This window comes from Vibrio neonatus (assembly GCF_024346975.1).
Classification (GTDB): domain Bacteria; phylum Pseudomonadota; class Gammaproteobacteria; order Enterobacterales; family Vibrionaceae; genus Vibrio; species Vibrio neonatus.
The window spans coordinates 1,268,774-1,384,116 of the sequence record NZ_AP024885.1 but is presented as its reverse complement, the minus strand read 5'-3'; the positions used below and the strand labels follow the sequence as shown (position 1 = coordinate 1,384,116).

At 43.1% G+C, this 115,343-nt stretch carries 102 protein-coding genes and 2 tRNA genes (1 of these 104 cut by a window edge); 59 read left to right on the top strand and 45 right to left on the bottom strand.

All coding sequences use genetic code 11. The features are described from left to right. The first annotated feature begins 48 nt into the window (after nucleotides 1-48). Entirely contained in the window at nucleotides 49-885 is an 837-nt protein-coding gene (locus OCU38_RS06415; RefSeq protein ID WP_023404689.1) for a CvfB family protein, read from the top strand. Nucleotides 886-1,058: 173 nt separating this feature from the next. Here the strand turns inward: OCU38_RS06415 and rsmF are convergent, their stop codons facing one another. The 3 genes from rsmF to OCU38_RS06400 all read right to left on the bottom strand — a co-directional run bounded on the left by rsmF (nucleotide 1,059) and on the right by OCU38_RS06400 (nucleotide 6,631). After that, nucleotides 1,059-2,489 (bottom strand): 16S rRNA (cytosine(1407)-C(5))-methyltransferase RsmF, encoded by a 1,431-nt coding sequence (gene rsmF / locus OCU38_RS06410; protein ID WP_261822420.1) that lies wholly within the window; start codon nucleotides 2,487-2,489, stop codon nucleotides 1,059-1,061. Between the two features lie 123 nt (nucleotides 2,490-2,612). Further along, nucleotides 2,613-5,258 (bottom strand): MlaD family protein, encoded by a 2,646-nt coding sequence (locus tag OCU38_RS06405; protein ID WP_261822419.1) that lies wholly within the window; start codon nucleotides 5,256-5,258, stop codon nucleotides 2,613-2,615. Next, nucleotides 5,255-6,631: a paraquat-inducible protein A gene (locus OCU38_RS06400; protein ID WP_261822418.1), complete on the bottom strand. Its 1,377-nt coding sequence runs from the start codon at nucleotides 6,629-6,631 to the stop codon at nucleotides 5,255-5,257. Before OCU38_RS06400 ends, OCU38_RS06405 begins: the two co-directional genes overlap by 4 nt. A gap of 159 nt (nucleotides 6,632-6,790) precedes the next feature. Here OCU38_RS06400 and OCU38_RS06395 point away from each other — a divergent pair, with 159 nt between their 5' ends. The 15 genes from OCU38_RS06395 (at nucleotide 6,791) to rmf (ending at nucleotide 30,364) form a co-directional block, all read left to right on the top strand. Continuing rightward, nucleotides 6,791-7,261 (top strand): GAF domain-containing protein, encoded by a 471-nt coding sequence (locus OCU38_RS06395; protein ID WP_261822417.1) that lies wholly within the window; start codon nucleotides 6,791-6,793, stop codon nucleotides 7,259-7,261. Nucleotides 7,262-7,364: 103 nt separating this feature from the next. Next, nucleotides 7,365-7,994 carry an RNA chaperone ProQ gene (proQ, locus tag OCU38_RS06390; RefSeq protein WP_152819898.1) on the top strand — a complete coding sequence of 210 codons (630 nt, stop codon included), beginning with the start codon at nucleotides 7,365-7,367 and terminating at the stop codon, nucleotides 7,992-7,994. An 18-nt stretch (nucleotides 7,995-8,012) separates the two neighbouring features. After that, the gene (gene prc / locus OCU38_RS06385) at nucleotides 8,013-10,016 is read left to right on the top strand and encodes a carboxy terminal-processing peptidase (protein WP_261822416.1); all 2,004 of its coding nucleotides are present in this window, start codon (nucleotides 8,013-8,015) and stop codon (nucleotides 10,014-10,016) included. A gap of 169 nt (nucleotides 10,017-10,185) precedes the next feature. Continuing rightward, nucleotides 10,186-10,845 carry a hypothetical protein gene (locus OCU38_RS06380; RefSeq protein WP_261822415.1) on the top strand — a complete coding sequence of 220 codons (660 nt, stop codon included), beginning with the start codon at nucleotides 10,186-10,188 and terminating at the stop codon, nucleotides 10,843-10,845. Between the two features lie 410 nt (nucleotides 10,846-11,255). Then, the gene (locus OCU38_RS06375) at nucleotides 11,256-12,047 is read left to right on the top strand and encodes a hypothetical protein (RefSeq protein ID WP_261824208.1); all 792 of its coding nucleotides are present in this window, start codon (nucleotides 11,256-11,258) and stop codon (nucleotides 12,045-12,047) included. Nucleotides 12,048-12,165: 118 nt separating this feature from the next. Continuing rightward, nucleotides 12,166-13,325 (top strand): IS3 family transposase gene (locus tag OCU38_RS06370; RefSeq protein WP_261824123.1). Its coding sequence is split into 2 segments (ribosomal slippage): nucleotides 12,166-12,424 and nucleotides 12,424-13,325, totalling 1,161 coding nucleotides; the frame shifts between segments, so codons are not numbered across the junction. Between the two features lie 249 nt (nucleotides 13,326-13,574). Then, a complete protein-coding gene (gene pepN, locus OCU38_RS06365) occupies nucleotides 13,575-16,178 on the top strand; it encodes an aminopeptidase N (RefSeq protein ID WP_261824207.1) in 2,604 nt (867 codons plus the stop codon). A gap of 342 nt (nucleotides 16,179-16,520) precedes the next feature. After that, entirely contained in the window at nucleotides 16,521-21,365 is a 4,845-nt protein-coding gene (locus OCU38_RS06360; protein ID WP_261824206.1) for an NAD-glutamate dehydrogenase, read from the top strand. Between the two features lie 45 nt (nucleotides 21,366-21,410). Next, nucleotides 21,411-22,421, top strand: coding sequence for a quinone-dependent dihydroorotate dehydrogenase (gene pyrD, locus OCU38_RS06355; RefSeq protein WP_261824205.1), 1,011 nt, complete (start codon nucleotides 21,411-21,413; stop codon nucleotides 22,419-22,421). Between the two features lie 163 nt (nucleotides 22,422-22,584). Then, on the top strand, nucleotides 22,585-23,127 hold the full coding sequence (locus OCU38_RS06350; protein ID WP_021715083.1) for a cell division protein ZapC: 543 nt from the start codon (nucleotides 22,585-22,587) through the stop codon (nucleotides 23,125-23,127). A 585-nt stretch (nucleotides 23,128-23,712) separates the two neighbouring features. After that, a complete protein-coding gene (gene rlmKL / locus OCU38_RS06345) occupies nucleotides 23,713-25,854 on the top strand; it encodes a bifunctional 23S rRNA (guanine(2069)-N(7))-methyltransferase RlmK/23S rRNA (guanine(2445)-N(2))-methyltransferase RlmL (RefSeq protein ID WP_261824204.1) in 2,142 nt (713 codons plus the stop codon). Next, nucleotides 25,851-26,090: a glutaredoxin family protein gene (locus OCU38_RS06340; protein WP_261824203.1), complete on the top strand. Its 240-nt coding sequence runs from the start codon at nucleotides 25,851-25,853 to the stop codon at nucleotides 26,088-26,090. Before rlmKL ends, OCU38_RS06340 begins: the two co-directional genes overlap by 4 nt. Continuing rightward, entirely contained in the window at nucleotides 26,068-27,993 is a 1,926-nt protein-coding gene (locus tag OCU38_RS06335; protein ID WP_021715086.1) for an ABC transporter ATP-binding protein, read from the top strand. Before OCU38_RS06340 ends, OCU38_RS06335 begins: the two co-directional genes overlap by 23 nt. Nucleotides 27,994-27,999: 6 nt before the next feature. Beyond that, a complete protein-coding gene (locus tag OCU38_RS06330; protein WP_261824202.1) occupies nucleotides 28,000-29,976 on the top strand; it encodes a DUF3466 family protein in 1,977 nt (658 codons plus the stop codon). A gap of 214 nt (nucleotides 29,977-30,190) precedes the next feature. Further along, a complete protein-coding gene (rmf, locus tag OCU38_RS06325; protein ID WP_023404671.1) occupies nucleotides 30,191-30,364 on the top strand; it encodes a ribosome modulation factor in 174 nt (57 codons plus the stop codon). Between the two features lie 182 nt (nucleotides 30,365-30,546). Here the strand turns inward: rmf and fabA are convergent, their stop codons facing one another. Both fabA and OCU38_RS06315 read right to left on the bottom strand, forming a co-directional pair. Then, entirely contained in the window at nucleotides 30,547-31,077 is a 531-nt protein-coding gene (gene fabA / locus OCU38_RS06320) for a bifunctional 3-hydroxydecanoyl-ACP dehydratase/trans-2-decenoyl-ACP isomerase (protein ID WP_021715089.1), read from the bottom strand. 67 nt (nucleotides 31,078-31,144) lie between these two features. Beyond that, nucleotides 31,145-32,797 carry a S16 family serine protease gene (locus OCU38_RS06315; RefSeq protein WP_261824201.1) on the bottom strand — a complete coding sequence of 551 codons (1,653 nt, stop codon included), beginning with the start codon at nucleotides 32,795-32,797 and terminating at the stop codon, nucleotides 31,145-31,147. A gap of 220 nt (nucleotides 32,798-33,017) precedes the next feature. Between OCU38_RS06315 and matP the strand changes: the two genes are divergently transcribed. Continuing rightward, nucleotides 33,018-33,467 carry a macrodomain Ter protein MatP gene (gene matP / locus OCU38_RS06310; RefSeq protein WP_023404668.1) on the top strand — a complete coding sequence of 150 codons (450 nt, stop codon included), beginning with the start codon at nucleotides 33,018-33,020 and terminating at the stop codon, nucleotides 33,465-33,467. A 27-nt stretch (nucleotides 33,468-33,494) separates the two neighbouring features. After that, nucleotides 33,495-33,794, top strand: a complete 300-nt coding sequence (locus OCU38_RS06305; protein WP_261824200.1) for a DUF3634 family protein — start codon at nucleotides 33,495-33,497, stop codon at nucleotides 33,792-33,794. 239 nt (nucleotides 33,795-34,033) lie between these two features. Here OCU38_RS06305 and OCU38_RS06300 read toward each other — a convergent pair whose 3' ends face one another. Further along, entirely contained in the window at nucleotides 34,034-35,386 is a 1,353-nt protein-coding gene (locus tag OCU38_RS06300) for an ISNCY family transposase (protein ID WP_261824199.1), read from the bottom strand. 870 nt (nucleotides 35,387-36,256) lie between these two features. Continuing rightward, nucleotides 36,257-37,213, bottom strand: coding sequence for a polysaccharide lyase (locus OCU38_RS06295; protein WP_261824198.1), 957 nt, complete (start codon nucleotides 37,211-37,213; stop codon nucleotides 36,257-36,259). 206 nt (nucleotides 37,214-37,419) lie between these two features. On the opposite strand from OCU38_RS06295, the gene OCU38_RS06290 reads away from it, so the two are divergent. After that, a complete protein-coding gene (locus tag OCU38_RS06290; RefSeq protein WP_261824197.1) occupies nucleotides 37,420-38,616 on the top strand; it encodes an MFS transporter in 1,197 nt (398 codons plus the stop codon). Between the two features lie 19 nt (nucleotides 38,617-38,635). Here the strand turns inward: OCU38_RS06290 and OCU38_RS06285 are convergent, their stop codons facing one another. Next, nucleotides 38,636-38,998: a hypothetical protein gene (locus OCU38_RS06285; protein ID WP_261824196.1), complete on the bottom strand. Its 363-nt coding sequence runs from the start codon at nucleotides 38,996-38,998 to the stop codon at nucleotides 38,636-38,638. A gap of 255 nt (nucleotides 38,999-39,253) precedes the next feature. On the opposite strand from OCU38_RS06285, the gene ccoN reads away from it, so the two are divergent. From ccoN to ttcA, 11 genes are all read left to right on the top strand, one after another. Continuing rightward, a complete protein-coding gene (gene ccoN / locus OCU38_RS06280) occupies nucleotides 39,254-40,684 on the top strand; it encodes a cytochrome-c oxidase, cbb3-type subunit I (protein WP_023403947.1) in 1,431 nt (476 codons plus the stop codon). Between the two features lie 11 nt (nucleotides 40,685-40,695). Continuing rightward, a complete protein-coding gene (gene ccoO / locus OCU38_RS06275) occupies nucleotides 40,696-41,316 on the top strand; it encodes a cytochrome-c oxidase, cbb3-type subunit II (RefSeq protein ID WP_023403946.1) in 621 nt (206 codons plus the stop codon). A gap of 9 nt (nucleotides 41,317-41,325) precedes the next feature. Continuing rightward, nucleotides 41,326-41,505 carry a cbb3-type cytochrome oxidase subunit 3 gene (locus OCU38_RS06270; RefSeq protein ID WP_152820936.1) on the top strand — a complete coding sequence of 60 codons (180 nt, stop codon included), beginning with the start codon at nucleotides 41,326-41,328 and terminating at the stop codon, nucleotides 41,503-41,505. Then, complete coding sequence (gene ccoP, locus OCU38_RS06265) at nucleotides 41,502-42,482, top strand: cytochrome-c oxidase, cbb3-type subunit III (protein WP_261824195.1); 981 nt, start codon at nucleotides 41,502-41,504, stop codon at nucleotides 42,480-42,482. The genes OCU38_RS06270 and ccoP overlap by 4 nt, the downstream gene beginning before the upstream one ends. Before the next feature lie 81 nt (nucleotides 42,483-42,563). Further along, nucleotides 42,564-43,043: a FixH family protein gene (locus OCU38_RS06260; RefSeq protein ID WP_261824194.1), complete on the top strand. Its 480-nt coding sequence runs from the start codon at nucleotides 42,564-42,566 to the stop codon at nucleotides 43,041-43,043. Nucleotides 43,044-43,048: 5 nt separating this feature from the next. Next, nucleotides 43,049-45,490 carry a heavy metal translocating P-type ATPase gene (locus OCU38_RS06255; RefSeq protein WP_261824193.1) on the top strand — a complete coding sequence of 814 codons (2,442 nt, stop codon included), beginning with the start codon at nucleotides 43,049-43,051 and terminating at the stop codon, nucleotides 45,488-45,490. Continuing rightward, nucleotides 45,411-45,584, top strand: coding sequence for a cbb3-type cytochrome oxidase assembly protein CcoS (gene ccoS / locus OCU38_RS06250; protein WP_152820943.1), 174 nt, complete (start codon nucleotides 45,411-45,413; stop codon nucleotides 45,582-45,584). Before OCU38_RS06255 ends, ccoS begins: the two co-directional genes overlap by 80 nt. Next, nucleotides 45,581-46,237, top strand: a complete 657-nt coding sequence (locus tag OCU38_RS06245; RefSeq protein ID WP_261824192.1) for a sulfite exporter TauE/SafE family protein — start codon at nucleotides 45,581-45,583, stop codon at nucleotides 46,235-46,237. Before ccoS ends, OCU38_RS06245 begins: the two co-directional genes overlap by 4 nt. Nucleotides 46,238-46,350: 113 nt before the next feature. Further along, nucleotides 46,351-47,103: an FNR family transcription factor gene (locus OCU38_RS06240; RefSeq protein ID WP_390625244.1), complete on the top strand. Its 753-nt coding sequence runs from the start codon at nucleotides 46,351-46,353 to the stop codon at nucleotides 47,101-47,103. A 180-nt stretch (nucleotides 47,104-47,283) separates the two neighbouring features. Continuing rightward, nucleotides 47,284-48,231 (top strand): universal stress protein UspE, encoded by a 948-nt coding sequence (gene uspE / locus OCU38_RS06235; protein WP_152820949.1) that lies wholly within the window; start codon nucleotides 47,284-47,286, stop codon nucleotides 48,229-48,231. 163 nt (nucleotides 48,232-48,394) lie between these two features. Next, complete coding sequence (ttcA, locus tag OCU38_RS06230; RefSeq protein WP_261824191.1) at nucleotides 48,395-49,321, top strand: tRNA 2-thiocytidine(32) synthetase TtcA; 927 nt, start codon at nucleotides 48,395-48,397, stop codon at nucleotides 49,319-49,321. 102 nt (nucleotides 49,322-49,423) lie between these two features. On the opposite strand, the gene OCU38_RS06225 is transcribed toward ttcA, so the two are convergent. The 3 genes from OCU38_RS06225 to cobB form a co-directional block, all read right to left on the bottom strand. Beyond that, complete coding sequence (locus tag OCU38_RS06225) at nucleotides 49,424-50,074, bottom strand: DUF2987 domain-containing protein (RefSeq protein ID WP_261824190.1); 651 nt, start codon at nucleotides 50,072-50,074, stop codon at nucleotides 49,424-49,426. A gap of 13 nt (nucleotides 50,075-50,087) precedes the next feature. Then, the gene (locus tag OCU38_RS06220; protein ID WP_152820955.1) at nucleotides 50,088-50,942 is read right to left on the bottom strand and encodes a DUF2189 domain-containing protein; all 855 of its coding nucleotides are present in this window, start codon (nucleotides 50,940-50,942) and stop codon (nucleotides 50,088-50,090) included. Between the two features lie 241 nt (nucleotides 50,943-51,183). Continuing rightward, nucleotides 51,184-51,900 carry a Sir2 family NAD+-dependent deacetylase gene (cobB, locus tag OCU38_RS06215; RefSeq protein WP_261824245.1) on the bottom strand — a complete coding sequence of 239 codons (717 nt, stop codon included), beginning with the start codon at nucleotides 51,898-51,900 and terminating at the stop codon, nucleotides 51,184-51,186. A gap of 193 nt (nucleotides 51,901-52,093) precedes the next feature. Between cobB and OCU38_RS06210 the strand changes: the two genes are divergently transcribed. Genes OCU38_RS06210 through OCU38_RS06200 form a run of 3 tightly spaced genes read left to right on the top strand, consistent with a single transcriptional unit; the run spans nucleotide 52,094 to nucleotide 55,625 of the window. Beyond that, nucleotides 52,094-54,445 carry an ATP-binding protein gene (locus OCU38_RS06210; RefSeq protein ID WP_261824189.1) on the top strand — a complete coding sequence of 784 codons (2,352 nt, stop codon included), beginning with the start codon at nucleotides 52,094-52,096 and terminating at the stop codon, nucleotides 54,443-54,445. 1 nt (nucleotide 54,446) lies between these two features. Then, nucleotides 54,447-55,331 carry a mechanosensitive ion channel family protein gene (locus OCU38_RS06205; RefSeq protein WP_261824188.1) on the top strand — a complete coding sequence of 295 codons (885 nt, stop codon included), beginning with the start codon at nucleotides 54,447-54,449 and terminating at the stop codon, nucleotides 55,329-55,331. Between the two features lie 33 nt (nucleotides 55,332-55,364). Further along, on the top strand, nucleotides 55,365-55,625 hold the full coding sequence (locus tag OCU38_RS06200) for a DUF2960 family protein (protein ID WP_021713261.1): 261 nt from the start codon (nucleotides 55,365-55,367) through the stop codon (nucleotides 55,623-55,625). Nucleotides 55,626-55,794: 169 nt separating this feature from the next. On the opposite strand, the gene OCU38_RS06195 is transcribed toward OCU38_RS06200, so the two are convergent. The 3 genes from OCU38_RS06195 to OCU38_RS06185 all read right to left on the bottom strand — a co-directional run bounded on the left by OCU38_RS06195 (nucleotide 55,795) and on the right by OCU38_RS06185 (nucleotide 58,344). Continuing rightward, a complete protein-coding gene (locus tag OCU38_RS06195; protein ID WP_152820961.1) occupies nucleotides 55,795-56,187 on the bottom strand; it encodes a MarR family transcriptional regulator in 393 nt (130 codons plus the stop codon). A gap of 363 nt (nucleotides 56,188-56,550) precedes the next feature. Continuing rightward, the gene (gene nagK, locus OCU38_RS06190; RefSeq protein WP_261824244.1) at nucleotides 56,551-57,459 is read right to left on the bottom strand and encodes an N-acetylglucosamine kinase; all 909 of its coding nucleotides are present in this window, start codon (nucleotides 57,457-57,459) and stop codon (nucleotides 56,551-56,553) included. 150 nt (nucleotides 57,460-57,609) lie between these two features. Next, nucleotides 57,610-58,344 carry a tRNA-uridine aminocarboxypropyltransferase gene (locus OCU38_RS06185; protein WP_261824187.1) on the bottom strand — a complete coding sequence of 245 codons (735 nt, stop codon included), beginning with the start codon at nucleotides 58,342-58,344 and terminating at the stop codon, nucleotides 57,610-57,612. A 77-nt stretch (nucleotides 58,345-58,421) separates the two neighbouring features. Between OCU38_RS06185 and OCU38_RS06180 the strand changes: the two genes are divergently transcribed. From OCU38_RS06180 to OCU38_RS06165, 4 genes are all read left to right on the top strand, one after another. Beyond that, entirely contained in the window at nucleotides 58,422-59,207 is a 786-nt protein-coding gene (locus tag OCU38_RS06180) for a sterol desaturase family protein (RefSeq protein WP_261824186.1), read from the top strand. Continuing rightward, nucleotides 59,207-59,716: a C40 family peptidase gene (locus OCU38_RS06175; protein ID WP_261824185.1), complete on the top strand. Its 510-nt coding sequence runs from the start codon at nucleotides 59,207-59,209 to the stop codon at nucleotides 59,714-59,716. Before OCU38_RS06180 ends, OCU38_RS06175 begins: the two co-directional genes overlap by 1 nt. 157 nt (nucleotides 59,717-59,873) lie before the next feature. After that, on the top strand, nucleotides 59,874-60,746 hold the full coding sequence (locus OCU38_RS06170; protein WP_261824184.1) for a fructosamine kinase family protein: 873 nt from the start codon (nucleotides 59,874-59,876) through the stop codon (nucleotides 60,744-60,746). A 14-nt stretch (nucleotides 60,747-60,760) separates the two neighbouring features. Next, on the top strand, nucleotides 60,761-60,964 hold the full coding sequence (locus tag OCU38_RS06165; RefSeq protein WP_261824183.1) for a CPXCG motif-containing cysteine-rich protein: 204 nt from the start codon (nucleotides 60,761-60,763) through the stop codon (nucleotides 60,962-60,964). Nucleotides 60,965-61,007: 43 nt separating this feature from the next. Here the strand turns inward: OCU38_RS06165 and OCU38_RS06160 are convergent, their stop codons facing one another. Next, complete coding sequence (locus OCU38_RS06160; protein WP_261824182.1) at nucleotides 61,008-61,616, bottom strand: riboflavin synthase subunit alpha; 609 nt, start codon at nucleotides 61,614-61,616, stop codon at nucleotides 61,008-61,010. Between the two features lie 112 nt (nucleotides 61,617-61,728). Here OCU38_RS06160 and OCU38_RS06155 point away from each other — a divergent pair, with 112 nt between their 5' ends. After that, entirely contained in the window at nucleotides 61,729-63,141 is a 1,413-nt protein-coding gene (locus OCU38_RS06155; RefSeq protein WP_261824181.1) for an MATE family efflux transporter, read from the top strand. Between the two features lie 57 nt (nucleotides 63,142-63,198). On the opposite strand, the gene OCU38_RS06150 is transcribed toward OCU38_RS06155, so the two are convergent. From OCU38_RS06150 to OCU38_RS06130, 5 genes are all read right to left on the bottom strand, one after another. Continuing rightward, nucleotides 63,199-63,606, bottom strand: coding sequence for a hypothetical protein (locus tag OCU38_RS06150; protein ID WP_261824180.1), 408 nt, complete (start codon nucleotides 63,604-63,606; stop codon nucleotides 63,199-63,201). Continuing rightward, complete coding sequence (locus OCU38_RS06145) at nucleotides 63,585-64,001, bottom strand: hypothetical protein (protein ID WP_261824179.1); 417 nt, start codon at nucleotides 63,999-64,001, stop codon at nucleotides 63,585-63,587. Before OCU38_RS06145 ends, OCU38_RS06150 begins: the two co-directional genes overlap by 22 nt. Before the next feature lie 144 nt (nucleotides 64,002-64,145). Further along, complete coding sequence (locus tag OCU38_RS06140) at nucleotides 64,146-65,015, bottom strand: DNA ligase (protein ID WP_261824178.1); 870 nt, start codon at nucleotides 65,013-65,015, stop codon at nucleotides 64,146-64,148. A 323-nt stretch (nucleotides 65,016-65,338) separates the two neighbouring features. Beyond that, nucleotides 65,339-66,328, bottom strand: a complete 990-nt coding sequence (locus OCU38_RS06135) for a 2-hydroxyacid dehydrogenase (RefSeq protein WP_261824177.1) — start codon at nucleotides 66,326-66,328, stop codon at nucleotides 65,339-65,341. Between the two features lie 96 nt (nucleotides 66,329-66,424). Continuing rightward, the gene (locus OCU38_RS06130) at nucleotides 66,425-67,372 is read right to left on the bottom strand and encodes a LysR family transcriptional regulator (protein ID WP_261824176.1); all 948 of its coding nucleotides are present in this window, start codon (nucleotides 67,370-67,372) and stop codon (nucleotides 66,425-66,427) included. Nucleotides 67,373-67,473: 101 nt separating this feature from the next. Between OCU38_RS06130 and OCU38_RS06125 the strand changes: the two genes are divergently transcribed. Continuing rightward, nucleotides 67,474-68,646, top strand: a complete 1,173-nt coding sequence (locus OCU38_RS06125; protein ID WP_261824175.1) for a multidrug effflux MFS transporter — start codon at nucleotides 67,474-67,476, stop codon at nucleotides 68,644-68,646. Nucleotides 68,647-68,680: 34 nt separating this feature from the next. Here the strand turns inward: OCU38_RS06125 and OCU38_RS06120 are convergent, their stop codons facing one another. Then, nucleotides 68,681-69,943: a carbohydrate porin gene (locus OCU38_RS06120; protein WP_261824174.1), complete on the bottom strand. Its 1,263-nt coding sequence runs from the start codon at nucleotides 69,941-69,943 to the stop codon at nucleotides 68,681-68,683. A gap of 308 nt (nucleotides 69,944-70,251) precedes the next feature. Here OCU38_RS06120 and OCU38_RS06115 point away from each other — a divergent pair. From OCU38_RS06115 to OCU38_RS06105, 3 genes are all read left to right on the top strand, one after another. Then, nucleotides 70,252-70,328, top strand: a tRNA-Val gene (locus tag OCU38_RS06115). Between the two features lie 38 nt (nucleotides 70,329-70,366). Continuing rightward, a tRNA-Val gene (locus OCU38_RS06110) sits at nucleotides 70,367-70,443 on the top strand. Nucleotides 70,444-70,724: 281 nt separating this feature from the next. After that, entirely contained in the window at nucleotides 70,725-71,312 is a 588-nt protein-coding gene (locus tag OCU38_RS06105) for a porin family protein (protein WP_261824173.1), read from the top strand. 87 nt (nucleotides 71,313-71,399) lie between these two features. Here OCU38_RS06105 and OCU38_RS06100 read toward each other — a convergent pair whose 3' ends face one another. Together OCU38_RS06100 and OCU38_RS06095 are read right to left on the bottom strand one after the other, a co-directional pair. Continuing rightward, complete coding sequence (locus OCU38_RS06100) at nucleotides 71,400-72,167, bottom strand: SH3 domain-containing protein (protein WP_261824172.1); 768 nt, start codon at nucleotides 72,165-72,167, stop codon at nucleotides 71,400-71,402. Nucleotides 72,168-72,348: 181 nt separating this feature from the next. Next, the gene (locus tag OCU38_RS06095; protein WP_261824171.1) at nucleotides 72,349-72,915 is read right to left on the bottom strand and encodes an acyl-CoA thioesterase; all 567 of its coding nucleotides are present in this window, start codon (nucleotides 72,913-72,915) and stop codon (nucleotides 72,349-72,351) included. 85 nt (nucleotides 72,916-73,000) lie between these two features. Between OCU38_RS06095 and OCU38_RS06090 the strand changes: the two genes are divergently transcribed. Next, the gene (locus OCU38_RS06090) at nucleotides 73,001-73,180 is read left to right on the top strand and encodes a hypothetical protein (protein ID WP_261824170.1); all 180 of its coding nucleotides are present in this window, start codon (nucleotides 73,001-73,003) and stop codon (nucleotides 73,178-73,180) included. Nucleotides 73,181-73,189: 9 nt separating this feature from the next. On the opposite strand, the gene OCU38_RS06085 is transcribed toward OCU38_RS06090, so the two are convergent. The 5 genes from OCU38_RS06085 to OCU38_RS06065 form a co-directional block, all read right to left on the bottom strand. Continuing rightward, nucleotides 73,190-73,978: a hypothetical protein gene (locus OCU38_RS06085; protein WP_261824169.1), complete on the bottom strand. Its 789-nt coding sequence runs from the start codon at nucleotides 73,976-73,978 to the stop codon at nucleotides 73,190-73,192. A 217-nt stretch (nucleotides 73,979-74,195) separates the two neighbouring features. Then, the gene (locus tag OCU38_RS06080; RefSeq protein ID WP_261824168.1) at nucleotides 74,196-75,083 is read right to left on the bottom strand and encodes a PA4780 family RIO1-like protein kinase; all 888 of its coding nucleotides are present in this window, start codon (nucleotides 75,081-75,083) and stop codon (nucleotides 74,196-74,198) included. A gap of 105 nt (nucleotides 75,084-75,188) precedes the next feature. Continuing rightward, nucleotides 75,189-78,929, bottom strand: a complete 3,741-nt coding sequence (locus OCU38_RS06075; RefSeq protein ID WP_261824167.1) for an AAA family ATPase — start codon at nucleotides 78,927-78,929, stop codon at nucleotides 75,189-75,191. Next, complete coding sequence (gene sbcD, locus OCU38_RS06070; RefSeq protein ID WP_261824166.1) at nucleotides 78,926-80,146, bottom strand: exonuclease subunit SbcD; 1,221 nt, start codon at nucleotides 80,144-80,146, stop codon at nucleotides 78,926-78,928. The genes OCU38_RS06075 and sbcD overlap by 4 nt, the downstream gene beginning before the upstream one ends. A gap of 280 nt (nucleotides 80,147-80,426) precedes the next feature. Further along, nucleotides 80,427-81,008 carry an outer membrane beta-barrel protein gene (locus OCU38_RS06065; RefSeq protein WP_261824165.1) on the bottom strand — a complete coding sequence of 194 codons (582 nt, stop codon included), beginning with the start codon at nucleotides 81,006-81,008 and terminating at the stop codon, nucleotides 80,427-80,429. A gap of 496 nt (nucleotides 81,009-81,504) precedes the next feature. Between OCU38_RS06065 and OCU38_RS06060 the strand changes: the two genes are divergently transcribed. The 3 genes from OCU38_RS06060 (at nucleotide 81,505) to OCU38_RS06050 (ending at nucleotide 85,118) form a co-directional block, all read left to right on the top strand. Continuing rightward, entirely contained in the window at nucleotides 81,505-82,191 is a 687-nt protein-coding gene (locus tag OCU38_RS06060) for a VV20781 family protein (RefSeq protein WP_261824164.1), read from the top strand. Nucleotides 82,192-82,306: 115 nt separating this feature from the next. After that, the gene (locus OCU38_RS06055; RefSeq protein WP_261824163.1) at nucleotides 82,307-83,950 is read left to right on the top strand and encodes an SgrR family transcriptional regulator; all 1,644 of its coding nucleotides are present in this window, start codon (nucleotides 82,307-82,309) and stop codon (nucleotides 83,948-83,950) included. A gap of 94 nt (nucleotides 83,951-84,044) precedes the next feature. Continuing rightward, nucleotides 84,045-85,118, top strand: coding sequence for a threonine aldolase family protein (locus OCU38_RS06050; protein ID WP_261824162.1), 1,074 nt, complete (start codon nucleotides 84,045-84,047; stop codon nucleotides 85,116-85,118). A 74-nt stretch (nucleotides 85,119-85,192) separates the two neighbouring features. Here the strand turns inward: OCU38_RS06050 and ssb are convergent, their stop codons facing one another. Together ssb and rmuC are read right to left on the bottom strand one after the other, a co-directional pair. Next, nucleotides 85,193-85,654 carry a single-stranded DNA-binding protein gene (gene ssb / locus OCU38_RS06045; RefSeq protein ID WP_261824161.1) on the bottom strand — a complete coding sequence of 154 codons (462 nt, stop codon included), beginning with the start codon at nucleotides 85,652-85,654 and terminating at the stop codon, nucleotides 85,193-85,195. A gap of 115 nt (nucleotides 85,655-85,769) precedes the next feature. Further along, nucleotides 85,770-87,371 carry a DNA recombination protein RmuC gene (gene rmuC / locus OCU38_RS06040; RefSeq protein WP_261824160.1) on the bottom strand — a complete coding sequence of 534 codons (1,602 nt, stop codon included), beginning with the start codon at nucleotides 87,369-87,371 and terminating at the stop codon, nucleotides 85,770-85,772. 130 nt (nucleotides 87,372-87,501) lie between these two features. Here rmuC and OCU38_RS06035 point away from each other — a divergent pair, with 130 nt between their 5' ends. After that, nucleotides 87,502-88,506, top strand: a complete 1,005-nt coding sequence (locus OCU38_RS06035) for a helix-turn-helix transcriptional regulator (RefSeq protein ID WP_261824159.1) — start codon at nucleotides 87,502-87,504, stop codon at nucleotides 88,504-88,506. A gap of 91 nt (nucleotides 88,507-88,597) precedes the next feature. Here the strand turns inward: OCU38_RS06035 and OCU38_RS06030 are convergent, their stop codons facing one another. Both OCU38_RS06030 and OCU38_RS06025 read right to left on the bottom strand, forming a co-directional pair. Further along, nucleotides 88,598-89,611, bottom strand: a complete 1,014-nt coding sequence (locus OCU38_RS06030; RefSeq protein ID WP_261824243.1) for an adenosine deaminase — start codon at nucleotides 89,609-89,611, stop codon at nucleotides 88,598-88,600. A gap of 19 nt (nucleotides 89,612-89,630) precedes the next feature. Further along, nucleotides 89,631-90,056 carry an ATP-binding protein gene (locus OCU38_RS06025; protein ID WP_261824158.1) on the bottom strand — a complete coding sequence of 142 codons (426 nt, stop codon included), beginning with the start codon at nucleotides 90,054-90,056 and terminating at the stop codon, nucleotides 89,631-89,633. A gap of 227 nt (nucleotides 90,057-90,283) precedes the next feature. On the opposite strand from OCU38_RS06025, the gene OCU38_RS06020 reads away from it, so the two are divergent. Together OCU38_RS06020 and OCU38_RS06015 are read left to right on the top strand one after the other, a co-directional pair. Continuing rightward, nucleotides 90,284-90,745, top strand: a complete 462-nt coding sequence (locus OCU38_RS06020; protein WP_261824157.1) for a dCMP deaminase family protein — start codon at nucleotides 90,284-90,286, stop codon at nucleotides 90,743-90,745. Nucleotides 90,746-91,275: 530 nt separating this feature from the next. Next, nucleotides 91,276-92,601, top strand: a complete 1,326-nt coding sequence (locus OCU38_RS06015) for an MATE family efflux transporter (protein WP_261824156.1) — start codon at nucleotides 91,276-91,278, stop codon at nucleotides 92,599-92,601. Between the two features lie 32 nt (nucleotides 92,602-92,633). Here OCU38_RS06015 and glgC read toward each other — a convergent pair whose 3' ends face one another. After that, nucleotides 92,634-93,893 (bottom strand): glucose-1-phosphate adenylyltransferase, encoded by a 1,260-nt coding sequence (gene glgC, locus OCU38_RS06010; RefSeq protein WP_261824155.1) that lies wholly within the window; start codon nucleotides 93,891-93,893, stop codon nucleotides 92,634-92,636. A gap of 515 nt (nucleotides 93,894-94,408) precedes the next feature. Here glgC and OCU38_RS06005 point away from each other — a divergent pair. Beyond that, nucleotides 94,409-95,590, top strand: coding sequence for an alpha/beta hydrolase (locus OCU38_RS06005; protein ID WP_261824154.1), 1,182 nt, complete (start codon nucleotides 94,409-94,411; stop codon nucleotides 95,588-95,590). On the opposite strand, the gene OCU38_RS06000 is transcribed toward OCU38_RS06005, so the two are convergent. After that, nucleotides 95,587-96,636 (bottom strand): succinylglutamate desuccinylase, encoded by a 1,050-nt coding sequence (locus OCU38_RS06000; protein WP_261824153.1) that lies wholly within the window; start codon nucleotides 96,634-96,636, stop codon nucleotides 95,587-95,589. The genes OCU38_RS06005 and OCU38_RS06000 overlap by 4 nt on opposite strands. 96 nt (nucleotides 96,637-96,732) lie before the next feature. Here OCU38_RS06000 and OCU38_RS05995 point away from each other — a divergent pair, with 96 nt between their 5' ends. From OCU38_RS05995 to purT, 6 genes are all read left to right on the top strand, one after another. Then, nucleotides 96,733-97,395, top strand: coding sequence for a Rossmann-fold NAD(P)-binding domain-containing protein (locus OCU38_RS05995; RefSeq protein WP_261824152.1), 663 nt, complete (start codon nucleotides 96,733-96,735; stop codon nucleotides 97,393-97,395). A gap of 140 nt (nucleotides 97,396-97,535) precedes the next feature. Further along, nucleotides 97,536-98,954 (top strand): exodeoxyribonuclease I, encoded by a 1,419-nt coding sequence (sbcB, locus tag OCU38_RS05990; RefSeq protein ID WP_261824151.1) that lies wholly within the window; start codon nucleotides 97,536-97,538, stop codon nucleotides 98,952-98,954. 3 nt (nucleotides 98,955-98,957) lie between these two features. Next, nucleotides 98,958-99,320: a CidA/LrgA family protein gene (locus tag OCU38_RS05985; RefSeq protein ID WP_261824150.1), complete on the top strand. Its 363-nt coding sequence runs from the start codon at nucleotides 98,958-98,960 to the stop codon at nucleotides 99,318-99,320. 1 nt (nucleotide 99,321) lies between these two features. Further along, on the top strand, nucleotides 99,322-99,999 hold the full coding sequence (locus OCU38_RS05980) for a CidB/LrgB family autolysis modulator (protein ID WP_261824149.1): 678 nt from the start codon (nucleotides 99,322-99,324) through the stop codon (nucleotides 99,997-99,999). 227 nt (nucleotides 100,000-100,226) lie between these two features. Further along, a complete protein-coding gene (cdd, locus tag OCU38_RS05975; RefSeq protein WP_261824148.1) occupies nucleotides 100,227-101,120 on the top strand; it encodes a cytidine deaminase in 894 nt (297 codons plus the stop codon). A 150-nt stretch (nucleotides 101,121-101,270) separates the two neighbouring features. Next, entirely contained in the window at nucleotides 101,271-102,446 is a 1,176-nt protein-coding gene (gene purT, locus OCU38_RS05970) for a formate-dependent phosphoribosylglycinamide formyltransferase (protein WP_261824147.1), read from the top strand. 105 nt (nucleotides 102,447-102,551) lie between these two features. Here the strand turns inward: purT and ihfA are convergent, their stop codons facing one another. Next, nucleotides 102,552-102,854 (bottom strand): integration host factor subunit alpha, encoded by a 303-nt coding sequence (gene ihfA / locus OCU38_RS05965; protein ID WP_021713209.1) that lies wholly within the window; start codon nucleotides 102,852-102,854, stop codon nucleotides 102,552-102,554. 415 nt (nucleotides 102,855-103,269) lie between these two features. Between ihfA and pulA the strand changes: the two genes are divergently transcribed. Continuing rightward, complete coding sequence (pulA, locus tag OCU38_RS05960) at nucleotides 103,270-106,491, top strand: pullulanase-type alpha-1,6-glucosidase (RefSeq protein ID WP_261824146.1); 3,222 nt, start codon at nucleotides 103,270-103,272, stop codon at nucleotides 106,489-106,491. A 35-nt stretch (nucleotides 106,492-106,526) separates the two neighbouring features. Here pulA and OCU38_RS05955 read toward each other — a convergent pair whose 3' ends face one another. The 7 genes from OCU38_RS05955 to OCU38_RS05925 form a co-directional block, all read right to left on the bottom strand. Next, the gene (locus tag OCU38_RS05955) at nucleotides 106,527-107,132 is read right to left on the bottom strand and encodes a glutathione S-transferase family protein (protein WP_261824145.1); all 606 of its coding nucleotides are present in this window, start codon (nucleotides 107,130-107,132) and stop codon (nucleotides 106,527-106,529) included. A 65-nt stretch (nucleotides 107,133-107,197) separates the two neighbouring features. Next, nucleotides 107,198-107,809 (bottom strand): class I SAM-dependent DNA methyltransferase, encoded by a 612-nt coding sequence (locus OCU38_RS05950; protein ID WP_261824144.1) that lies wholly within the window; start codon nucleotides 107,807-107,809, stop codon nucleotides 107,198-107,200. A 61-nt stretch (nucleotides 107,810-107,870) separates the two neighbouring features. Beyond that, a complete protein-coding gene (locus OCU38_RS05945) occupies nucleotides 107,871-108,335 on the bottom strand; it encodes an ASCH domain-containing protein (protein WP_261824143.1) in 465 nt (154 codons plus the stop codon). 97 nt (nucleotides 108,336-108,432) lie between these two features. After that, the gene (locus OCU38_RS05940; RefSeq protein WP_023404180.1) at nucleotides 108,433-108,894 is read right to left on the bottom strand and encodes an N-acetyltransferase; all 462 of its coding nucleotides are present in this window, start codon (nucleotides 108,892-108,894) and stop codon (nucleotides 108,433-108,435) included. A gap of 152 nt (nucleotides 108,895-109,046) precedes the next feature. Continuing rightward, nucleotides 109,047-109,478: a DUF2000 domain-containing protein gene (locus OCU38_RS05935; protein WP_261824142.1), complete on the bottom strand. Its 432-nt coding sequence runs from the start codon at nucleotides 109,476-109,478 to the stop codon at nucleotides 109,047-109,049. A 130-nt stretch (nucleotides 109,479-109,608) separates the two neighbouring features. Continuing rightward, nucleotides 109,609-110,259 (bottom strand): DNA-methyltransferase, encoded by a 651-nt coding sequence (locus tag OCU38_RS05930; protein WP_261824141.1) that lies wholly within the window; start codon nucleotides 110,257-110,259, stop codon nucleotides 109,609-109,611. Nucleotides 110,260-110,340: 81 nt separating this feature from the next. Next, a complete protein-coding gene (locus tag OCU38_RS05925) occupies nucleotides 110,341-111,504 on the bottom strand; it encodes an MBL fold metallo-hydrolase (RefSeq protein ID WP_261824140.1) in 1,164 nt (387 codons plus the stop codon). 116 nt (nucleotides 111,505-111,620) lie between these two features. On the opposite strand from OCU38_RS05925, the gene OCU38_RS05920 reads away from it, so the two are divergent. Next, the gene (locus OCU38_RS05920) at nucleotides 111,621-112,229 is read left to right on the top strand and encodes a TetR/AcrR family transcriptional regulator (RefSeq protein WP_261824139.1); all 609 of its coding nucleotides are present in this window, start codon (nucleotides 111,621-111,623) and stop codon (nucleotides 112,227-112,229) included. Nucleotides 112,230-112,384: 155 nt separating this feature from the next. Here OCU38_RS05920 and OCU38_RS05915 read toward each other — a convergent pair whose 3' ends face one another. Genes OCU38_RS05915 through OCU38_RS05905 form a run of 3 tightly spaced genes read right to left on the bottom strand, consistent with a single transcriptional unit; the run spans nucleotide 112,385 to nucleotide 114,910 of the window. Beyond that, nucleotides 112,385-112,852 carry a MarR family winged helix-turn-helix transcriptional regulator gene (locus OCU38_RS05915; protein ID WP_261824138.1) on the bottom strand — a complete coding sequence of 156 codons (468 nt, stop codon included), beginning with the start codon at nucleotides 112,850-112,852 and terminating at the stop codon, nucleotides 112,385-112,387. Then, complete coding sequence (locus tag OCU38_RS05910) at nucleotides 112,815-113,828, bottom strand: DUF2955 domain-containing protein (RefSeq protein WP_261824137.1); 1,014 nt, start codon at nucleotides 113,826-113,828, stop codon at nucleotides 112,815-112,817. Before OCU38_RS05910 ends, OCU38_RS05915 begins: the two co-directional genes overlap by 38 nt. Before the next feature lie 29 nt (nucleotides 113,829-113,857). Next, complete coding sequence (locus tag OCU38_RS05905) at nucleotides 113,858-114,910, bottom strand: HlyD family secretion protein (RefSeq protein ID WP_261824136.1); 1,053 nt, start codon at nucleotides 114,908-114,910, stop codon at nucleotides 113,858-113,860. A gap of 249 nt (nucleotides 114,911-115,159) precedes the next feature. On the opposite strand from OCU38_RS05905, the gene OCU38_RS05900 reads away from it, so the two are divergent. Next, a protein-coding gene (locus tag OCU38_RS05900) for a hypothetical protein (protein ID WP_261824135.1) crosses the window boundary here: on the top strand, nucleotides 115,160-115,343 show its 5' portion. The gene runs 80 nt beyond the window's last position; only the first 184 of its 264 coding nucleotides appear in the window; its start codon is at nucleotides 115,160-115,162; its stop codon lies off the right edge, out of view.

Here is a 115,343-nt window from a genome sequence, read left to right as displayed (position 1 = left end):
AACTAAGGCAATACAATCGTCGCGATATCGACTAATACGAGTAAAAAAATGATAAAAATTGGCCAACTTAACGCACTTACAATTACCCAAATCACTGATTTTGGCGTTTTTCTAGACGCATTTGATTATGGGAGTGTGCTACTTCCTAAAAAACAACTCAGTGACGAGCCTGAAGTTGGTCAATCTATTAACGTATTCCTGTACTTTGATTCAGATAACGCATTGTGCGCTACCCGCGAAAAACCAATTGCACAAGTGGGCGAGTGGGGTTTGATGGAAATCACTAGCATCAACAGCACTGGCGCATTCGTAAACTGGGGAATTGAGAAAAAAGATCTATTGATCCCTTACAGCGAACAGCGTGCCCGTTTCAATGAAGGCCAAACTATCTTAGTGTACGTTTACACGGACAATGCCAGTGGCCGTATCGTAGGTACCACTAAGTTCAACAAATGGTTAGATAAGACGCCGCAACATTATAAATCTAATCAACAAGTTGAACTGCTTATCGCCGAGCGAAGTGACTTAGGTTACAAAGCGATTATTAACGGTGAGCATTGGGGCATGATCTTTAGCTCTGATGTGATTGGTAAGCTGTTTATTGGTAAGCGCCTAAAAGGTTACATCAAACAAGTGCGTGAAGACGGTAAAATTGATTTATCACTACAAAAGATTGGCGTGGCTAAGATGGATGATCTTAGTGAGAAGATTTTAGACCTGCTGGATAAGAAAGACGGTTTCTTGCCGCTAAATGATAAGTCGACACCTGACGCTATCTTTAAAGTGTTCCGCACCAGTAAAGGCACGTTTAAGAAAACCATTGGTGGTCTGTACAAAGCAGGGCATATCACCATTGAAGCTGACGGTATTCACCGCGTTAAATAAGCGTGTTTATTAAAAGCAAAAAAATAGCCTAGGTTATCCTCACCTAGGCTTAGGGGAATGGCTCTTCTTTAGAGCCTGCGCTAATCGCGTTATTCCACTAAGTTTAGTACACCGAGCGCGTCTTGCCATAACGCAAAGCCGCACTCGGTATTAATAGATAGCATCTGTTTGAATTAGAAAAGATTATTATCTCTTACCATTTCTCGTGGTAATCCATTTTTAACTCTATTGCCAACCCATTTGCCTAAACCTATCGTGACATTGTCATAACGCACTAAGATTTCGCCTTTGCCACCGCTTTGTAATGGACGAATGTCTCGACCCATATACCATTCACGTGCTTCTTCCAACGTTAAATCGATAGCGTTTGTTTCGTTGTGCTCACTCATGGCGACTACGCCTTGATGTTGCCAGCGATAGCCTTTCTTATGTGCTTCGGCAAGTTTAATGCCAATACGTTGAAAACGCATTTGACCTAACAAGGGTTCAATTAATTTTGGAAATAGCCACACTTCGTTATCACGTTGCCAAAGTGAAAAACTGGCTGGGATAGTAATGCCTAGTGTGGTGGATAACGATTTGGTTACGGCGTCACATTCTTTTGTTGATAACAATTGGAAAGGAAACTTACCCAAGCGTTTTTTAACGGCAGGCGCAGTCACTGAAGCTGTCTTTTTAAATCGGGCGATAAAGAAGCCTTCGCAATCATAAACTTGCGGGTAAACGTGCAGATAACCCTCTTCAGTAGCAGAGCGCTCAGCTTCATCAAATAACTGTTGTAATGGCTCTACTTCAATGCAATCGGCAAAGGTGTCTAATAAATGTTGCACCACTTGTTGGTTTTCTTGCAGGTTTAAAGTACAAGTTGAATAGACCAAGGTTCCGTTAGGTTTTAGCGCGTGAAAGGCACTTTCTATCAGATCTTTTTGGGTGCTGGCAATTTCTTCAACCGAGGATATACTCCAGTTTTTCATTGCATCTGCGTCTTTTCTTAATGAGCCTTCGCCTGAGCACGGAGCATCCAGTAAAATTGCATCAAAGGTTTCTGGAAGCCAAGAGCCAAACACGCGAGCATCAAAGTTGGTCATCGCCATGTTGCCGACGCCGCAACGCATCAGGTTTCCAAATAAAATCTTTACTCGGCTAGCGGAAAACTCGTTGGCAATCACTAAGCCATCTTTGCCAATATGGCTAGCAATTTGTGTGGTTTTCGAACCAGGAGCGGCCGCCATATCTAGTACGCGAAATTCATCGTTGACGTCAAGTTGCTCAAATAAGGCGGTAACAGGCATCATTGAACTGGCTTCTTGAATGTAAAATAACCCAGCAAGATGCTGACTGGTGTTACCCAATGAGGTGCAAGACTCATCCACATCATCTAACCAAAAACCCTCAGCACACCAAGGAACCGGTGTCAGTGTCCAACCCATTTCAGTGGCTTGTTGTGTAAATTCTTCAACCGATATTTTTAAGGTATTCACTCGAATACTGCGCTTTAAAGGGCGTCTGCAAGCCTCAAGCAGTTCGTCTAACTTAAGGTGACTAGGCATTTGTTGCGCGATAAGTTCAATAAACTCATCTGGGATATATACGTTCTGATGCAAGGTGGAATTCCTGTTGAGGGGAGCGAGCAAGGGAAGTGTAGCAATGCTGACGGTGGGATGAAAGCGTTAAAGAGTGGCCTTTAACGCTTTATATTGCTTGAGTTGAGCGCAGTCAATCCAGTGCTAGTGCGGTTTAGGAATGACAGTGCGCCATTCTAACCATTCAGGCTCTGCGGTTGCGTATAGATAAAATGAGCGTTCAGGCTTGGCAATAGCCGACAAAGACGAGGCTTCGGGAGTCGAAAATGCAATGCCGCCTTTTAATAAGCTTTCTACCGTACCTGCTTTTACTTTTGCGCCGCTAAGCCCGACAGAAATATCTAAACCTGAGACATTCCAAAATAGTGAGTTTTCTCGAATCAAATACGCATAATCTTTATCAATATCTATGCTGATGATCACCCGGTCGGCCAAATCGCCAAGGCGAACATCACTGACCAATCCCACTGGAATTTCGCGATATAAAATCGGAGTGTTTGGCGCAATAGAGCCTTTGACTTTACTTTGTAGATAAAAACGAACCGTTTGTTTACCGGGTTTTTGCTGATAGAGGGTAAAGTTGTCTTGTCGCTGTTTGTTGCGGGCAGGGTTCACTTCGATACTTGGTATTAAAGCGCTGGCTAAATTCTTCACCCCAGACAAGCTCACTTCCGGGCTCACTACCCAAAAGGTAGAGCCTTTAACCGCCACTTTATCCACATATTTTGGGTAAATACGGGCCAGCACTTCCACGCCTTGTTTCTCAAAAAGAGGTGAAACCACGGTCACTTCACCCACATCGACGCCTTGATATTTGATTTTACTGCCTGTAGTGATGGATGAGTTTTCAGTGGCGTTTAGGCGAATGATTTTACCGAAGTGACGCGCTGCATCCTGATCAGGGTAGAGTTTGTAGTGATGACTGAGTTTATTTTCTACGCCCGCGATGCTATCAAAGGCGATGCCGCCTTGTATTAGTCGTGTTAATGGCGCGGCTTTTACTGAGACTCCGGTTAACCCTGCTTTTATATCAACCCCTGAATGGTTCCAAAATACGGTATCGGCTTTAATTAAATGCCGATATTGGCTATCCAGTTTAATCGATACTTCCATGCCCGAATGTCCAAGTTCATAATCGAGCACTTGCCCAACAACCAAGTTGCGATAGAACACTGGGCTTCCAACGTTAACCGAAGGCAGTTCACTTGAAATAAGGGATAGGATTTGATGACCCGATGCGCTATCAAGTGCCAACTGGGCTAACGATTCATTGTCATACAGGGCGTAGCTAGAATTAATTGATGGCTTGCCATCTTGAATAAAGCTAATACTGCCAGCTAGTAAGTGTTGGATAGGTGGAATATCCACATTTAACGCGCCTGCGTCCAAACTCGCTGAAACGCCACTTGAAAAGTAAAATCGGTTTTTAGATCGAATCAAATCTCGATATTTGGCTTCAATTAGGACATTAATTTTAACGCCTTCCTTTTGCAGTTGTGACGACGTAACGTGCCCCACTTGAATGCCTCGGTATAGCACGGCAGAGCCACTATTGAGACCGAAACTGTGTTTTGCCATTAAAGACAGCGCTACATTACTGCTGTCTTGCACGTTCAATTCATCTTGTTTAACGGCTTTAAAAGAGCGAGAGGCTTCACCTTCACCGGGTAACAGGGTGAGAAAGTTGCCGGTGACAAAGTTGCCTAGGTTGTCGATGCCGCTAAGGGAAAGGGAGGCTTCTTCTAACAAAAACTGTGAGCCGGAATTTAAAAGATCGTGATAGGCCGGCTCTATAGTGGCTTGCGCTACGATATCGGCGCGGTCTTTGCTTAATCTGATGTTAGTGATTTGACCAATTTCAATGCCGCGATAAATCAACGGCGCACCTGACGGGTTGATATTGTTGTCATCGGGTAGAGTGATTGAGATAGGAATACCTCGTCCTGCGGTGGCAAGATCTGGATAGAGTCTAAATTCAGTATCCGAATCCACTTTGTGTCCGCGAGCAGGAGAATCGACCGCTATGCCTCCGCCAATAAGGGCAGCTAAACTCTCGACGCTAACATCAACGCCATCAAAACCCACTTTGGCATTAATGCCAGAGACATTCCAAAAGCGGCTTTCGCTGGTAATTATGTGTTCATACTCTTCATCAATCAGCGCACGTAAAATGACAGACTTGCCTTCTTGATCAAGGTTAAAACTGTAGATCTCACCAATTGGGATTTTTCTAAATAAGATTTTTGAACCGACATTGACCGAGCCTAAATCTTTACTGCGTAAAGTCAGTCGCAAACCTTCTATATTGCCGCTGTGTAAATCTTGTGGCGCTTTTGGCAGAGCGTTGTAAGAGAGCGGCACTTTATTAAATCCAGTGGTGGCGCTTTGTATAGCGATATAATTGCCCGAAACTAACGCATCTAACCCGGAAACACCGGAAAGACTAGCAGTAGGTTTTACTAGCCAAAACTTGGTGTCTTCACCTAACAGTTGCTTAGCATTGGGGTAGAGCTCGGCATCAACATAAATGCCGTCCAAATTTGGCGCTAATTCCAGTTTTCTGACCATGCCCACTTCTAAGCCTTGGAAGCGCAGTGTGGTGCGTCCGGCAATTAAGCCTTGCGCGTTAGAAAAGTGAATACGGATATGTTGCCCTGATTCGCTAATGCTTTTGTACATTAGCCATCCGCCCAATAGTAAGGCAATGATGGGCAGCGCCCAAAGCGGTGAGAGTCCCGTTGAACGCTTAACTTTAGGAGACGGCAACGAAGAGTGGGTTGGCTCGGTCATGAAAAAGTATCACCAGTTGAATTAGATTGAGTTGAGTGGCTATCGCTAGTTTTTTTATCGCTAGGGCTTTTATCGCCAAGGTTTGTAACGTTATGGTTTTTCCATATCAATTTTGGATTTAATGCATCGGTTGCTAGCATGGTAAAGATGACGACAACACCAAAGGCTACTGCGCCATAACCTGGGGTAAAGTTCAATATTTGTCCGCGATCCACTAGTGTAAGCATAATAGACATCACAAAAAGGTCGACCATTGACCATTTTCCTATCCATTTAACGATGTAAAACAGCATCATACGTTGTCGATGAAAAACAGTGCGTTTGAAATGGATACATAAAAGTAAATATAAAATTCCCAATATCTTAGCCACGGGCACTACGATACTGGCGACGAAAATTATGATGGCAATCACCAGCATGTCGTTGTTAATCAGTGAAATGACGCCAGAAAAAATGGTGTCCTCGATTCTTGCGCCATTGGCAAAAAGTATCGAAATAGGCACCACGTTAGCTGGGATTAAGGCGATGGTAGCCACAATAAGAAATGCCCAAGTCGCCTGTAGCGATTGACTTTCATTAAAGGTAATGGGTTGATGACAGCGAATACAGCGTTGGCTCGTTTGTTGTGCTTGTGATGTTTGCTGTACTAGGTGACACTGCGGGCAATCTTGCAAATGGCGGTTTATCTGACCCATTTGCAGTTTTGGCAGACTAGGGCGCTCAACCGCTAAGGTCTGATCAAAGCTTTGCCAATACTTTCGTGGGCTCACCCGTATCACTATGGCAAGACACACCAGTTGTAACACACCTAAAACCGGTAGCGATAAGCCAAAGATAAGGTCGCTATAATCGGTGAGTTTAAAGCAGCAAATAGCAATACTGACGATATAAACATCAATCATCATCCAGTGTTTTAAATGATAAACCCCGAACATGCTCCAGCGCATTAACGAATAATGTTGCCATTTGAGGGCAAGATTGGCGGTGATAACGCTCACGCACAGCGTTATGGGTACTAAAAAGCTACAAAACAGCACTAATAAGCCAACAAAGGTAAACCCTTCATCTACTAGCAGTACCACACCTTGTAATAAGGTGGCGTCAATGTGCTCACCGAATAAACGTATTGATAAGAATGGGAAGAAAACCACGGGAATAAATAGCATTAAGCCGACAATGGCGAGTGCCACATCTCCCGAGCAGGTGTGACGGTGCCCACGATAAAGTTGCGTATCGCAACGTGGACAATAGGCATTTTGATTATCCGCAATCGGGGGCGCCGCTACCGTGATGCCACAACCTTGGCAAACTCTTAGCTGCGAACTTGAATAGTGTTCATCCTGGCTTAGCGGTGAATGCTTAGAAGAGCTCATTGCGATTTTAGTAACTTACTTTGAATGTTTATTGTCATAGTCAGTTTAGATTCAACGATTTATGAGTTACAGTTTGCAGTATATACGCAATATCGAACTTTGAATTCAACAGAGAAGCGTATACAAAGGTTTGGTTACAATTTCAAAATAGGTGATTAAGTGAATATTAAAGACTACCAAAGGGTTATACAACAGGTTGAAGCGTTAATTGGCGATGAAACAAATATAATTGCGAATCTTGCGAACATCAGCGCTGTACTTAATATGGAATTGTCCGATATTAATTGGGTAGGCTTTTATCTTAAAGAAAACGATCAGTTGGTTTTAGGCCCATTCCAAGGCAACCCAGCCTGCATTCGAATTAATTGGGGTAAAGGGGTATGTGGCACCGCAGCTGCAACCAATACAGTACAGCGCATTGAAGATGTACACGCATTTGAAGGTCATATTGCCTGTGATGCAGCCAGTAATTCCGAGATTGTTATTCCGTTTTCAATCAATGGTGAGGTGTATGGCGTATTAGACATCGACAGCCCTAAACACGGTCGATTTAGTGAAATTGATGAGCAAGGGCTAGTTTTATTGATGGATATGGTCGAAAAATTGCTCAATAAAGCAATTAACTCTTAGTAAAATAACACTCGGGTGTGGTTTTTACTTGGCATCTCTTTATAATAGCGCAGAATATTATTGAGAATCTCGCGCACAAAGTCGCGTTTAATCAGGAACCCGCATGGAAAACACCGAAAAATTAAAAACCAGCAAAGAAGTGATTGCGTACATTGCTGAATGCTTCCCTAAGTGCTTTACTTTAGAAGGCGAAGCTAAACCTCTGAAAATTGGTATTTTTCAAGATTTAGCAGAACGTTTAAGTGAAGATGCGAAAGTGAGCAAGACTCAACTTAGAGCAGCGCTAAGACAATACACTTCTTCTTGGCGTTACCTTCATGGCGTCAAAACTGGTGCGGTACGTGTTGACCTAGATGGCAACGACTGTGGCGTACTAGAACAAGAACATGTGGATCATGCGCAACAAGCTCTTGCTGAAAGCAAAGCTCGCGTAGCAGCTCGCAGAAAAGAGCAAGCTGATAAAGCTCGTGAAGAGCAAAAAGCAAAACGTGCTCAAGCTAAAAAAGCCGCACCAGCTCGTAAACCTAAACCACGAGTTGAGCAAGCTAAGAAAGCCCCAGTTGAAACACGTACATTGAACAGCGATGAAATCACTGTTGGTAATAATGTAAATGTGAATATGGGTAAAGGCAACATGGCTGCGACCATCGTTGAAGTCAACAAGGATGATGTGCGAGTGCAACTCAATAATGGCCTACAAATGGTCGTTAAGGCGGAGCATCTTCGCGCCTAAAAGGAGCTTATCCTGCGAATGAAAATGCGTTCAAAGATTACGCTGATTGCAGCTAGCGTTATGCTAGCTGCGTCTGCACAGGCTGTTGAAGCAAACCTATCGGTAAAAGATTTACCGGTTCTCACCCCAGAGCTTCAACACCAAACGGCTGCAAAACGAGTCACTTCTCGTTTTACTCGTTCTCACTACAAGCAATTTAAGCTTGATGACCAATTCTCAGCCGAGATATTTGATCGATATCTCAATATGCTAGATTTTAGTCGCAATCTCTTTACTCAATCAGAAGTCGACGGTTTCAAAACAGAGCGCACTCAGCTTGATGAAGCACTCGTTGCTGGTGATAACACCATTGCTTTTGAGCTTTATAACATTGCAATGCGTAAACGCTTTGAACGTTATCGCTACGCGCTTTCTTTACTCGACCACGAAATTAAGTTTGATGTGGATGAATCGATAGAGTTAGACCGCAGCAAAGAAGCTTGGCCTGTTGATGAAAAAGAAATTAACGATCTGTGGCGCAAGCGCGTTAAATACGATGCGTTAAACTTAGCTCTGACAGATAAAAAATGGCCTGAGATCAAAGAGATACTGACTAAGCGTTATAACAACGCCATGAAACGAATCTCTCAATCTCACAGTGAAGATGTTTTTCAGCTGTATATGAACGCCTTCGCTCGCCAAGTAGACCCGCATACTAGTTATCTATCTCCTCGTAATGCCGACTCATTCCAAGCGGAAATGAACCTTTCTTTAGAAGGGATTGGCGCTGTGTTGCAAATGACCGACGACTATACGGTGATTCGCTCACTTGTCGCTGGTGGACCTGCTGCAAAAAGTAAAGAGTTGAACGATGGCGATCGCATTATTGGCGTAGGTCAAGAAGGCAAAGAGATTGTTGATGTGATCGGTTGGCGTTTAGATGACGTCGTTGAGCTGATCAAAGGTCCAAAAGGCACCAAAGTCATTTTGCAGATTTTGCCTGAAGGTAAAGATGCGAAAAGCCGTGAAGTCACTATTGTTCGTGACAAAGTTCGCTTAGAAGATCGCGCAGTTAAATCTGAAGTGATTGAAAAAGACGGCAAAAAGTTTGGTGTACTTGAAGTGCCTAGCTTCTATGTTGGTTTATCTAAAGATACCGATAAGCTGATTACAGAGCTTAAAGCCAAAAACGTGGATGGCATCATTGTTGATCTGCGTAACAACGGTGGCGGTGCGTTAACCGAAGCAACCGCGCTATCTGGCCTATTTATTACTAGTGGCCCAGTGGTGCAAGTACGTGACAGTTACGGTCGCATTAATGTGAATTCTGATAACGATAATCTGATCAGTTATGACGGCCCGATGACGGTACTGATTAACCGCTACAGTGCATCTGCCTCTGAAATCTTTGCCGCTGCTATGCAAGATTACGGCCGAGCGATCATTCTTGGTGAGAATTCCTTTGGTAAAGGTACAGTGCAGCAACACCGCTCGTTAAATCATATCTACGATTTGTTCGACAATGAATTAGGGTATGTGCAATACACTATCCAGAAATTCTATCGAATTGACGGTGGCAGTACTCAAAACAAAGGTGTGATCCCAGATATTCAATATCCAACACCGATTGATCCTGCTGAAACGGGCGAGAGCGTTGAAGACAATGCGTTGCCATGGGACAGTATTGAGCCGGCTAAATACAACACAATGACTGATGACACAGCTCTTGTTAAGCAGTTGACTGCGCAACATGAACAACGTGTGCAAAAAGACATTGAGTTTGGTTTCATTAAAGAAGACATCGCTCGTTATAAAGAAGAGAAAGATTCTAATGAACTGTCTTTAAACATGAAGACACGTCAGCAAGAATCGGATAAACGAGACCAAGAGCGTTTACAGCGAATTAATACTCGCCAAAAATCGCTTGGCGAAAAAACCTTTAAGTCTTTAGACGATATTCCAAAAGACTATAAAGCGCCGGATGTGTATCTTGATGAGTCAGTCGCTATCATGGTGGACATGCTGTCGGACACTGCAAATTAAGCGCTGTTTAACGCCTGATATAACCTAAAATTAAAAAGTGGCTTTAAGCCACTTTTTTTATGTCTGTCGATTTTGTTCGTTATAAAAATAGTGTGAGTTAAGTCAAATTTTTCGCATATTTCCCTAAGTCGCTCTACGCTTAATAAGTGGACGCAATTTGGGGATAGTGATGAAAAAATTTTTGTTGGTATTACTAATGATGGCGTTGCTGCCTTTTAAAGTCAGCGCCGATAACAATCCAGAAGCCAGTTTTGATTATCCGTTTATCCTTGGCGAGTGGTACATCTCCAATAACGAACCTGATTCAAACCAAGATGATTTTTTAGCGATTCGTTTGCGTCTAGGGTCTAATTATTCCTTTTCTATTGATATTCAAAAGCGCGATTATACCGTAGAGCATTGGCAAGGCACGTATAACGCCAGTAGTGATACCATCATTTTAGGCTTAGATACGCCCACGCCACAGGTGTACGCCTATCAGACTACTCACAACCGACTTAATTTAAATGGCATTACTTTTCACAAAGCGTTATCTAGCCCATTAGCGGGTGTATGGTCGAGTCAAATGTTAGCGGGAGACGATCTGCTTGCCAGTAATGTACAAAAGCTTGATCTGATCTTACAGCCGGATTTTGTGTTTATGTCACGCTCCAGTGGTATTGGCGGTCAAGAGTCTATAAAGCGGGGCATTTATTATATTGAAGACGAGCATATTGTGTTGCTCTACGAAAACGGCGAAACCCAATCCAGTTACAATCTGCAAGATGACATCTTAACGTTGTCAGGGGCGGGTACAGATATGTATGCTGAGCTGGCAAGGGTGCGTTAATTAAAGTTGGCCTGTCGATTGTTGTTTGTTCTGAATCATCATCACTCGTTACGCTAGTGTAATAGTATTTATATTGCGCTTTGGTGGTGCTATTACTAAAGGGGCTTAGGTTTAAAGTTTGTAGTTGTTATTTCTAAACAGGGTGTGTTGGCAAACTCATTTATGCCCTTTGCGTGTTAGATCATATACTCTTCGTAAATTAAGCAAATTTATAATAACCAACATTTTCTAATAGTAGGGGCTGAATGTAGCCAGTTCCTCCGAAGAGCGGTAAGTAAGGAATCAAAGCTGTTTAATATTGCTAACACGAAAAGTTTAACATTTTGACTTTTCTATTTACGTTATAGTTTTAGTATTAAACAACATGTTATGTTACAAGTGTTTTAATCGTTCATATCAAGGAATGCATAGTGAATAAATTACTTTTTCTTACAACCTTGCCTCTAGCACTCACAGGCTGTGTAAATCAGTTTGCTTCTATGCCTAATGCTTCCGTTACTGACCCTATTGATTATGTTGAACAGTACCAAGCAGCTTCTGAAAAAGGTTTACTTAACCCATTAGCTTTCGTTGGCGGTCGAGATGACGGAAATAATTTCCGTAAATATCAAAAGTCATGGTGTGCAGTATCAGAAGCGGCCCTTTACAGCCTTAAAGATGACTTAAAGGAGCTGTGTCAAAACAAAGGTGGTGAATTACGTGGTCAATGGTGCGTAAAATCCAATTCGGACATCCCTCTCTTTAAAATGGATATAGCTCACAGTAACATGCGGTGCTCAACTGGCACTTCTTCTTATGCAGAGGTTATTGCCCCCATAAACGATACAGACACAAACGATAGTAAGTGGATTGCTCTCGCAAAAAGTAATGGCTTTGAAACTGCTGCTGAAATTGAGACAGCTGAAAAGCAACGTCAAACTGCTCTCGAAGCCCTAAAAATTGCGAAAAAGCAACAAACGTTACGTGAACAACAGCGCAAAGAAGCAGATAGAATTCAAATGCTTTCAACTCGTGGTCTAAGAATTTGCCAAAACGCGAAGTATAGTTATCAAGGAAAATATACAGGGTTTGTCGAGGGTTTCACCGATAAAAAAATCAAAGTCCATGTTGCCCACTTAGGAGGCGATGGATGGACAGCATCAGGTTTTAAGGAGAGCACTATCTGGGATTATCCTGATAATTGGTATGTCTGCGATAGATAGACCGAAAGATTTTTTAGTAGCTTCAAGCCCATACTAACCTCGGTCAATGACTGTAGTGGTTTAATGATCCCGGACACCCAATTAGGTGATAAAGTCACCACAATTAATGAGGTGTTCAATGACAAAACGACAACGACGTACATTTTCTTCTGAGTTCAAAATGGATGCAGCATGCTTGGTTCTTGATCAAGGTTACTCTGTTCCCGAAGCAGCACGCTCAATGGATGTTGGTGAAACAGTTTTACGGCGCTGGATCGAACAGCTTAAGATCGAGCGAGGTGGTATTACCCCAACGGCCAAAGCGCTTACTTCGGAGCAGATAAAAATCCAAGAATTAGAAGCCCGGATTAATCGACTTGAGAGGGAAAAGTCGATATTAAAAAAGGCCACAGCTCTCTTAATGTCGGACGAGCTCGAACGCTCTCGTTGATTGATCACTTAAGGGAGCATGAATCAGTCAAGTTGTTGTGTGAGCTTTTTGATGTAGCTACATCTTGCTATTACGAGTTTAAACAGCGTAAACCCGATGCTAATCGTGTTCGGCTTGCTAGCAGGATAAGAGAGCTTTTTAACATTAGTCGTGGCTCTGCTGGAAGTCGCACGATTGTGTCTATGCTTCGCTCAGAAGGCATCAAAATTGGCCGATTTAAAGTACGGAAGTTAATGCATGAGGCCTGTTTAGCAAGTAAACAACCCGGCTCCCATCGATATAAATCGGCTAAAACAGAACGTCCAGACATCCCGAATTTGTTGAAAAGAGAATTCTCGGTAACCATTCCAAATCAAGTTTGGTGTGGTGATATTACTTATATTTGGTCAGGCTCAAGATGGGTATATTTGGCAGTTGTTCTAGACCTTTATAGCCGTCGAGTTGTTGGCTGGGCTCTATCCAACAAACCCGATTCGGCTCTAACAACTAAAGCTTTAGATATGGCTTGGGAACAGCGAGGGCGACCAGATGGTGTTATGTTCCACTCAGATCAAGGGGTTCAATACGGGAGTCGCAAGTTCCGTCAAAGACTCTGGCGATATCGAATGGCTCAAAGCATGAGCCGACGTGGAAACTGTTGGGACAATGCGCCGATGGAAAGGTTATTTAGAAGCCTGAAAACAGAATGGATTCCGGCAACTGGTTACATGAACCAAAACCAAGCCCAAAAAGACATCAGCTATTACCTGATGAACTATTACAATCGACAGCGGCCACATCAAGCAAATGATGGGGTTTCGCCGGTTACTGCCGAAAATCGGCTTAAAATAGTGTCCGGTATTTGTTGACCACTACATAAAGCAACAGGAACGCGCAATGGCTTGCCGCCCAGTGCCTTTTTCAATGTCATTACTAACAGTATGGTTAATGGTTTTTTAACCGCAAATTAGCGCCATTTCGGCTAAAGATCGAAGATAAATACATCAAATGTAAATCTTTGTGTCAGAGATTTGTGAATACCGCATCAGAATACTTGTAATTATGCTGATAAAAATAGAATCTAAGCCATTAAGAATCCCAATTCAAAGGAAGTACGAATGCAAGATACAGCTTCTGTTCAGCCTGTAGCCAAATATCGTAAAGATTACACAGCGCCTTCTCATACTATCAGCACGCTTGACTTGCTGTTTAAATTGCACAACACCGAAACTTTGGTGACAGCAACCTCGCAAGTGACTGCCAACCAAGGTGCAACTGAACTTGCATTAGTCGGTGAGCAACTTTCATTACAAGCGGTATTAGTCGATGGCAATGCTTGGTCTGACTATGTACGTACCGATGAAGGTTTGACTATTTCAAATCTGCCACAATCCTTTGAACTGACAATTACCACACAAGTGGATCCTTCAGCGAATACTGCGTTGGAAGGTTTGTATTTGTCTGATGGAGCATTTTGTACTCAGTGTGAGGCAGAAGGCTTTAGACGCATTACTTACTTCCTAGATAGACCTGACGTTCTGGCTAAATACACCACAACGATTGAAGCTGACAAACAAGAGTTTCCTTTCTTACTAAGTAACGGTAACAAAGTGGCGCAGGGCGATCTTGAAAACGGTCGTCATTGGGTTAAATGGCAAGATCCGCATCCAAAACCAAGCTACTTGTTTGCATTGGTTGCTGGTGATTTTGATCAACTGACCGATACCTTTACGACGTGTTCTGGTCGTGAAGTCGCTCTTGAGATTTTCGTTGATAAAGGCAATGTTGAACGCGCACATCACGCGATGCTAAGCCTTAAAAACTCAATGAAATGGGACGAAGAGCGCTTTGGTCTTGAATACGATCTTGATATCTACATGATTGTAGCGGTTGATTTCTTCAACATGGGTGCAATGGAAAACAAAGGCCTAAATGTCTTTAACTCTAAATTTGTACTGGCGGATCAATCTACTGCCACTGACCGTGATTACCTTGGTATTGAAGCGGTGATTGGTCACGAATACTTCCATAACTGGACAGGTAACCGCGTAACTTGTCGCGATTGGTTCCAGTTAAGCCTAAAAGAAGGGCTTACTGTATTTAGAGATCAAGAATTCTCTAGTGATCTAGGCTCTCGCTCTGTAAACCGCATCAACCACGTTCGCATTATTCGTGGTCCGCAGTTTGCCGAAGATGCAAGCCCAATGTCTCATCCTATTCGCCCTGAAAAAGTGATTGAGATGAACAACTTCTACACGTTAACTGTGTACGAAAAAGGCAGTGAAGTGATTCGCATGATTCACACACTTCTAGGCGAGCAAGCGTTCCAAGCGGGCATTAAGTTGTACTTTGAACGTCATGACGGCACAGCAGCAACGTGTGATGACTTTGTGGCGGCAATGCAAGATGCATCCGGCGTTGACTTAAGCCAATTCAAATTGTGGTATAGCCAATCAGGTACACCAACAGTGACAGTGACTGATTCGTATGATGCGCAAGCTAAAACTTACACATTAGATATTGCTCAGCACACGGCGCCAACCGCCACTCAGCAAGAGAAGCAAGCACTGCACATTCCGTTTGATGTAGAGCTGTACCGCAATGATGGTAGCGTTATCACACCTATCATTGACGGAAAAGAACATTCAACATTGCTGCATGTGACTAAAGATTCACAACGTTTTGTGTTTGAACAAGTCGACGAAGCGCCAACACCATCATTGTTACGTGAATTTACCGCTCCTGTGAAACTTGAGTATCAATATACTGAGCAGCAATTAGTCTTGCTAATGAAGTGCGCAACTAATGAAGTGTCTCGTTGGGATGCAGGGCAAACTTTGATGTCACTGTACATTAAAGAGGCGGTGACTAACGGCACTGAAATTAAATTGTCAGCCGAAGTGCTTAACTCGTTTAAAGCACTACTAACTGATAATGGCCTTGATAGCGCATTTGTGGCTGAAGCATTAACTTTACCACCTCATAGCGAAGTTTGTGGTTGGTTTGATGTGATTGACGTTGATGCAATTTCAAAAGCATTAACTGAGTTGAAACTGGCATTGGCAACAGGCCTTGAAAGTGAACTGTTGAACACTTACCAATCCTTTAGCAGCGAAAGCTACGACATTTCACATCCAAGCATTGCTAAGCGCTCATTGCGCAATACTTGCTTGAGCTACTTGTCGTATCTACCAGCACATCAAGAGTTAGCCAAAGCACAGTTTGAAGCTAGCGATAACATGACCGACACTATGGGCGCACTGTCTGCAGCAAACCAAAGTGATCTTGCTTGTCGTGAAACGTTAATGAATGCGTACAGCGAACGTTGGGCACATGACGGTTTAGTGATGGATAAATGGTTTATGTTGCAAGGGACTAAGCCTAGTCTTGATGCGCTAGCCGGTGTTAAAGCGTCGATGAACCACAGTGCCTTCAGCATGCAAAACCCTAACCGCGTGCGTAACTTGATTGGCGCATTCTTCGCCAACCCATATGGCTTGCACGCTATTGATGGCAGTGGCTATCGTTTTGCCGGTGAGATGCTACAAAAACTCAACAGCAGTAACCCGCAAGTAGCGTCTCGCTTGATTGACCCGTTACTTAAATTTGCTCGTTACGATGACACTCGTAAAGCAATGATGCGTAAAGAGCTAGAGATTTTGCGTGACACGCCAGATCTAGCGAAAGATCTATTTGAAAAAGTAGAAGCCGCATTAAAGTAATAGGGCATAGATGCTACAAGGGTATGAGTTGAACGATACTCATCGATAAACTCTTGCGCACTATCGCACATTATTAACATCATTATGAAACCAAAGGCTTAGCATCACGCTAAGCCTTTTTTTGTTCTATATTCAAGGGAAAGATGTGTTTATTAACAGCGTCATCACACATCTGATTTTTTTAAAGATAAGCGTTTAATTTTAGTAACTAAAGTGAAATAAAAATCCTACAATGACGCCAATAAGCAGCGGTTTGTGCTTATACCTAGTGAAACAGATACCTGGTACTACCTAGATAACAAACTATATAACAATAAAAAAATATTAGATGGAGTTTGCCCTATGAACGCACGTGAACCCTTAGTCCCTATCTTGCTCGAAAAAGTCTATCAACTGATCAAAGACAAAGTTGATCCTAGCCATCAACAGGTTGTGACTAAACTGGCACAACATTTGTTTAGTCATATTTCCCATGACGATCTTGCCTCTCGAAACGAATCTGATTTATACGGCGCGGTAGTGAGTTTGTGGCAACATTTAAAAGAGAAGGGCTTGGACGAACTATCGGTAAAAGTGTTTAATCCCTCCCTCAGTCGCAATGGTTGGCAATCAACGCACACCATTGTCGAAATCATCGTTCCTGACATGGCTTTCCTTGTCGACTCACTAAAAATGACACTGTCACGTATGGGCTTATCTAGCCATATTATGTTGCATGGGCCTGCGAAGTTGCACCTGCAAGACGGCAAAGTGTTTGATATTAATAACAAAGAGTTAGAAGGCAAGCTGCAATCGGTTTTCCACATTGAGGTAGACCGCTTATCGAGTCAATCGCAAATGGATGAATTGCAGGCCGAAATTGCTAGCGTGATGAAAGATACCCATTCGGTGGTCAGTGATTGGCAACCGATGAGCGAGGTGCTTAAAAAAGTTGTCACTCAAGTGAAGGGGCTTGAAAAAATAAAAGGCCTTGATAAAAAACATGTCGCAGAGTCGTTGGAGTTTTTAAATTGGCTCGGCAATCATAACTTTACCTTAATGGGTTACAAAGAGTATCGCTTAATTGGTGATAACGATGAGCTTAGATTGCAACCCACAGAAGAACCCGGTTTAGGTTTGTTCTCTGATACCAGCCGTGTTCGAGAGACCAAACTGGCGCAGTTTTCTGAGTCGGCGCGCGAAGAAGCGACTAAGCCTTACATTCTCATACTCACCAAAGGCAACCGTCCTTCTCGAATCCATCGACCGGCTTACAATGATTACATCGGTATTAAAACCTTTGATAAGCAAGGGAATGTGATTGGCGAACATAGATTCACCGGTCTTTATACCTCGGCTGTGTATAACCAAAGTGTGGAACGTATTCCTCTTGTGCGAAATAAAGTGGCGCGCATTCTACAAGGCAGCGGCTTCTTAGCGGGGTCGTATTCGTTTAAAGCGCTGCACAATATTTTAGAAACCTATCCCCGTGATGAATTGCTGCAAGCCAGTGAAGATGAACTGCTGCACATCGGTATGGGCGTGGTGCAGATGCAAGACCGCGATATGATTCGCTTGTTTGTGCGCAAAGACCCGTTTGGGCGTTTTCTTAGTGCCATGGTGTATGTGACTAAAGAGCGTTACAACACAGAACTTCGCCGGCAAACTCAGCGCATCTTCAAACGCGCGTTTAATACCGACCAAGAAGTTGAGTTCACCACCTATTTCTCTGAAAGCCCATTAGCTCGAACCCATTATATCGTTCGAGTCGATGATCAAGATCTTGATTATGACGTGAAAAGCATCGAGCAAGATCTAATGGAAGCGTCTTCCACTTGGGGAGATCGTCTTAAACAAGCCATAGTATCAAGTCTGGGTGAAAGCCAAGGATTGCCGCTGGCAAAAGGTTATATGGATGCGTTTCCTCGTTCGTATCAAGAAGCGGTATTGCCTAATGCGGCTGTGGCAGATATTGAACGTTTACAGCAGTTAAATGAAGCGAATCCTTTGGGAATGCTGTTCTATCGTCCCCAAGAAGAGTTGATGGATTCAAAAGTCGTTCATTTAAAGCTCTACCATAAAGACTCACCGATACATCTGTCTGATGTTATGCCTATGCTAGAGAATTTTGATTTGCGCATTATTGGCGAGTCGCCGTATCAAGTGGAAACCAAAAGCGGTCAAACGTATTGGATTTTAGATTTTTCTATGTTGCATAAAGGAAACACGGTTGTCGATTTCAACAAGGTGCGCGATCGTTTCCAACAGGCCTTTGCGGGTGTGTGGCAAGGTCAGTTAGAAAACGATGGTTTCAACCGATTGATTCTCGGCGCTGGGTTAACCGGTGTCGAAACAACGATTTTACGTGCTTATGCTAAATATATGCGTCAAGTGGGCTTTCCGTTTAGCCAACAATACATTGGTGATACGTTAGCCGCGCATCCTAAACTGGCTAACTTTTTGGTGAGCTTATTTGAAAAACGTTTCTTGCCAAGTAATCAAGGTGATGAAGCTTCGCAACTGAAAGTGGTTGAGAAAATCAATGCGCAACTTGAAAAAGTCGAAAGCCTTGATGACGATAGAATTGTGCGTCGTTATGTTGAGATGATTCGCGCAACGCTACGCACCAACTACTATCAGTTATCCGAGCAAGGGGAACGTAAACCGTGTTTGGCGTTAAAGCTGAGACCGAAAAATATTCCTGAAATACCTAAGCCAGTGCCTGAGTTTGAAATGTTTGTTTATGCGCCAGATGTAGAAGGTGTACATCTTCGCGGCGGTAAAGTGGCTCGAGGCGGATTACGTTGGTCAGACAGGCAAGAGGATTTTCGCACCGAAGTGCTTGGCTTGGTTAAAGCACAACAGGTGAAAAATACTGTGATTTTGCCTGTGGGCGCAAAAGGCGGCTTTGTGTGTAAGAAGCAGCACTTGATGACAGGTCGAGATGAGATTTTTGCCGAAGGTCAGCGTTGTTATCGCAAGTTTATCAGTTCGCTATTGGATGTCGCCGATAACATTGTCGAAGGCGAGTTGGTTCCGCCACCAAATGTGGTGCGCCACGATGAAGACGATTCTTATTTGGTAGTCGCTGCTGATAAGGGCACGGCAACTTTCTCTGATATTGCAAACAGTGTTTCTCAAGAATACAACTTCTGGCTTGGTGATGCGTTCGCCTCTGGCGGATCAAATGGTTACGATCATAAAGTGATGGGCATAACTGCCAAAGGTGGTTGGGAGTCGGTAAAACGTCATTTCCGAGAGCTGGGCATTAATTGCCAAACCACCAACTTTACCGTTGTAGGTGTGGGGGACATGGCTGGAGATGTATTTGGCAATGGCATGTTGTTATCCAAGCACATCTTACTGCAAGCGGCATTTAACCACTTACACATCTTTATCGACCCAAATCCAGATGCTGCGATTTCTTACGCTGAGCGTGAACGTCTGTTTACTACGCCACGTACAGGTTGGGATGATTACGATAAGACATTGATTTCTAAAGGTGGCGGCGTATTCTCGCGCAAAGCTAAATCTGTGACCCTGTCACCTGAAATCAAAGCTATGCTAGGCATAGAGGTTGATGTGTTAGCGCCCAATGACTTGATTAAGCATCTTTTGATGATGCAAGTTGACTTGTTATGGAACGGTGGCATCGGCACTTATGTGAAATCCAGTAAAGAGAGCCACGCCGATGTTGGTGATCGCGCCAACGACATTTTGCGCATTAATGGTAATCAGTTGCGAGCGAAAGTGGTCGGCGAAGGAGGCAACTTAGGCTTAACCCAACTTGGCCGTATTGAATTTGCCTTAAATGGCGGATACGTCAATACCGACTTTATTGATAATGTGGGTGGCGTGGATAGCTCCGACAATGAAGTTAATATTAAGATTTTGCTTAATGGTTTAGTGCAAAACAGTGACCTGACGTTAAAACAGCGCAATGAAATTCTCGATTCAATGGAAGCGGACGTGTCAGAGATTGTGTTGCATCATGCCTATTGTCAGTCAGAATCAATTTCTGTCACTGAAGAGCAAGGCATTGTGGGGATGAAAGAGCAGATGCGCTTTATCCATACCATGGAAAAAGCGGGGCATCTTGACCGTCAACTTGAATACATTCCTGACGATGAACAGCTGCAAGAGCGTGAAAAGCAGGGTATCGGTCTATCAAGACCAGAGCTCTCTGTGCTGGTGGCGTATGGTAAAATGCTGTTAAAAGAACAACTTGCCACTGATGCTATTGCCCAAGATGCGTATCACGCCAAACAGTTAGTGCAATACTTTCCTGATAGGTTACGCCGTAACTATAAATCTAGCATGGACTCACATCCACTGCGCACCGAGATCATTGCCACTGCATTAGCCAATGATATTGTCAATGAAATGGGATGCAACTTTGTGACTCGTCTGCAAGAAGAGACGGGCGCCAATGTGGTGGATATCGCCAATGCATTTGTGGCTTCCAAAGAGCTATTCAAATTCTCGGAGGTGTTTAGCAATATTCGTGAGCACGACAATCGCATTGACGCTAGCTTGCAATACCAACTGATGATTGTGATTCGCCGTACATTACGTCGTCTCACTCGTTGGATGCTAAGAAATCGTTCCCACAATAGCAGTGTCAAAGAATTGGTGGATCGTTTTAGATCCGACGTAGACGTTATTGTGAGTAAGTTAGATCAATTCTTGGTGCCGGATGAAGTCTTGCAACATCAAACGGTCGCCGATGAATGGATAGCACAAGGCGTCGATAAAAAACTGGCCAATTATCTGGCTCGATTGTCTAGTCTGTACTGCTGCTATGATATTTCTCTGGCCGCTAAGGAATGCGCTACGAGCATCGAGCGCACCGCCAAAATGTACTTCTATCTAGGGGATCGCTTATCTCTGCATTGGTTCTTAGATCAAATCAATAATAAGGTGGTGGATAACAATTGGCAGGCACTTGCAAGAGCCGCCTTTAGAGAAGATCTTGACTGGCAACAGCGTCAACTGACAGTGCAAGTGCTCAACTGCGGTTGCGGTGATAATCCAGCAAACGAAGAGACCACCATTGATAATTGGATCAACAATAACCAGTTAGCATTGCAGCGCTGGGAAAACACCTTAAACGAGTTCAAAGTGGGGAATGTGCATGAATTTGCTAAATTTTCTGTCGCATTAAGAGAGTTAATGCTTTTAAACTTGAATTGTGAAGCAACAAAGTAAATAATACAGCCCCGTTTACACGGGGCTTTTTTTATCGGAGGCACAATGCTCTACCGTCTTGCCAGAACTGGCTTATTTCAATTCAACGCCGAAAAGGCGCACGATCTTGCGATCAACTATTTACCTAAATTAACAGGTACACCGTTAGATCTGTTTTATCGTCAAAAATTACCAAATCGTCCAGTCGAATGTATGGGCCTAACGTTTAAAAACCCTGTTGGCTTAGCCGCGGGACTTGATAAGAATGCGGAATGTATTGAAGCATTTGATGCAATGGGTTTTGGCTGCGTAGAAGTAGGGACGGTAACGCCACGTCCTCAACCTGGCAACGATAAACCTCGTATGTTCCGTCTACTAGAAGCTGAAGGCATTATCAACCGTATGGGTTTCAATAACCTAGGTGTAGATGCTTTAGTGGAAAATGTGAAGAAGGCAAAATTTGATTGTATTCTTGGCATTAACATCGGCAAGAACAAAGACACGCCTATCGAAGAGGGTAACAGCGATTACCTAATTTGTATGGAAAAGGTCTATCAGTACGCTGATTACATTGCGGTAAACATTTCTTCACCGAATACTCCGGATCTGCGTACGCTACAATACGGCGATGCTCTGGATTCACTGCTGGGTGATTTAAAAGCCAAGCAAAAAGAGCTGTATGAGTTACGTGGTAACTATGTACCGCTTGCGTTAAAAATTGCACCTGATCTTACTGACGATGAAATCGTACAGATTTGTGATTCTTTGCGTAAACACGCTATTGATGGTGTTATTGCAACGAACACGACGCTGGATCGTAGTATTGTTGAAGGCATGAAGCATGCAGAAGAAACCGGCGGTTTAAGCGGTCGTCCTCTGCAACTGCGCAGTACTGAAGTGGTTGCGAAGCTTTATCAGGAACTGGGTGAAGATATTCCGATCATCGGCGTTGGTGGTATCGATTCTTTTGTGTCTGCAAAAGAAAAACTGCAAGCGGGCGCAAAATTGGTTCAAGTCTACTCAGGCTTTATTTTCCATGGACCAAACTTAGTACGCGATATCGTGAAAAACCTGTAATCAAGTTGCAGTAAAACCAATTGTTTAGCGTAAAAAAAGGGGAATCATTTCCCCTTTTTTTTTCGTTTTCTGTTAGTAGAATTATCAGAAAGTAACGTGGACCTCGTAAAACAGGGATGGTGTAGCGTCTTACTTAAACTGAGTTTAAAGACAGGACAGGGTTATGCTTAAGCTAAACGATACATGGAATTGGTACTACGACGAGGAGCAATCCTCGCTAATGCTTGAGATAAGTGAAGAGATGGTATTTCGCTCTAACTTACCTCGTAAAGTGCTTATTGAATCAGCTTTTAAACCACAAAAATTTTCTGTTGAAGATGCGGATATCTACCATGTCTTCCAAGACTCCGTAAAAGGTCTTCCACTTTCTATCCCTCGCCAAGCTGAGCTGGTACTCAAAGCTGTTGCCGTTAAACGCTTCCATAAGCCTGTACAGCCTAAAAGCTGGTTTTTTGATACTCAGTCCAATGGCTATCAGCCACAGGAAGGGGAGGTTGTGGAGCTGCAGAATGAATACAACACCGGTTACTTTATGGTGGTTGAGAGTTCCGATACCGCCAGTATCGTTGTGTCCGTGAATAGCGAAGACTTCTATTTAACGGGCAGCAAACACCTTTCGTTCTGCCAGCCCATCAAAGTGATGCACGACCGCATGCGTTCAGCCAATGCGTTGTTCTTCCAAGCACAAATACAGATGGTGTCTTAATCTTTCCTCAGCCAGTTTAAAAGGGTAATGGGAAAAGCCAAATTAATGTCGAATAGGCCGTTTTAGTTCACGCTAAAACGGCCTTTTTGTTGCCTGTCATCCGTGCTTTTCACCGTCTGGACATCACTTCTTTGCGCAATATTCATACTGTTGACTATACGATTAGCTCACACATTCTTAAAGTTTGCGCCAATTAAACATCGTTAGTGTGACATTAGGTGTTGCAAGCGCACATTTTTTACATTCTTTTTTTCCTCAAACCTGTCTTAATTTCATACAAAAGTAGGGGCGTTCCCCTTTATTTTTCCTTGTTTAGCCTATTTTGTAAGTAACTTTCAGTTATTTTTGGTTGGTGGTATAGACCAAATTGCATGCGAATAAGTATTCACTATCGCCAAAATGACTATAAACAGGTTCTGCTTTGGCTAGAGATAAAAAGGCGTTAATCGGAGCTGTTGAAAGTTAACCAACAGTTGGCTTTGCTGTAGAAATGAACAAATAGAGGGTTTTGACTGAGAAATATCGGAATTTAAAACTATTACAGTTTATAATTAACGCCATTTTATTAGCAGCTTAGTGATTAACATGCATCAATACCTTGCCGTAACGGCCAATGGCTTAGAAAATCTATTGGTAGAAGAACTTAATAAATTGGGAATTGAAAACCCAAAACCCGTGCAAGCGGGCGTGCGGTTTAAGGCGAGCCTAGAACAGATCTATAGAGCGTGTTTATCTTGTCGAACCGCGTCCCGATTTGTGCGAATTCTGTCTGAGTTTAAGTGTCAAGATGACATGGATTTGTACCTCTCTTGTATGTCGATTCGTTGGCAGAACCATTTTGATGCAGGCAAATCGATTATTGTTGACTTCAACGGTACCAATGGCCAGATCCGTAATAGCCAATATGGCGCGATGAAGGTTAAGGATGCGATTGTGGATACTTTCACTAAAGCAAACCTACCAAGACCTGAGATCAGCAAAGATCGTCCAGATCTTCGCATTCATGTTCGTCTACACAGAGATGACGCCATACTGGGCATCGATATGGTCGGCCAAGGTCTTAACCAGCGTGGCTACCGTACTGAAGCCGGTCGTGCACCTTTACGCGAAACTCTGGCGGCCTCTATTGTTATGCGCAGTGGATGGGATACCCAATCGCCTCTTATCGATCCTATGTGTGGTTCGGGTACGTTACTGATTGAAGCGGTTATGCTGGCTGCAAACGTTGCGCCGGGTCATGCACGCACTAACTGGAGCCTTGAGAACCTAAAAGACTTTGACTACGCATTGTGGGCTGAAGTGAAATCTGAGGCGAAAGTGGTTGGTCGTCGCGGCATCAACAAATTTGACGTGCCGGTGATTGGTTATGATAACGATCCGCGAGTATTGGAAACGGCTAAGAAGAACGCCGTTCGCGCCGGAATTGACGGTTTAATCGACTTTAGACTGGGTGATGCAACTCGCATTACTGCGCCTAAAGACGCCGGTACAGGCTCTATTATTTGTAACCCTCCTTATGGTGAGCGACTAAGTACAGAGCCGGGTTTGATTGCTCTATATTCAGAGTTTGGCGCCCAGTTAAAAGCAGAGTTTGGCGGTTGGAATGCGTCTATTTTCTCAAGCTCTGACGAGCTATTGAGCTGTCTGCGCATGCGTGCTGATAAGCAATATAAAGTGAATAACGGCGCGCTAAACTGTCTACAAAAGAACTACGGCATTTCTGATAAGCCAAGAGCGATAACAAACGGCAATGACTCACAGCCTGTAGAAGCCGTGGTTGCTCCTGATTTTGCCAACCGTCTGAAAAAGAACATCGCTAAGATTGGCAAATGGGCGAAACGCGAGCAACTCGACTGCTACCGCATCTATGATGCGGACTTGCCTGACTACAATGTGGCTATTGATGTGTATCCAGGTCACTTAGTCATTCAAGAATACGCTGCGCCTAAAACAATTGATCCGGAGACGGCAAAGCGTCGCCTTACTGACATCATTCGTGCCAGTATTCAAGTGACGGGCGTGGAAGCGAACAATGTGGTTCTCAAAGTTCGTCAAAGACAAAAGGGCACTAATCAATACCAAAAACTGGCGCAAAAATCGCATCAGATGGAAGTGTCTGAATATGGCGTTAAGCTTAAAGTTAACTTGTTTGATTATTTAGATACGGGTCTATTTTTGGATCACAAACTGACGCGCCGTAAAATAGGTCAAATGGCGGCAGGTTGCGATTTCTTAAACCTATTTGCTTATACGGGCAGTGCCACGGTACATGCAGCGGTTGGCGGCGCTAAGTCGACCACTACCATTGATATGTCAAATACCTATCTTGATTGGGCAAAAGAAAATTTAGCTATTAACGGCATTAAGGGTAAACAACATGAGTTTATCCAAGCCGATTGCTTACAATGGCTTGAAACGGCAACCGGTCAGTATGATTTGATCTTTATTGATCCACCAACGTTTTCTAATTCAAAGCGTATGAAGCAAACTTTTGATATTCAACGCGACCATATTCAGCTTATGACGCATCTAAAACGCTTGTTACGTCCACAGGGCACTATCGTGTTCTCCAACAATAAACGTCAGTTTAAAATGGATATGGAAGGGTTAGCGGAGCTTGGGTTACGCGCTCAGAATATTTCAGATAAGACACTGCCGCTGGATTTTGCGCGTAACAAGCACATCCACAACTGCTGGTTAGTCACACTGGCGGGCGATACTGAGTGAAAGTAACTCTGTACAGTACCGAAGGGTGTCATCTTTGCGAGCAAGCGTATGCCTTGCTCAGCCAAGTTGGCATTGAACTACAGGTTATCGATATTGCTTTTGATGACGCCTTGTTTGCGCGTTACGGTGTCACGATACCTGTAGTTCAATATAATAAGCAAGAACTCAACTGGCCCTTCGATTTACAACAATTACAACAATGGTTAGACAATAATGGCATTACTTACCATTCATAATGGTCAATTGGCTTTCGGTGATATCCCACTGCTGGATAACGCTGATTTTCAGCTACAAGAAAACGAACGTGTTTGTCTCGTGGGACGCAACGGCGCAGGTAAATCCACCTTAATGAAGGTGATTGCAGGCAGCGTGCAAATGGACGATGGCAATATGCAGATAACTCAAGATGTGGTTATCTCGCGCTTAGAGCAAGATCCACCGCGTAATCAACAGGGCACTGTCTATGAATACGTCTCTGAAGGCTTAGCTGAAATCGGTAAACAGCTTAAGATCTACCAAGATCTGTTGGATCTAGTGGCAGAAGACCCAAGCGAAAAGAACATTAATCGTTTATCCAAGGTTCAAGAAACTCTTGATCATAGCGGTGCATGGCGTTTTGAAAGCCGCATTACCAATGTGTTGGAAGCATTGGCACTGGATGCGAATACTCTATTAACAGATTTATCCGGTGGCTGGCAGCGTAAAGCGGCATTAGCACGCGCTTTGGTGTGCGATCCTGATGTATTGCTACTGGATGAGCCAACCAACCACCTTGATGTGACCACCATTGAATGGCTAGAAACCTTTTTGAAGGATTTCCGCGGTTCAATCATCTTTATTTCGCACGATAGAAGCTTTATTCAATCAATGGCAACACGTATTGTCGATCTCGATAGAGGCAAGCTTTCTTCATTCCCTGGCAACTATCAGCAATATCTCATCGATAAAGAAGAAGCGATTCGCGTTGAAGAAGCGCAAAACGCCGAATTTGATAAGAAACTGGCTCAAGAAGAGACTTGGATACGTCAGGGCATCAAGGCGCGTCGTACGCGTAATGAAGGACGCGTGAGAGCGCTGAAACAATTGCGTCGTGAACGTAAAGATCGCATTGAAGTGCAGGGCAAGGCGAACATTCAGATTGATGATGGCACTCGCAGTGGCAAAATCGTCTTTGAAGCGGAAAACATTAGCTACGCTATTGATGGTAAAACCATTATTGACGACTTTAGCTTCTCAGTGATGCGTGGCGATAAGGTAGCCCTAATTGGCCCTAACGGTTGTGGTAAGAGTACCTTGCTTAAACTGATGTTAGGCGACATTAAACCCGATACCGGGCGTTTACATTGCGGTACTAAGCTCGAAATTGCTTATTTTGACCAATACCGTGAAGCGCTTGACCCAGAAAAAACCGTTATTGATAACTTAGCGGATGGTAAACAAGAGGTTACTGTGGGCGGACGTGAGCGTCACGCGCTCAGTTACTTGCAAGATTTCTTATTTTCGCCAAGACGTGCGCGTTCTCCGGTAAAAGCCTTATCTGGCGGCGAGAAAAACCGTCTATTATTAGCGCGAATTTTCCTTAAATCGAACAATTTATTGGTTTTGGATGAACCAACCAACGATTTAGATATCGAAACATTGGAACTTTTAGAAGATTTGCTTGCCAACTATCAGGGGACGTTGCTTTTAGTGAGTCACGACCGTGAGTTTGTGGACAACACGGTCATGGCGAGTTGGATTTTTGAAGGTAATGGTCGTATCGAGGAGTTCGTTGGCGGTTACCATGATGCGCAGCAGCAGCGCGCTCAAGTGAAAGCCTCTCGTCAGGAATTTGTGGCAAGCAAAAGTGACGTAGTGGTTACAGATAAAGCAACTAAAAAAGCAAGTAGCAAACCAAGTCGCAATAACAGCAAAAAGTTGTCGTATAAGTTGCTACGTGAGTTAGAATCGCTACCACAACTTCTAGAACAACTTGAAGAACACATTGAAAGTCTACAGGAACGAGTCAACGACTCCGCTTTTTTCTCTCTTCCTGTAGAGGAAACACAGCCTGTGCTTGAGGAGTTAGCTTCCAAGGAGCAGGAACTAGAAATAGCATTTGAGCGCTGGGAAGAGCTTGAAGCAATGCAGCAGGAATAACAGATTTTGAACCGTAGTCGTATCTTTAAACTTTCAGCCGTAGCCAGTTTGGTTATGGCTTCGTATGGCGCTAATGCCAACCTTTATAATGTTGTGCAGGTGACTGTTCCAGCTAACTTTGGCGTTGAATCTTATGCGAGCGCTATAGATGAAAACGGGAATGTGGCTGGCGATACCCGAGACGGTACTGACGGCATTCCATTTCGTGATGAAGCGCCTTTTGGGGTTGATAATACGTTCACCTATGTCGATTGGTACGATCTAGAAAGCTACTGTTATCAACAGCTTGGTTATAACAGTTGTGAAAACTGGGCTGAACGAGAATGGCGTGGTATCAATGACAAAGGCGGTTTAGAGCGCGAACGAGAAGCGTATTACCAAAATAACTACCAAGCCAATGCGAAAGGGTTTTCAACGCCTTTCACTGATAGTTCGACGCCTGGGGCATCCACTCAATTATTTACTACAGAGCCGTCTGCTACCTATCAACCTGGTGGTGGTACGTGGGTTGCTGGCTCCAACAATGTTGTAGTCAACAAATTCAGTGTTGATGGCGATGTTATGGGCACCACTAGCAGTGGTTATTACGACTTCGGTAATTACGGCTTAGCGTTTAGAGAACGTGGTTTTGTTGGCGATACTATATTACTTCCAGCTGAAACCAATAACGGCAAGCCTGTTAGTGACATTGTCACTAAGATGGGCCGTACTATGGCATTTGATTCATTTACTTATGATAGTAAGACCTATGTGGTCGGTAGTGCTTCCGTCACGCCGTTTGATTACGGAGACAGCGGTAAAGACTACGATGGTCGTGATGTCGGCCTATGTATGAGTGGTGGTACGGCAATTGATGATCCGGGAGCGGAGAGTTATTGTCAAAACTTTGCATTCTCGACTAAAGGCTTTGTTTGGGATGTCTCTACGCCAGACAAAGGTGTTGCGGTCAGTGGTTGGGTGAATATGACTGCCGCTGAAGAGGATTCTGGGATTCGTGATGCTAAGTCTTATATGTCTAGTGTTCGCGGCGCAGTAGTGCCAGATAACACTCTCATTCCAAACGAAGACGGCACCAATCCTGACGAAACTAAATATAACGGCAAGCCTGTTTTGGTCGGTTACAACACAGATCGTGATGATAACAACCTAATGATGCAAGCTGCAATTTTTGTTCCAGATGAAGACAGTGGTGACTTTGATATCACGCAATCTGAAGCTTGGAAAACCGTATTTATCAACGGCGCTAAAGTGAAAAGCGGCAGTGATTTCATCTATTCCAATACTAAAGCGACCGACATCAATAACAACTTATTGGTTATTGGTGAATCAAAACGCAGCGGTTATATTCCGGAAAATGGCGCAGCGGCCAACCGAATGTTTGTTGCAGATGCGAGTCTAGATACGCCTACGGCTAAATACTTAGCCGATACGGGAGAGTCTATTTTCTTTAGAGGCTCTGGCGGTGAAGCGCAAGCGGTGAATAACTACAATGAAATCGTCGGTACTATCGATGCTGAAACAGCGCGTGAATACGGCGGTAAGCAACGTAGACACCGTGGTTTTATTAACCCTTATGATTTTAACGGCACCCATGATGCTCGTCGTAAATTGTTTGAAAACCGCGCTTGGTGGCTGGATGATTTGACCAATGATGAAGTTACTGATGGTACAAACAACCATTACCGCATCATTGCAGCATCAGATATTAACGATAACGGTGAGATCTCAGCGACAGCTTTATATTGTGCCGGTGGTTACGACAATACCGGACATAACGCCTATTGTGGCGAAGGCAAAGGTGTTGAAACCATTGTTGCCGTTAAGCTGGTGCCAACCGTTGACCTTAATGACGATACCGCAACCGCAACAATTACTCCGCGTAGTGTTGCTGAAGAGCAGATCACTCGCCAAGGTGGCAGTTTAGGACCATGGATGATCGGTTTGTTAGGCTTAGTCGGCTTACGACGTCGCATTAAAAAATAAAATGTAGCGCGATTTTAAATCGAAGAATAAGGGACAATATCACAATTCGGATATTGTCCTTTTTTTAACCTTGAGAAAAGTTCATTTTTGAACGAATCTTATAAAGGGTGTTTTCCATCTTGCGACTACAGTAGAGTTTCGCAGTTCAGCAACCGTTTGTTGAAATAAAAGGTGATTTGCCCATTTGTTTATCGAAAGGTTAGAGGATTTAACTATGAAGAGACAAAAACGCGACCGTCTTGAGAGAGCACAGTCCCAAGGTTACAAAGCGGGGCTTAATGGTCGCTCAAGTGATACTTGCCCATATCAACAGACAGACGCTAAATCACAATGGTTGGGAGGTTGGCGAGACGCGAAAGGTGACCTAGAGTCCGGTCTTTATAAATAGCCTTAGGAGCAGACCCCATAAAGGGGTTTGTTTTTACCACTCTAACGCACTATAACTAAATATATTTATCCAAAAATATCATACCATTAAGCATTCGAGCCACAGTACAAATTCAATAGGGCAGAAAACAAAAAAGCCACGATAAATATCGTGGCTTTGAAAAAGATGTTCTGTGACTGAACTTAGAACTTAGAAGTGTCTTTAAATAAGCCCACTTTAAGATCTTTAGCAACGTAGATTTCTTTACCGTCAACTAGAACGCGGCCATCAGCCATGCCCATAACCAGTTTGCGGTTGACTACGCGCTTCATATGGATTTCGTAAGTCACTTTTTTCGCGGTTGGCAATACTTGGCCTGTGAATTTAACTTCACCTACACCTAGTGCGCGTCCTTTACCTTCGCCGCCAATCCAGCCAAGGAAGAAACCAACCAGTTGCCACATTGCGTCAAGTCCAAGACAACCAGGCATTACTGGGTCACCAGGGAAGTGGCAATCGAAAAACCATAGGTCTGGAGTAATATCTAATTCTGCAGTAATAAGACCTTTGCCAAACTCACCTTCGGTTTGTGACATTTTAGTCACACGGTCCATCATCAGCATGTTAGGCGCAGGTAGTTGTGGACCTTGAGGGCCAAATAGTTCACCACGGCTTGATGCTAATAGGTCATCACGATCATATGAGTTTGCGATATCGCAAGGTTTTTGTTGCATTGTATTGAGTCTCCAGATTTTTTGAACCTGCATCTTATGTGATGCAGTATGGTACTTACAACTCCGATCAGTCTCTAAACAGCCTTCTTTTTAAGCGTTCAAGCAAACTTTCGCCTAAATCATGCTGATTGAGCCTGTCGATGCGTTCTGCAATCTTATTGAGAATCGTATCTTCGCAGTCGCCGCTAAATTGTTGTCCGGTGATAATAGGCAGAGCTTGATGAACATCCTCTACGCTCCAAATGTGGAACTTGCCTTGTTTTATCGCCTCGACTACGTCTTTATGTAAAGATAAATGACGTAGATTAGATTTGGGTAAGATAACACCTTGTTCGCCCGTTAACCCTTGGTGAGCGCACACATAGAAGAAACCTTCAATTTTTTCATTAAGTCCGCCTACAGCCTGTACACGACCAAACTGATCAACCGCGCCAGTCACAGCGATATTTTGATTTATTTCATAACCTGATAATGCACTGACAAAAGCACACAGCTCTGCCAACGAAGCGCTGTCACCATCAACTTCACTGTACGATTGTTCAAATACAATTGACGCTGAATATGGCAGTGGTTCATCTAAATCCAGTGCGCTACTGAGAAATGCCTGCATAATCATCATGCCTTTAGCATGCAGATTGCCGCCCAGTTCAGCTTTGCGCTCAACATCGGAAACGTCGCCGTCACCAAAGTGAATCACACAGGAAATTCGAGCAGGCTCACCGTAAGAAACCGGGTGTCCCGGCATATCAACCACAGTCAGGCCATTGACTTGACCCACTTGTTTACCTTCGGTTTGAATCAATACCTGTCCATCAAGGATATCGTCTAGCGCTCGATTAGGAAGATACGATTCACGGTAATAACGCGCATCTAACGCAGCATCAATATGCTTAGATTCAATACATTTAGGTTCGATGCTTTCCGCTGCTGATTCAATGGATGCTTCAATCAATAAAGACTGAATCCATGAGGATGACAGTGGTACAAAGTGCTGTTCTTCACAAACTCGCGCACCCGCAGTCAGAAAATTATAGATAGCTCCGGCTGACATATCCGGCAGTCCAGCGCTGCGCGCTACACAAGCAACATAACCTAAGTAAGCGGCAACGGTTGTCGCATCAATGCGCACATCCATTTCAACTTCAGTAAACATGGTATGTGAAGATGAAAATGCAGGATCTAAATAGTCTAAGTCTGCCAGTTGGCTTCGATCGCCAACCACAATCACTCTTACTGAACTGGTAAAGCGCTGATTAGGCGCATAACCCGTTTTACCAGTGTTGATGCGAGAAACCGCTTCGCCAGCGAGCAGTGAACGAATGGCTAATAGAGTAGTGGGTTGAACCAACAAAGCATTTGCTGAAATAAGCAGATACCCATTATGCTGTTGTTCGAGCAAACCTGTGGTCGATTGCACCTCTCCAGAGTCTGTGACAATGTAACTACCGAATAATTCTTCAGCTGAAAGCGTTTCACTGTGTAGCACAGATAAATCAGTCAATGTAGACAGCACCGATGTGATTTCTTTACGCGACAAAACAGTATCTGAACTGTTGATGGCAAGTAAAGGAGCTCTTTGTCCAAGAACGACAAATCGTTTCAGCGTTGCGTCTAAGCGTGGCTGCAGTGCAATAAAAGGCGTTTCAGTGTATTGAAACAATGTACGACTTGAGTCTATATCATGTTGAGGGGTAGCGAGGCGCCAATCTATGGATTTCATAAATGCTTACTAAAATATACTATGGCGCTAGTATACCTAAGGTAATAAAAGATAACCCGAAAAATAGTGCTTTCACGCTTTATTGAAGGTCATTTTTACGACACGTTGCATCATTTTGTGCTTTATCACAAATATCAGAAGTCATCTCATTGTCAAAATCATCGTCTAGGGTTACGCTGTCACTGTATGCCTTTAAATGAATGGACTTAACTTTAAACTCATGAAATATCAACAGCTAGAAAACCTAGAATGTGGTTGGAAATGGAACTACCTGGTCAAAAAATGGAAAGAAGGAGAAACAATCACTCGCCATATTGACAGTAGCGCTGATGCTGCCGCGGTTGAACTACTGCGCGCCATTGAACACGAACCGGTTCAAGTTTTAGAGTGGATTGATAAGCACATGTCCATCGAGCTTGATAACAAGCTCAAACAAGCGATTCGAGCTAAACGAAAGCGCCATTTTAACGCCGAACAAGTTCATACACGTAAGAAATCCATTGATTTAGACTACCGCGTTTGGGAAAAACTCTCTTATCGAGCCAACGAACTTGGCTGTACCTTATCAGATGCCATTGAATACTTGCTCAGTGAAGCCCAGCGCAGTGAAAAAGCCAATGAAAAAGTGAATCTCCTTAAAGAAGATCTCAATAAACTCTTAGCCGACTAATCATTATCTATAAGTAGGAGATAAAGCATGTTGTACGTCATTTTAGTTGCGGCCGCATTAATTTTTGCGATCATCCTTTACGACAAACCTAAAATGAAACTGGTCTTTAAAGACGGTGAAGTTAGCTCACATTCAGCAGGGATTGATAAAACGTTTCTACACAGATGCAAAGACATTGCCAAGCAACATCCATTTAATGGCACAGTTAAAATCTACAAAACTAGAAAACAGTTTCGTGTGAAGTTTTCCAAAAATGTACCGAACAAAACACGCCACATTTTACGTAACGCATTACCAAACGCAAAAGCGCAAGCTAAAAAGCGTTAATCGCATTTGTGTTTGAGTGCATTGTTTAAAAGAGCATTACAATTTACCGCGTTGTATAGATAGAGGTGCAGTAAGCGTTAAGCAATAACAGTGCGTACTGCACAATATAGTTATACGCACGGCAAGAACCATGGAAGAACAAGGTAGCTAATTGATTTATAAGCACTATATTTATGTCAATCCAATTTAAAAATGTCTCTCTATTTTTCTAATTAGAAATGTCACTTTTTAAAGATTGACTATTCTTTGGTATTGGAGGATTTGAATAACTCAGGATTGGTTAGAACTGGATTAATAGCCCTGAGTTGTTCTTTTAAAGCTCGTTGTTGGGCTTTTCGTCTTGGTGATTTTTTACTTCTACTGCGTTTTTGTTGTTCATCAAAGTCATCTTGTTTTTGCTTAGCAAACTTCAGTACATTGCCTAAACGTTTGTTATCGACTATTTGAGCTTGATTTACATTTTCTAACTTATCGAAGATTTTGAAGTTAAGCTTTTTGTAGCCATAACAAATGGCAATATGTCCATCTGGATAGTCGAGTACTTTCACTGTTTCATGAACCAATCGAGCGTTTTCTTCAGTGTTTTCAATTAGGTAAACAACCTTGTCATACTGGAATGTCAGTGCATTTGAGAGCTTTCTTGTTTCTTGCCAACTAAAGATATCATCAAGTTCTTCAGAAGATTCGCGAACCTTACGGTGCATGTCTTTTGGGTAGTTTGCAGGCTTACTAAAACGGAGGTTAAAGTCGTCAATAAAGTAGGGCAACCATGTATTAGCTTCCTCAATGGTATTAATACCTTGTAGTCTCATTTCCTTAACTAAACGATCTTGAAGCGTCAAATTAGCTCGCTCAACACGGCCTTTAGCTTGAGAGCTATTAGCACATATTAACTCAATGCCAAGCTCTCTAAGAATACGGCCATATTGCGTTTCACCAACACGTTTATGTTTTTCTTGATTTACACGAAATATCGAGTGTTTATCGCTGTAGAACGCAACTGGTTTTCCGTGTTCATTCAGGTATTCACGAGTCGCAAGCATATAGTCAAATGCAGACTCAGTTTCACTGAAACGAAGGTTCATTAGGCGACCAGTGGCATCGTCAATAAACACCAGAAGACAACACTTATCACTGCGTCCTTCAAACCAGTCATGGTGAGAGCCATCAATTTGAATTAGTTCACCAAGGCAATCTCGACGATAACGTGGTTGGTAAACTCGGGGCTTACGTTGAGAATGAGGGATCCAGAGGCCATCAGCTATCATCCATTGCCGTAAAGTTTCAACAGATACTCGGAGGTTATGGATTTCAGATAATTTTTCATGAGCCAACGAAGGACCAAAATCAGGATAATACTGAGTAATAGTATCTAAAATATAACTTCGATAATCCGATGGGAGTTTATTATTGCTGGGTTTACCTCGTGACTTATGAGACAAACCGGCTGCGCCATATTGGCGTAGCCGATTCATCAGACGTTGAACTTGTCTAACACTAAGATTTAAAAGTTCAGCCGCATCAATACGGCGGAGTCGGCGTTCACATACATCTTGAATTACTTTAAGACGATCGATTTCATTATCACTCATAGCTATCAACATTCCTAAGCCTCCAAAACTAAGTCAGATATTAAAACGATAGTTCAAGACTCAGTTATAGTGACATTTTAACTTTGATAAAAAGTGACATTACAACTTTGGACTTACAATTTAAGTGCGCATTATGTATATTATGTTAAATAGGGTTTATTGAACCGGTTATCTTATATCTGCAGCTTTGCTATCTCTGTTTGTTTAGCCCCTCTTTTTCGTTTAGTGGTCACTTGAGCATTTGTACCTGCTCGTTAACTCATTCAATGCGATAACATCCGTTAAAGATGATCGCTTGCCATTTGTTTGTCGTTAATACCGCTCTCCTTATTTCCAAACAATGTCACCGAACAAAACCGTATTGCACTAAGATTGTACTAATTGGCAGTCGCTCAAATATCATTGTTAGCTTCGTTCGATTAACCTAATAACTTTAGCCATTTACTAGGCTATTTGTGACCACCTAATTACGTTCTAACCAACACTCCTTTAAAATTCAGCAAGTGCAATCTATACGGGCGTATCCATAACAGCGACTTGAATGACTAAGTTACAAAGCAAGAGATTTCTAGAGCAAAATGCAGCATTCAACACAGTTAGATTATTAACCCATTAGCCCCAATCATACCGACGATCAGCTTAGTCTATATTCCGTCTCTATAAACTTAGATTACCGAAACTCTTTTTCTCTACACAAGTAGTAAAATCACCGCTATCCTATTGAATATATTTAAGTTTAACCTCAAAAAACAATGGTTAGTATGACAAATTATACTCGATAACCACTTAGTTATAGTGCATTAGAATAAGTAAAACATCAGCGATATTTATCACTGATGCTCAATTATGCTTATGTTTAGCTAATGACACTTACTCCGTAACTGGCTTAACCTGAGTCACTTCAAAATCAGCAAAATCCACTTCGTCTTCTTCTTTATTCAGCTGATCGATGGCTTTTAATGAGCGATAGATACCCCATTTAGGTCGCACAAAGTTAGCATGGCTTGCGTCATCACCAGAGCGCCACATTTCGATATTACTTTCGTTTACTTCAATCATAGGCGTTGTTTCACCCAGTGGTGTGACGGTCATATATAAACTGCCCGACTCGGCGTAGTTTGCTTTGACGTACACTTCAAACCAGTGCCCACGAAGATCATTTTTCCAATCTACATCGTGACGAACGGAGTGATAGAGAGTTTTATTAACTGTCCCCGTTTTATTATCGTTGTAGCGAACATGTCGTACTTCTAAGCCACTTTTTCCTTGGCGTACGTTGGCGGTCAAAGTCAATATAGGTGAACTGGTGATAGCATCACTGCCTTTACCTTTTACAGCTTTAAGTTGGAAAATATGGGTAAAGTGCTTTGTTACCGCGAGATTATCACCAATTCTGAATTTCCAGCGATACTCAAAAGTAGTGCCTAAGTAACCTTTCAATGACGAATCAGAACGGCCATACACTTTGATTTCGTTACGCTGACGATCGCTTTTTGACAGTACATCACGGTCATGATCATCATCTCTATGAATAACGAATTTAAAATAGTTACCTACAGTCTCGTCAACCGCTTCCGTAATGTGCGGCGCACCTGCATGATTAGCACTGCCATACAGATCAGGGGCTTCAATAGAGCGAGGGCCAAAAGCATTGCGAATCAAGGTATAAGTATCTTCTCCACCTGGGCCATCGGCTTTTAATTTAGTTTGACTCACAATAACCTCACCGCTTTGAGTATGGAGCATGGGCTTTGGCGCAACGTCACTAGTAGAAGTACAACCGCTTAAAATAAGAAAGGCATTTAATGTGAGTAGTTTTTTAAGCATGCTATTTCCGTAAGCACTAGAAATGAATTAAGTATGAGTGTAACACTTAGAAAAAGAGCAAAGCGCGCCTAGCATCAACTCTTTTGGCAAATGTTTCAGTTTTATTTACGGTGAACGAATAGATTTAAGGATAGACCGTCGATTAAAGCTCAACAACGGCTTGGCAAAGGCTTATACTCGCTGCTCGTTCTTCGTTAGGAAACATCGTGGCTCTCTCACGCAAACATACCCTCGCCTTTATCGGAATTCTATTGCTGGCGGCAAATTTACGCGGCCCGTTTACCAGTCTTGCGCCTTTGCTCGACCAAATAATGACCCAGTTGCATCTAAGCTCAACCATTTTGGGGATGTTATCTTCACTACCGCTGCTTTCATTTGCACTTATCTCTCCGTTCGCGCTTGTCATACTCAAATATGCTGGGCTTAAGAACAGTATCTGCATTGCGTTGCTCTCCATATTCTTCGGTGTATGTTTACGCTCCTATGGTGATGTATATAGCCTCTATATAGGCACAGTATTCATCGGTGCCGGTATTGCGGTGGGCAACGTATTGCTTCCTGTGGCGGTTAAAGTCAGTTTTCCTGCGCGTATTGCGGTGGTTAGCTCTTTATATACCTTTACTATGGGAATAGGCTCAGCGCTATCGTCTACGGCGATGGTACCTTTATCGCATTGGTCTTTTTCAAGCACAGTGTTTTCGTCGATTTCTGGATGGCAGTTTGCATTGCTATTTAACTTGCTACTGGTGTTCATTGCATTGGTTTTTTGGCTATTTTCAGCCAAAGATAAAAGTCGCAATGAATCGCATAAACCCATAAATATCAAACAATTATTACGAAGCCCAATCGCTTGGCAAGTGACATTGGCATTAGGGCTAAACTCTTTTACTTTCTATTCTTTCGCCGGTTGGCTACCAAAGATTTTAATCGATCACGGTATGACAGAAACTGAAGCGGGCTACATCTATGGCTTATTACAGTTTGCCACTATGTTGCCTGGCTTAGTGTTAATTCCGTTCCTATCCATATTAAAGAGCACCAAGTGGTTGTTTGTCGGCACCGCAATGGGCGCAGTGATCGCCACCCTTGGCACCCTCTATGTTCCGCAATGGGCCATATTATGGACACTGATGTTCGGTTTCTTTAACTGTGCGACCTTTGTTATTGGTCTTTCATTTATAGGATTACGCACCCACAACGCCCCTCAAGCTGCAGCGCTCTCTGCCATGTCACAAAGTATTGGCTATGGGATTGCGACCATAGGGCCACCACTGCTTGGGTATTTTTATCAAAGCAGCGGCAGTTGGGCATTGTCTTTGTGGAGCATTGCTATTGTCGGTTGTGGATGTGCGTTTTTTGGCGCGTTAAGCGCCAGAGATGTAAAAGTCGCAGTGGATCATTAATCAATGTTAAATATCACCCTTATTTAACATTTACATTGATGCTATGTTGACCATTTTTTATAGTAAAATCGAAATTATCAAGGCTATCTACCCCAATAAACTCTGATATTTGGTAGGTAGCCCCTTTAAACTCCACAAAGCCTTTATTTTTATCACTTCTATCTGTTGTAAGCTTAAATTGACTGTTTTTTACGTCTAAATCTAACTGATATTCTTTATTATTTAACGTTATTCGACAGCTTTCTTCTATGTTGCATTCCATTTTTTTGATGACATTACTTTGATCGTGCGTAAAAGTTCGCCAACTAAAGGCGATGATAAGCACCGAAAAAGTCACAATAATTTGAATTAAACGCCCTTTGGTCAATTTTTCTGCAGCCATTAAATGCTTCCTTTGTAACAAACTTCAAACTTTTTACATTAAATCGTAAAACTCTAACCATACCCAACGTTAAACACCTGTCATTCAAATGTTAAATCCGTATAATTCTTGGTGTTAATGTCGCCTTTTAAAATGGATTTTAGGAATTAGAGTAACTTTAACTCATTTGCCTTTGATTTTGGTGATATTTGTCGTGCGTCAACTTGTTGGCGTTGTGTTGGAAAAGTGTAGTTACTAATAATTGGAAGCATGCAAATGAGCCAAGAAAAGCAGCTTGAACAAAACTACAACTACACCGTAGTTCGTCAATTTACCTTAGTCACAATTTTGTGGGGTATTGTCGGAATGGGTGTGGGTGTTTTGATTGCCGCTCAGTTGGTTTGGCCACAGCTTAACTTTGATACGCCGTGGTTAACCTACTCCCGTCTACGACCGCTTCACACAAACGCAGTTATCTTTGCGTTTGGTACAAGCGCCCTATTCGCCACATCTTATTATGTGGTTCAACGTACCTGTCAAGCACGCCTATTTGGTGGCCCGTTAGTGGCATTCACCTTCTGGGGTTGGCAGGCGATCATTTTAGCCGCTGCTATTTCACTGCCGCTTGGGTTTACCTCAGGCAAGGAATACGCAGAACTTGAATGGCCAATCGATATCGCAATCACTATCGTTTGGGTAGCTTATGCTGTGGTGTTCTTTGGAACTCTCATCAAGCGTAAAACATCGCATATTTACGTTGCTAACTGGTTCTTTGGAGCCTTCATTCTGACCGTTGCTGTCCTACATATCGTCAATAGCTTAGCGATTCCTGTTTCTGGCATGAAGTCTTACTCTATCTACTCTGGCGCAGTGGATGCCATGGTACAGTGGTGGTACGGACACAATGCAGTAGGCTTCCTATTAACGGCTGGTTTCCTTGGTATGATGTATTACTTCGTACCCAAACAAGCTGAACGTCCCGTTTATTCATACCGTCTTTCTATCGTTCACTTTTGGGCACTGGTTTCTTTGTACATTTGGGCAGGTCCACACCACCTACACTACACGGCACTTCCTGATTGGACTCAATCGTTAGGTATGGTGATGTCTTTGGTTCTGTTCGCTCCGTCTTGGGGTGGCATGATCAACGGTATTATGACCCTATCTGGCGCTTGGCATAAATTGCGTTACGACCCAATTCTACGTTTCTTAATTGTCTCGCTTTCTTTCTACGGTATGTCGACCTTTGAAGGGCCAATGATGGCAATTAAGACAGTAAACGCACTGTCACACTACACCGACTGGACCATTGGTCACGTACACTCTGGCGCATTAGGCTGGGTGGCGATGGTATCTATTGGTTCGGTGTACCACTTGGTACCGAAACTGTTTGGCCAAGAGCGCATGTACTCGGTCAGCCTTATCAATGTGCACTTCTGGTTAGCCACTGTTGGCACCGTTTTGTACATCGTTGCAATGTGGATTTCAGGTGTAATGCAAGGCTTGATGTGGCGCAGTGTTAACGCTGACGGCACCTTGACTTACAGCTTTGTCGAATCTGTGCAAGCGTCTTATCCGTACTATACGGTGCGCTTTATCGGTGGCGCCATCTTCTTGTCGGGTATGTTTTTAATGGCATACAACACCTACAAGACTATCAACGCTCCCAAGAATAGCCTGAAAGCTATTCCTCAACCTGCACAATAGGAGACGATAAGATGGCTAACAATTCAAAAAATCGCCACGAGCTCGTTGAGAAGAACGTTGGCTTAATGGCAATCTTGATTGTGTTTGCAATCAGTTTGGGGGCATTGGTCGAAATCACTCCGTTGATTTTCCAAAAGCAAACCACTGAACCGGTGAAGAACCTTAGAGTGTACTCAGCATTAGAAATGGAAGGTCGTGACATCTACATCCGTGAAGGCTGTACGGTTTGTCATAGCCAGATGATTCGCCCTTTCCGCTCTGAAACTGAACGTTACGGCCACTACTCAGTTGCCGGTGAAAGTGTCTGGGAACATCCATTCCTATGGGGCTCAAAACGTACAGGCCCTGATTTGGCTCGTGTCGGCGGCCGTTATTCTGATGAATGGCACCGCGTACACCTGATCAACCCTAGAGAGTTGGTGCCAGAGTCGAACATGCCTGGTTTCCCTTGGCTTGAAGAGAACGTATTAGATGGCAAATTGACCCAGAAGAAACTAGAGATCTTCAAAAATCAATTTGGCGTCCCGTACACCGACGAGCAAGTTCAATCCGCGCAGCAAGACGTAGCAGGTAAAACAGAGATGGATGCTCTGATCGCCTACCTGCAATCTCTTGGCCATGCGATGAAATAAGGGGGCACTATGGATATCAGCATTATTCACAGCATTTGGACCATTGTGCTATTTGTCAGCTTTGGTGGCGTGGTGTGGTGGGCTTTCGGTAAAAGCCGTAAAGCTCGCTTTGAAGAGGATGCAAATATGATCTTTGCAGACGAGCAACAGCCCCCTAAAGCGAACCCGCAAGGAGAGACTAAATCATGAGTACGTTTTGGAGTCTTTGGATAATCATCATCACCGTCGGAACGTTAGTAGGTGTTGCTATCATCCTGCGCTGGTGTGTTAAAGACAAAATGGGTGTACCCAGTGGTGAGGATATGGGGCACGAATACGATGGTATTCGCGAGCTCAATAACGACTTACCCAAATGGTGGACTTACCTATTTGTGTCAACCTTCATCTTTGCTGCTGTATACCTTGCCCTATACCCTGGTTTAGGGAATTTTAAAGGTCTACTTGGTTGGCAGAGCTCTGATCAAACCGTCACTAGCATCGAAGAATCAAACGCTTCTATTGCGCGAGCTCAAGCTAACAAGCAGTTAGACCAATACGCAAAAGAGCTTGATGACGCCGATGCCCACTTTGGTGAAGCCTTTAGAAAGCTTGCCATGACTGATGACGGGCAAAGCCTGCGCGCTATTGAAGACATCGCCAGCAACGAAGAAGCAATCAAAGTTGGACAACGTCTGTTCTTGCAAAACTGTTCACAATGTCATGGCTCTGATGCTCGCGGTCAATTGGGCTTCCCTAGCCTAACCGACAGCGCATGGCTCTATGGTGGCGAGCCTGAAGCGATTGTGACTACTGTTATGCACGGCCGCATCGGCGAGATGCCAGCATGGATTGATGTGCTGGGCGCAGAAGGTGTGGAAGAAGTTGTCACCTACACGCTTTCCCTTTCTGGTCGTAAAGTTAATGCGCGCGAAGCCGCTGCCGGTAAAACACGCTTTGTAGTGTGCGCGGCTTGTCACGGCACCGATGGCAAAGGTAACCCAGCTCTTGGCGCGCCTGATTTAACCGATAACATCTGGTTATATGGCGATTCACGCGCGGCAGTAACAGAAACCGTCGCTCATGGTCGTATTGGCGTTATGCCTGCGTGGAAAGACATTTTGGGCAAAGAAAAAGTGCAACTTGTGTCTGCTTACGTATGGAGCTTAAGCAATACAGATAAAGAGTAACAAGCTAATAGCAGCCCCTGTAAAAAGGGGCTGACATTTCCGTACAATCACCCTTTCATTTCTAATTTAGAGAACATTTTTATGGTAAAGCCTTGGTATAAGCAGTTTTGGGCTTGGTTCATTCTAATCATCATCCTAACGACTATTTTTGGCACTTTACTTAGAGTGTACATATTGTCTCAACACACCGTTTCTTTAGTCTCTGAGGATTACTATAAAAAAGGTAAAGGCATCAATGTTGACCTGTCTAAGGTTAGCGTGGCGCAAGATCTCAAGCTGTCGGCGATGATTTATTCCGATGGGCAAGACATAGTGATTGAACTGAGCAAAGGGCAATTAACTCATTTCCCTGCGCTCAATATTGAATTCTCTCATCGCACCTTAGCCGATAGAGACTTTGACTATTTAGCAACAGCCAATCCATCTGGCACCTACAAAGTGCATTTAAAGGAGCCATTACAAGGCCCTTGGTTTATCGAGTTACAACCGCACGACAAGCAATGGCTTATTCAAGGTCGCATGTCGTTCCCAAGTTCAACTCCTACTCCTTTGATGAATTAATGACTATGGATAAATCGTGTTATCACTGCGGTGAAGATGTACCAGAGAACACTGACTTTTGTGTCACTATTTTAGATGAACCGAGAAGCATGTGCTGCCCCGGATGTGAATCCGTGGCGCAGACCATAGTCGACAGCGGCTTAAGCTCTTATTACCAATATCGCACCGAAAAAGCCGAGCGCGTCGCTTTGGTGCCAGAACAACTGCAAGCCTTGATTCATTACGACAATGAACAAGTGCAAGCGGAGTTTGTGCGCAATCAAGATAACATTTCCGAGGTGACACTGTCACTAGAGGGGGTCTCTTGCGCCGCCTGTGCTTGGTTAATCGAAAGACAAATGAATGGCCACACGGGTGTGGTGCGAATTCGCGTCAATACAGCAACCCACCGCGCGCTTCTAGCATGGGATAAAACCGAAACCAAACTCAGCGAACTGCTAAACAGCATTCATAAACTGGGTTACAAAGCCGCCCCTTTTGAAGCAGATAAACAAGAAGAAAGCTACTATCGCGCCATGAAGCAATACCTTTATAAGCTAGGTATCGCCGGGCTTGCCACTATGCAGGTGATGATGCTGGCAGTCGCATTGTATCTAGAAGTGTTTGGTAATTTAGAACCTGAATTTAAACACTATTTTCGCATCGTAAGCCTTATTTTTGCCACCCCAGTGCTACTGTATTCGGCGCTACCGTTTTACATGAACGCATGGCGCAGTTTAAAAGCGCGCACCTTAGGTATGGACGTTCCCGTCTCCATTGCCCTTATTTTTGCCTATGTGGCCAGTTTAGTTGCCACCTTTACCCAAAGTGGTGAGGTGTTCTTTGAATCTATTTCCATGTTCACCTTCTTCTTGCTACTTGGCCGCTTCTTAGAAATGCGCGCACGCCGAAAAGCCGCAGCTGCCAGTGCCAATCTTTTAAAACTGGTGCCGGCAATGGCAACCTTAGAAGATGGTAGCCAAATCCCTGTCAAAACTTTAAACATTGGCGACCGCGTACGTGTACTCGCCGGTGAACATGTTCCTGCGGACGGTTATGTGGTGGATAAAGCCGTGTACGTGGACGAATCTATGCTCACGGGTGAGTCTTTACACGTTAAGAAAAATACTGGCGAAACTGTGTATGCCGGCACTATTAACGGCGAGCAGACATTTACCTTAGAGGTTGCCTGTCGCAAGCAAGAAAGCATGATCGCCAATATAGTGCGCTTGCAAGATGAAGCGCAGGCCACTAAGCCTAAAATTGCTGAAATTGCCGATATTGTCGCCCGTTACTTTGTGGCGGTTATTTTGCTTGTTTCGGCCTGTACTTATCTGTATTGGCAACACAATCAGCCTGAAGATGCATTCTGGATCATGTTGGCGGTATTAGTAGCTACCTGCCCTTGCGCCTTGTCTTTAGCTACCCCAACCGCGATTACTTGCTCTACCTCACGAATGGGTGAACTTGGTATTTTATTGCGTAAGTCCCACGCCATTGAGACCCTTTGTAAAATTAATCATGTGATTGTCGATAAAACCGGTACTCTCACCGAGGGCAAAATATCCCTGTCGCATACGCAAATCTTTGGTGATTGGACAAAACAACAAGTGCTTTGCATTGCCGCAAGCCTTGAATCGCATGCCAATCATCCAATAGCGGCCGCCTTTCGCCCATATTTTGACGAAACCAAGCAAGCGGAATCCATCGAGAACCACATAGGCTCAGGCCTGACAGGCGTAATTAATGGACAGATGTGCAAGATAGGCAGCTATGCTTTTGTCTGTCAGGAAGATATTCCAAATCAGCCGCACACCGTGTATTTATCCATTGACGATCGCGTTGTGGCGACCTTTACCTATAGCGACCCTCTACGAGAAAGTAGCCAGCATTTTATTCAATCCTTAAAACAGCTCGGCATTCAAACCACCCTGCTTACCGGTGACAATGAAATTAACGCACAGCCTGTAGCAGAACAGTTGGGCATAGATAAGTTAGTGTGTGGGGTAAATCCTGAAGGCAAATTGGCGTACTTGCACAGCTTGGATAAGTCACAGCTGACCTTGATGGTCGGTGATGGCATCAATGATGCGCCAACCTTGGCAGGTGCACACCTATCCGTGGCAATGGGTGGCGGCACTGACGTCGCGAAATCTTCCGCTGATATGGTATTGTTAGGCGATAAACTGGATAAACTGGTTGAAGCACGATCTCTTGCAATTAAGACACGCAAGATTATAAGAGAAAACCTTGCCTGGTCTTTAGGCTATAACTTATTGATCTTGCCACTGGCTGTTTGTGGTTTGGTCGCTCCTTATATTGCTGTGGTGGGCATGTCAGCAAGCTCCATCATCGTAGTCACTAACTCACTGAGATTACTAAATAAAAATGGAAAGTCTTTACATACTAATTCCCATAGCAATCATTCTAGTCGCCATCGCGGTGGCCGTGTTTCTGTGGGCAGTTAAAACCGAGCAATTTGAAGATCTTGACCGTCAAGGTCACACCATCCTTTTTGAAGAGGACGACGCTGCCAACACAAGCAAAAAAGACGACTCATGAGCAATATTGACTGGATCGGCGCATTTTTCATTGGCTTAGCGGGTGCAGGACACTGCATGGGCATGTGCGGTGGCATTGCCAGTGCTGTAGCATTAAACGGACACCATCACTCATTTACGGTTACCCTGCTGTACAATCTTGGGCGGATATCGTCTTATCTAATGGTCGGCGCACTGATTGGCGGCGCCGTTGCCAGTAGCGTCAATCTATTTGATTCTACTTATGTTTTAACCGCACTGCGCGCACTCGCGGCTATTATGATATTACTTTTGGGCTTATATCTCGCCCAATGGTGGAATGGCTTACTTAAAATTGAAAAACTGGGGCAAATGCTGTGGAAATTAATCGCACCGGTTGCCACAAAGATGCTGCCACTGCGCTCATTATGGTATGCCTATCCTGTCGGTATTGTATGGGGATGGATCCCCTGCGGAATGGTCTACTCTATGCTCAGTTGGGCGGCCGTTTCTGGCAGTGCCAGCAACGGGCTATTGATTATGGGCTGCTTTGGTTTAGGCACTTTGCCCGCTATGCTGCTGATTGGCGCAGGCTCTAGTCAGTTTTCAAAAATGTTACGATTACCGCTCACTCGCCGCATAATTGGTAGCTTAATGATTGTTTATGCTGTTTATTCTCTATACATAATCATATAAGCAGTGTTTAATTTGCGAGAGAGCACACATCACTCACAATTATACTGCTACACATTTCAGGGTTAAAGTGCTAATATATTGACGTATATCAATTTTATGTATGTCTGAAAAGTATGATTATTAATACTGAAAAACAAGTAACAAAGCGCATACAGTCCGGCGGATGTGCGATCCACTGCCAAGACTGTAGCATTTCACAACTGTGCATACCGTTTACACTTAATGATACCGAGCTAGACCAGCTTGATCAGATCATTGAGCGTAAAAAGCCGATTCAAAAAAGCCAAGAGCTATTTAAAGCCGGCGATGAATTGAAATCCCTATACGCTATTCGCTCTGGTACGATTAAGAGTTATACGATTACGGAGCAAGGTGATGAACAGATAACAGCCTTCCATTTGGCAGGTGATTTGGTGGGTTTTGATGCCATCAATACACAGTCTCACCCAAGTTTTGCTCAGGCATTAGAAACGTCTATGGTATGTGAAATCCCATACGAAATCTTAGACGACTTATCCGGAAAAATGCCTAAGCTTCGTCAACAAATCATGCGTCTAATGAGCAGCGAGATCAAAGGCGATCAAGACATGATTTTGTTACTTTCAAAGAAAAACGCAGAAGAACGCCTCGCCGCTTTTCTTTATAACTTATCTGAGCGTTTTTCAAAACGAGGCTTTAGCCCACGCGAATTCCGTCTTACTATGACTCGCGGTGATATTGGTAACTACTTAGGACTGACAGTTGAAACCATCAGTCGTTTATTAGGTCGCTTCCAAAAAGCTGATATTTTGGCCGTTAAAGGTAAATACATCACCATTAACGATCATGACGCATTAGCTAAACTTGCAGGTGCTTGCCGTAACTAGCACCCTATCCAATAAGTGACTCAAACTTGAGTCACTTCAAATTCCGCAACTATTTGTCCTAAATCACTAATAATTATCCCCTTTTTCAGCTAATCTTAGATTGCAAACTAACACGTATTTTCATCGGCGAGATATAAGATATAGTGTATTCAATCGCTAACAAAATAAAGTGGGTGGTCTATGAGTATTTACAACAACATCTTGGTTGTTGCCAATATCGACAAAGAACAACAGCCAGCCTTGGCGAGAGCCATGCAGATTGGAAAAAAAAGTAAATCGCCAAGTAAGATTACTTTTTTCCTCGTTATCTATGATTTTTCTTATGAAATGACATCTATGCTCTCCCCCGACGAGCGCAATGCAATGCGAGCGGGAGTGATTCACCAACGTGAACAATGGATGAAAGAAGTGGCAAAACCCTACCGAGATGACGAGCATATTCAGCTCGACATTAAAGTGGTTTGGCATAATAGACCTTACGAAGCCATTATCAGCGAAGTCTTTGCCAATGACTATGAACTGGTCATCAAAACTACGCGTCAACATGATCTTATTGAATCAGTTTTGTTTACTCCTACCGATTGGCATCTTCTCAGAAAATGTCCTTGCCCTGTATTATTGGTTAAAAATCAATACTGGCCAGAAAACGGACACGTGGTCGTTTCTGTTCACGTAGGTTCAGAAATTGAAGCGCACCTTGAGCTTAACCATAGAATGGTTGAACAAGGAATGGATATTGCGAATCGCTTAGGCGCGCAGCTGCATTTAGCCAACTCTTATCCAATGACGCCACCGAATATCACGGTTGAATTGCCAGAATTTGATCCGACCATTTATACCGATTCTGTTCGTGGTCACCATTTAACCAGCATGAAAGCACTGCGACAAGAATACGGCATTCCTGAAGAGCAAACCGTTGTTGAACAAGGTTTACCTCAAGATGTTATTCCTAAAGTGGTCAAAGATCTTGGCGCTGGCCTTGTGGTGGTGGGTACATCAGGAAGAACTGGCCTGTCTGCTGTTTTCCTTGGTAACACTGCAGAAAACATTATTGATCAAATCAATTGTGATGTTTTGGCGCTCAAACCTTCAGGCTATATCAGCCCATTGGATCCAAACCAAAGCTAACAGCTTAGCTACGATTGCTAAAACACGATAAACAACTAAAAAGCGGTGCAAACACCGCTTTTTCTCGTCATCTACCTATAAAGACTATCAATTTTCACTGGAATCTACTCCAGATATCCGTATCATACGTTCTCTATTTTTAAGTAAGAATTCGGATAGTCAAATGAGCGAACAAGTTCAAGAACGTACCAAAGCACAACAGTACAACTTCAACAAGTTGCAAAAACGCCTCCGTCGCGATACAGGCAATGCCATTAGAGATTTCAACATGATTGAAGAAGGCGACCGTATTATGGTTTGTCTCTCTGGCGGTAAAGACAGTTTTACTATGCTTGAAATTCTTATGAGCTTGAAAAAAAGCGCACCTATCGATTTTTCTCTCATTGCCGTCAACCTAGATCAGAAGCAACCGGGTTTCCCTGATCATATTCTGCCTGAATACCTAGAGAAGCTAGGTATTGAATATAAAATCGTAGAAGAAGACACCTACTCTATTGTTCAAGATAAAATCCCTGAAGGCAAAACCACTTGTTCTTTGTGTTCTAGACTGCGTCGCGGAATTTTATACCGCACAGCAAACGAACTGGGCGCGACAAAAATTGCATTAGGACATCATAGAGACGACATCCTAGAAACTTTGTTCTTAAACATGTTCCATGGCGGAAAAATGAAAGCCATGCCACCAAAATTAGTCTCTGACAATGGTGAGCACGTTGTGATTCGTCCGTTGGCTTACTGCCGTGAAAAAGACATCATCAAATTTGCTGACATGCGTGATTACCCTATCATTCCATGTAACTTATGTGGTTCACAGCCGAACATGCAGCGTCAAAACGTTAAGCAAATGCTTAATGCATGGGACAAACAATTCCCAGGTCGTATCGAAACTATGTTCCGCGCTGTACAAAACGTAGTGCCAAGCCACCTTGCTGATTTTAACTTGTTTGACTTTAAATCTATCGACAAAGATTCAGGCGTGATCAATGGCGGTGACATCGGTTTTGATAAAGAAGAGTTACCCGTAGTTTCTAGTGAAATTGAACCGGTTGAGTTTGATCCTAGCCTGCAATTAGATGTGACTAACGTTTAATTGCAAATGAGACAATCACATAAAAAAGGTGCGAAGCAACTAAGTTTGCTTCGCACCTTTTTTTAGATTCACATTTAATAGTAAGTAATGAAATTCATATTATTATTTTTTGATAAACGGCATAACCCTTTGAGTTTCAACAGGAATAGTAACCGTTACACCGTCACTCAAATCAGTCAATTTAAGTACCGCTTTACCCTGCTCTGATACCGGAATCACTTTACCGTTAGATAACATAATCTGATTGAGTGCATCAGGTTTAAACTCTAAAGTAACCCCTTCAATATCAGGGGCAAACCAACTAGAGAACATCCCACCCAACTCGCCAAGCACTTCTTGCATCTGCAAGGTCAAACTGTCCAATTTTGCATAATCCACTTGCCCATAGAACGGCTGTTTACTTAATACCACCAAAGAGTAATCGCATCGAGCCTCTGTTTGGGTATGGATATAAACTAATGGATTAGCACTTTTTAAATTATCATCAACAGGAACATTCACCTCACCATTTTTACTGATCACCAATTCTTCATGGTGCTGCTCTTTTTCCATCCATGCTTTCTCAATACTGCATGGCTGTTTAGTGGCAAAGTTAGTAAAAAATAGCCCCACTTTTGCTTCGCTATTTGGGTTCTTAAGGTTATGTTTTAATGGAGAATATAATTTACTGTAGGTAAACATGTACTCTTGGGCAAAAGCTGAAGAGCTTAAACCCGCCATCAATAAAGCGGCCGTTAAAAAACGAGTTTTCATTTAGTCGCAATCCCTATGCGTCAAAAGTGTTTGAACCACCAGATGTGCCAGAACTTGGCGGAGTAGTATCGTCGTCTGATGCACTATTGTCTTGTTCGTTAGTCTCTGGAGATGGATTACCACTGGCAACAACTTGCAAACGAATGCCGAACATATTGCGATAGATAATGCCTTTCGCGTGAAAGAAAAATGGCACTGCCACAACAAGGCCCAAACCGTACATCATCATACCCGCCACAAATGCCAACATAGTGACAAGATAAATCACCGCAATCGAGAAGATGCGTTTGTTCACGCCACGCAGTGAAGTCCACATGGCTTGAATTGGGCTCAAACGTTTTTCGCAAACCAGTAAAATGGCGTTACTAAACGCAAGCGAAAGATAGATAGAGATAAACGGTACTATTGCCCCGGCAACGGCTTGCAAAAGTAAATTAATCATAGTGACCAGAATCACCGGCATCATAAAGGACAAGCCTTTGGTGATGTGCCCTGTACGAGTCGCTAAACCCGCGGCATGGCTCATTGCCATCAGCGCAACACCGGCATAAATCGGCGCAGCCACCACTTCAAAGCTAAAGTTAGCTACAAAAATAGACTGAAAAATCGAAGGATCTAATGATTCAGGGCTTTGGAACATACTCAAGACAACTGACACATCTCCAAGCTGCAGCTTAAGCGCAATAATAAATACAATAGCTTGGATCGCAATCAAGAGAATTACGGCTGGAGAAAATGACAAAAAATTGCGCATGGTTAATTGCCATGCTTCCGTAATGACACTTACAGGCTTTAGCTCAAAATCTCCGGCTAATGCCTTTTCAATGCTTCCACCAAGGTTAAAGCTCTTCTCTATCGGATTGCTCATTTGCTCTTTAGGTCCTTGCCTTTAAAAGAAATTATTCTGGCGCAAGTATACCTGCAAACCGTTGTTAGAGCATAGCCCTAAGGGGATGGTCATATCACTTATCCGAGGATATTAAAAAAATAGTGAGTGAAAACTCTCCACTTTTGGTTTTCTTTCAATACTTTAAGCATTCATAACGCTACACGATAAATCACTGGGATAATTTTAGCCAAAACTCAGCCTTAGCTTATTATTTTTTACATCATTGCTGCCCGAGCAACTCACCCACTAATTTAGGTACTTCAACACTGGCCAGTCCGTAGCGCTTCTCATCAAACTCGCTTTGAACCGCGCTGGGTTCAAGATTAATCTCAATAGTATGCGCACCATGCAGTTTTGCATCATGCACAAAACCTGCCGCTGGATACACAACGCCCGATGTGCCAATAGAAATAAACAAGTCAGCTTGTTCAATCGCAGAATAAATTTTATCCATTTGCAGTGGCATTTCGCCAAACCAAACAATGTGTGGGCGCATTTGCTGTGGGATCTGACAGCAGTGACAAAGATCGCCATCATTTAAATCAGAATCCTGCTCGATCACCTGTCCAGAACCACTGCAACGGACTTTCAGTAACTCGCCGTGCATGTGAATAATGTTCTTTGATCCACCACGTTCATGCAGGTTATCGATATTTTGCGTTACTAACGTCACCGAACCTTGAATGGCGCTTTCTAGATGGCCTAAAGCTATATGAGCAGTGTTAGGTTTAATCGTGGCTGATAAGAGCTTTTGGCGGCGCATATTATAGAAAGAGTGCACCAATATCGGATCTCTATCGAACCCCTCAGGCGTTGCAACGTCTTCAATACGATGATTCTCCCAAAGCCCGTCTTGCGCTCTAAAAGTTTGAATTCCAGACTCAGCTGAAATTCCCGCACCCGTTAATATCACTATATTCTTATATGGAAATACCATCATGAAGCCTTATCGCAGTGCTAATGAAATGTTAATAAAGATTAACATTCATACATGGAATTAATAAAGAGACACAGTTCTCAACTTTTACCGAAATAGATTGCGTCTAATTTTATGTTTTCTTTAAAAAAGTTTCGTGAATGTCTATCTCTGCACTAAACTTTGCTTGGAATTAAACGAACAAGTGAGAATCATGCGAGCAAAACTCTTCTTTCTTCCTATGTTATTGATGCTACTTTCTTTTAGTGCTCAAGCAAACTGGGAATACAAACTTGCTGATGAGCCTCAAATTGATGAGGTTGCCGTCAAAATATCCGCCGAAGTGAATAAACTTCCAGACCCCTTATTCATGGGCCGTAAGGACAGAGAAAAAGTCAATCAATTGATGGAGGCCGTGATTAATGAACAGCGTGCTCACGCCGATCAATTTGCTTCTCAAATTAAAGCCTATCGAAATGACGACAGCGATAAGCACTGGAACGAAGCTGAACGTACTTGGTTAACGCTACGTAGCCTTGGCAAAAGCAAACAAGATCTCATCAAACTCTCCAGTCATGCGACTCAAGAGCTAGTCACAGGCTTTGGTCCATCTGGCGTCATTCAGTTTAAACAAGAGTGGTATATTACTCGCTTAAACGGCGAGTTTCTTGTTCATTTGCAAATTCGCAGCTTTAAATCACTGATAAAAGACATATTTATTTCTCCAGTGCCGCTGGTATGGGCAATTATCAAGGTGCTGTTTATCTACTTCGCCTTAATGTGGTGGCTTGCCAATAGCAAACGCTTTATCGAAGGCTTTAAGAAAGTACAATTAGAAAGCAGTACACGCCCGCCACTATGGATACGCCTCATTTGGTATATCAGTCGCGCGCACCGAGCCATTGCAGTCTTAATCGCAATCACCCTTTCGCTGCGGGTTTTGTCTACCATTCCGAGCCTAAGTCAGCTGATTGTATTAGAGATTTTCACTTGGTGGATTCTAGGCGGCTCCATTGCCATCAGTTTCATCTTAGAATTTGCCTACCGCAACAGTCGCGCGTCCAGTAAAGAGATCACCCGACTTCGATTATCGACCATACGTTGGTATGTATGGAGCTTCATTTTTGTCGGGGTTATTCTACAGATTTCCTCGCGCATGGTCGGTAAAGGTACCATCTATTACTGGATATCGAGCCTAGTGTTCTTCTGGTTTGTCCTAATTACCTTAAAAATACTGCGCAAGTGGCGTCCTATCGTATTTCGTCGCATAGCTAAAGTCTCTGACAAGCCGCTGTGGGTCGTTTGGGCAGAAAAAAACGAAAGTACATTTTTACTTAATATTCTTGCTACTGCGATTGGGATTGTGTGGATCATTACCACAACCTGCCAATCAATCTTTGTCACCAAACTGTCTAGTTACACCTTCTTTAGTCAAGGGCTTGCCTACTTATTTAAAATTGAAGTGGCTAAGCAAAATGAAAATGAGCTTCAATCGCACAACTTTGTGCGCATTAAAGGCGACGAAACCTTTAAATACATAACGCCAGGACACGAAGACAGCACCTTAATTAACTATGCATCCGATGAATTTAAAGAAGTTTCACGCTATGTATTATCCAATAACCCCGCGGTGTGCGTTATTTCTGGCGAGCGTGGTGTAGGTACTACAACCTTCTTAAAGCAATTGCTGTTTAAGGTTAAAAATGCCACACCCATTTACCTAAACTGCCCTTATGCCGGTTACCCAGAGCTTATTCAAGAGTTTGCCGAGCAGCTTGGCTTAAACCGTGATGCAGGTGAAATTCAAATCTTGAATCATCTACGCAAGAGCAATGAAAGCTATCTCATTGCACTGGATAACGGTCAACGCTTGGTGAAACCTATGGTGGGCGGACTCAGTGGCTTACTCAAGTTTACTAACCTACTGCGCCGCTCTAAGAAAAACCACCGCGCCATCTTAGCCATCGAAAAAGCCAGTTGGCGTTTTGTTGACCGCGCGCGTGGTGAACGTTTGCTGTTTGATTGGGTGACATTTTTGCCTAAATGGAGCGAAGCTCAAGTGGCCGACCTACTCGCTTCACGCATCAATCAGTCCGATGACGCGCAATACAAAGTCTCTTTTGAAGGATTAGTGGTGCCAAAACAGTGGGATCATGAAAACATCAGTGAAGAAGACCGTGCACGTAACGGCTTTTATCGAATCCTTTGGCATTACGCCGACGGTAACCCTACCGTGGCGCTAAGATTCTTTAGGCTTTCACTGCGTCGCAACAAAGCCAACGACAACGTTGTGGTGCGTTTATTTAGAGCGCCCGAGTCCGAAGAGCTAGAGAAAATGCCTAAGCCGATGCTGGCTGTATTGCGCTCTATCGTGCAATTAGAAGTCGCAAGCCAAGAAGCCCTATCTGAGTGTACTCAGCTTAGTCATGCCGAAGTGCTTGGTACGCTACGTTACTTCCAGAGCCGTGGTTATATCGATTGGAGCGATGATAAAGCTAAAGTTTCTGATCACTGGTATCGCCACATTACCAATGTCCTTCACCGTCAACATCTTTTGGTAAAATAACATGCTAAGACTACTCTTTATTCTTATCAGCCTTTCATTCAGTAGCCACTGTTTTGCTATAGAAGAAGTGCCTGATGTTGCCGCCATTCAAGACTTTGCCAGCTTAGTACGTTGGGGCGGCGTACTATTTTCAGTGCTGATTATCGCCTGTACTTGGTTACTGCTCAGGTTCATCGACTCTATTGTTGCCAGTGTCAGTAGCCAATTTGTGCAATACCGCATGATTTTGCAAAAAGCCCAATCCTTCTTGCAGTTCTTTATCTATATTACTGCCGGTATTGTGGTGTTTATGATCAGCTTTAGAATCAACGATCATATTCTGGCGCTCATCGGTGGTACTCTTGCGGTATCGGTTGGTTTCGCCTTAAAAGATCTGGCGGCCTCCTTCATCGCTGGTTTAACCGTAATGATTGACCGCCCGTTCCAGGTTGGTGACCGCGTCACGTTTGAAGGGAATTATGGTGATATTATTACCATTGGTTTACGCTCAGTACGTATGCGCACCTTAAACGATGACATCATCACGATACCAAACAATAAATTTCTTAATGAAGTTACAGTGAGCGGCAACTACGGCGCACTGGATATGCAGGTGGTGATCCCTTTCTATGTGGGAATGGACCAAGATATCGATTTGGCACGTAACTTAATTCAAGAAGCTGCCTCCTCTAGCCGATACATCCATCTACCAAAGCCTGTAGTCGTTTTAGTTAAGCAAACCATCACTGATAACTATTTGGCGATACAATTAACCTGTAAAGCCTATGTTGTTGATACAGGATATGAGAAACTGTTTGAAACCGATATCACCTTACGAGTGATGAAAGAATTTAAGAAAAACGGCATCACTCCACCAAGAATTGCCGTGAACACCCAAACTATTTAGCCCTTGTACACACAAGAGGCAGAAGAGAGAACAATGTCTAGAACCATCCAGTACGTATACAAAAAAGAGCACAAAGAGCTGCTATTCTCTTATCAGCAGTTTCGTAACATTCACGAAGCCGTAGCGGATGCAGAAGGCATCGATTTAACTGAGTTTCTAAAAATGGAACTGCAAGTTGAAGCCGTATCTGACACCAAAGCCGTTCGTGATTATCGTGACAACTACTTTAGAAAACTGGGCTTTGGCAAAATCACTTTGAAGCCTAAAGAAAATAGACCGATTGGTAAGAAATAGCAGCGCACTTATTATCTGAGATCGGGCCAAATATTGTATTAAAGAGCCGTAAGGCTCTTTTTTTTTAAGCCGACCACAATAGATAGGTACAAATGCGCGAATGTAGAGCGCAAATACAACAATGCCCCGACAAGTCGAGGCATTCTAGTTATAGCTAAACCGCTAAAAATTATGCAGGTTTATAAATAACTTTGTTTCCTGAAAGTTGTTCTTTTTGAACAAGGCTTTCGCTAATTAGTTTTTTCAGAGCACCGGTTGCCCATGCAGCCGCTTTTGCTTCTTCTTGACCTGCAGCTAGACCAATTCCTTTAGAATTGATGCCTTCAGCATTCGCAGCAACAATGTCTAAAACTTGTTGTTGCTTTGGTGTAAGTGCAATTACTGGCACTTCTACGTCAGCGGTTTTTTCTATCTTAGCTTCAACTTTAGGCTCAACTACTGGCGCGGTTGCAACACGCTGCTCAGTAGATTGAATTGAAGGCTTAGATGAAGTGTTACTAGCAGTAGCTTTAGTACGCTTTTGCAATTTCATCTGCACGTTACGTTTATGTGCAAGTCTCATTAAATGATTCCCCTATTCACGGCTTTCAGACGGTATGGAAATTTGAAACGTGGTTTATAGCAAAATCAGAAGACAATTTACAGACCTTTACTCTCACAACCGCCTAAATTTACATTCTTTATATGCGCAAAATCAATAAGTTAACAAAAAAACCTCATGCCGCCACATAAAATAACGATTGATTATGTATTTTATCGCTGCTGTTTTTTCAGAGAATATCGCATAGCAATTATGTACAAAAATAAAAAAACACCGCCATACTGTTTAAATATACAGTATAGCAGTGTTAGTCAAAGATTCGGCGAGTTTAAGCCACCAGCAGCTTACAAAAGTAACTCAATGTTAGTCATTTATTTTGCTGAACTAGCGAATATTTAAGAAAGCTGCGCCACGCACACCACCGGAGTCACCGTGTTTTGCTTTGATGATTTTCGGACAGCTGGCAACAGATAATAGATACTTAGGCACTCGTTTTGGCATTTCTTCATAAATCAGATCGAAATTAGATAGACCACCACCTAGCGTAACCACATGCGGATCGTAAGCGGTAAAGATGTTCGCAAAGCAAATAGCCAACAACTCCATAAAGCGCTCTACGTGTTCACACGCCTTTGGCTCGCCTTCATAAAAAGCATTAATGATATCGATGGCTTTTTTCTTTTCAGCAAAGTAATGAGCGTAAATCAATTCAAAACCACGCCCCGACAAATAGCTATCCAAACAGCCTTTTTTGCCGCAACCACAATCTAATAGTGGCGCGTTGTCCCCTAAATGGAACCATGCATCAATAGGTAAACGCGTATGCCCTACCTCGCCTGCAACGTGATTACAGCCAGAGAACACTTTGCCTTCGTGAATAATTCCGCCACCAAAGCCTGTGCCTAAGATAAGCCCCATCACTGATTTCTCATCTTTTAACTCATCATCCCACGCTTCAGACAAGGCAAAACAGTTGGCATCGTTTTCGATTTTAACGCTACGACCGATGCGCGCTTCAAGATCGGCACGCAATGGCTTACCTTTTGCCGCAGGTACATTTACCGTAAGAATGGTGTCATCTTTAGGATCTTCCATCCCCGGAAGACCAAAACCAATTAACCCCTCAACAGCAAATTGAGCATCGTATTTTTCAACCAGCGCGGCTAAGGTTTCAACAAGCTTTGGGTAGTCATCACCCGGCGTAGGCACACGTTCTGTGGCGACACGCTCTAGACTGTCGTTAAACGCACCAAACTCAATTTTGGTTCCGCCTACATCAAAGCCATAAAACATCATACTTCTCCTAACCTAAACACTTAAATTCATTAACAAATTAAGTTCATTATCGCGATCTTTAGCCGCACTTACCGTGATGACTGCCATAAAACAAGGTGTGCATAATAGATTGTGACTCACCGATTGATATCAACCTAATTTAAACGACTACTTTTCGAGGCTAGCGTTAGATAAATACTGGGTTAACACTGGACGACTAAAGTCTCGTTTCTCACGGGTTTTACTCAACATATAGCTCTCTTTAAACACTTCAAACCAGGCTTGCAATCCAAGGCTAACGTCATACATATCGAACTCTTGTAAAACCAAGGCCGCCACTTCACATGTTGCAAGATGTTGCTCTTGATCTGATTTTCTCATCACATATTCGGATATCTTCTCTGGTTGAATTGAGATCACGGGGAGATGATGTAGGTATTCTGATTTGCGATAAATACGACGCGCTTCTCGCCAACTGGCATCTAAAAACACAAACAGAGGGATTTTATCTTGCACAAAGGCCTGTTTATCATCAGGGACAAGAGCATTAGAATCAAACAGATAACTCTCAGGAAATACCAGAATTGGTTGATAGCTTGGGTTTTGTAACAAGGAAAGCATGTTAGAATCAGGTTCTGTCCTACTCCATTGATACGCATGAACTTCACTGCAAACGTCAGCAATTAGCCTTCCGGTATTGCTTGGTTTTAGTACTTCGTTATCTGAATACAGCAACAAGATCGCAAATCCAGCTGTCGGATCCGGCTGATGAGCACAGATACAATAGGTACGTGCAATACGGCAATATGGACAGCGTTCTACTTTTGAGCCCCTAGCACTAAAAGGTTTGGTTGCTTGGCTGAGTCTATATTCAACTAATTGATGAACAGCATGTACACGCATTATTTGCCCTGTCACGAAAAAGAAAGTAAGAGTAATCAAGCACACGATGCTTGTCACCATCTTGGAGAAAATAATTAATGGACGTTGCTTATATTAGGGTTAGTATTTTCACTGCAGTGCTCGTGAGTTGCGCTTTAGCTGAATACTGGAAACCTAAACGCCCACTTCGACAACCAAAACTGTATCGCTGGGCGAATAATTTAGGACTGACAGGCTTAAATTCAGTATTAATTTACATTACTATGCCTTTGCTCGCGGTTGAGGCAGCACTATGGGCGCAGAGTTTACAAATTGGTCTATTCAACGAATTGTCGATTAACTTTGCCGTTATTGTTGTAATTAGCGTGCTCATTTTGGACTTTGCGATTTATTGGCAGCACCGCCTGTTTCATAGTGCACCCATTTGTTGGAACTTACATAAGGTGCATCATGCTGATCAAGACATCGATGTCACCACCGGAGCACGTTTTCATCCTCTAGAAATTTGGATTTCTATGTGGATTAAGATCTGCATCGTCATCAGTTTTGGGATTCCGCCAATCGCGGTCATCGTATTCGAGATCTTATTGAATGGCAGTGCTATGTTTAATCATAGCAATATCAGTATCCCTAGAGTGTGGGATAAGCGGCTACGCAAATTGATTGTGACTCCTGATATGCATAGGGTGCATCATTCAACAATCCGCACCGAAGCTGACTCTAATTTCGGGTTTTTCTTATCCATATGGGATCATTTATTCGATACCCATACCGAAAGACCGAAACTGGGTCACTATAAAATGAATATTGGTATTTCCCAATTTCGCTCTCGTAAAGAACAGCGATTAGATAAAATGTTAACTCAGCCTTTTAGGAAGAAATAATGAAACACTCCGCCACACAGACACTGATAACGATAGTGGCCGTGTTTTTATTAACCGCTTGTGCGAGTGGCCCTGAAAATAACCCCACAGCGCGAGTCAACATTAAACAAATTGACACTCAACTTGAAAAAGACGTCCCTCAAAAAGAAAGCGACGCACTGTTTCACTTTTACAAAACTTGGCACAAAACGCCGTATCGCTACGGGGGTAACTCTCGCAAAGGTATCGATTGCTCAGGGTTTGTAAAAATCGCATTTGCGCAGTTGTTTCATCAATCCATCCCGCGCACTACCCATCTACAAAGCCATGTAGGTACACCCATAGACTATGAAGACCGACAATATGGTGACCTTGTGTTTTTTAAAACCGGTTTTAACACGCTACATGTCGGCTTTTACCTCGAAGACAACAGTTTTATGCACGCTTCCTCATCAAAGGGGGTGATTATTTCAAGGCTAGATTCCCCATATTGGGCTGATACCTTTTGGCAAATTCGGCGGGTAAATTGATTGGGTAAAACTGCCTTACAAACTGTGAAGAAAATCAAACAACCTTTGTATCTGAGCTCTAATATTTGATCCAAATTAGAGAATCACACTCTATTGCTATTCGCTGGCTAGATTTGACCTAAACTTACTCATATAGGCAAACCGTGAGGCATTGATTATGTGGCAAGCGATAACTCAGCAACTTTCCGATATCTTAATGTTTGAATTTAAGATCGAAGAGAAAAGCCGTATTACCTCTGGCAATATCAACGAAAGTTATATGATCAGCGATGGTGAGCAGCGCTACTTTATAAAGCTAAATAACAAAGCCTTTCTCAGTAAGTTTACCGCCGAAGTCGACAATCTCACCCAATTGCAACGCTCAAATACGGTGTATACCCCCGAAATCGTGCATCTTGGCTCTACCAAAGATTGTGCGTTTTTGATCTTAAACTATCTGCCTACACACCCCTTAACTCACCATGAAAGTAGCTATCAATTTGGGCAAGAGATTGCTCGCTTGCATTTATGGGGAGAGCAACAAGAGTATGGCTTTGATCATGACAATTATATCGGGGCCACTTTGCAACCTAACCGTTGGCAAAAGAAATGGTGCGCTTTCTTTGCCGAGCAACGCATTGGTTGGCAGTTGCAGTTATTAAAAGAAAAAGGCATTGAATTTGGCGATCAAGAACAGATCATCAACTGTGTAAGATTAGGCCTTGCTAACCACCAGCCAAAACCATCCTTATTACATGGCGACCTATGGCATGGAAACTGCGCCGAATCGCCGTTTGGGCCTATTTGTTATGATCCTGCCTGTTATTGGGGCGATCATGAATGTGATTTAGCCATGACCGAACTGTTTGGTGACTTCCCTGACTCATTTTACCAAGGCTATCAAACCATTAAGCCTTTTATAGATGGTTATGAAGAGCGGAAACACATCTATAATCTTTATCATATATTGAATCACTGCAACCTATTTGCTGGGCACTATTTAGGTGAGGCTCAACAACGAATTGACCATTTGTTAGAACGTTATTATTAAGTGGGAGTGTTATTATGAAAAAGTACGGCGAACAATTCATCTCTTGCCCTCACTGCGGCGGACACGTAGGTGTGACTTTAGATACCACACAGGGCAATCAAGACTTTTACGAAGATTGCCCTATATGTTGCCACCCTATTCATCTGCGTATGCAGCTTAATCAAGTGCGAGACAAGATTGATCTGGATATTGACTCTGATGATGAGCAAATTTTTTAGTCGATAGTCAGTTTATTAAGCTCTGCTATCTAGCCTGTATTGGCTAACCTCTGCTGGCTAACACGCGCTCGACGGTATCAACAATAGCTTGAGTTTGAGGGTCGACCTCTAAATTCACCTTGTCTCCAACACTACGTTGCCCAAACAAGGTGCGCGATAGGGTTTCTGGGATCAAATTTACGCTAAATCGATTCCCCTCAACTTCAGCAATGGTCAGTGAACAGCCGTCTAAGCCGATATAGCCTTTTTTCAGTATGTAGCCCATGTTTTGCGCGTTGCTCTCAAACCAAATCGTTTGGTTGTTCGGGCTACGTACAATATCTACTATCGTCACCGTATCCGAGATATGCCCCGACATATAATGACCACCGACTTCATCACCGAAACGAGCCGCACGCTCTACATTAACCCAATCACCTTGATTCAGAGCACCAAGGTTAGTGAGATCTAAGGTGGCCTTCATTAAATCAAAATGCACTTGTTGCCCTGACACTTTAGTCACGGTCAAACAACAACCATTGTGCGCGATCGACGCTCCAATATTGATGTTTTCACTGAGCTGAGCTGGAAGTTCCAGGACGTGAGTATGAAAATCTTGTTTTGCATCAATAGAGACAACCTTTGCCATCCCTTGCACGATCCCAGTAAACATATTAATTCCTCAAATAAAGGTTATATCCAAACAGTACGCTGTGCGCACATCACACACTTAGCCGAACCAAACGATACAAAACATGACATAAAAACATAGCACGCTCAAGCATTTGGTATTACTATTCGCTGCAAATAAATACTGGAAGCCTGCCGTGCATCGATACCAAAAAGAAGCCAAAAACCTTATCAAACTTGCCACACCAATTCTTATTGCCTCCATCGCCCAAACCGGCATGGGTGTCGTGGACACGATAATGGCCGGTGGCGTAAGTGCAACCGATATGGCGGCAGTCGCCATTGCTTCTAGTATTTGGTTACCATCAATATTGTTTGGCATCGGCATTTTAATGGCGCTTATTCCAATTGTCGCGCAGCTCAACGGACGCGGCCACCAGCATAAAATTGCCAATGAAATACAGCAAGGTGCCAGTTTAGCGATTTTGATTGGTTTCCCTATCGCCTTTGTCCTGCTACAAACCAGCACCATTTTGCGATTAATGGATGTCGATGCCACTATGGCTACCATTACCACAGGTTACATGCATGCCATGTTGCCTGCCGTTCCTGCTTTTTTGTTTTTCCAAACCTTACGCAGTTTTACCGATGGCATGTCATTAACCAAACCGGCCATGGTCATTGGTTTTTTGGGGCTACTCATCAATATTCCCCTTAACTACATCTTTGTATACGGAAAACTCGGTATGCCCTCCCTTGGCGGTATAGGCTGTGGCGTTGCCACTACCATTGTGTATTGGGTCATGTTCTCGTTCTTGCTGTTATACACCATGACCTCAAAGCGCCTTGCACACATTGGGCTATTTAAGCAATGGCACAAGCCCGTACTCAAAGCGCAATATCGTTTGTTTAAACTTGGTCTGCCAGTGGCTTTGGCTATCTTCTTTGAAGTGACGCTGTTTGCTGTGGTGGCGTTACTGATTTCTCCACTCGGCCCTGTAATGGTGGCCGCGCATCAAATCGCCATCAACGTATCTGGAATGGTGTTTATGATACCGATGAGTATTGGCGGCGCAGTCAGTATTCGAGTGGGACACAAACTCGGTGAAGAAGATATTGATGGCGCGAAAGTGGCTACCCATGTGGCGATTTTATTAGGCCTTGCCCTCGCTCTTGTAACCGCGATTCTGACCGTGGTATTTAGAGAGAATATCGCTGACCTGTACACCGACAACAGAGCCGTAACCACAATATCAGTGCAGTTACTTCTGCTTGCCGCTATTTACCAATTTAGTGACACAGTACAAGTGGTCGCCGCAGGTGCGTTACGCGGCTATAAAGACATGAAATCAATTTTCAATCGAACCTTTATCGCCTATTGGGTGATCGGCTTGCCATTAGGCTACGTACTGGGTTCAACCAACTGGATAGTCGAACCTATGGGCGCTCACGGCTACTGGTATGGTTTTATTGCCGGACTTACCGTTGCCGCAATATTGCTAGCTTCACGTATTCGATGGATGCACCGTCAAGCGCCTGAGGTTCAATTGAAGTTTGCTTCGCAGTAGTGAGAAAATTATCGTTTGCCCTTAATTGCTAAACTTAGCTAAGGGCAAACTGCTGGCTTAAAAAGTTGAACGGTAGATATAGGTATCTTCAATAAACATGCCGTTTATTGTGTTTCTAGAAAAACGAATTCCCGATAAATCATTATCAGTTTTAAGCGCATCATTTAGTACTTTTACTATCGAATCATTGGTATTTAAAACACTGATATCATTCAGTGAAATGACGCTTTCTGTCCCTTTCGCAAGTTGATTCGCCTCATTGATTTTCTTGTAATACTTACGAGGGCCTAGTGACTCAACTAAAGGAGATGCCACAATAAACTTCCATACGTGCTCTTCCGATAAGAACAGCCAAAACGCACTTTTCACGTCCGATGCACTCGCATCAAGACGATTGAGCAATTCAGCACCCGCTTCCATCATTGAATCGGTAAGCCTTTTCGTTACCAAAATGTCTTTAGCCATACCAATATTCCTGATTGCGGTTCGTTAATAGCGTTAAATAGATCAACTGCTTTATTTTCGCCAATAATACACTCATATCTTGCAGATTCAGACCAATCTTTTGCGACAGCCCAATTTAATTTAAAATCAAGATCCGTCTTCTCTTTTTCTGCAAGCCTTTGTTTTAACCCTGCAACACCAAGTAACTCCGTTAGGTTATGAGTATGACATTTATTTGCCAACTGTTTGTTTGGAAAGTCGTATTCCTTAACCTGTTTGTCGATACATACTTTTAAAGCACACTCTAGTGAATAGCCAACCAAATAATAAGCACCATGGAAGTTTCCAGAATCAAGTAACGCTTGAGCTTCCGAAAGCCTAATTTGCACTAGATTTTCTAAGTCTAATTTATTCATAACATTTGTTCATCGCTACCTTGATAATTTATATGGAAACCAAGAAAATCAACTCTTCACGAGAATATCTTAAGTCATTGATAAAAAACAACAAGTACGTACCTATAACTTGATAAGGTTAAACTAGTAATTTAAACACCTCACCTAAAACTCACTTCTCTCACGCATAAATCGTGCAAACTTAGGCACACCGTTTGCTGTTTTGTCGTTGTATCGATAGGTGATATTGGTGCCTACTTTCGGTGGATTACGTCGGTGTGCATCGGTAAGGCCGCTGCCTATGTAAAAACGCACTCCTTGGGGTGACTCTACATGCAATGCACCGACTAGGTGTTGATATTTACCTTTGCCTTGCTTGTAACCTATCACTCGCGCTTCGGCATCTTGATGAAGTTTAATTTTGTAAAGCGCTTCACTGCGCCCTGCGATATAAACCGAATGCTTGTTTCGAACCATCAGCCCTTCGCCGCCCAATTTAACCACCTTTTGTAGTGCTTCGCCTAAAGATTGATAGGAACGAAATGGGCGCTGCTCGGCAACAATCACTTGCGTATGTGTTTGAGCAACATTGGATTTCCATTGCAACAGAGAGTCGTGACGTTTTGCGTATGAGGTCAGTACATCTGGTCTATCAAACAATACAAAACTAATCTTTGACCATGCCTTTTCATTAGCTTTTGCATCTAAAACCGTTTGTTGCACCAAAGCAAAGCCGCCTCTTCCAGCCCAAAGCTCGCCTTCTACTGCAAACGGGGGCATCTGACTTATAAAAGATTCTGGTGCATTGATGCTTGAACCATTACGCGTAATTAACTCTTTTCCGTTCCAAAGCGCACGAATACCATCGAGTTTTTCACTGACTAGATGTTGTTCTGATAATGCTTGTCCTTGGTACACACTCGCAAGCATTAAGTTGTCAGCTAACGCGCTATGGCTCGGTATAGCAACACACGGTATAGCAGCACACGACAATGCCATCAAAGAAACTGAATTTAACGGATTAACCACGCTCATCCTTGCAACCTCCTGCTTTAATTTATCCTGCTATTAGCTTATAAAAGCCGCAGAATAAGGGGCATGAGCTTACTCAGTTTGCGAAACACCTCGATATAAAATTTTGAATGAAGTAAGGATGCGTAAGGCCAAGTGAATCGGATCTCACTTTGTCATACCTTTCTAATCTTTCAGATTGGGCGCTAGATTAAGGGGATTTTAATGCGCTTTAGGGCGTAAATCGGAAGCAAAAAAAAAAGACCCTAGTAATACTAGAGCCTTTGCTGTTCATAAGATGTGCTATCTAATCACCATAGCTATATGCTTATAGAAATGTATTGTGCTTATAAGAAGTTCGCATCCGTTTTTTGTTGCTTAAAGTTTTCAATGTTCGCAAGCGTTGTTGAAGCAATGCTGCTCAATGCGTCTCTAGTCAAAAAGGCTTGGTGACCGGTAAATAGTACGTTGTGACAAGAAGACAAACGACGGAACACATCATCGACAATAACGTCATTCGATTTATCGTGGAAGAACAGTTCTTTCTCACTTTCGTACACATCCAAGCCTAGCGCACCGATACGTCCAGCTTTTAGTGCATCGATGGCAGCCATAGAATCGACAAGTTCACCACGACTGGTGTTAATGATCATGACGCCGTCTTTCATTTTACCAAAGGCGGTTGCATCTAAAAGGTGATAATTTTCAGGTGTCATGGGACAGTGTAGAGAGATCACATCAGACTGTTGAATAAGAGTATCTAGATCGCAATACGTTGCACCCGCTTCAACCACAAAATCATTTGGGTATGGGTCGTAACAAAGTACGTTCATTCCTAAGCCTTTAAGGATACGAATAGTCGCGCAACCAATTTTACCGGTTCCGATAATGCCCGCTGTGCGTCCAAAAAAGTTAAAGCCAACTAAGCCCTCAAGAGAGAAGTTTGCGTCACGTGTACGTTGGTAAGCTTTATGAAAACGACGGTTTAAGGTCATCATCAAACCCACTGCGTGCTCAGCGATGGCTTCCGGAGAATATCCTGGAACGCGCGCTACTTGAATACCCAGTTCTTTTGCAGCATCAAGATCAACGTTGTTAAAGCCTGCGCAACGCATAGCAATCATTTTAACGTCTCTTGCCGCTAGCTCTTCTAAAACTGGTCGAGATAAGTCATCGTTCACAAACGCACACACTACTTCACAGCCTTTTGCCATTTTGGCAGTCTGTTCGTTAAGTAAGAAATCATAAAAATGATACTGCACATCGTAGTCAGACTTCCCTTGCTCAAACGCGTCTTGGTCATATGACTTTGTACTAAAAAAGGCAATGTTGATCATCTTTGTTCCTTATAAATTAAGAGCGGTATTCTTTATTCACGAATTCAATTTGAATAGGTCAAATTAAACTCAAAAAGAGAGGTTTATCACGTTATCTTACTGAAGATCGTGGCAGCATTGCATGATTAAATTTCTTAACCATTGGTGAGCGGAATCGCTCTCTAACATACTAGTCCATAACATTCGATAACTTACGGGCTTTAAATCAAATGGTAAAGGCTGTGACTGTAAAGCGTATCGCTGAGCTAACTGCTCGGCAAAAATAGATGTACATACCAGCATCATGTTTGAATGTTGCGCTAAAAGAGCTGCGCTATGAAAATCAGGCACTTTAGCTTTGTCTTTTAACCTTCGCCCTTGATCCGCCGCTACCCTATCTAATAACCAAAACTCACTTTCTTCAACGTATATTCGCACTAAATCAGTTTGCAAAAATGACTCAATATTCCATTGCGTTTTAGGTATATGATTCTTCTTACCTATAAGGCAGATATGCCGATCGCGATAAAGCTCAAGATTTGGCTGATCCTGCAGACCATAAATAGAGTTTGAGGCTTGCGCCCGCAAGTCTGTATCTTTTGCACTAATCAGTAAGTCCAACTCCCCTTGATTTAATAAGTTCAAACTGTGCTTTGTTTTCGGCACTATGCTCAATTGCATACCGGGAGCACGCTTAGCCAGTAACGGCATCAGGCGCGGAATGATCACCGGAAATGCCGTTTCGCAAATGCTTATCGTAAAATTACGCTCATCTTGGTAGGGATCAAACGTCTCAGGCAATAGCATAGTATGTGAGTCTCGTAACCACTGACGTAGTGGCTGCTCCAATTTACTGGCTCGCACAGTGGGTGTTAACCCTCTTCCCGTTCTGATAAATAAAGGATCGTTAAGCACTTCACCTAACTGCTCTCTAAGGCGCGTTAATTGCTTACTCACCGCTGACTGACTAAGATTTAGCCTAGTGGCGGCGCGACTGACACTGCCATCTTCTAGCAGAATCAACATCAACCGTAATAGATTAAGGTCAATATGGTCTAGCTTCATACAATATTCCATTAAGGAAACTCTAAGATGACAATAATTCAATATTATTCATATCTCAAGATTGATAAGCTTTGCGCCAACACCTAATCACGACAGCTAAAATGAACACTAAGCCTCCTATCTACCTGTTTTTGCTACTTATCATAGTCAGCCCAATGGGGATTGATATTTATCTTCCCGCTTTTCCGCAAATAGCGGATAGTCTGCACACTCCCCTTAGTCATATCCAAGTCACCATTACCTTGTTTCTTGCCGCTTTAGGTATTGGGCAGTTAATAGCAGGACCACTGGCGGATAGATACGGCCGTAAGCCACTGATTATGGTTGGGTTGATGCTGTACATTGCCAGCTCTACCGTGGCGGCACTCTCACAACAAATAGAAATGCTGTGGTTATCACGCATATTTCAGGGTCTAGGCACTTGCGCGGTATCGGTGAGCGTCATGTCTGGCGTAAGAGACAGTTACTCTAGCGAACGAACCGCCTCTATTTATAGCTATATCAACGGCGTTATCTGCGTGATCCCCGCATTAGCACCTTTTGTTGGTGGATGGCTCAGCGAAACATGGAACTGGCGAGCGACCTTTTATTTCATGACTGGCTACGCGCTATTAATTGGGCTTATTTCATTCTGGCGATTACCTGAAACACGACCAGAGAACACGGTTTACAGCGAAAAATTGATTAATTGGGCGCAATATAAGCCCATATTGCACAACAGTATTTTTCAGTTCAATACTGGCCTTGTCATGCTCGCGATGGCGATCATCATCGCCTTTGTCAGTATTGCACCGATTCGATTAATGGTTGAACTGGGCTTAGACTCCACCACTTTTTCTATTTGGTTTGGCAGTAACGCCATCATCAATATACTCGCTTCCTTTATTGCGCCCATCGTCATCAGAAAACTGGGCAAAACCAAAGCCCTACAACTTGCTATTACAATGTGCAGTTGCGCCGCACTGCTGATTGTATTACTCAGCCACATCGCTCACCCATTTGCATTTATGGGACCGATTTTTGTCGCAAGCACAGGTTTTTGTCTGATTTTAGGCATTTGTTGTAGCTCAGCATTAGCGCCATTTTCTAAGCGAGCTGGTACTGCCGCATCACTACTGGGCTTTTTCCAAATGGCAGGCGCATCAGCACTGGTAGGTTTGGTCAATTTATTGCCAATGGCTTCACTACACATCATGGCTATCGTTATGGCGCTCCCTTTAGCATGGTTCATTTTTTATAAAAAAGACGTTACTTTGAAGGTTTATGATAAGTAACGTCTGTTTATAAAAAGAGAGCTAAACCATTAGGTTAGAAAAACACTCGCCCTCGCACACCAACCACCAGCGCTGTATCTTCACTAGATAGCGCTGGATTATTGATAAATTGCACATCAGGGGTGAGCTGAAAATGATCGCCAAACTGCATGTTGTAATAGATCTCAGCGGTAAACTGATCTTTATTGTCAAAAACATCATTAGTTTCTGACCAGTTGACCGCTACTCCTAAGTTATTTTTAGCGCTGCCCAAGCCAAAATAGCCCACACCTGCGGAAATCGATTTGTTGTATAGGGCAACATCCCCACTAGAAACCCCACCACGAACAAACGGCATAATGTCTGGGGTAATAAAAGTGCTATAAGAAAAATTAACCCCTTGCCCTGACTCGCCACCGACTACTTCGCCATTAGGCAGTACTGATGACGATAAGCTATGACGAGAGCCTTCATCCATATGCCATAACGTAACGTGGAAGTTCTCGGTATAGATCTGATTTTGAGAAGCAGTCCAACCCAGTTCTAAAGTGCTAAACAGTGCGTAGTCGTTAAACAAAGTATCAAAACCATTAAAAATTTCATCCGACTGACCTTTAGCATCGGCGACACCCGCGACGATATAAAAGTTATCCGTCAACATATGACCGGCTGATAATGCCAATATACCGTCATCAGGCAAACCCATTGCGCCTGCACCAGTACTAAATGCAAGGTTAGTGAAGCCCGTCCAAGGACTTGCCAACGCATAGGTGTCCACATAGTTGGTTACATCCTGCCAACCAATAATTACGCTACTTCTTCCGCCATTAAATTGCTGCTTCCAGTTAAGGTCAGTGACGCGAAAGCCTTGATCGCTATAAGCTGGCGCTATCATGCCAAGGTAGCCAATATTATCGGCTTTGGGATTAAACGTGGTCCCTGAAAAGTCTTTAGGTGGCGTACTGCTATAGCCATGACGATGCTCAAACTTCCATACTAAGCTGCCGGTGTTGCCACTGTCCTTGCCAATTAAACTCCACTGACCATAGACACGCGCTACCCCAGAGGCGGAAGATGCATCACCGCCACCAGTGGCGTCATCGCTATACAGACCAAGCGAAAAATAATCTGCGCCAAAAACAAAACCATGTTCGGCTAATCCCTCGCGCCAATCTTTTTGATCTTCCTTTTGCGTTGCAATCGTGTTTTCTACCGAATCTGGCCCTTCAAAATTGGCCGAGTTAGCCAATACTGAAGATGAAGAAACTAATGCCACCACAGATAAGCACGTTCGAGATAAACTCGGAGTTAACGTCATGTTTCACCTTGATTTTTTAGTTGATATCCATTCACTGTATCTAAAATGTAGATGCTAAATAGTCATTTTGCGACATCCACTAAAATCAATGTTCCACCGAATAAATTTTGGCTTACATTACTGAGTTTAATCATCGAAACCTTTTTTAAATACTTTAGTATTTCCTAACCGAAAGCTGCCGAAATCGCTTCTAACTTAGCCGAATCAGCCCCATCTCGATTACAAAAACAGCAAACAGTTCACAAAGCGAGGATTTGTGCTTGAACCCAACCGCGCTTATCGCTAACATCAATCTCGTTCAAGAAGATGGGTCCGTAGCTCAGTTGGTTAGAGTACTACCTTGACATGGTAGGGGTCGGCGATTCGAATTCGCCCGGACCCACCATCCTCTTGCATTAACATGCAAATTGCACCACAAAATTTGGGTCCGTAGCTCAGTTGGTTAGAGTACCGCCTTGACATGGCGGGGGTCGGCGATTCGAGTTCGCCCGGACCCACCAAATTTACAAAAACGCCAAGCATTTTGCTTGGCGTTTTTGTTTTTAGCCTACGTGAAAGATGACTTTGCTCACCACTACTGCCACACTCCCTTTCCTTAATTAGAAAAGGTGAACAGCCACCTATACACCTTTCATGTTTATACCTAATTTAATCGATTAAAATCATTTGCATAATTAAAAGAAATCTTTGTTTTTATTTTTAATATGCATCCTTCTAATTGAATTGAGTTCAGCGAATCGTCACTAACCAAATCAATTATCAATATATAATCGAGTTAAACATGAAAAAAATCATCTTAGCGGTCGCTCTCTCCTCGATATCTTCATTCGCCTTAGCTTCTGATCCTAGTTCTACTAGCACTGATAATAGCCAGTTTGCCAATACAAGTTTTAACATCGGCTATGCTCAATTAACAGCTCCAGAGCTTCGAGATGCAGGCTTTAAAGGTAAGTTTGGTGGCTTATCACTGAATGTAAAAAGTCAAATTAATGACTACGTTGCTTTTCGTAGTACCTTTGAATATATGCGCCTATCTGAAGATGCAGTGAGTATCTACAATTACTCGACTAGTACACTTAAATCAACGACTGTTCGTGGGGGCGGTGCTTTTCTTATTGGCACCACTTTTTATGATGATTCTTTGACTCTGCGTCCTTATGTTGTCGCAGGTATCGGCTATCAAAGCATTTCAAGTTCCGCTTTTGGTTATAGCAGTTCTGATGGTACTCCGTACGGCCAACTTGGTCTTGGCGTTGAAGTTCAAATCAGCCATGCAGTTTTAAACCTTGCTTATACAAAAGATGGCTATACCGATGATGACTTTGATAATACTAGTACTATCGAAGCCACTATTGGCTATAAGTTCTAAGTGTTTAACGGTTTAATCCTGATAAGCTCACTACCCTTATAAAGATGTTCTCACAAAAAAATGCCCGCATTCTGATGCGGGCGTTTTTTAAGTGAAATCTAAAAATCTTTGAGCAACCCAACCGGACTTCTCTTTATATTTGATTTTTACCCAATTATTGCGGCTAGAGTCGATGGTGATCGTGTCACCTTTATTTAGCTGAAACACTACTGCGCCAGTTTGTGGTGCATTGCGCACGTTTAACTTAATTGCCGTAACATGCGCGTAAATCGCATTCTCTGCCGCTGTTAAATAATGAGATGCTACCCATCCTCGCGTATTGTTGTAGCTAATTTCAGACCACGAGCCTTGAGTTTTATTGACCAAAACAATGCTATCTTGCCCTACTTGACCAACAACGCCTGCTTTTGCGTTGGGGTTAGAGCGAATATTCAATAATTGCGCATTTACTGTTTGAGGCTTTGTGGCGGCTTGCTTTGTTTGACTTGCTTCTGCTTGGGTTGGTGCTGTTTGAGATTGTCGCGCAATGGCGCTGCGTACTAAGTCATTTCTATCTATATTCGCTTGTTCATTTGAATCGCTCATAACAAAGACACAAGTAAACAGCATTAGCGGTACAGTGATCAAGGCTCGTAAACCAGTACGATGAAACCAAAGATCCTCTCTTTCAGAGCGGCTGATGAGCAAGGCAATCACTAACACACAGAAATCGAAAATTTTGTATATCGCAACGAAAAGCCACCCAAGGGCTTTGAAGCACAATACGACTATTTTATACAGTGCATAAAACATGAAGCCAAATAAGGCCATGCCTAGCAAGTCTCCAATAAAACTGCTCTCTGAATCACAATCCATCAATTTACCCTAGCACTAAGCCAAAACACCAAACGAAACCATAAACAAAAATTCGACAACAACGGTAGTGTATCAAAACCAAGATAATACCTTAATCGCAGATAGTGCTCTTATCATTTTATGCCGCTTTTGGGTTCGATGTACCCAGCACTAACGGATTCAACTAATCGATGCGTGCGATTTATACGCTTTGCTGAGCCGTTTCTGCTTCTATTTCGCCATCTAAGGGTGGCCATGGTCTGTGCTGCTCTGAATCAACCCACTCTTTTACCCACATTGGAAGCTCAGCAAATGGATTGGCTTGTCCCATAGATTCCAGTGCGGTCACTGGGCTCACAATACCTTGTTTGGAGGTAATACCCGCTCGAATCAACACGGAAGAACTTGGTTCTCCTTTCACCCACATGGATTGCTCTACATACAACCATTTGTCATCAAAACCAACACATTGAGTGTGCATGGTGATTTTATTTAAAAGATGTACACGCTTGCGATAACGCACAGAACTGCCTGCGACGACTAACGCCCATTTGTTGCGCGCTAGTACTTTCATTAATCCACAACGGATACCTAAGTTGGTTCTTCCCAAATCATAGAGAGTCAGCACGCGGCCATTATTTAACTCATTGAAAATATCTAAATCCCAAGGATGGCAATAAAACTCAGTCGTGCTTTTACCTGCGATAGTCAGTGGTGGCTGTTTCTTGGCTTGCCAAGTGACTTTCGCAAGGCGAAATAGTGGGTACATGTACGTCTCTCCCTAAACAGTGGCATGCAGAATCCGATCCTAGATTCAATGTTCCTAAATTCAGTTGGTGCAAAAAAGTGGTCAGATGAGTGTAGACGTAAAAACTGCAAATCACGAATTTAGCGTGCTTACTGCTGTTTATAGAGGGCTTATTAGGGCTTTATTAGTTGTTCATACACAAACCGCCCAATCACCCTATAAAGTGATTGAGCGGTTTAATGGTAATTCTTTGAAAAATCGCCAGTTACGCTTAAATACAAGCTAACCTTGCCATTCAAACAATCGATAAATGAGTTCCTTTGCGCTTCAATGTTATCCAGCGCTCGTACAGCGTGCTCAATTGCAGCGAGGAATCTTGCTCACTCATTACGCTTAGCACATTGTCTATGTTTAATTGCTTGCCCACTTCATAGATTTTTTGAAAATCAGCAGGGCTGATTTGTGACTCTCCACTGTTAAGCATGGCTAAGCCCAACGGTTTACCGCTAAACTCAGGAAAAATGCTATCCAGTCTTAAGCATGCATAAGTCACATGCGGGTAATCTTTAAATTCGCGATAACGTTTTTGATTGGCATCCAACAAGCGACTAATGTGCACGTACTCGTCACCAACATCAAAATCCAGCTCTAGTTTGTCAATAAACGATAGCGCGCCATCAGTGGCATCCAGTCCTAACGCTTCAAGTGCACCTAACTGCCCTCTGCGGCAGAGTATTTGCGCCACTTTACTATCCACATTGCAGTGACGACAAATCAGCGCCAATAAAATCGGACGTTGATATAAAAATTCTAGTGCGGTGGGTTCATTAGCAGCAAGCCACAACATTTGGTATTGGTATTCGGGAAAAGGTTGGGTGATCTCTAGCAGTTTGGCGGGGATTTGTTCGCGCCAACCTGTGGAATCAAACTCTCTGAGGATATCAAAGCCCATACCTAAACCGCCCTCAAGCGGCGTAAGCGTGTCATCGACCACGCGAAAACCATCTAACTTATCCTCCCAAGATTTAATCAATAAATCGAAGTCAAAGCCAAACTTGGTCATTGGGATGCGTAGTGCACTCATAACTGTCTTCCCTGAATTTATAAATGAGACAGTTTGATGGTATACGTTGTGCTAAGAAAAGTAAGGTTTTGTAGAGATTTTCTGACAATTTAACGCGGTTATATACATTTCACAATTAAATTTGCATTCGCTGATGCAAATCAAAAATAGCCCTATCGCAGACTGTGATGAAGCGATGGCAGGGCTATATTCATAGTGTTGGTAATAAAAAAATAGATTAAGACTCAGACCAGTTAAACTTACTATCGTCTATCCCTTCACTGGCTTCTTTCGCTCGCTCTCTGCGTTCAAGCTCTGCTGCGCGCGCGGCATCAATTTCTTGCATGATCATGTCAATATCCGCCGCCGTTTCCACTTCCTGATATGTGCCACTTAGCTCACTGTCAGGCTTTAGCTCACCCTTTTCAAACAGTGACCAAATTTCTTTGGCGTATTCTGTCTGGGCAAGTTGCGGGGCAAACTGCGCATAATAATCACGAATGTTATTAATATCGCGCGTAAGCATCCATTCAGCGTTGTTATTAGCAGCTGCGTCCACCGCTTGCGGTAAATCGATAATCACTGGCCCGTATTCATCAACTAGCACATTAAATTCTGATAAATCGCCGTGAATCAAACCTGCGCATAGCATTTTCACCACGTAGCTCATCATTACTAGATGATCTTCAATGGCTTGCTCTTCTGACATCAACACATCGTTTAGGCGAGGCGCGACATAGCCTTCGTCGTCTGTGACGAGCTCCATCAACAGCACGCCATCAAAACAGCCAAAGGGCTGCGGCACTCTTACGCCTGCGGCCGCCAGTTTATACAGCGCATCCACTTCGGCGTTTTGCCACACTTTTTCTTGTTGATCGCGACCAAAACCCGAGCCTTTCTCCATCGCTCTGGCGCGACGACTGTTGCGCACCTTACGACCTTCACGATAGGCAGCGGCTTTTTTAAAGCTACGTTGGCTGATTTCCTTGTACACCTTGGCACAACGAATCGTTTCGCCACAGCGCACAATGTACACTGACGCTTCTTTGCCACTCATTAACTGGCTTTTCACCTCGTCGACTAAACCATCGTCAACTAAAGGCTGTATTCTCTTAGGTATCTTCATGGCGCCTTTATACAGCAGTTATGTTACATATGACATATTAACCTTGATATAAAAGTTAGAACTGCTGTATTTGCCCTTCCTTGTGCGCTTGTTTATACACTTACTTTACGCTGCAAACTCACGCTCAAGGGCACTGACCCCAAGCCCGCTACGTTTAGACACTTTGATTTGTAATGGAATGCGCTCTTTCATCGCTTCAACGTGGCTGATCACACCGATCATTTTGCCAGATGCGTTCAAATTATCTAGCGCATCAAGCGCCATATCTAAGGTTTCGGCGTCTAATGTGCCAAAACCTTCATCCAAGAATAAAGAATCAATACTGGTTTTGTGGCTGACTAAATCCGATAACGCCAGTGCCAACGCCAGACTGACTAAGAAGCTTTCGCCGCCAGATAAGGTTTTGGTATCGCGCTCGCTATCGCCTTGCCAGGTATCAATCACTTGTAGAGATAAACCATCATCGGATTTGCGTTGTAACTCATAGCGGCCGTGAAAACGAGTTAAGTGTTTATTAGCCAAATACACCAGATTCTCAAGGGTTAAACCTTGTGCAAACTTTCTGAATTTATCGCCTTTGGCTGAGCCCACCAGCGAATTAAGGTGTGAAATGTCGCTAAACTCTTGTTCAAAGGCGTCAATTTCAGCGATAAGATCTTTTAGTCGCTCTCGATTGCTCTGATCGCTAATCAGCTGTTGCGATAACTCACCTTGCCTTTTTAACGTCTGCTCCACTGCCGCACTAAGCTCAGCAATGACGGACTCAATTTCGGCTTGTGAAAGAGTAGTCCATTGTTCATTTTCTAATGCGGCTTGCTCAAATTGCCCCTGATGTGAGGCTAAAGATGACTGCGCGCTATTAAGTAACGTCTTAGCGTTTTCAAGGGCGTGATTACTGCGCTCAATTTCATCCGCCAGCGTATCCCTTTCTTGCTCTGACAAGAGCGCATTTTTAAATTCGCTTACATCAACAAATGGGCTTTGCTCAAGTTGACTCTGCCAAATCTCACTTTTGTTTTTAACGTCTGCCGTTAGCTGAGTATGCTGTACTTTCATGGTATCTAGTTGCCCAGAAAGTTTCGTTACCCTCTCTAAAGCGCTATCACGCGCTGTGCGAGCCTGACTGCAAGCCAACTCACACGCATCGAGCTGTAGGCGCATTTTCTCCGACTCTTCACTGCTAGACTTATCGCCAAATAAAACACGTCTTTGCGTTTCATCCTCGCTCAGCTGTGATTGCATTTGCTGTAAGCGAGCTTGTTCATTGCTTGCCGAAACCGTGTTGGTTTGTATTGATTCAAGTACGGCATCGATTTGCGTTTGCAGTTGAGCTTGCAACTGCTCAGCTGAACGGGTTTGCTCAAGCGTTTGATTCCATAGGCTTAGGTCGCGATGCTTTTGCTCAAACCAGTCGTTTGCATGCGCATTTGCTTGTTCATTTGCTTTTTCATTTGTGGAGTCATTTACGTACAGATTGGCAAAATCAAAACCGGCTTCTTGAATTTCATTGGTTAGCTGCTCCGTGTATAACGCGCTCGCCTCATGCCACTGTGTGAACTCTTGGCTTGCCGCATCTGATTTACTGTCAATTAAAGTTAATGCACTTTGCTCGCCATCAAGAGCGCGCCTAACATCGGCCAATGCACTTTGCTGTGTATGCAGTGTCTGTTTGGCTTGGTCTGTGTTTTTTTGCAGTGCGACTAGCGCATTAAGCTGTTGATTAATCGCGTTTTGTTGCGCTTTATTATGCTCCATTAACTGCGTGACCGCTTGCTCATCACCCAAATCAATTGCTAGACCTAATGATTTGGTAAAGCTCTGCCAACGCTGTTCTAGCTCAGCGCATTTGTTGATTAGCCGCTGCTCTTGTTCAGCGCTGTGTTGCAAGTGACTGCTTAAAGTATTTAGCTGAGTCTCTTGCTGCTTATAGTCATTGTTAAGATCAGTAGCGCGAGATTGAGCCTGCGTTAAGCGTTGACCGAGCGCGAGCACATCATTATCGGCATTGTCTTTACTTACTAATGCAGGATGATCAATAGAGCCACACAGCGGACACGCCTGATGATCATTAAGCTGGGCGCGATATTTAGCCAATTCACTTTCTTGGGCTAACAGCTTATTAATGTCAGTAATGCTTTGCTCACACAAAGTAAGCTCGCGACGAAGCTGTGATACTTTTTGTGTTTGTGCATCAAGTTTTAACCGCTGATCAGCAATCGAACTAACAAGCTGTGCACGCTCTTTTACCGTGTCTGAATACAGGCTATTGCCTTGCTCTAATTTCAGATAGTTAGGGTGATTATTTTGCAATGCCTGCAACTGAGTCAAAAGAGACGACTCATCACCTTGTTTTAGTAATTCATCAAGTTGCTGCTGCGCGGTATTAAACGTCTGCTCAAAAGTGTCTAATTCTTTGATTAACTGTTGTTCTTGAGTCTTTTTCTGACTTAACACAGTACGTTTATCATTACTTTGTATCGTCAGTTGCTTGGCAAGTCGTTCTGCTTGATCTGCCTTTTGGCTCGCCTCCACACGCTGCTGATGCTTTTGTTGCCACAAAGCCAGTTTGCTTTGCAAAATAGCATCGCTGGCATTGACTTTTAAATACGTCTGACCTTTTTCAAGTGACTGCTGAGCCGCTTGTCTTTCACTCTCTAGCTTGCCTTTTCTATCGTTTAGCTGTTTAACTGCGCTGTCTACTTGCTTTGTTTTTTGTTGTTGCTGGACAAGAGATTTTCGCAGCTCTTGCAGTCGGGTATCAATGGGCACCACTTGTTGCTGGATCAACTGGCGAAGCGATGTTTGCGCAGTTCTTGCCTGTTGTAGCGTGTGCTCTGAGCTCTGCACTGCGGCCTGCAACGGTTGCAGCGCGTCTTGCTGTAAAGCAAGTTGTGTTGTTTGCGTTTGCAGCTGCTCAGTAATACGGGTTTGCTCAAGTTGCGCACTGTTCCATAACTCATAGTCCGCGCGCATTCGCTCGGCAGGTTGACTGCGTTGCAGTTTCTCTCGCTGTGGTTGCAGTGCGTTGTGCGCGACAGTTGCTACCTCTAACGCGTTTTGTTGCACTGTCACGTTTTGTTGTAGCTTATTTTTCTCAAGCCACCACTGCTGCTGCTGTTGATGCAAAGTTAATAGCTTCTGCTGCTTGTCGCTACTCTCGGTCAGGTGTTTTGATTGAGCGTGTAATTCTTCAAGTTGTTCTGGAGATAATAGTGCAACACCATCGGCTCTGGCGTGTAATTGATCGAGCGCGATCTTCGCTTGGCTATAACTTTGGTGGACACGCTCAGAGATCAAACCGTACACCTCAGTGCCGGTTAACTCTTCAAGCAATTCAGCGCGGTCATTTGCATTGGCGTTTAAAAAGGCCGCAAACTGCCCTTGTGACAGCATCATAGATTTAGTGAAGCGCGCAAAATCTAAACCGGTAATGCTATTCACCTGATCTAATTTGGTTTTCACCTTGTCGGCAATAATTGTCCCCGACTCCACCTCAGCCAATTCAACCGTAGCGGGTTGTAAGTTGCCGTCGGCCTTATTGCGAGACCGGCGCATACTCCAATGTGCGCGATATGCCTTACCTTTGACTTCAAACTCCACTTCCGCACTACAACTGGCGCAGCCTCGGGTCATGATTTCATTATTGCTGGTGGAGATACCCCCAAGACGCGGGGTTTCATGATAAATGGCTAAACAAATGGCATCTAAAATGGTGGTTTTTCCGGCTCCTGTCGGGCCAGTAATGGCAAATAAACCGCTTTCAACAAAGGCATCTGAGGTGAAATCTATGTGCCATTTGCCTTTTAATGAGTTTAAATTTTCAAAGGTGAGACGCAGTATTTTCATTTGCTTTCCTGCTGCACTTCAAGCGCGATTTGTTGAAATTTACCTGTCATGCGTTTGGCGCGTGCTTGATCTTTTTCATCAGCAAAATCTTCAATATCTAAACGCTTTTTAAATACTTCCATCGGGGTTAATTCCGATAAGGTTTCTGATTTTTGTTGCGACAAGGTGCGCTGTTTTTGCTTACGAGAGCGGCGCAATTGCAATACTTCAATATTGCGCTCACCAATCAACTTTTGCACCGCTTGCTGTAAATCACTCAGATAATCTTGCACTTCAACTTCAATAGACAGCCATACACTTTGATCGTCAGGGATCACTAACTGATTGATTTGCTGTTCTAGGCTGGCAAGATCGCCTTTCAAGCTATACATAGCTTGAAAACTGAGTACGGCTTTACTTTCAATGTTGCTTAATTTGTCTAAGGTAAATTCTACTAGCAGCACTTGTTTTTCTGATTTAAGTTCATCAAAGCTAAGGAAAATAGGTGAACCGCTATATCGAATGTGTTCAGTTTTTGCCACTTTTTGTGGTCGATGAATATGCCCTAGCGCAATGTAGTCCGCCGGTGGAAAACCGTCTGCGGCAAAACCGTCTAACGAGCCAATATAAATATCTCGCACCGACTCTGACTGGCTGACACCTAGTGCAGTCAAATGCCCAGTGGCAATGATCGGCACTTGCAAGCCTTGTGCTTGACGAAGCTGTAGTGCTTGTTGATACAAGCTAGCGTAGTGCCCTTTGATTGCCTCACCTAACGCCTTTTGTTTGTCTGCACCTGACTCACCAGCAGTACTTTTCAACACATCTCTTGGGCGAATAAAAGGCACCGCACACAAAATTGCGCCAGTTGTTCCTTGCGCGTTTTTTAGCTCTAAAATAGTGTCATCTTCACTGGCACTGGCGACTACTTGGGTGTGCAATTGCTTTAACAATTGTTTGGATTCATTGAGCATGGCAACAGAATCATGGTTGCCACCAAGCACCACCAATTGACAGTTCAAGCTATGCATCTGCACCACAAAGTGGTTGTACAATTCACGGGCGTAACTAGGCGGCGTGCCCGTATCGAATACGTCGCCAGCGATAATCACGCAATCGACTTGCTCCGACTGAACGGTTTCAAGTAACCATTTAATAAACTGTTGATGCTCAAAAAGACGAGTTTTGGTGAAGAAGTTTTGGCCAAGATGCCAATCAGAGGTGTGCAATATTTTCATTAAGACCAACGAGTAAGAGTGGTTTAAGTGCCAGATGTCCTTATCAGGGCCGATAGCAACAAACGTAACTGAGACTTAAATACGGGCTGAAAAATACAAGTTCTAAGTACGATTGCAGTATTGGCTAATTTTAGATAATAAATGACCCGCTAACGCTTCTCAATCGTTAATCGATTCCCTACAGGTTACATGCCACAAAAACGCACAATATAGAAAAGCCCCCAAATACCTCAGTATTTGGGGGCTGTAAATTTTGTTATTTCAGGCTTAAAACGAGCGGTTATTTGAACTTGTAACCGACATCAAGCATGAATTGATTTGCTTTCAAATCACCAGAGAATTGCTCTGAGTAACCTAGATTTGTCACCACATGTTGACCAAATTGAGTTTCGAGACCCAATGCGCCAACCATACCGTTGTCATGATCTTTTTGAGAAGCAATTTCCAGTGTATCCCACGCCCAACCTGCTGTTAGGTAAGGTTTAATAGTAATACTTTGCGTTGCGTGAAACGGGTAATCAACACCGATGTTTGCTTGATAACGTTCTAAGTCATATTTAGTAAAGGTGACTGCACTAAAGTTTTGACCTGAAACTGTTGGAGCTTCATTATCACTAGTCGTATGAGACCAACGGAAATCTGTAAATAAATAATCTTTTAGTGAAGGTACTAAAAAGCCGCGAGAGTAAGCAGAGTAACCATTTAGAGTATGGCCTTGCACATTGCTGTCACTGGCGTAACCCCCACCAATCGTGATACCAGAGAAAAAGCCAGCCTCAGAACTTGTTGTATTCGCTTCGCTTGCACTTGCATAGCCCGCTACTAACGCAACACCTAAAATAGCCCACTTGAAATTTTTCATTGTGATTTCTCCTATAACTTCAATGCAAAAAAGTATACGACCGAAATCACACTTAAAAAGCGAACAGTGTCATTGCCACAGTTCCACTTTTATTTCCTCGACACATATAAAACTGGTTGAATTAAGGTAACCCCTTATAGGGCGAGCCTTCGTGGATTCTGTCCTTTGTCATATGATGACATATGCTCAAACATTGCTTTCAATATTGACGATATAGCAAGCTGTGTAAGCCTTTCACAAGCTATACAGAATGGCGTTTCTCGCATTTTAGTCACACGACTGTTCCCTTCCGTTTGTCTACATTTGCCTTTATATAAAGGGCTTACGTAAAAATGTCGATTTCTAGAGAGCAAATCTCAGCATAAGTCTGAGACCTTCCCCTCTATTTCGCAAAAGTTGCTCAATTTAAAACCAGAACTAAATTGCACGGACTCTTCCTCTTTTTATTAACGTTCGTTTCATATAGTTCAACCATCAATAGAATATAAGGAACACTATGAAAAAGTTAACGTTAGGTCTACTTGTAGCAAGCAGCCTGTTTGGTTGTGCCTCTACTGCGATTATGGTTAAGTCAGACGCAGTCAATGCACAGCCAGTTCTTCCTGTCACTGTTGACGGTAAATTTGGCGGCTTCGGCGACGAAGGTTCATTTAAAGTAGCTGAACAATATAGTGGTCACTTTACTCGTGATTCATCAAAATCTAGCTGGTTTGGTGTTGTTGGTTCAAGCAAAGGCGGCATGATGGCTGAGCTTGATAGCAAAACAGATAAACACTGGAAACTTCAATGTACTGGTGAACAGTCTAACCTAAGCTTGGGCGGCATTGATTTTTCAGGTAGCCAACCATTCAAATGTGATATCACAGAAGACGGAAAAGCCGTAGGTTCTTACGAAATCACTGAAGAACACAGCTTAATGGGCGCAAGCAAAGAAGAAGGCTTTGTAAGCGTAGACGGCGTTAAAATTCAACTTGCTGCGGTTAAAAAAGCGCAAGGTTCTGCATTTGAAGCCGGTGAGCCTCTAGGTTACAGCTTCAAAATTGACGGAAAAGAAGTGGCTGCAACACAAGCTAATGGTTCAATCAGCATTCAAATGCTTCCTGAGCTAACTGAAGCGCAACGTGACACTATCGTAGTAGGTAGTATCGCAAGTGCGTTGAGCTGGAGACCAAAGAACGATTAATCGTTAGTAAATAACGCGATAAATCAGTTCCGGCAATACAAGATGTGTTGACCTTAATAATAGATGAACTATTGTTTAATAGTTCATCTTTTTTGTTCACCTTAAGTTAGTAATAATGACCGAAAAAACCAGTAGCACTATCCATCTGAACCGTCTTAAACAACTGGATCGATTTTTCGGCACAGAATCTACCGTCGTAGATAGCCAAACATTGGCGCAAGTTATGTCGTGTTCGACACGAAATGTCGCGAAAACCATGAAAAACCTGCGAGAGTTAGGTTGGATAGATTGGATACCCGGTCGTGGACGCGGCATTAAAACTCAGCTGCAAGTGAAACGCTCTTTTCATGAAGTGTTGTGTGATGTGATCAAAGATTACGTCGCCAAGGGAGAGCTTAACGAAGCCTCTCGTTACGCAGATATATTTCAGTACCAAACTGTATTTAAACAGCATCTTCCTGATTGGATAGCGGAGCTATCCAGTGGTAGCGACCGCTCTGATGAACTGGTTTCACTGGTACCGTATACCCTGCCCCTTTGTCACCCTATGTATATGCAAGATCGTCACGCAGGCATGTATGTGACGGTGCTATTTGATACCTTAATAAAATTTGATGATGCCACACAAACCTTTCAACCACATCTTGCGCATCAATTTTACCAAGAAGGCTTGACCTATTATTTTCGCATTCGTCCCGATGTGTATTTTCACAATGGCGTATTGCTATCACCAGAGCATGTTAAATCGTCATTACTTGCGCATACTGAAGAATCTGTTTTAGCCAATGAGCTTTATCAATGCATCAAAGAGATTGAGATTGACATGCAGTGGGTCTCGATCACCTTACACTATGATGATCCTATTTTTTTGCATACCTTAGCCGATATTCATGCTGCCATATTTTTAGAAAATCCAAGTGAGCCTGAATATCCATACGGCAGTGGGCCTTATTACTGGGGAAATCGCAAAACTGATCACTGGAGTTTGCAAAAGAACACCCAGTATTTTGCTCAGCACGGCATTCTACGCAAAGCCGATTTTTGGCATGTGATCAGAACTAATAAAACCTCTATCGGCCATTTGTTTGAATACGAAGAGCTTGATACTAAGTCCCAAGCACAAGAAGGCATTCACACCTCTCAACTTGGCACTAAGAGCTTATGTTTGAGCCACAGACTGGACAACAACAGCCGTAATGCCATTGCGCGTGTTTGCCGTCAGGTATTGCTCAGTCACTACCAAGAAACGCATCATCTGTGTTGTTACCTATTCCAACCCAGCAAAACGCCACTTTGTATTATCGACAATGACTCAGAGTTAAAAGTTGCCCTGCCACATTCCATCAAGATCTTGGCGCACAATCACCAAGATTTTCACCATATGTGGCATCGTTTCACAGAACTTGGGGTGCAAATTGAGTATGTTGAAGAACTCAGTAAAGCTGAATTGTGGATCAATGATTTCCTTGTCGGCCAAGATTCGATATTAGATCATTACTACTGGATGCTATTGAGTGAGCCTGCAGTGAATTTACTGACACCTTTTAAACGTCAGCAATGGCAGTCTGAGGTGCAAAAAAGTGACAATATTCAAGATATATTGGCGCAACTAGAACGCCGCTATATAGAGCAAAACAGAATTGTCCCACTTTGGACAAAATCCATTTCATTCAAAAGCCATCAAAGCCTAAGAGGCACAGATGTCAACGGCTTAGGCTTCATGAACCTCTCTACAATTTGGTTCGATCACCGAACATAATTATTGCGGGGTCAGGTCTTGAAATTTGCATCGCCTTTGGCGATGCAAATTTCAAGACCTGACCCCATCCCATCACAAGCAAAGGATTGTTTCCATGACACAAAATCTACGTAATCAATGCGACACCATTCTTTATGGTCACCGCGATCCAACGCCGGCCGAAATGTACGCACAAATGGCAACATGGTGTGAAGAAAACAACATTGAGCACGATGTTTATGGCACGGGAGAGCTGATTCAGAGCTTTGAACAGAAAGTGGCCAAGCTATTAGGTTATGAAGCGGGATTGTTTGTCATGACTGGCACCCTTGCGCAAGTCACTGCATTGGATCTTGTTTGTCGAAGCAAACGCAACCCATTAGTGGGCATGCATGAAAGCAGCCATATCGTGCGCCATGAAAATCAAAACTACCAACTGCAACAACGCTTTACTGTTGCTCCGCTGGGTAATCGATACCAACCTTGGACTGTTGACGACCTTGAAAACTGCCCAGATGAATTAGCCGCGGTATTGTACGAATTGCCAATGCGCGAAATTGGTGGACAACTGCTTGAGTGGCAAGAGCTAGAAAAAATTAAGAATCATTGCCAAAACAACAACATTCACCTACATATGGATGGCGCAAGACTTTGGGAGTCCGCCGCTTACTATCAAAAACCTTATCACGAAATTAGCGCAGGTTTTGATACCGCTTACGTCTCTTTATACAAAGGACTGGGTGGATTAGGCGGCGCAATCTTGCTTGGCGATCAAGCATTTATTAAACGAGCGAGTCGCTGGATGCAGCGACAAGGGGGCAATGTAATTCACCGTAGCCCTTATGTTGTCTCAGCAGCCATGCAATTTGACCAAAGACTGGCACAAATGCCCGCGTTATTTGAACGCACTAAACAGCTGTACTCTTTGATTGCTCGCTATCCAAAATTCACTTTAAGCCCAAGCCAACCACAAGCAAATATGCTGCATCTGATCTTGCCGTTTGATCAAAAAACAGCGCTACAAATACGCGACGACTTGGCAATAGAAGAAAAAGTTTGGCTAGGTTTCCCACAAGTCACCGGACATCCAAACCAAACACTGGTCGAAATCTACGTAGGCGACACCCTACTAAACCTAACCGACCAACGCATACTCTCCATTTTAGATTGGTTAAACGCGAAAGCGTAGCAATTGCGGGGTCAGGTCTTGAAATTTGCATACCGCTTGCGGCATGCAAATTTCAAGACCTGACCCCGCACTACCTAGAACGGGATATCGTCGTAATCGTCTGAGTTTGGTGTGAACTGACCTTGGTTACTAGAAGTGTTTTGTTGTGGTTGGTTTGGTGAGTGTTGACTTGATTCGCCTTGCTGGCGAGAGCCCAACATTTGCATTGTGCCGTTGAAGCCTTGTACCACAATTTCAGTTGTGTAACGTTCTTGGCCCGATTTGTCTTGCCATTTACGAGTTTGCAACTGACCTTCAATATACACTTGTGAGCCTTTTCGCAGGTGATTTCCAGCAATTTCAGCTAGTTTTCCCATTACCGAAATGCGGTGCCACTCGGTTTTTTCGCGTTGCTGACCAGTAGCTTTGTCTTGCCAAGTTTCAGAGGTTGCTACAGTAAAGTTAGCGACAGCATTGCCATTAGCAAAGTGTCTTAGCTCTGGGTCTGTACCTAGATTACCTAAAATGATGACTTTATTTACGCCGCGTGATGCCATTTTGATTCCTTAAACGTTTCATTTACCCAATATGGGTGACTGCTACCGCTTCATAGACAATAGCTTTTAGTATAGTGCTGGTTACATTTTGCCATTGCAGTTCTTATTACAACGCTTAACCTTGCTTATGCTCAATCACAGTAAAATCAGGGCTTGGCGTGTGATACTCAAGCTCTAAATTAGCTTTTTCTACCAACTCGCTCGGCAATTCACGGGTCACGGCAACCCCTAGTTCTTTAAACTCGGACGCTTGTTTGATTAAATTGCCTTTACCCGTATGTAACTGCCCCAACGCTCGGTCATAAGTCTCTTTGGCTTTATCAAGTTGCTTGCCGACACCTTCCATAGAGTTCAAAAAAGTATTCAGCTTGGTGTAAAACTTCTCGGCGCGGTTAGCCAATTCAGCGGTGTGTTTGTTTTGCTCTTCAAAGCGCCACAACTGACGAACTATGTTTAAACTGGTCAGTAGCGTGGTCGGTGTTGCCACTAAAATATTTTTCTCCAATGCCGATTGGAACAGGTTGGGATCGGCTTTCAGCGCTTCAACATAAGCCGATTCAATTGGAATAAACATCACCACCACTTCCGGTGAGTTAATACCGGGCAATTTACTGTATTCCTTGGCCGATAGCTCATTAATACGATCGCGTACTGCGCTGGCATGTTCACGCAGTGCGATTTCTCGCTCTGCCACATCTTCCGAATTCACATATCTTGTATAAGCGTTCAGTGATGTTTTGGCATCAATAACCAAATGCTTCTTCTGCGGAAGGTAAACAATGGCATCGGGTCTAAAGCGCCCTTCTTCGCTATCTATACTCACTTCACGTTTGTAATCTGTGCCTAATCTAAGCCCTGAGTTGTCCAATACATTTTCTAGCATCAACTCACCCCAGTTGCCCTGCACTTTCTTCTCGCCTTTTAAAGCAGTAGTCAGTTTATCGGCTTGGTCGGTGATCTCGCGGTTGAGCTTTTGTAGGTTCTGCAATTCAGTGCGAAGCTGAACACGCTGTTCACTTTCTTTGCTGTGAATATCTTCAACTTTATTTTTAAAGCCTCTAAGCTCTTGATGAATCGGATTTAAAATTGAGCTCATGCTCTCAGTATTTAGCTCTTTAAACGCCTTTCCTTTACGCTCTAGAATCTCATTGGCTAAACGTTCAAACTCTTTACTTAGTTCTTGTTTATTCTCTTTTAACAGCTCAATTTGCGCTTTGAAATGCACCTCTTTAGTATCCATTTCGGTATGCAGTTCAGCAATTTTTCCGCTTGCGATCGAGTACTTCTCATTGAGCTCTTTCAGTTCGTTATTCAGGGCTAACGCACGCTCACTTTGCGCCAGTAGCTGTTCGTGTTTCGCTTTTAAACTTGCGCTTGCCGAGCTTTCCGCGACTTGGGCTTGCCCTAGAGCTTGCGTAGCTTGACGCAGCATATGCTCTTTTTCGGTTAACTGCTTACGATAAGAATGCTCTGACACGCGCAGTGCCTGCATTTCTGAGCCCAGTTGTGCACAGCGCACTTCCAAATCGCCATTTTCTTCTTGTGCTTGTTGCAACTTTTGCTGATACGCCTTGGCAAATTCGGTTTGGTTTGCCAGTTCAGCATTGGCAAGCTCAAGCTCCAATTTCAGCTGTGCTTGCGTGCGATTAGCCAGCCAATACGATATTGCGCAGGCAATCACTAACACTAAGCCAAATATCACGTACGTTAAGTTCATGGTGTTTCCTTGAATCAAAGAGCTATGCTGAGCATAAACTGAATACTTTGTTCTATTATGCCTGACATAGAGACAAAAAGTGTCCCTTAATGTACAATTATTCTCTTTCGTGGATGATCAGGTAATCACAGTGTCGAAAACATTTGAACGTTATCAGTTGGTATTGCAAAACATTCCTTGCCACCCGGCACATGTCACCAGTTTAGAGCTTAAGCAAATGTTGCTCTCACACGAATTACTCGATTCGAGCCTTGATGACAAAAGCCAAATGAAAACTGTGCAAAGGGTCATTGCAAAAGTTGCTAGCGATTACTATTCCGTTGAAATCAACGCCGACACTCGCCCACATCAAATTAAGATCGCCCAAGGTCATCCTCACCCGATAAACCCTTCGGCAATGAGCAGCGTGTTATCTCTGAAAATTATTGAGCATGAAGTATTGCAAATGTTGCCACCGACCATGCGCAAAGAAGTTGCTAACCTCATCAGCACCAGCAACAGCGCACTGGATAAAAGAACGGAGCTATGGAAGGAGCGCTTTACTTACTCTCCGATTGAATTTCAGCTAACTTCACCTCAATTTGATGAGTCGTTCATTGATGACATTGAACAAGCGATTATAGATAAACGCGGCTTACACTTAACCTATCAAAAGCGTGGGCATAGCCACACTCAAGAGTACAGCGTCGAGCCTTTAGGGATCGTGCTGCATGGGCGCAGTTTCTACCTTATTGCGACCAAAGAAGGTACGAACGAATACCGAACCTTTGCCATTCATCGAATCAAGCAGCTAAAACTGGGCTTTAGCCTGCAAGATGCGCACAAAACCTTTAATGCGAAACAATACATTCAACGTAACGTACCGCACTTTTCTGGCGGTGAGTTTATCGAGGTAGAACTGAATATTGATAACTACGCCGGACTGCATTTAATAGAAGAAACCAAGCTCTCCGCGTGTCAACAAATCGTCTATAAAGATAATAAAATCACCACCATCAGAGCAAAAGTTCGCGATAGTCTGGGTTTTGAATGGTGGTTAATGAAAAATGCGAACGTAATTGAAGTCGTTTCACCGCAAAAAATCCGCGACAAAGTGATCGATAATTTAAACAGCGCTCTGGCTAAGTATCAATAAACCCCGTAGTTATGATTTAAATCAGCACATACAAAAATGCCCCATCAGCATCAAACTGACGGGGCATTGTATTAAGATCTGCTATTAGCCTTTATTTTCGCTTAAAAGCATCAACATAGTGGTTAATTTCTTGCATTAATACTTGTTTCTGATGCTCATCAATAAAGCTGGCTTTGATGGCATTTCGCGTAAATTGCGCCAATTCATCCGCTTCTATAGGATGCGCCATCGCAACCTGCAAAAAGTTTTCGGTCATGTATCCGCCAAAGTAAGACGGATCATCTGAGTTGATGGTCACACACAATCCCTGCCGCAGCAGTTCAACTACATTGTGCTCTTCCATTGTCTCAAATACTTTCAGTTTAATATTCGATAACGGACAAACGGTTAACGGCACTTGTAACACCTGCAATGTTTCAATCAACTTAGGATCGTCCACACACCTTACGCCGTGATCAACGCGAGAAACACCGAGCAAAGACATGGCATCTTGTATGTTACTTGATGGCCCTTCTTCTCCTGCATGCGCAACAGTTAAAAAGCCCTCTTTAATAGCTTGCTGAAATACTCTTTCAAATTTCTCAGGCGGATGGCCTAACTCAGAAGAATCTAAGCCTACGCCAATGATTTTATCTTTATGTGGCAAAGCTTGAGTGAGTGTTTCAAAAGCTGAATTTTCATCAAGATGACGTAAAAAACACATAATGAGCTGGCTGCTGATGCCATATTCGTCTTTTGCTTTCAGCAGCGCTTTATGAATACCATTCACCACAGTGTCAAACTCAATCCCTCTTGCGGTATGAGTTTGCGGATCAAAGAATATTTCACAATGGCGAACATTGTCTTGCTGGCAATGCTCAATATAAGCCCAAGTCAGGTCGAAGAAATCTTGCTCTTGGATAAGAACATTTGCCCCTTGGTAATAAATATCGAGAAACGATTGTAAGTTGTGGAATTGATAGGCTTGCTTCACTTCCTCAGCCGAGGAGAAAGGGATAGATACCTGATTTCTCTTGGCTAATTCAAACATTAATTCAGGCTCTAGTGTGCCTTCAATGTGCAGGTGCAGTTCCACTTTTGGCATTTGTTCAATAAATTGTTGCAACGTTATTTTCTCCATATTCCTAAGTCAGGGTTTCCAAGCACTGTTTTAGTTCGCCAGACAAGGTAAACCAACGTTTACTCATCTGTTTTATTTTGCTGCTTGGCACGTGGTGGATACTATCAAACTGTTGATAACATTCATAAATCTTAAAGCCAATATTCAACTGTTTGGCTATTTTTTGATAAGGCACAATTTCCCATTTCTGTACAAAGGTGTTTGAGACAACAACCGTGTTACCTGTTTTAAGTGCCTTTAAGGCTTGCGACTGACACCAAGCGTGCGCCTCACTCAATTGATTGGCATTAAACTGATAGTTTTCATCATTGCTATCGGTGAAAAACATATCGGCCTCTAAATGCATGCCATCGCAACTTTGGCAGAGTTTTTTTGCCAAAGTGGATTTACCTGAACCAGGTAAACCACGAACCAGAATAAGTAACTGCAAAGTACTGATGTTCCTTTAAAATGTTGGCTATGAAGCCATGCCTTGATAATTTTAGCCAATCACAGCTAAGCACTTCGCTAACTACCGCTCATTTTGCGAAAAATTTTGTAATAAACGATAAACGTCAGTGTTTATTATAAGAAAAATGTTTAGGCTTATAGCGGAATTCGTTAAGCTAAACGCCTACAAGCTAACGCTGAACCGTCAGCTAAATCAAGGAATTAAATATGCTAACTAAATGGGCTAAGCGCTTTTATCAAATGTCAAAACTGGTCGCGTCTTGGAGCAAAGACCCTTCTACTCAAGTTGGCGCTGTAATCACAAAACACAACCGCATCGTTTCCGTTGGCTTCAATGGCTACCCGCACGGGATTGCCGATAGTGCTGAAACCGATGACCGCGACATGAAGTATCTTAAAACTTTGCATGCCGAAGAAAACGCCATTTTATTTGCTAAGCGAGATCTGGATGCCTGTGAAATTTGGGTAACGCACTTTCCATGCCCAAATTGCGCAGCAAAAATCATTCAAACCGGAATCTCTGTCGTACACTGCCCAGAACAAGACCCTGATTTTCTTTCTCGTTGGGGCGATAAAATTAAGGTCAGTGAGGACATGTTCAACCAAGCCGGTGTAAAAATTGATTGGCTGGCAAAAAACGAGCTAAGTGACGAGTCACTTAATCTGTAAATCTATAACAAGCCTCTACTTTAGCCTCATTTTCTTCACGGAAATTGAGGCTTTTTTCTAACAGATCACACTCTGTACCACCCAACTAATACTAAATTCACCACTAGCACTGCGTGACACCGTAACCAGAAGCTCAACATACAGAGCTAAATCAGCCCGAAATTCACTATATCTATCCATATTCAATGAGCCAATCACTCACTTTCACTTTCCGCTAGTGCTAAAAACAGCGTAGTATTGCGCCCCTAGAAAAAATCGCGCTAACTTGTTGAGTAAATAGTGAACGTCTACGCTTATAGCGACTACAGTATGTGTTCAGCATAAGCCCAACATGATGCTCGAGTACCATTTTCACATGCAATGCACGACTTTTCGCTAACGAGCTATTTTATACTCTTTATTTCAACTCTGTTGGCGAACATTTTAGTATTTAGGAACTGCCATAGCTCATAGTTAGCTACGCATAGATAATAGTTAACAGCTAACGACACATGGCATTCACTTATCCCTTAATAACTGATCGGATATCAATGAAATCAAACACTAGCCGCACCTTAGGTATTGAGCTTTTTAAAATGACATGGCCGATGATCTTTGGCGTGCTCTCTTTAATGAGTTTTCAGCTCATAGATTCAGCCTTTATCGCGCAATTGGGTGTATTACCTCTGGCCGCGCAAGGCTTCACTTTGCCCATAGGTCAATTAATCATTGGTGTACAAGTAGGATTAGGGATTGCGACTACTGCTGTTATTGCGCAAACCTTAGGCGCAGCGGAAACCGAAAAAGCCAAACAACTTGGCGGATTAATTTTGGCCGTTGGCACTATTGGCTGCGCTTTCATTTGCTTGCTGTTGTATCTCGTGCGTGCACCTTTACTGGGGTTATTGGGCGCAACACAGCAGATCATGCCGATCATCGATACCTATTGGATTGTCTGGCTTGCCAGTGCATGGGTCGGTGCGGCGCTGTACTTTTTGTACAGTGTTTGCCGAGCAAATGGTAATACGCTGTTGCCCGGAATTATGATGGTGGTGACCAGTTTACTTAACGTAGCACTCGACCCACTGTTTATTTTCTATTTTGATATGGGCATTCATGGCGCCGCCATTGCCACTATTCTTTCTTTCAGCATCGGCATTGTGTATGTGATCTATCGAACCCGTAACAAGGGCTACTACACCTTTAATTGGAATGGACTGCACATAAAACAAAGCGTAATGTCACTACTGGCCATCATGATGCCAGCGATGACCAGCCAACTGATGCCACCTTTGGCTGCCATGCTCTCCACTAAATTACTTGCTTCGTATGGCACTGCTGCGGTTGCGGCTTGGGCTCTAGGCAGTCGCTATGAATTTTTCGCTATCGTTTCGGTACTGGCACTCACTATGTCGATGCCGCCTATGATTGGTCGCTATTTGGGCGAAAAAAACAGCATTAAAATCGCAGCACTGGTTAAGATTGCCTGTTTATATATTCTCTGCTCACAAGTCATCATCGCCCTACTCACATTACTCATTTCAGGGCAACTTTCTGCGCTGATGTCGGGCGAGCAAAGCGTCGGAGCCATTTTGAACATGCACTTAACCATAGTTCCACTTAGTCTGGCACCACTGGGCATTTGCATCTTGTTAGTTTCGGTATCAAACGCATTAGGCCAACCCATGAAAGCGCTACTTATCTCGTGTTTCCGCTTGTTTGTGTTCTTTTTACCTTGTTTGTATTTAGGGGCTTGTCTAGGGGGTTTGTTCGGACTCTTTATCGGCGCTGCCATCGGTAACTCTTTTGCCGGCCTATTTTCTTGGTATCACTATCGTAAAACACTCCTTTCGTTACAAAAAAAATGGAGCCATTAGGCTCCATTTATCTAAATTCTATGTTGAGGTGATTATTTAAAGTTTGCTTCCGTCACCAAGATGACGCCGCCTTTAGTCACTTCATACAATTTAGCATCTTCTTCTGGGTTCTCACCGATAACTGTGCCATCAGGAATGATAGTATGGTCGCCAACAATCACTTTAGTTAAGCGACAGTTCTTACCAATCACCACTTCTGGTAAAATCACACAATCTTTGATGACTGAACCTTCTTCAATACGGCAGTTAAATGCCACTAAAGAATGATTAATTTCAGCGCCAGAAATCACCGTACCTGCAGACAGTACTGAATCAACTGCAAAACCTTTGCGACCTTCATCATTAAAGATGAATTTTGCGCCCGGACGTTGCTGCTGCTGCGTAATGACAGGCCAAGAATGGTCGTATAGATCCAATTCTGGTTCTGGAGCTACAAGATCCATGTTTGCCGCGTAGTACTCATCCAAGTCACCTACATCACGCCAGTAACCATTGTGGCCTGGGTGGCTCTCAGTGAACACGTAACCATTAACTTTTGCGCGCTCTAAAAGGTTAGGAATAATGTTGTGACCGAAATCGTGATTATACGTAGGGTCAAGTAACGCGTCGTTTAATTCTTTATCTAGAATGTCCGCATTAAAAATGTAGATACCCATAGAAACCAATGCTTTGCTTGGATCTTTCGGGTGTGGCGTTGGGTTTTCTGGCTTCTCATCAAACTTAACGATACGTCCGTTTTCATCCAGTGACATTACACCAAAAGACGACGCTTGCTCGATAGGTTTTTTGATACACGCAACAGTCACATCTGCACCACTTTCCGCATGGAAGTTAAGCATGCGAGAGTAGTCCATTTTGTAGATATGATCGCCACCAAGGATTAATACTTGTTCACATTTACGTCTGCGAATTAAATCCAAGTTTTGATAAACCGCATCAGCAGTACCACGGTACCAAGTTTCACCAGTACGTTGCTGTGCAGGAATAATTGCAACACCTTCATCCAGTGTAGAGTTGGTCATAAAGCCCCACCCTTTTTGCACGTGATCAATCAAATCATGTGCCATAAACTGAGTTAAAACACCAACACGGCGAATACCTGAGTTTATACAGTTTGAAAGTGTAAAATCGATAATTTGGTATTTTCCACCAAAAGAAACCGCTGGTTTAGCAATTTCTTTTGTCAATCCCTTGAGGCGAGTACCTTTCCCGCCCGCTAGCACTAATGCTACTGTATTTCGTACTAGCTTGTTACTCGACAAATGCGAGTAATTGTTATTATGTTCCGTCATTTATGGGGGCCTCTAACATTGAACTAATATAATTAAGTAATAATAAATTAAGATCGACACTCGGCTTTTAGAAGCTCTAATTGTACGTCGTTGGATAATAGTAAATTAAACAGTCAAAATATGTATGCTTGAAGTCACACTTTTTGTGAATTCAAACTCACCTGCTACATATACGTGACAAAGATCACTGTATGCATTAATTTTTGTGTCATTTAGTGACATTAATCACATAGCACTCACTATAAACCACATTAATTTACATTTTCCTTATCACTAAAACTGATAATTGTTCTGCCATGTTTATAGCTTTATCGTATTTAGTCAATACAGAAAAATGTAACTGAATAATATTGAATATTAGGATTCAGTTATTACAATATTACTTTGTTTCTTCGATATTTAAGTTACATTACGATGAAATTAAATCTCTTTTTATTTTCATATTTTGAATCATGAATGCATCACATTCATACAATTTATAATATATTGTTAAGTTAATAATAAAGGTATTATTAGTGCGTTCTATACACAAAATCGTGGCTCTTGGTGCTTGTTTGCTAATTATATCCGGCTGTGATAATCAGCCCGAAAGCCCTGAATACATCGCCTCGGACTCTCTCGCGCCATATATGCAGTCGAACTATCAAGACTATTTGCAGCAAACCCACCAATGGCTAGCACAACACCGAGTGTATGTAAGCAATGACAAAGACACAGAGTTAAACACTGTGATGCCCTTTGAAATTGTGCCAGAGCATCCAAACGGACAAGGCGTATTACTGGTGCATGGTTTAGGTGACTCGCCCTACTTCTATCATGACATCGCCCCTGTTTTGGCCGCTGATGGTTTTCTTGTGCGCGTCATTTTGTTACCAGGTCACGGAAGCAAGCCCGCCGATTTATCTTTACCTGAGTTAGAAGATTGGCAACAAGCCGTTTCTCACCAATATCAATTGCTGAGTAAAAAGGTAGATGGGGTTTGGTTAGGGGGGTTTTCTACCGGAGCCAACCTAGTGACTGCCCTTGCCTATCAGAAACCCGAGATAAAAGGTCTGTTGTTGTTTTCTCCTGCATTCAAGCCAAGAAACGCCCTTACTTTCCTTTCTCCTTTGGCCAGCAAATTTGTCAATTGGGAAAGTAAAGTAAAAGAAGACAATTACACTCGCTACAACTCCTTACACATGAAAGGCGCGGCTACCTACTACGGCACATCGCAACTGGTGAGAGACGACCTAGAACAGCAACCCTATACCAAGCCGACCTTTATGATGCTCAGTGAAGCAGATGAAACCATCGATTCTCAATTTGCGGTCAATACGTTTAGTCAGCAATTTACTAATTTAAACAGTGAAGTGCTTTGGTTTGGTGAAACCCAGTTTGACGACCCGCGAATCACGTCCTTTTCGATGCATTTACCAGAACAAAAAATCTTGAGTGCGTCGCATGTGTCATTGGGGTTTTCTCCCAACAATCCGATGTATAAAAGAGACGGTAAAGTGCGCTTTTGTTTCCACCAGCAACCTGTCGATGCGCCAAAAGACTGCACTAAGGTTGCCAGTGACCAAGTATGGTTCGCCTCTTATGGGGATGGTGATGAGTCAATGGTAAGGGCTCGCACCAGTTGGAACCCTTATTTTGCGCAAAGCATGCACAGGATGAGCGAATTTTTGCAGCGCAGTTCGCCAGCAAACGATTAATCAATAATCGTCAGTTGCTCGTCAACATATTGGGTAGCACACGGTTTAACTATCAGTGCTGCCCTTTGTTTTAACTCTACATTGGCATTAGGAAATACGATTCGACCTTGCTCGATAGGCATGGTTAATAGCTGCTCCCCATCTTTGCCCAACACCTCATTTATCGCAAAGCTTGAAAAATTCGCCAATGCTTTATCAAAGAACAGCTCAAACTCTTGATGTTGGCGATAGATAGAGCAGTTCACCTCGTAGAAGATCATTGCCGAATCCGCCAAGGTTGTGCGTTCTGCTTGCTCGCATTGAATGAGATTGATTAATGCTTGATTAAATTCAGCCAACTTCTGTTTATCGTTACAGCCAAATTTTGCCACCTGCCCAAGCTCAACGGTAGCGGCTTGCGCGCCAAACTGACTCGCACTATACCAACTAAAGGTGCTAGAAGGCTCGTCAGAGAGTAATAGTGCCTCGATATGGCCAAACTGCATGAACTCGATAAACTCTTTACTGCGTGTGGCATAAGACGATTGCGGGATAATAGAAAAGGTATAATGTTTCGAGGCTCGAATGGAGCAATGCATGTCTAAATGCCAGCGTGCTTGCATTGCTGTCCCTCGCCAAAATTGGCTTACGCTGGCTTTTAAATCATCGGCAATCGCTAGCTCTAAAGATTCAGGATAATTCTGCTCGCCAAATAAGCGGTTTAGATTGGTATCAATGAAGCGCTGCTCGGCAACAATCGATTGTGGATGCGCGATAATCAGCAGTAAATGATGTACAGGCGTTAATTTTTGTTCTGCTATCAAGCTTGCCAACGTATCAACCATTTCAATCGGCGCAGTTTCATTGCCGTGTATCGCACTGGAAATGACAATATGTTTGCTATTTTGATCCTCATTTTGTCTAGAAAGCGCTGGAGTTATCTGCAATATCCCTGTTTGTAACAGCTCCATTTTAACGCCATTACCTAAGGTCACAGCTCGAGGTGAATTGGGATTCGGTTGCAAAGTCTCTTGTAAAAATGATGATTCAAATAATGCTTTTGCCATAGACTGCCCTTCCTTAGCTGTTTATGTTCGATTAACATTGATATAACATCATACCCAAACTTGCTTCCGATAACAGAAGATTCATAGGCATTCTTTATGACAATCACAAAGCCCAACATCATCTTAGCGGGAGGTACAGGTTTAATTGGTCAAAGCGTGATGGCTTATCTCACCTTGCACCCTGAGCTTGTCAATGCTTTGTATATTCCAACACGAAGCCCTATCACAACTCAACATAATCACTTTATTACCTTAGCCAATGATGAGTTTTTCACTTTACAAGAACCTATCGCCGAGCTTGGCATCATCTGTTTAGGCACCACCAAAAAACAAGCAGGCAGTGCGCAAGGCTTATACCGTATTGACCATGATTTGGTGCTTAAATTTGCCAAACAGATGCAAGCACTTGGCGTACGCCGACTGGCGGTGGTCTCAAGTTTTGGCGCAAATGCAAATTCCCTGTCGCACTACCTAAAATGCAAAGGCGAAATGGAGCGAGATGTCTCACAACTTGGGTTTGAACAGCTAATTTTTGCCCGTCCTGGGCCACTTGTTGGCGAGCGTTCAGCCCCTAGGCGAGATGAGATAATTGTGCAAAAGCTACTTAAGGTGGTTAGCCCAATAATGTTAGGGCCATTGCAAAATCTGCGCCCTGTGCAAGCAGACGATGTTGCCAAATACTTAATCAAATCACTTTGCCACGAGTCGCATACATCTAATACAACCATCGCCCACTACCGACAACTGAGTAACTCTTAAGACCGCTGCGTTAGCAGCCCTAGTTGCCTTTAATATAAGCGCTTACATTACTTTCCGCGCCTAGATAGTGTTACTGGTTTGCTATACGCTTAACGCAATGGTCTAATAACTGACAACACTCTGATCTTTGGATATTTTTTATGCACACGGAGCAATCCACCTTTTTCTTTTTCGACTATGAGACTTGGGGCGTGAACCCAGCCAAAGACAGACCTTGTCAATTTGCAGGGGTTCGCACCGACGCGGATCTTAATGTGATTGGTGAGCCTTTAGTGATCTATTGCCGACCACCGGCAGATTATCTGCCCAATCCAGAAGCGGCATTAGTGACCGGAATTACCCCGCAAAAGGCGATGCAAGAAGGCTTATCTGAACCTGAGTTTATCACTGCCATTCACAACGAAATGAGCCGTCCCAACACTTGTACCCTTGGCTACAATAGCGTTCGTTTTGATGATGAAGTGACTCGATATACCTGTTATCGCAACTTTATTGAACCTTATGAGTGGAGCTACAAAAATGGCAACTCTCGTTGGGATTTATTAGATGTTATGCGCGCCTGTCATGCACTGCGTCCTGAAGGCATTAATTGGCCAGAAAACGAGGACGGCAATACCAGTTTTCGCTTAGAACACCTATCGGTGGCAAACGGCATTGAGCACAGCAATGCTCACGATGCGATGGCCGATGTCTACGCCACGATTGAGTTGGCAAAAAAAGTAAAACAGTTTCAACCTAAGCTGTTTGATTTCTTCTTTAAACACAGAGGCAAACAAAAGCTCAATGCCTTGGTGGATATTGTCACCATGAATCCACTGGTGCATGTCTCTGGCATGTTAAGCAATGAACACTTAAAAGCGACCTTGGTGGGCCCTATTGGTTGGACTCCCACTAAAGCCTTGATTGCCGTTGATCTTACCCAAGATATCTCGCCTTTAATTGAACTATCCGCCGAACAAATCAAGCAACGCTTATACACCAAGCGTAGCGAGTTAGCAGAAGATGAACTGCCTATTCCAGTCAAATTAGTGCATCTCAATAAGTGCCCTATTTTAGCCCCGCTTGGAGTGTTAACCGCCGAAGCCGAGCAGCGCACTCAACTCAATAAAGAGCAATGCATTAAGACCCAACAACGCTTATTACAACATCCTGAAATACGCGAAAAACTGGATGCGGTGTTCTCGCAAAACCGCGAATATCCAGCCAACAGCAAAACTGTCGACGAGCTGCTTTACGACGGCTTCTTCTCACCGGCGGATAAAGCGCAAATGCGCATTATCCGAGAAGCTGAGCCGGAAGTATTGGGGGCATTAGATATCCAGGTATCTGATCCGCGCATCATGCCTTTATTGTTTAACTACCGCGCTCGTAACTTCTTTCATACTTTAACCGATCAAGAACAGAAACAATGGCTCCGCCAATGTCGCGATATGTTTGAAAACGAGTTGCCCAATTACATGTTAAACTTAGAAAACTTAGGCTCTCAATACCAAGACGACGAACAAAAAATGAAAATTTTAAAAGCCGTCTATCTCTATGTTCAAAAGTTGGTTTCCTGATTTATGATAAACAAAGCTTTTTTCTACCTTCTTAGTGCAGCATTAATTGCCGCATCTCTCGCGTTAGGTAATTGGTTGCAAGACCTTTTCGCACTGTCTGTTCCGGGCAGTGTCATTGGATTGTTGATTCTGTTTGTGGGCTTGGTCAGTGGCCTTGTTAAACCTCACTGGGTTCAACCTAGTGCCTCATTACTGATTAAGTACATGATTTTATTGTTTATCCCAATCAGCACCGGTTTAATGATTCACTATCAAATCCTTGTCGATAATGCTTTAGCCATCATAATTAGCACCGTATTCGGCACTCTTTTTGTGTTGTGTATTTTATCGTTAGTGCTCGATAAACTGCTTAACGAGGATCGATAATATGTGGTTACTGTTAAGCATTATTGTTTACTTCATTGCAAAATTTATTGCCAAAAAAGCCAATAACCCTTTAGCGAATCCTCTATTGATCAGTATGGCAATTCTTATCCCGTTTTTGCTGCTGTTTAAGGTGCCTTATCAAAAGTACTACGAAGGCAATCAGATCATTCAGCATCTACTGCAACCTGCCGTTGTTGCGCTGGCGTACCCACTTTACGAACAGCTCAATGAAATTCGCGCCAAATGGAAGTTAATTCTAACTACTTGTGTTATTGGCAGTTTAGGCTCGATGTTAACCGCAGGTACGCTAGCGGCTATGTTAGGTGCAGACTCACAACTGCTCGCCAGTATGATGGGGAAATCCGTTACAACTGCAATTGCCATGCAGGTTTCCACTGAGCTTGGCGGCGAGCCCGCCGTAGCGGCGATTTTGGTGTTGCTAGCAGGGCTTACAGGTTCGTTACTTGGCTATCCGATTTTTAAAATGCTCAATATCAAACACCCTATTGCAAAGGGGTTGAGTATGGGTACTTGTAGTCACGCATTAGGCACAGCGACGGCATTTGAGCACAATCAAAAAGATGCGGCATTTAGCTCATTGGCTTTGGTGCTTTGTGGCGTTATCACCTCTTTGCTTGCGCCCTTTGTGATGACCTTCATGTTGCATCTAATTTCCTAATTATCTTTAACAACAAGGCGTTACAAGCCGCCACTGCAAATTGCGCTTAAAAGCACATTCTCTGTGAACGAAACCGTTTACCTTGGTAACGGTTTCACTTTTAATGGGCTAAATCCAGTATCCTTACCAGACAAAATTACGCATTCATAAACACGTAATAGACATTATTGAATTGTGTCATCTACACTCGATACACTATTTCGCCCTATCACTATTAGGAACGAGCAATGAATCCACGATTTAAGCATCTCTACAATGACCTTCCTGCAGACTATGTTGATACTTTTAAAGCCATTTTCGATTCCGCTTCTTTTGCAGGTGTGCTAACTCCGCAGCAAGTTAAGCAATTGCAACAATGCACCGCTTTAGATGAACAACAACTAAAAGTGACACTGTTACCTTTTGCGGCCGCTTTCTCGATTACGCCTATCTCAAAATTTAACGTAGGGGCGATTGTAAAAGGCGCGACCAACAATCTCTATTTTGGTGCCAATCTAGAATTTAGCAACGTACAACTTGGGCAAACGGTGCATGCGGAGCAATCCGCCATTAGCCATGCATGGATGAAAGGTGAACAAGAAATTGTCGACATCACCATCAACTTTAGCCCTTGCGGACACTGCCGACAGTTTATGAACGAGCTATCCAGCGCGCAGCAACTCACCGTACAACTGCCATCTATGGATGCTAAAAGTTTGCAGGAGTATTTACCAGAGTCGTTTGGGCCTAAAGATTTAGGCATTGAATCTGGGCTTATGTCGCCAATTGATCATGGCTTTTCCAGTGCCAACGACGACGCGCTTGTTACTGACGCGATCATCGCACTAAACAAGAGTCACGCGCCTTATACCAAAAACTACAGCGGAGTGGCGATTGAGATGCTTGATGGCACGACGGTGCACGGCAGTTACGCTGAAAATGCCGCATTTAATCCAAGCCTGCCGCCATTACAAGTGGCATTAGTGCAATTGCAAATGCAAGGAATGGACTTTTCGCACATTAAACAGGTGGCACTTGCGGAAATCAATGATGCTTCTATGTCGCATCTTGCGGATACACAAAATACCTTAGAAGCGATAAACCCCGATATTGCGTTTACTTACATTGCATTAGATGCGTAATTTGCGCAAAAATCCTCCGCAAAAAAACACCATAGCCTTGGTTATGGTGTTCTCATAAAAATTTACCAAATATCGTTAGGCAAACGATTGCGCTCTATTAAAAAATGAGTATTATCAGCTAAAAAAATCATAATCTTTAAAGGAACGACTATGTTGGGTACGGCAACAGCACCAAGTGCAACTAAAGTTTTATTGCTCGGCTCTGGTGAGCTAGGTAAAGAAGTGGCAATTGAATGCCAACGTCTAGGTATTGAAGTTATCGCTTGTGATAAATACGACAATGCCCCAGCGATGCAAGTTGCTCACCGCAGCTACGTACTTGATATGCTAGATGGCGATGCTCTGGCTAAGATAGTCGAACAAGAAAAGCCAACTTATATCGTTCCTGAAATCGAAGCGATTGCGACCGACACTTTAGTTGAGCTTGAAAAGAAAGGCACAACCGTTGTGCCTAACGCTCGCGCTACGCAACTGACAATGAACCGCGAAGGCATCCGTCGCCTTGCAGGTGAAGAATTGCACCTAACCACTTCTGAGTATCGTTTTGCTGATACCTTTGAGGAGTTCTCGCAAGCTGTAGAAGAAGTTGGCCTGCCGTGCGTGGTTAAGCCTGTAATGAGCTCATCAGGCAAAGGACAAAGCGTTATGCGCACTGCTGACGATGTACAGAAAGCATGGGACTACTCTCAAGAAGGCGGTCGCAGTGGCGAAGGCCGAGTGATTGTTGAAGGCTTCATTGATTTTGATTATGAAATTACCCTGCTGACAGTGCGTGCTGTTGACGGTGTTCACTTCTGTGCACCAATTGGTCACCGTCAAGAAGATGGTGATTACCGTGAATCTTGGCAGCCACAACAGATGTCAGAAGTGGCTATTAAAGCCGCTGAATACGTTGCAGAGCAAATCGTCAATGCATTGGGTGGCTACGGCATCTTTGGCGTAGAGCTGTTTATTAAAGGCGATAAAGTGATCTTTAATGAAGTCTCTCCTCGCCCGCATGATACTGGCATGGTGACTATGATCTCTCAAGATATGTCTGAATTTGCCCTGCACGTGCGCGCATTTACCGGTAGCCCTATCAATAAGATCAGACAAACAGGTCCAGCAGCTTCCGCTGTGATTCTTGGTCAAGGCACGTCAACTAATCTTTCTTACACTGGCATCGACGAAGCCGTTGCTAATCCTGATACGCAAATTCGCCTATTTGGTAAGCCTGATATCGATGGCCGCCGCCGCTTAGGAGTGATTTTAACTCGCGCTAAAGACACTACGTTAGCTGTCCACTCGGCAACCAGCGCTGCTAAGAAGATCAAAATTAACTACTAACCGTAACTGTTACTGGTTTTAGTAGACGCTAGATACTAAAAAAGAGGTCTTAAGACCTCTTTTTTGTTAAACCGCTAAATATTTAAACTGTTAATGAGCAACGTATTATTTTACGTCGTCTTTTTTCAGCTCTTCAACGCGAGCTTTCAGCTTCTGACCTGGTCTAAATGTGACCACGCGACGTGCGGAAATAGGTATATCTTCCCCTGTTTTTGGGTTTCGTCCAGGACGTTCTTTCTTTTCCCGTAGATCAAAGTTACCGAATCCAGATAGTTTTACCTGTTCGCCACTTTCGAGTGATTTCCGAATTTCTTCAAAAAACACTTCCACGGTTTCCTTGGCATCCCGTTTACTATACCCAAGATTTTCAAACAGGTTTTCAGCCAAATCGGCCTTGGTAAGCGCCATAAAACTTCCCTCAAAGCTAGATGAATCAATAGCTACGCTGGAGTTAATCCCTCCACGATTTCAAACCAAATGAAACCTTACGTTAGCTCCTAAAATTTGTCTCTACAATCAACTACATATTGATGACTCGTTCGAAAGTGTATGACAAGGTTTTCACTTTCGCCAACTTTTTTCTAAATAAAATTTATAAGAATTAGACACTTAGAAAATTCAACTACATTTACGTTAAATTTTATAATTAAAGGCTACTTAATTATAAGTAAAGATTACAAAAAAGTGTCATATTTTCAGTAATTTCAGTCGGTTGTTCTACTATGTTAATAGGGAATATTGGCAAAGACAGATAAGCTGAGGTAATGATATTAAAGTTTTCATTACACAAATCGGCTAGAAAAGTTGTTGGAAAAGGAATTTCATGACCGCGTTATTTTCACCTTTTGAGCGTTATTTTAGACTTTGTTTTAGTAGCATAATTGCACTTTCTACCCTCGCCTGCTCCAGCGGATCGAACCAGCAAGACACCCTCGATAGCGTGACTCTAAGTAACCCCAATATTGCGCGAATTTATTTTAATGACGGTCAAACCAGCGTCGAATACACATTGCATGTTTGGAACACTAAACAGTGTTCTGGCTATCAAAGTGACGATACAGACTGGAATTATGGGCTAGAGCCTAGTGGACGTAATCCCAATTATGGGCTGTATTGGGATATCCCTATCGAAACCAATGCAAGCTGCGTTAACTTTATGCCGCACAGCTTTGATCCTAATTATCAAACATCTCACTTAAAACTGATGTTTGCACAATCATCCGCACCAGGCGCTAAGGTAGGTTATGTGTTCAAAGATACGAATCGCGTTTTTTATACCCCATCAAGAACTCTGCCTAAATCGTCCATTGCTGTGCAAGATGCTAAAGCACATTGGATCACACCTTCGCTGATATTACTTCCTATTGAAACTGAGCAAGCTCAACTTGTGATTGCGGCAACAGGCGGAATGAGTGTCAACGAACAACAAAACCAGATTGAAGGAGCATCGAAAACACTCTCCCTTATTGAAACAGCTGATGATTCATGGAAGGCGCAATATCCTCACCTTTCGACGCAGTTTAACGCTTATCAACTGCAAATTAATGATACTGGCGGTTCAATTGATCATTTAATTCGCGGGCAGATCTGGGTTGCCAGTTATAGCCGTGATAAAAAAGAGGCCAATCAACCTGCAACATTACAATCGGTAACCAAAGTGCAACTCGCGCCACTATTGGATGCTTTGTATGCCGAAAACGCAACACAGTTACAATTTGGTGCGGTAGTTGATAGTGAAACTAACACCACTTCATTTCGCGTTTGGGCACCTACCGCGCAGCAAGTAAAGCTAATCCCATTTAACCAAGAGTTGCAAGCGGGTACTCCTATTCTCATGCGTCGTGATATTGGTTCAGGAAGTTGGTTTGTTGAATACGCGAACCTAACGCATGGGGATTTCTATCGTTATCAAGTCACGCTGTTTCATCCAAACTCAGCAAGAATAGAAACCGTTTCAGTTACCGACCCTTATTCATTGAGTCTTTCCACCAACTCGCAACATAGCCAAGTTGTGGATCTTAATCATCCACAATTAAAGCCTGCCGGTTGGGATGCGCTAAGTGCGCCAGTAGCGCAGAAAAATCCGGCTTCTTTTGTAATTTATGAAACGCATGTAAGAGACTTCTCGGCCCTTGAACTCTCCACAATCGAAGCACATCGAGGCAAATACCTCGCTTTTACTGACGAGAATTCATTACCCGTAAAGCATTTGAAATCACTGTCACGACGTGGAGCAAGTCACTTACATTTATTACCCGTGTTTGATATTGCCACTATCAATGAAGAAGTCACTGAAATTGCCAATATTAATCAGCCTTTTAAAACCCTTTGTCAGGCTAACCCAGAGCTGTTGCGTCATGCCGATTTATCTGTGTATTGCGAAAGCTCGTTAACGGGAATACAAGTGTTGCAACAACTCAAAAACAAGGACAGTTCCACCACACCACTAGTGCAAGAGTTAACCGGTATCATCGCTAAAAACGACAGCTACAATTGGGGCTATGATCCCTTCCATTATTCAACGCCCGAAGGATCATACGCCACTAGCGCCAATGGCATGCAACGTATTTTAGAATTTCGCACTATGGTTGCGGCAATTAAGTCTGATATAAAAATGAACGTGGTGATGGATGTGGTGTATAACCATACTCACGCCGCAGGTCTTGCTGACAAATCAGTGCTCGATAAAATTGTCCCTAACTACTATCACAGACTGCATCCTATTACCGGAGAACTCGAACAAAGTACCTGTTGCGCCAATACCGCTCCAGAGCGCGCTATGATGGAAAAGCTGATCACTGATTCCATATTGGTTTGGACAAAAGATTATAAAATCGACGCATTTCGCTGGGATCTTATGGGACATCATCCAAGATCGCAGATATTAGCCTCATTAGATGCCGTCAAAGCCATCAATCCAGATGTCTATTTTTATGGTGAAGGATGGGATTTTGGCGAAGTCGCCAACGATAAAATGTTCAAACAAGCGTCACAGCTCAATTTATACGGCACGGGTATAGGATCATTTTCCGATCGCATGCGCGATGCGGTGCGTGGCGGTTCCCCCTTTGATCAATCAACACAGTTAAGAGCATCGCAAGGGTTTGGAAATGGCGCTTTTGTCTATCCTAATGAGCTAAATGCGCTAAGTGAAACCCAAGCTAAGCATCTTGCCGATCTCGTGCGCCTTGGTATGGCAGGTAATTTACGTGATTATCCGATGCAAGATAGTCAAAATCGTTCAATTACCGGCGCTGAATTAGATTACAACAACCAACCTGCTGGTTATGCCAAAGATGCGTGGGAAACCATCAATTACGTTGAAAAACACGACAATCAAACTCTATGGGATAACCTGCAATATAAAGCGCCTTTTGATGCAGATCTTAATACTCGCATCCGTATGCACGCGGTTAGTCTAGCTACCGTCATGTACGGGCAAAATGTGGTTTTTCATCATATGGGCAGTGAATTACTGCGCTCAAAATCAATGCAAAGAGATTCGTACAATTCAGGGGATTGGTATAACAAAGTCGATTTTACAAAGCAGTCTAACAACTGGAATATTGGACTACCGAGCGCCGACAAAGATAAAAACAATTGGCAAACGATTGAAAGCATCTACGAAAACACCCAAGGCAAAGTGGAACTTTCGACCCGCGATATGATTAAAATGGAACGCTACTTCAAAGAAATGATGGAAATTCGAGCCAGTAGCCCACTCTTTACCTTAGGCGATGGCAGAGAAATTATTCAACGAGTTAAATTCCATAATACTGGCTCAAAGCAGATCCCTGGACTTATCATAATGAGCATCGACAACCGAGCCCCATTTGAAAATATCGACTCTGTGCGTCAAAGACTGCTTATCGTAATCAACGCCCGCAACGATCTACAAACCATAAACCAACTGGACATGAGCCAATTCAAATTGCACCGCTACCACCAGCAACTAGGCCCATTCTCACTAACCCAAGGCACCGAACTCACCGACAACATCGCCATAATCCCAGCCTGGACAGCCGCCATATTCGAACAACGTTAATTGCGGGGTCAGGTCTTGAAATTTGCATGCAAATTTCAAGACCTGACCCCAATTCCAACATATCTAGGCATCGATTGAATTTGGCGACACCAACGCTGCACCGCAGGATATCGATTGAGATCAAATCCACCTTCATCTGCAATATGGCTGTAGGCATACAAGGCGATATCGGCTATCGTCATTTCATTGCCAACAAGGTATGTCGTCTGACTCAATTGATTGTCCATTAGCTGCAGGGCTTTATTTCCCCCTGCTTGAAGCGACAAATACTCATCCCTTCTTTCCTCTGGCATACCTAGATACTTTTGAATAAAACGCGCAACCGCAATATAGGGTTCATGACTGTACTGCTCAAAGAACAGCCATTCATAGACTTTTGCTTTCTGAAAGCTATCATGAGGCAAAAGAGATGTATCTTCAGCAAAGAAGCCTAAAATGGCGTTAGATTCACATAAATAACGCCCGTCATCCAATTCCACTGCAGGAATTTTTCCATTCGGAAATTTCGTCAAGAAAGAATCTGTTTTTGACTCACCATTTAAGATATCAACATGGATCCACTCATGTTCAATCTGTAAAAATGACAATAACATCTTAACTTTCAAGCAATTCCCAGATTGTAAATCTCCATATACTTTCATTATCTATTCCTTTATAAAGGGGCCGTTTTATTGCGGGGTCAGGTCTTGAAATTTGCATGCAAATTTCAAGACCTGACCCCGCACTTTTCTACGATAAGGTAGGTGTGAAGTTCGGGGTATTGGTCAAATTCGAGATGGCGAATAACGCATCCTAATTCTAGGAATAAGCTCAAAAAGCCGTTAGTACCAAGGGATGAATAATAGACTTCAGGTCCCATTACGCTATTTGTGTGGTGGCCTTCTTCGGTTAAACCGCCAAAGGAAAAAATGAACACACCGCCTTCATTTAAACTTGCCACGATCTTGCTTATGACATTACGTTGCTCGGCAAGAGGTATGTGCCAGATGCTGTCCCATGCAGTAATGAAATCGTACTTATCTTCTAATTCAATCTCACAGATATCAGCATGTGTAAAATCAACGTTAGGATGTCTTTTCCCTGCGATTTTTAGCATTTTAGACGATATATCGATACCCGAAGGCGTAAAGCCTTCCTCTAAAAGCAACTCGATAAAACGTCCTGTGCATCCACAGCCAATATCTAATGCTTTTCTTTTATTACTCGTAAATGAGATCGCTTTTTTATGCTGTTCGATGCCATTTGAGCGATCAAATGTCTCACTTTCCCATAAGTGCGTAATTTGATCGTAAGCTTTTTCTATTTGCGAAGGTTTCATTAGCCGTATCCTTACTGGCGTAGATGTGGAAGTTGTTTATATGGGACTATTTGTGATGACGTTACTCATACACTACATGGAAACGCTCTAAAACCAATAGCATATCATCATTAGGCGTAATATTGAGCTCTGCACATTCACCAGAAAAGAACTGCCAGTGGGTTTCTCGCCAAGATGCTAACGAGCGATCCCCCTCTCCTTCGGCAAAGGCAAACTCTGCAGTCACTTCGTTATATCGACATGTTTCCACTGAGTCTATTTCAACAATACAAACGGGTTGCTGTTGCCAATTAAGCACCACTTGCAGGTGTCCTACACTTGGCATTGGCTCATCATCAGAGTCATACCAAGCAGCCAAACTGCATGTCGCCGTTTTTACGCCAGTACGAATCAGTTCTGCACATACATTGGCATTCACTTCATCACCGCAAAAATAATCAGAGCTGAATGAGCTATATTTATCGCGCTCCAACTCCGACAATGAACCCAGATACTGATTTAAATACTGCTGTGATTGTTCATCCATGAAACATTATCCTAAATATAAAGGGTCAGGTCTTGAAATTTGCACGTTCACCACATAGCCACTTTGTATGAATTTAATGAACCTGCAAACAACTGATTTAGCTCACTTTCTTAAAGTAAGATTTACCTGTGTCAGTATCTTTAACCTCATCCGCAAACTTTTTGCAGAAAGCATGGCCAGCAACATTATCGCTATCTACATTTAAAGTAATAGAAAACGAATCAATGCTGTTACGTGATAAGCCATTTTTCAACTCAGCTAATGCTTTTTCAAGTACCGCAGTCGCATGACCTTGTTGACGAAACTTATGAAAAGTAGCCACTTCCACTTCTAAACTAAGATTATCTACTGCAGATTCTTTTACCGTAGCAACACAAAGCGCTTTTACGCGAGTGCCCGAGGCCATTAGTGCATAGGTGTAACGAGTTTCCCCTTCAGGTTGATCCAAATAAACTAACATATCTGAATTCAATTCACCTTTTGCAACATCAATGCGGTTCGTGTTTAACGCTTTTTGAAACGCACTAAATGTTAATTCGGCTGTGTTTTGCTCGCTCATTACAATTCCTTAAATACAAGAGAAACTCTATTATGCCACTTAATATATATGGGGTCAGGTCTTGAAATTTGCATAATTAATTCTCTTTAAAATTGAAGAAAGATCGCATTGCGACCAGCATATGCAAATATCAAGACCTGACCCCACTTTATCTATCGATACAGGCTGAATTTTTTGGTGAACTCACGAAGCTCTTCAGTGTTACCAAACAATGAAATACCTAAGTACTCTAAATCAGCTTCTGCTGTGTCGTTTGTGACTTGTTGCTGAACCTCAGAACCGCCATCAATCATTGTGCTTGTGAAATCGACAAACTTGATTCCTCTAGCAAGCGCTTCTTCTCTTACCTTTCTGATTTTATTGGAGTTATCAGCTTTAAGTACAATAAATGGGAAATGCGATAAGTTAGGGTGAATATTGCCGTCTTTATCATGGTAATCAACATAACCCGTTTCACTGGCGTCCAGACTATTTGATAATCCGACACTGATGTGACCTAACACATTTAACGTTCGTCCTAGATCCATTTTCTTATTTAGTACTGCGATAAATCTACGGCTATTTTCTTCTGCAAAATCTGACATTGTGTTCCTTTTTATCTTTGTTCTGACTACCTGTCTTGGCAGTTATTTTCTTAAAGCTAATATTCTAACTATTTGATAGATGGCTATTTAATGTATCTTGCGCTGCAAATTTCAAGACCTGACCCCGCAACTATCGGTGGTTGAAGTGGTGGTGGGCGGAGTCGGAGATGTCGCAACCTAGGTATTGTCTTGAGAGATTGTTGGCGGCGATTAGGGTTGTGCCGGAGCCGAAAAAGGAATCGGCAACGACTTCGTTTTCTGATGAGCTTTGTTTGATCAGCACTTCTAATAATTCGACTGGTTTTTCGGTCGGATAGCCTCGCCACACGCGTTTGTGTTGTAACACATCCGGGATGCTTAAATCGTTGAGTTTTCGTTTTCCTTTTTCGAAAAACAGAATGAATTCATAGCGTGCGCGATAGTGATAACCCATGCCAATAGCACATTTGTCCCACACAATAGGCTTCCAAAATTTAAAGCCTAATTGTTCTGCGATGGGTTTTACGATGAACATGGTTTCTTGGTCGCAGAACAGATAGAAATGCGAGTTTTTCTTTAAGACGCGATAGATTTGCGTAAACAACTCTGCAAAACGCGTATTCGGAAAAATACCAAACCACTGATTGCTCGACGATTTACTTTCTTTCAGTCTAGTTGTGGTGCCAATTTTCCGATGTTTTTCCAAAGACTCATAAGGTGGATCGGTGATAAAAAGATCGACGCTGGCATCTGGCAAAGTCTTCAACCACTCTACGGCATCCATTTGATAAATTTGAGACATGAAACCGTCCTAAAAGCTAAAGCGAATACGCTAGCATAATCCTCACTTTTGATCAGGTCTAACAATAAAGGCTCTTTTTCATCAACGCGCTTTGATCAAACATAATGAATCATCTATCTCATTTTGGACTTTACTGCTTTCTTGCCACCAGTAGTGGCTAGAAATCGGTTTCGAAAAATCGACAGATTGACCAATAAAAGGAGTCACTAATTCAATACTGGTCTTTTGCGCCTCACCGATAAGATCGTTCACAGGTTCGTCCCATTGGTGCATAAATAACTCATAAGTAGACCAATGCACAGGGAAAAGTTTATCGCCTTGCACATCTAAATGGGCCTGCATGGTATGTGAGGCTTGCATGTGCCCCCATGCCTCTACGGGGAAACGCTTGCCACCTTTTACGTTTGCGGCAACTTCCATAAATGTTAGGTCAAATGGGCCTAACTTGTCGCCAATGGCTTTGAAGTGCGCACCATAAGCAGTATCACCACTGTAAAATACACTGCCTGACTCTGCTTTAATAACCCAAGACGCCCATAAGGTTTTATTGCCATCAAATAAGCCTCTTGCCGAGTTATGATTTGCAGGTGTGGCCATTATCTGCACGCCATTTAATACCTGCTCTTCCCACCAATCAAATTCTTGGATACTGTCAGGATTAATCCCCCACTTTTCTAGATAACGTCCCACTCCAAGTGGCACATAAAACATCACGTTTTTACTCGCGTAATATCTGACTGTTGACTCTTCTAAATGATCATAATGATTATGAGAAATCAAAATCACATCCGGCAGTGATAATGCCTCTTTGCTAACAGGCGCTGCAACATTGCGCTTAAAAAGTCGAGACGAAAAACGTGGGGCTGCGTATTCAAATACGGGATCGATTAAGATCCGCTGCTTGTCTACTTCAATAAACAGCGATGAATGCCCTAACCATGTCACGCGTAATGCTTGGCTTCGGCTTTGCAATTTATTGGTGTCTACGGCCTGATATGGCAAAGCATGCTTCGGTTTATATTGACTGCGAGTGCTGAAAAACTTCCACAATAAACCGAAGAAACTATCGTCTGTTTCCACTGAAGGTATGTTCGATTTTACTCGGCCATTCATAAATTGCGGCGAGTGTTCGATGCGGGTTTGACGTATTTGTTCACTTTGTATGCGTTGTGCTCGCTTATCATCTAGCGTCAATCGAATGCTTTTAATAATGGTATTTAATGATGAAGTTAATTGTGAATTCATTAAGCTAGCCTTAAAAGTAAACAGTGGTGTATACTTTAAGCATACCCTTGAAAGCATAAAAGTAAACAGCAACGTTTACTTTTATGCTTTCGCTTTCTCTAAAAGGAGCCGCTGTTATGGCTAAACTTGCTGAAATTAAACAAGAAAATATTATCTGTGCCGCTATCGAAATTTTTTCTGAAAAAGGGTTAGATCAAGCAAGTATGGAAGCGATTGCAAAAAAAGCTGCCGTATCAAAACGTACCCTTTACAAATATTACCCAACCAAAGAAAGCCTATTTTCTGTCATCATTGAGCGACTATTATCAAGCATTACAGTGCTCAGTGATATTGCCTTCGAGCAAACTCAATCACTCACCGAGCAATTAACCGACATTGCAGAAAAAGAAGTCAAACTACTGTGCTCAGCCCCCTTTATCGCTGTAACTCGCATGGTTATGCGCGAATGTATGGGTTCAAAAGCACTGGCGAATGTATTGATGGAGAAGCTTGAATCTCTTGAAAGCGCCAACGGAATGACACAATGGATAGAGCAAGGCATTAACGCTAAGCAATTGAAGGTGGAGCATCCTGCTATTGCTTCAGAGCAGTTTATTGCCAGTTTAAAATCAATCATATTTTGGCCGCAATTAATGGCACATACCCCGCCACCAGATGTAACTACGCAGCGCATTGTCATTAACTGCGCCGTACAGCAATTTGTGGCGGCCTACCAGATAAAATAATTCACTTATCTAGTGCCATTGCGCTAGAAAAGGCAGAGAACATGTCGACATCTCACTGCAAAATCACGTTAGGCAGAACTCTTCCCCGCACAATACATCATTGATGCTTACCCAGCTTTGGGCACTTTAAAAATGAGCGCTTTCATAACGGACGATTAATCCACAAATTCGTCCGTTTTCACTAACTTTGCCAGTAAGTCGGTCAATTGCTTAGACTCTTGCGCGGTAAGACTTTGTTGAAACTGCGCCGAAACGCTATCCACAATAGGTGCACAATCAACAACCGTTTGTTGCCCAAGTGGTGTCAGAGCCAATAGTTTCACTTTTTTGTTTGTGTCACTTTTGCTTGCCACGACTAACTCAAGCTTTATCGCATTATCCACTAAACGTTTTGTCACCGAGCGGTGGCGTAACAACAAATCAGATAGCTCTTGCTGTGTGAGCATACCATTGGTGCTCAATACTTTAAGCGCTCCATACATTTCCAGCGAAATATGCGATGCACTAGAGAGCTCAAGCGCAATTTTTGAACGAAACTGTTTATAAGCAAACCCCATTAAAAACAAAGGGTTTGAATCTAATTTATCAATGCCCGTGATTGACAAGGCTGGTTGATTTTCCATATATAATTCCTTGGCTGACGACTAACAATGCCAACACCATCAGCATTAATTCACCTCGAAAATAGGTGTCTTGCAAACCTAAATCCGTCGCTGATACATAAAGTTGTAAGGGTAACATAGTTCCCAGCATAGCTTCAGTATGTAACGCTTTAACCCCTGCTCTACTGCCGCTAATCCATACCGCAATCAACAGCACGAGCAGTGTCAAACCTATGATATAAACAAGGTTATGAACGTGCTCCCCGGCTAATAGAGTCACAAATACCATCGCCAAAGCACATCCACCAACGTGGGCATGCAAACAGGTTTTTACGATCATTTGATAAATGGCTTTTTCGCTTTGGGCTGCGGCAATAATTACCGGCATCATACAAAATGTGGCAGCAATTAAGTTAACCATCATTAAAAATGCTAAACCTGATCCCAACATAACGACATAAATAAGACGCTGCTGATAGGTCACTTTTCTAGCCTGCATAGGCGGTGGTGAACTGGCTTTTGGCGGTGACATAAAGAGCATGACAAAACGCACCACCACTATTGTGGTCACCATGCTAACGGCAATATCGCGCACCCAGTGTGTCATAGGTATCGGAGCGTGCTGAGCAAACACAATCACTAAAAACCAGTTTAATAACGGTATATAAATTTGCCCCAATTTAGCGGGAGTATCAGCCCAGCGTCTTGCACAATCAAACACCCACAAACTGATTCCCCAAACCACAAATGGATGTGAGCCAAACAGTTGATCCACCAATAATGCAACGCATGCTACGAGTAAGATGGGCAAGAATGCTTTTAATATCCCTTGCATAGAATAATCGTTAAGTTTGGTCGCCGCCATGACCGGATATAACGCAAGATAAGCCGCTATATCCAGTTGTAGCCACAATTGCGAAAGCATTCCTAGTGACACAATGGAAACCATCCATATCACTTCAGACCACTTAATATCACCACGTATAATATTACTCATTTCTGCCCCCCGTTCTTACGTTCGTTGTCTTACACTAGGTATCGCAGATGAGCTAAAAATCCCATCCAAGTGCTGCCTAGGCAATCCCAAGTTGATGTGTTAGAAACCACCATCACACTCACTTTTGAACCAGAGAACAGTGCCGAACTGTCTAAATCAGAGAGGGAAACTTGAGTACGCACTTTTTGTTGATCGCGAATCCAGTGATCATCATTGACTACGCGCGCCAATCCGTTGTTGTCACTGCTTGCATCATGTATTGCAAGTTCCTTACCTTGAATTTCACCTCTATGAACCTCACCTGGTAGCGCATCAAACACTAAACGTACATCTGTACCTTTGGTTAATTTTGCTAAACCTTTTTCATTAAAGTCGGCATTTACCCACGCGTGATTTCTGTCCACTAAGAACAACACTGGTGTCCCCGCGTTCACATAAGTCCCCGAATTTAAATTCAAGTTACTGATCACGCCATCTACTGGCGCTAAGATTGTGGTCTTTTTAAGATCTAACTTTGCTAATTCAACACGAGCGCGAGCAACGGCCAATGCTCCGTTATCACTGCTTTGTACCAACTCAGCTTTAATTTGCGCCACTTGTGCGCGCGCCGATTCCACCGCTTGTTGATGCACGACTAAACTGGCATGACTATCGTCATACGCTTCTTGGCTAATTAGCTTGCGAGCAATTAATCGATCATTACGCTTTATTTTACGCTGTGCATTGCTCGCCTCTTGCTGACGCTGACGAAGCGCAGCTAATGCACTGTTTAGATGCTGTTTGTTGGCTTGATAGGTTTGTTCAGCCTCTACTAAATTGGCTTGAGCCTGTGTCAACGCGAGTTGGTAACGAGCTGAATCTAAACGAACTAGCAAGTCCCCTTTCTTCACTTTCTGTCCGTTCTCAACCGCTAATTCAATCACGGGAGCAGACACTTCTGCCGCAATGCGACTGGTCGGGATATGTAATTGAGCTTGGGTGGTAAATGGAGCAACGTTGTCACTCACCACCAAAAACACAGCAAAAACTGCACTTAAACCAAGCACAAGATACAAGGCCCATTGATACGCTTTATTCATCATAATGTTTCACCTGCAACAATATTTAAGGTGATAGTATTCTCTTTTTGTTTCATGTGCAACAAAATATTATTTTATACTAAGAAATAAACTTCTATCGCAGTCACATACCTTGGCAACAAACACGTCTCACGTCATATAAATGCTTTTTCGTCACTTGTATTCTCTAGATCAGCCCCTAGCAATGGTTTATGTTTAAAACATCAACCATTGCGGTATGAATAGCAGTCAATTCTTTATCCCGGAGGCACTATGAATAATGGAACACCACAGGACTATAGCGACGATTTATATCTTGTTTACTTTGAGGTCGCTCACGCGCAAGAGACGTCACAAGACGCAACTCTCGATGTACTGACATCGTTTTTGAATAATAAAAGCGCCGATCAGATAGTGCATCTTGAGCACGGTTATCAAATGGCAATGCCGATGCAAA

Excerpts from the sequence above, each read along its gene's own strand:
- ccoS (WP_152820943.1), top strand. The coding sequence starts at position 45,411 with ATGGAAAGTCTTTACATACTAATTCCCATAGCAATCATTCTAGTCGCC.
- cdd (WP_261824148.1), top strand. The coding sequence starts at position 100,227 with ATGAATCCACGATTTAAGCATCTCTACAATGACCTTCCTGCAGACTAT.
- OCU38_RS06255 (WP_261824193.1), top strand. The coding sequence starts at position 43,049 with ATGGATAAATCGTGTTATCACTGCGGTGAAGATGTACCAGAGAACACT.
- OCU38_RS06220 (WP_152820955.1), bottom strand. The coding sequence starts at position 50,942 with ATGAGCAATCCGATAGAGAAGAGCTTTAACCTTGGTGGAAGCATTGAA.
- rlmKL (WP_261824204.1), top strand. The coding sequence starts at position 23,713 with ATGCATCAATACCTTGCCGTAACGGCCAATGGCTTAGAAAATCTATTG.
- OCU38_RS05925 (WP_261824140.1), bottom strand. The coding sequence starts at position 111,504 with ATGAATTCACAATTAACTTCATCATTAAATACCATTATTAAAAGCATT.
- ccoP (WP_261824195.1), top strand. The coding sequence starts at position 41,502 with ATGAGTACGTTTTGGAGTCTTTGGATAATCATCATCACCGTCGGAACG.
- OCU38_RS06295 (WP_261824198.1), bottom strand. The coding sequence starts at position 37,213 with ATGCTTAAAAAACTACTCACATTAAATGCCTTTCTTATTTTAAGCGGT.
- OCU38_RS05955 (WP_261824145.1), bottom strand. The coding sequence starts at position 107,132 with ATGAAAGTATATGGAGATTTACAATCTGGGAATTGCTTGAAAGTTAAG.
- OCU38_RS06200 (WP_021713261.1), top strand. The coding sequence starts at position 55,365 with ATGTCTAGAACCATCCAGTACGTATACAAAAAAGAGCACAAAGAGCTG.
- OCU38_RS06205 (WP_261824188.1), top strand. The coding sequence starts at position 54,447 with ATGCTAAGACTACTCTTTATTCTTATCAGCCTTTCATTCAGTAGCCAC.
- prc (WP_261822416.1), top strand. The coding sequence starts at position 8,013 with ATGAAAATGCGTTCAAAGATTACGCTGATTGCAGCTAGCGTTATGCTA.
- OCU38_RS06185 (WP_261824187.1), bottom strand. The coding sequence starts at position 58,344 with ATGCGTGTACATGCTGTTCATCAATTAGTTGAATATAGACTCAGCCAA.
- OCU38_RS06125 (WP_261824175.1), top strand. The coding sequence starts at position 67,474 with ATGAACACTAAGCCTCCTATCTACCTGTTTTTGCTACTTATCATAGTC.
- matP (WP_023404668.1), top strand. The coding sequence starts at position 33,018 with ATGAAATATCAACAGCTAGAAAACCTAGAATGTGGTTGGAAATGGAAC.
- OCU38_RS06120 (WP_261824174.1), bottom strand. The coding sequence starts at position 69,943 with ATGACGTTAACTCCGAGTTTATCTCGAACGTGCTTATCTGTGGTGGCA.
- OCU38_RS06130 (WP_261824176.1), bottom strand. The coding sequence starts at position 67,372 with ATGAAGCTAGACCATATTGACCTTAATCTATTACGGTTGATGTTGATT.
- OCU38_RS06305 (WP_261824200.1), top strand. The coding sequence starts at position 33,495 with ATGTTGTACGTCATTTTAGTTGCGGCCGCATTAATTTTTGCGATCATC.
- OCU38_RS06145 (WP_261824179.1), bottom strand. The coding sequence starts at position 64,001 with ATGAATAAATTAGACTTAGAAAATCTAGTGCAAATTAGGCTTTCGGAA.
- uspE (WP_152820949.1), top strand. The coding sequence starts at position 47,284 with ATGAGTATTTACAACAACATCTTGGTTGTTGCCAATATCGACAAAGAA.
- OCU38_RS05910 (WP_261824137.1), bottom strand. The coding sequence starts at position 113,828 with ATGAGTAATATTATACGTGGTGATATTAAGTGGTCTGAAGTGATATGG.
- OCU38_RS06090 (WP_261824170.1), top strand. The coding sequence starts at position 73,001 with ATGAGTGTAGACGTAAAAACTGCAAATCACGAATTTAGCGTGCTTACT.
- ihfA (WP_021713209.1), bottom strand. The coding sequence starts at position 102,854 with ATGGCGCTTACCAAGGCCGATTTGGCTGAAAACCTGTTTGAAAATCTT.
- OCU38_RS06140 (WP_261824178.1), bottom strand. The coding sequence starts at position 65,015 with ATGAGCGTGGTTAATCCGTTAAATTCAGTTTCTTTGATGGCATTGTCG.
- OCU38_RS06300 (WP_261824199.1), bottom strand. The coding sequence starts at position 35,386 with ATGAGTGATAATGAAATCGATCGTCTTAAAGTAATTCAAGATGTATGT.
- pulA (WP_261824146.1), top strand. The coding sequence starts at position 103,270 with ATGACCGCGTTATTTTCACCTTTTGAGCGTTATTTTAGACTTTGTTTT.
- ttcA (WP_261824191.1), top strand. The coding sequence starts at position 48,395 with ATGAGCGAACAAGTTCAAGAACGTACCAAAGCACAACAGTACAACTTC.
- OCU38_RS05940 (WP_023404180.1), bottom strand. The coding sequence starts at position 108,894 with ATGAGCGAGCAAAACACAGCCGAATTAACATTTAGTGCGTTTCAAAAA.
- sbcD (WP_261824166.1), bottom strand. The coding sequence starts at position 80,146 with ATGAAAATATTGCACACCTCTGATTGGCATCTTGGCCAAAACTTCTTC.
- OCU38_RS06170 (WP_261824184.1), top strand. The coding sequence starts at position 59,874 with ATGTGGCAAGCGATAACTCAGCAACTTTCCGATATCTTAATGTTTGAA.
- OCU38_RS06095 (WP_261824171.1), bottom strand. The coding sequence starts at position 72,915 with ATGTACCCACTATTTCGCCTTGCGAAAGTCACTTGGCAAGCCAAGAAA.
- OCU38_RS06350 (WP_021715083.1), top strand. The coding sequence starts at position 22,585 with ATGCTTAAGCTAAACGATACATGGAATTGGTACTACGACGAGGAGCAA.
- OCU38_RS06075 (WP_261824167.1), bottom strand. The coding sequence starts at position 78,929 with ATGAAAATACTGCGTCTCACCTTTGAAAATTTAAACTCATTAAAAGGC.
- OCU38_RS05935 (WP_261824142.1), bottom strand. The coding sequence starts at position 109,478 with ATGTCAGATTTTGCAGAAGAAAATAGCCGTAGATTTATCGCAGTACTA.
- OCU38_RS06245 (WP_261824192.1), top strand. The coding sequence starts at position 45,581 with ATGAGCAATATTGACTGGATCGGCGCATTTTTCATTGGCTTAGCGGGT.
- ccoO (WP_023403946.1), top strand. The coding sequence starts at position 40,696 with ATGGCTAACAATTCAAAAAATCGCCACGAGCTCGTTGAGAAGAACGTT.
- OCU38_RS05985 (WP_261824150.1), top strand. The coding sequence starts at position 98,958 with ATGATAAACAAAGCTTTTTTCTACCTTCTTAGTGCAGCATTAATTGCC.
- OCU38_RS06080 (WP_261824168.1), bottom strand. The coding sequence starts at position 75,083 with ATGAAGATACCTAAGAGAATACAGCCTTTAGTTGACGATGGTTTAGTC.
- OCU38_RS06050 (WP_261824162.1), top strand. The coding sequence starts at position 84,045 with ATGACACAAAATCTACGTAATCAATGCGACACCATTCTTTATGGTCAC.
- OCU38_RS06165 (WP_261824183.1), top strand. The coding sequence starts at position 60,761 with ATGAAAAAGTACGGCGAACAATTCATCTCTTGCCCTCACTGCGGCGGA.
- OCU38_RS05905 (WP_261824136.1), bottom strand. The coding sequence starts at position 114,910 with ATGATGAATAAAGCGTATCAATGGGCCTTGTATCTTGTGCTTGGTTTA.
- proQ (WP_152819898.1), top strand. The coding sequence starts at position 7,365 with ATGGAAAACACCGAAAAATTAAAAACCAGCAAAGAAGTGATTGCGTAC.
- sbcB (WP_261824151.1), top strand. The coding sequence starts at position 97,536 with ATGCACACGGAGCAATCCACCTTTTTCTTTTTCGACTATGAGACTTGG.
- OCU38_RS05930 (WP_261824141.1), bottom strand. The coding sequence starts at position 110,259 with ATGTCTCAAATTTATCAAATGGATGCCGTAGAGTGGTTGAAGACTTTG.
- OCU38_RS05950 (WP_261824144.1), bottom strand. The coding sequence starts at position 107,809 with ATGAAACCTTCGCAAATAGAAAAAGCTTACGATCAAATTACGCACTTA.
- pyrD (WP_261824205.1), top strand. The coding sequence starts at position 21,411 with ATGCTCTACCGTCTTGCCAGAACTGGCTTATTTCAATTCAACGCCGAA.
- OCU38_RS06020 (WP_261824157.1), top strand. The coding sequence starts at position 90,284 with ATGCTAACTAAATGGGCTAAGCGCTTTTATCAAATGTCAAAACTGGTC.
- OCU38_RS06360 (WP_261824206.1), top strand. The coding sequence starts at position 16,521 with ATGAACGCACGTGAACCCTTAGTCCCTATCTTGCTCGAAAAAGTCTAT.
- OCU38_RS06405 (WP_261822419.1), bottom strand. The coding sequence starts at position 5,258 with ATGACCGAGCCAACCCACTCTTCGTTGCCGTCTCCTAAAGTTAAGCGT.
- OCU38_RS06085 (WP_261824169.1), bottom strand. The coding sequence starts at position 73,978 with ATGAGTGCACTACGCATCCCAATGACCAAGTTTGGCTTTGACTTCGAT.
- OCU38_RS06100 (WP_261824172.1), bottom strand. The coding sequence starts at position 72,167 with ATGGATTGTGATTCAGAGAGCAGTTTTATTGGAGACTTGCTAGGCATG.
- OCU38_RS06060 (WP_261824164.1), top strand. The coding sequence starts at position 81,505 with ATGAAAAAGTTAACGTTAGGTCTACTTGTAGCAAGCAGCCTGTTTGGT.
- OCU38_RS06380 (WP_261822415.1), top strand. The coding sequence starts at position 10,186 with ATGAAAAAATTTTTGTTGGTATTACTAATGATGGCGTTGCTGCCTTTT.
- pepN (WP_261824207.1), top strand. The coding sequence starts at position 13,575 with ATGCAAGATACAGCTTCTGTTCAGCCTGTAGCCAAATATCGTAAAGAT.
- OCU38_RS06335 (WP_021715086.1), top strand. The coding sequence starts at position 26,068 with ATGGCATTACTTACCATTCATAATGGTCAATTGGCTTTCGGTGATATC.
- rmuC (WP_261824160.1), bottom strand. The coding sequence starts at position 87,371 with ATGAACTTAACGTACGTGATATTTGGCTTAGTGTTAGTGATTGCCTGC.
- OCU38_RS06210 (WP_261824189.1), top strand. The coding sequence starts at position 52,094 with ATGCGAGCAAAACTCTTCTTTCTTCCTATGTTATTGATGCTACTTTCT.
- OCU38_RS06150 (WP_261824180.1), bottom strand. The coding sequence starts at position 63,606 with ATGGCTAAAGACATTTTGGTAACGAAAAGGCTTACCGATTCAATGATG.
- OCU38_RS05945 (WP_261824143.1), bottom strand. The coding sequence starts at position 108,335 with ATGGATGAACAATCACAGCAGTATTTAAATCAGTATCTGGGTTCATTG.
- OCU38_RS06285 (WP_261824196.1), bottom strand. The coding sequence starts at position 38,998 with ATGGCTGCAGAAAAATTGACCAAAGGGCGTTTAATTCAAATTATTGTG.
- OCU38_RS05920 (WP_261824139.1), top strand. The coding sequence starts at position 111,621 with ATGGCTAAACTTGCTGAAATTAAACAAGAAAATATTATCTGTGCCGCT.
- OCU38_RS06180 (WP_261824186.1), top strand. The coding sequence starts at position 58,422 with ATGGACGTTGCTTATATTAGGGTTAGTATTTTCACTGCAGTGCTCGTG.
- OCU38_RS06000 (WP_261824153.1), bottom strand. The coding sequence starts at position 96,636 with ATGGCAAAAGCATTATTTGAATCATCATTTTTACAAGAGACTTTGCAA.
- OCU38_RS06175 (WP_261824185.1), top strand. The coding sequence starts at position 59,207 with ATGAAACACTCCGCCACACAGACACTGATAACGATAGTGGCCGTGTTT.
- ssb (WP_261824161.1), bottom strand. The coding sequence starts at position 85,654 with ATGGCATCACGCGGCGTAAATAAAGTCATCATTTTAGGTAATCTAGGT.
- OCU38_RS05980 (WP_261824149.1), top strand. The coding sequence starts at position 99,322 with ATGTGGTTACTGTTAAGCATTATTGTTTACTTCATTGCAAAATTTATT.
- OCU38_RS06270 (WP_152820936.1), top strand. The coding sequence starts at position 41,326 with ATGGATATCAGCATTATTCACAGCATTTGGACCATTGTGCTATTTGTC.
- purT (WP_261824147.1), top strand. The coding sequence starts at position 101,271 with ATGTTGGGTACGGCAACAGCACCAAGTGCAACTAAAGTTTTATTGCTC.
- nagK (WP_261824244.1), bottom strand. The coding sequence starts at position 57,459 with ATGTTTTATGGCTTTGATGTAGGCGGAACCAAAATTGAGTTTGGTGCG.
- OCU38_RS06065 (WP_261824165.1), bottom strand. The coding sequence starts at position 81,008 with ATGAAAAATTTCAAGTGGGCTATTTTAGGTGTTGCGTTAGTAGCGGGC.
- OCU38_RS06015 (WP_261824156.1), top strand. The coding sequence starts at position 91,276 with ATGAAATCAAACACTAGCCGCACCTTAGGTATTGAGCTTTTTAAAATG.
- OCU38_RS06055 (WP_261824163.1), top strand. The coding sequence starts at position 82,307 with ATGACCGAAAAAACCAGTAGCACTATCCATCTGAACCGTCTTAAACAA.
- glgC (WP_261824155.1), bottom strand. The coding sequence starts at position 93,893 with ATGACGGAACATAATAACAATTACTCGCATTTGTCGAGTAACAAGCTA.
- OCU38_RS06195 (WP_152820961.1), bottom strand. The coding sequence starts at position 56,187 with ATGAGACTTGCACATAAACGTAACGTGCAGATGAAATTGCAAAAGCGT.
- rmf (WP_023404671.1), top strand. The coding sequence starts at position 30,191 with ATGAAGAGACAAAAACGCGACCGTCTTGAGAGAGCACAGTCCCAAGGT.
- OCU38_RS06400 (WP_261822418.1), bottom strand. The coding sequence starts at position 6,631 with ATGAGCTCTTCTAAGCATTCACCGCTAAGCCAGGATGAACACTATTCA.
- ccoN (WP_023403947.1), top strand. The coding sequence starts at position 39,254 with ATGAGCCAAGAAAAGCAGCTTGAACAAAACTACAACTACACCGTAGTT.
- OCU38_RS06135 (WP_261824177.1), bottom strand. The coding sequence starts at position 66,328 with ATGATCAACATTGCCTTTTTTAGTACAAAGTCATATGACCAAGACGCG.
- cobB (WP_261824245.1), bottom strand. The coding sequence starts at position 51,900 with ATGGTATTTCCATATAAGAATATAGTGATATTAACGGGTGCGGGAATT.
- fabA (WP_021715089.1), bottom strand. The coding sequence starts at position 31,077 with ATGCAACAAAAACCTTGCGATATCGCAAACTCATATGATCGTGATGAC.
- OCU38_RS05995 (WP_261824152.1), top strand. The coding sequence starts at position 96,733 with ATGACAATCACAAAGCCCAACATCATCTTAGCGGGAGGTACAGGTTTA.
- OCU38_RS06415 (WP_023404689.1), top strand. The coding sequence starts at position 49 with ATGATAAAAATTGGCCAACTTAACGCACTTACAATTACCCAAATCACT.
- OCU38_RS06225 (WP_261824190.1), bottom strand. The coding sequence starts at position 50,074 with ATGAAAACTCGTTTTTTAACGGCCGCTTTATTGATGGCGGGTTTAAGC.
- OCU38_RS06240 (WP_390625244.1), top strand. The coding sequence starts at position 46,351 with ATGATTATTAATACTGAAAAACAAGTAACAAAGCGCATACAGTCCGGC.
- OCU38_RS06160 (WP_261824182.1), bottom strand. The coding sequence starts at position 61,616 with ATGTTTACTGGGATCGTGCAAGGGATGGCAAAGGTTGTCTCTATTGAT.
- OCU38_RS06260 (WP_261824194.1), top strand. The coding sequence starts at position 42,564 with ATGGTAAAGCCTTGGTATAAGCAGTTTTGGGCTTGGTTCATTCTAATC.
- OCU38_RS05915 (WP_261824138.1), bottom strand. The coding sequence starts at position 112,852 with ATGGAAAATCAACCAGCCTTGTCAATCACGGGCATTGATAAATTAGAT.
- OCU38_RS06105 (WP_261824173.1), top strand. The coding sequence starts at position 70,725 with ATGAAAAAAATCATCTTAGCGGTCGCTCTCTCCTCGATATCTTCATTC.
- OCU38_RS06315 (WP_261824201.1), bottom strand. The coding sequence starts at position 32,797 with ATGAAATCCATAGATTGGCGCCTCGCTACCCCTCAACATGATATAGAC.